General features: G+C 65.6%; 124 protein-coding genes, 2 tRNA genes and 1 pseudogene (2 of these 127 running past the window's edge). 66 read left to right on the top strand and 61 right to left on the bottom strand.

Annotated elements, in window-relative coordinates; translation table 11 throughout:
* Positions 1-843 carry the 3' portion of a methyltransferase family protein gene (locus D2V04_RS06665; protein WP_119512473.1) on the top strand. It extends 513 nt beyond the left edge of the window, so only the last 843 of its 1,356 coding nucleotides appear in the window; its start codon lies beyond the left edge, outside the window; the stop codon is at positions 841-843.
* A gap of 3 nt (positions 844-846) precedes the next feature.
* On the opposite strand, the gene D2V04_RS06660 is transcribed toward D2V04_RS06665, so the two are convergent.
* Together D2V04_RS06660 and D2V04_RS06655 are read right to left on the bottom strand one after the other, a co-directional pair.
* A complete protein-coding gene (locus D2V04_RS06660) occupies positions 847-2,217 on the bottom strand; it encodes a glutamate--cysteine ligase (protein WP_119512472.1) in 1,371 nt (456 codons plus the stop codon).
* 39 nt (positions 2,218-2,256) lie between these two features.
* The gene (locus D2V04_RS06655; protein WP_119512471.1) at positions 2,257-3,006 is read right to left on the bottom strand and encodes a 16S rRNA (uracil(1498)-N(3))-methyltransferase; all 750 of its coding nucleotides are present in this window, start codon (positions 3,004-3,006) and stop codon (positions 2,257-2,259) included.
* A gap of 103 nt (positions 3,007-3,109) precedes the next feature.
* Here D2V04_RS06655 and D2V04_RS06650 point away from each other — a divergent pair, with 103 nt between their 5' ends.
* The 5 genes from D2V04_RS06650 (at position 3,110) to D2V04_RS06630 (ending at position 9,622) form a co-directional block, all read left to right on the top strand.
* Positions 3,110-5,626, top strand: coding sequence for a penicillin-binding protein 1A (locus D2V04_RS06650; RefSeq protein ID WP_119512629.1), 2,517 nt, complete (start codon positions 3,110-3,112; stop codon positions 5,624-5,626).
* Positions 5,627-5,646: 20 nt separating this feature from the next.
* Positions 5,647-6,186 carry a peroxiredoxin gene (locus D2V04_RS06645; RefSeq protein ID WP_119512470.1) on the top strand — a complete coding sequence of 180 codons (540 nt, stop codon included), beginning with the start codon at positions 5,647-5,649 and terminating at the stop codon, positions 6,184-6,186.
* A gap of 77 nt (positions 6,187-6,263) precedes the next feature.
* Positions 6,264-7,391 carry a peptide chain release factor 2 gene (gene prfB / locus D2V04_RS06640; protein WP_119512469.1) on the top strand — a complete coding sequence of 376 codons (1,128 nt, stop codon included), beginning with the start codon at positions 6,264-6,266 and terminating at the stop codon, positions 7,389-7,391.
* Between the two features lie 57 nt (positions 7,392-7,448).
* On the top strand, positions 7,449-8,189 hold the full coding sequence (locus tag D2V04_RS06635) for a class I SAM-dependent methyltransferase (RefSeq protein ID WP_119512468.1): 741 nt from the start codon (positions 7,449-7,451) through the stop codon (positions 8,187-8,189).
* A 26-nt stretch (positions 8,190-8,215) separates the two neighbouring features.
* Positions 8,216-9,622 carry an NAD(P)H-dependent flavin oxidoreductase gene (locus D2V04_RS06630; protein WP_119512467.1) on the top strand — a complete coding sequence of 469 codons (1,407 nt, stop codon included), beginning with the start codon at positions 8,216-8,218 and terminating at the stop codon, positions 9,620-9,622.
* A gap of 53 nt (positions 9,623-9,675) precedes the next feature.
* Here D2V04_RS06630 and D2V04_RS06625 read toward each other — a convergent pair whose 3' ends face one another.
* Entirely contained in the window at positions 9,676-10,692 is a 1,017-nt protein-coding gene (locus tag D2V04_RS06625) for a 2-hydroxyacid dehydrogenase (protein WP_119512466.1), read from the bottom strand.
* A 92-nt stretch (positions 10,693-10,784) separates the two neighbouring features.
* Here D2V04_RS06625 and D2V04_RS06620 point away from each other — a divergent pair, with 92 nt between their 5' ends.
* The 9 genes from D2V04_RS06620 (at position 10,785) to D2V04_RS06580 (ending at position 20,234) form a co-directional block, all read left to right on the top strand.
* The gene (locus D2V04_RS06620) at positions 10,785-11,255 is read left to right on the top strand and encodes an SH3 domain-containing protein (protein WP_119512465.1); all 471 of its coding nucleotides are present in this window, start codon (positions 10,785-10,787) and stop codon (positions 11,253-11,255) included.
* Between the two features lie 90 nt (positions 11,256-11,345).
* Positions 11,346-12,128, top strand: a complete 783-nt coding sequence (locus D2V04_RS06615) for an enoyl-CoA hydratase-related protein (RefSeq protein WP_119512464.1) — start codon at positions 11,346-11,348, stop codon at positions 12,126-12,128.
* Positions 12,128-12,739, top strand: a complete 612-nt coding sequence (locus D2V04_RS06610) for a glutathione S-transferase family protein (RefSeq protein WP_119512463.1) — start codon at positions 12,128-12,130, stop codon at positions 12,737-12,739. Before D2V04_RS06615 ends, D2V04_RS06610 begins: the two co-directional genes overlap by 1 nt.
* A gap of 70 nt (positions 12,740-12,809) precedes the next feature.
* Positions 12,810-14,987, top strand: a complete 2,178-nt coding sequence (gene scpA / locus D2V04_RS06605; RefSeq protein ID WP_119512462.1) for a methylmalonyl-CoA mutase — start codon at positions 12,810-12,812, stop codon at positions 14,985-14,987.
* A 100-nt stretch (positions 14,988-15,087) separates the two neighbouring features.
* Positions 15,088-15,894, top strand: a complete 807-nt coding sequence (locus D2V04_RS06600; protein WP_119512461.1) for a heme-dependent oxidative N-demethylase family protein — start codon at positions 15,088-15,090, stop codon at positions 15,892-15,894.
* 35 nt (positions 15,895-15,929) lie between these two features.
* Positions 15,930-16,976: a biotin synthase BioB gene (gene bioB / locus D2V04_RS06595; protein WP_182849695.1), complete on the top strand. Its 1,047-nt coding sequence runs from the start codon at positions 15,930-15,932 to the stop codon at positions 16,974-16,976.
* Complete coding sequence (locus tag D2V04_RS06590; protein WP_324186852.1) at positions 16,973-17,830, top strand: alpha/beta hydrolase; 858 nt, start codon at positions 16,973-16,975, stop codon at positions 17,828-17,830. Before bioB ends, D2V04_RS06590 begins: the two co-directional genes overlap by 4 nt.
* Positions 17,812-19,863, top strand: coding sequence for an acetyl-CoA carboxylase biotin carboxylase subunit (locus D2V04_RS06585; protein WP_119512460.1), 2,052 nt, complete (start codon positions 17,812-17,814; stop codon positions 19,861-19,863). The genes D2V04_RS06590 and D2V04_RS06585 overlap by 19 nt, the downstream gene beginning before the upstream one ends.
* Positions 19,863-20,234, top strand: coding sequence for a tRNA-binding protein (locus D2V04_RS06580; protein WP_119512459.1), 372 nt, complete (start codon positions 19,863-19,865; stop codon positions 20,232-20,234). Before D2V04_RS06585 ends, D2V04_RS06580 begins: the two co-directional genes overlap by 1 nt.
* Here the strand turns inward: D2V04_RS06580 and D2V04_RS06575 are convergent.
* The 3 genes from D2V04_RS06575 to D2V04_RS06565 are packed head-to-tail and all read right to left on the bottom strand — an operon-like array spanning position 20,231 to position 22,699.
* A complete protein-coding gene (locus D2V04_RS06575; protein ID WP_119512458.1) occupies positions 20,231-20,998 on the bottom strand; it encodes a cyclase family protein in 768 nt (255 codons plus the stop codon). The two genes, D2V04_RS06580 and D2V04_RS06575, sit on opposite strands and share 4 nt — an antisense overlap.
* 31 nt (positions 20,999-21,029) lie before the next feature.
* Positions 21,030-22,139: a 3-dehydroquinate synthase gene (aroB, locus tag D2V04_RS06570; protein WP_119512457.1), complete on the bottom strand. Its 1,110-nt coding sequence runs from the start codon at positions 22,137-22,139 to the stop codon at positions 21,030-21,032.
* Positions 22,130-22,699: a shikimate kinase gene (locus tag D2V04_RS06565; RefSeq protein WP_119512456.1), complete on the bottom strand. Its 570-nt coding sequence runs from the start codon at positions 22,697-22,699 to the stop codon at positions 22,130-22,132. The genes aroB and D2V04_RS06565 overlap by 10 nt, the downstream gene beginning before the upstream one ends.
* A gap of 77 nt (positions 22,700-22,776) precedes the next feature.
* On the opposite strand from D2V04_RS06565, the gene D2V04_RS18295 reads away from it, so the two are divergent.
* The 5 genes from D2V04_RS18295 (at position 22,777) to D2V04_RS06545 (ending at position 28,338) form a co-directional block, all read left to right on the top strand.
* Positions 22,777-22,911: a hypothetical protein gene (locus D2V04_RS18295; RefSeq protein WP_267463450.1), complete on the top strand. Its 135-nt coding sequence runs from the start codon at positions 22,777-22,779 to the stop codon at positions 22,909-22,911.
* Positions 22,908-24,737 carry a hypothetical protein gene (locus tag D2V04_RS06560; RefSeq protein ID WP_119512455.1) on the top strand — a complete coding sequence of 610 codons (1,830 nt, stop codon included), beginning with the start codon at positions 22,908-22,910 and terminating at the stop codon, positions 24,735-24,737. Before D2V04_RS18295 ends, D2V04_RS06560 begins: the two co-directional genes overlap by 4 nt.
* 103 nt (positions 24,738-24,840) lie before the next feature.
* Positions 24,841-25,719 carry a tyrosine recombinase gene (locus D2V04_RS06555; protein ID WP_119512454.1) on the top strand — a complete coding sequence of 293 codons (879 nt, stop codon included), beginning with the start codon at positions 24,841-24,843 and terminating at the stop codon, positions 25,717-25,719.
* Between the two features lie 10 nt (positions 25,720-25,729).
* On the top strand, positions 25,730-26,677 hold the full coding sequence (locus D2V04_RS06550) for an acetyl-CoA carboxylase carboxyltransferase subunit alpha (protein WP_119512453.1): 948 nt from the start codon (positions 25,730-25,732) through the stop codon (positions 26,675-26,677).
* Positions 26,678-26,865: 188 nt separating this feature from the next.
* Positions 26,866-28,338, top strand: coding sequence for a M48 family metalloprotease (locus D2V04_RS06545; RefSeq protein WP_119512452.1), 1,473 nt, complete (start codon positions 26,866-26,868; stop codon positions 28,336-28,338).
* A gap of 65 nt (positions 28,339-28,403) precedes the next feature.
* Here the strand turns inward: D2V04_RS06545 and D2V04_RS06540 are convergent, their stop codons facing one another.
* Entirely contained in the window at positions 28,404-28,568 is a 165-nt protein-coding gene (locus D2V04_RS06540) for a Flp family type IVb pilin (protein ID WP_119512451.1), read from the bottom strand.
* 121 nt (positions 28,569-28,689) lie between these two features.
* Complete coding sequence (locus D2V04_RS06535) at positions 28,690-28,872, bottom strand: Flp family type IVb pilin (RefSeq protein WP_119512626.1); 183 nt, start codon at positions 28,870-28,872, stop codon at positions 28,690-28,692.
* Positions 28,873-28,952: 80 nt separating this feature from the next.
* Between D2V04_RS06535 and D2V04_RS06530 the strand changes: the two genes are divergently transcribed.
* From D2V04_RS06530 to D2V04_RS06520, 3 genes are all read left to right on the top strand, one after another.
* A complete protein-coding gene (locus D2V04_RS06530; protein WP_119512450.1) occupies positions 28,953-29,387 on the top strand; it encodes a (deoxy)nucleoside triphosphate pyrophosphohydrolase in 435 nt (144 codons plus the stop codon).
* 45 nt (positions 29,388-29,432) lie between these two features.
* Positions 29,433-29,509 (top strand) — tRNA-Arg (locus D2V04_RS06525).
* Positions 29,510-29,639: 130 nt separating this feature from the next.
* Positions 29,640-29,954, top strand: coding sequence for a PilZ domain-containing protein (locus D2V04_RS06520; protein ID WP_119512449.1), 315 nt, complete (start codon positions 29,640-29,642; stop codon positions 29,952-29,954).
* On the opposite strand, the gene D2V04_RS06515 is transcribed toward D2V04_RS06520, so the two are convergent.
* Entirely contained in the window at positions 29,951-30,367 is a 417-nt protein-coding gene (locus D2V04_RS06515; RefSeq protein WP_119512448.1) for a metallopeptidase family protein, read from the bottom strand. The two genes, D2V04_RS06520 and D2V04_RS06515, sit on opposite strands and share 4 nt — an antisense overlap.
* Before the next feature lie 112 nt (positions 30,368-30,479).
* Between D2V04_RS06515 and D2V04_RS06510 the strand changes: the two genes are divergently transcribed.
* From D2V04_RS06510 to folE, 3 genes are read left to right on the top strand one after another with little or no spacing between them, the layout of a single operon-like run.
* Positions 30,480-30,971, top strand: coding sequence for a hemerythrin domain-containing protein (locus D2V04_RS06510; RefSeq protein ID WP_119512447.1), 492 nt, complete (start codon positions 30,480-30,482; stop codon positions 30,969-30,971).
* 37 nt (positions 30,972-31,008) lie between these two features.
* A complete protein-coding gene (locus D2V04_RS06505) occupies positions 31,009-32,526 on the top strand; it encodes a phospholipase D-like domain-containing protein (protein ID WP_228766289.1) in 1,518 nt (505 codons plus the stop codon).
* Entirely contained in the window at positions 32,523-33,131 is a 609-nt protein-coding gene (folE, locus tag D2V04_RS06500) for a GTP cyclohydrolase I FolE (protein WP_119512446.1), read from the top strand. The genes D2V04_RS06505 and folE overlap by 4 nt, the downstream gene beginning before the upstream one ends.
* A 168-nt stretch (positions 33,132-33,299) precedes the next feature.
* Here folE and D2V04_RS06495 read toward each other — a convergent pair whose 3' ends face one another.
* Positions 33,300-33,782 (bottom strand): peroxiredoxin, encoded by a 483-nt coding sequence (locus D2V04_RS06495; protein WP_119512445.1) that lies wholly within the window; start codon positions 33,780-33,782, stop codon positions 33,300-33,302.
* Between the two features lie 188 nt (positions 33,783-33,970).
* On the opposite strand from D2V04_RS06495, the gene ahcY reads away from it, so the two are divergent.
* The 8 genes from ahcY (at position 33,971) to trxA (ending at position 46,841) form a co-directional block, all read left to right on the top strand.
* The gene (ahcY, locus tag D2V04_RS06490) at positions 33,971-35,383 is read left to right on the top strand and encodes an adenosylhomocysteinase (protein WP_119512444.1); all 1,413 of its coding nucleotides are present in this window, start codon (positions 33,971-33,973) and stop codon (positions 35,381-35,383) included.
* A gap of 105 nt (positions 35,384-35,488) precedes the next feature.
* Complete coding sequence (locus D2V04_RS06485; RefSeq protein WP_119512443.1) at positions 35,489-37,831, top strand: PAS domain-containing sensor histidine kinase; 2,343 nt, start codon at positions 35,489-35,491, stop codon at positions 37,829-37,831.
* Positions 37,831-38,271: a tRNA (adenosine(37)-N6)-threonylcarbamoyltransferase complex ATPase subunit type 1 TsaE gene (tsaE, locus tag D2V04_RS06480; protein WP_119512442.1), complete on the top strand. Its 441-nt coding sequence runs from the start codon at positions 37,831-37,833 to the stop codon at positions 38,269-38,271. Before D2V04_RS06485 ends, tsaE begins: the two co-directional genes overlap by 1 nt.
* Complete coding sequence (locus tag D2V04_RS06475) at positions 38,268-39,257, top strand: aminoglycoside phosphotransferase family protein (RefSeq protein ID WP_119512441.1); 990 nt, start codon at positions 38,268-38,270, stop codon at positions 39,255-39,257. The genes tsaE and D2V04_RS06475 overlap by 4 nt, the downstream gene beginning before the upstream one ends.
* Positions 39,254-39,970 carry a nucleotidyltransferase family protein gene (locus tag D2V04_RS06470; RefSeq protein ID WP_228766288.1) on the top strand — a complete coding sequence of 239 codons (717 nt, stop codon included), beginning with the start codon at positions 39,254-39,256 and terminating at the stop codon, positions 39,968-39,970. Before D2V04_RS06475 ends, D2V04_RS06470 begins: the two co-directional genes overlap by 4 nt.
* Entirely contained in the window at positions 39,963-42,983 is a 3,021-nt protein-coding gene (locus tag D2V04_RS06465; RefSeq protein WP_119512440.1) for a PD-(D/E)XK nuclease family protein, read from the top strand. The genes D2V04_RS06470 and D2V04_RS06465 overlap by 8 nt, the downstream gene beginning before the upstream one ends.
* Positions 42,980-46,495 carry a double-strand break repair helicase AddA gene (gene addA / locus D2V04_RS06460; RefSeq protein ID WP_119512439.1) on the top strand — a complete coding sequence of 1,172 codons (3,516 nt, stop codon included), beginning with the start codon at positions 42,980-42,982 and terminating at the stop codon, positions 46,493-46,495. Before D2V04_RS06465 ends, addA begins: the two co-directional genes overlap by 4 nt.
* Before the next feature lie 25 nt (positions 46,496-46,520).
* The gene (gene trxA / locus D2V04_RS06455) at positions 46,521-46,841 is read left to right on the top strand and encodes a thioredoxin (protein WP_119512438.1); all 321 of its coding nucleotides are present in this window, start codon (positions 46,521-46,523) and stop codon (positions 46,839-46,841) included.
* A gap of 111 nt (positions 46,842-46,952) precedes the next feature.
* On the opposite strand, the gene D2V04_RS06450 is transcribed toward trxA, so the two are convergent.
* Together D2V04_RS06450 and argJ are read right to left on the bottom strand one after the other, a co-directional pair.
* Positions 46,953-47,717, bottom strand: coding sequence for an inositol monophosphatase family protein (locus tag D2V04_RS06450; protein WP_228766310.1), 765 nt, complete (start codon positions 47,715-47,717; stop codon positions 46,953-46,955).
* Between the two features lie 29 nt (positions 47,718-47,746).
* Positions 47,747-48,973, bottom strand: coding sequence for a bifunctional glutamate N-acetyltransferase/amino-acid acetyltransferase ArgJ (gene argJ / locus D2V04_RS06445; RefSeq protein ID WP_119512436.1), 1,227 nt, complete (start codon positions 48,971-48,973; stop codon positions 47,747-47,749).
* A gap of 86 nt (positions 48,974-49,059) precedes the next feature.
* Between argJ and D2V04_RS06440 the strand changes: the two genes are divergently transcribed.
* From D2V04_RS06440 to D2V04_RS06430, 3 genes are all read left to right on the top strand, one after another.
* Positions 49,060-49,332, top strand: coding sequence for a hypothetical protein (locus D2V04_RS06440; protein ID WP_119512435.1), 273 nt, complete (start codon positions 49,060-49,062; stop codon positions 49,330-49,332).
* A gap of 93 nt (positions 49,333-49,425) precedes the next feature.
* Positions 49,426-52,173, top strand: a complete 2,748-nt coding sequence (gene secA, locus D2V04_RS06435) for a preprotein translocase subunit SecA (RefSeq protein WP_119512434.1) — start codon at positions 49,426-49,428, stop codon at positions 52,171-52,173.
* 93 nt (positions 52,174-52,266) lie between these two features.
* A tRNA-Asn gene (locus tag D2V04_RS06430) sits at positions 52,267-52,341 on the top strand.
* A gap of 86 nt (positions 52,342-52,427) precedes the next feature.
* On the opposite strand, the gene D2V04_RS06425 is transcribed toward D2V04_RS06430, so the two are convergent.
* Entirely contained in the window at positions 52,428-53,216 is a 789-nt protein-coding gene (locus tag D2V04_RS06425) for an NAD kinase (RefSeq protein WP_267463449.1), read from the bottom strand.
* A gap of 115 nt (positions 53,217-53,331) precedes the next feature.
* Between D2V04_RS06425 and D2V04_RS06420 the strand changes: the two genes are divergently transcribed.
* Positions 53,332-54,126 (top strand): EAL domain-containing protein, encoded by a 795-nt coding sequence (locus tag D2V04_RS06420; protein WP_228766287.1) that lies wholly within the window; start codon positions 53,332-53,334, stop codon positions 54,124-54,126.
* Positions 54,127-54,152: 26 nt separating this feature from the next.
* On the opposite strand, the gene mfd is transcribed toward D2V04_RS06420, so the two are convergent.
* Together mfd and D2V04_RS06410 are read right to left on the bottom strand one after the other, a co-directional pair.
* A complete protein-coding gene (gene mfd, locus D2V04_RS06415; RefSeq protein WP_119512431.1) occupies positions 54,153-57,647 on the bottom strand; it encodes a transcription-repair coupling factor in 3,495 nt (1,164 codons plus the stop codon).
* Between the two features lie 159 nt (positions 57,648-57,806).
* Positions 57,807-58,070 carry an FAD assembly factor SdhE gene (locus D2V04_RS06410; RefSeq protein ID WP_119512430.1) on the bottom strand — a complete coding sequence of 88 codons (264 nt, stop codon included), beginning with the start codon at positions 58,068-58,070 and terminating at the stop codon, positions 57,807-57,809.
* Between the two features lie 117 nt (positions 58,071-58,187).
* Here D2V04_RS06410 and recG point away from each other — a divergent pair, with 117 nt between their 5' ends.
* Positions 58,188-60,248: an ATP-dependent DNA helicase RecG gene (gene recG, locus D2V04_RS06405; protein WP_119512429.1), complete on the top strand. Its 2,061-nt coding sequence runs from the start codon at positions 58,188-58,190 to the stop codon at positions 60,246-60,248.
* Here recG and D2V04_RS06400 read toward each other — a convergent pair.
* Positions 60,245-60,718: a low molecular weight protein-tyrosine-phosphatase gene (locus D2V04_RS06400; RefSeq protein WP_228766286.1), complete on the bottom strand. Its 474-nt coding sequence runs from the start codon at positions 60,716-60,718 to the stop codon at positions 60,245-60,247. The two genes, recG and D2V04_RS06400, sit on opposite strands and share 4 nt — an antisense overlap.
* 284 nt (positions 60,719-61,002) lie before the next feature.
* Between D2V04_RS06400 and D2V04_RS06395 the strand changes: the two genes are divergently transcribed.
* The 4 genes from D2V04_RS06395 to D2V04_RS06380 all read left to right on the top strand — a co-directional run bounded on the left by D2V04_RS06395 (position 61,003) and on the right by D2V04_RS06380 (position 63,320).
* A complete protein-coding gene (locus D2V04_RS06395; protein WP_119512428.1) occupies positions 61,003-61,884 on the top strand; it encodes a phosphoadenosine phosphosulfate reductase family protein in 882 nt (293 codons plus the stop codon).
* Between the two features lie 165 nt (positions 61,885-62,049).
* The gene (locus tag D2V04_RS06390; protein WP_119512427.1) at positions 62,050-62,355 is read left to right on the top strand and encodes a hypothetical protein; all 306 of its coding nucleotides are present in this window, start codon (positions 62,050-62,052) and stop codon (positions 62,353-62,355) included.
* 61 nt (positions 62,356-62,416) lie between these two features.
* Complete coding sequence (locus D2V04_RS06385; RefSeq protein WP_119512426.1) at positions 62,417-62,728, top strand: hypothetical protein; 312 nt, start codon at positions 62,417-62,419, stop codon at positions 62,726-62,728.
* Entirely contained in the window at positions 62,721-63,320 is a 600-nt protein-coding gene (locus D2V04_RS06380; protein WP_119512425.1) for an SOS response-associated peptidase, read from the top strand. Before D2V04_RS06385 ends, D2V04_RS06380 begins: the two co-directional genes overlap by 8 nt.
* Positions 63,321-63,600: 280 nt before the next feature.
* Here the strand turns inward: D2V04_RS06380 and D2V04_RS06370 are convergent, their stop codons facing one another.
* From D2V04_RS06370 to D2V04_RS06350, 5 genes are read right to left on the bottom strand one after another with little or no spacing between them, the layout of a single operon-like run.
* Positions 63,601-64,005, bottom strand: coding sequence for a hypothetical protein (locus tag D2V04_RS06370; RefSeq protein ID WP_119512423.1), 405 nt, complete (start codon positions 64,003-64,005; stop codon positions 63,601-63,603).
* A complete protein-coding gene (locus D2V04_RS06365; RefSeq protein ID WP_119512422.1) occupies positions 64,005-64,199 on the bottom strand; it encodes a hypothetical protein in 195 nt (64 codons plus the stop codon). Before D2V04_RS06365 ends, D2V04_RS06370 begins: the two co-directional genes overlap by 1 nt.
* On the bottom strand, positions 64,196-64,618 hold the full coding sequence (locus D2V04_RS06360; protein WP_147391786.1) for a hypothetical protein: 423 nt from the start codon (positions 64,616-64,618) through the stop codon (positions 64,196-64,198). The genes D2V04_RS06365 and D2V04_RS06360 overlap by 4 nt, the downstream gene beginning before the upstream one ends.
* Positions 64,615-65,169 carry a glycoside hydrolase family 108 protein gene (locus D2V04_RS06355; protein WP_228766285.1) on the bottom strand — a complete coding sequence of 185 codons (555 nt, stop codon included), beginning with the start codon at positions 65,167-65,169 and terminating at the stop codon, positions 64,615-64,617. The genes D2V04_RS06360 and D2V04_RS06355 overlap by 4 nt, the downstream gene beginning before the upstream one ends.
* Positions 65,166-65,552: a hypothetical protein gene (locus D2V04_RS06350; RefSeq protein WP_119512420.1), complete on the bottom strand. Its 387-nt coding sequence runs from the start codon at positions 65,550-65,552 to the stop codon at positions 65,166-65,168. Before D2V04_RS06350 ends, D2V04_RS06355 begins: the two co-directional genes overlap by 4 nt.
* A gap of 272 nt (positions 65,553-65,824) precedes the next feature.
* On the opposite strand from D2V04_RS06350, the gene D2V04_RS06345 reads away from it, so the two are divergent.
* A complete protein-coding gene (locus D2V04_RS06345) occupies positions 65,825-66,862 on the top strand; it encodes an SGNH/GDSL hydrolase family protein (RefSeq protein ID WP_182849683.1) in 1,038 nt (345 codons plus the stop codon).
* Here D2V04_RS06345 and D2V04_RS06340 read toward each other — a convergent pair.
* The 8 genes from D2V04_RS06340 to D2V04_RS06310 form a co-directional block, all read right to left on the bottom strand.
* The gene (locus D2V04_RS06340; RefSeq protein WP_119512418.1) at positions 66,856-69,621 is read right to left on the bottom strand and encodes a hypothetical protein; all 2,766 of its coding nucleotides are present in this window, start codon (positions 69,619-69,621) and stop codon (positions 66,856-66,858) included. The two genes, D2V04_RS06345 and D2V04_RS06340, sit on opposite strands and share 7 nt — an antisense overlap.
* 159 nt (positions 69,622-69,780) lie before the next feature.
* Entirely contained in the window at positions 69,781-71,820 is a 2,040-nt protein-coding gene (locus D2V04_RS06335) for a phage tail protein (RefSeq protein ID WP_147391785.1), read from the bottom strand.
* Positions 71,805-72,203, bottom strand: coding sequence for a DUF6950 family protein (locus tag D2V04_RS06330; protein ID WP_119512416.1), 399 nt, complete (start codon positions 72,201-72,203; stop codon positions 71,805-71,807). The genes D2V04_RS06335 and D2V04_RS06330 overlap by 16 nt, the downstream gene beginning before the upstream one ends.
* Positions 72,203-72,760 (bottom strand): hypothetical protein, encoded by a 558-nt coding sequence (locus D2V04_RS06325; protein ID WP_119512415.1) that lies wholly within the window; start codon positions 72,758-72,760, stop codon positions 72,203-72,205. The genes D2V04_RS06330 and D2V04_RS06325 overlap by 1 nt, the downstream gene beginning before the upstream one ends.
* Positions 72,761-72,804: 44 nt before the next feature.
* On the bottom strand, positions 72,805-75,597 hold the full coding sequence (locus D2V04_RS06320) for a tape measure protein (RefSeq protein ID WP_119512414.1): 2,793 nt from the start codon (positions 75,595-75,597) through the stop codon (positions 72,805-72,807).
* On the bottom strand, positions 75,597-75,770 hold the full coding sequence (locus D2V04_RS17900; RefSeq protein ID WP_182849682.1) for a hypothetical protein: 174 nt from the start codon (positions 75,768-75,770) through the stop codon (positions 75,597-75,599). Before D2V04_RS17900 ends, D2V04_RS06320 begins: the two co-directional genes overlap by 1 nt.
* A complete protein-coding gene (locus D2V04_RS06315) occupies positions 75,751-76,206 on the bottom strand; it encodes a GTA-gp10 family protein (protein ID WP_119512413.1) in 456 nt (151 codons plus the stop codon). The genes D2V04_RS17900 and D2V04_RS06315 overlap by 20 nt, the downstream gene beginning before the upstream one ends.
* Position 76,207: 1 nt before the next feature.
* Positions 76,208-76,666, bottom strand: coding sequence for a phage tail tube protein (locus D2V04_RS06310; RefSeq protein ID WP_119512412.1), 459 nt, complete (start codon positions 76,664-76,666; stop codon positions 76,208-76,210).
* Positions 76,667-76,748: 82 nt separating this feature from the next.
* On the opposite strand from D2V04_RS06310, the gene D2V04_RS18185 reads away from it, so the two are divergent.
* Together D2V04_RS18185 and D2V04_RS18415 are read left to right on the top strand one after the other, a co-directional pair.
* Positions 76,749-77,120 (top strand): hypothetical protein, encoded by a 372-nt coding sequence (locus D2V04_RS18185; protein WP_228766284.1) that lies wholly within the window; start codon positions 76,749-76,751, stop codon positions 77,118-77,120.
* Positions 77,121-77,139: 19 nt separating this feature from the next.
* The gene (locus tag D2V04_RS18415; protein WP_119512411.1) at positions 77,140-77,406 is read left to right on the top strand and encodes a zinc ribbon domain-containing protein; all 267 of its coding nucleotides are present in this window, start codon (positions 77,140-77,142) and stop codon (positions 77,404-77,406) included.
* A 2-nt stretch (positions 77,407-77,408) separates the two neighbouring features.
* On the opposite strand, the gene gp17 is transcribed toward D2V04_RS18415, so the two are convergent.
* From gp17 to D2V04_RS06245, 11 genes are all read right to left on the bottom strand, one after another.
* Complete coding sequence (gene gp17, locus D2V04_RS06295) at positions 77,409-77,822, bottom strand: tail completion protein gp17 (RefSeq protein ID WP_119512410.1); 414 nt, start codon at positions 77,820-77,822, stop codon at positions 77,409-77,411.
* Positions 77,823-77,827: 5 nt separating this feature from the next.
* Entirely contained in the window at positions 77,828-78,154 is a 327-nt protein-coding gene (locus tag D2V04_RS06290) for a hypothetical protein (protein ID WP_119512409.1), read from the bottom strand.
* Positions 78,154-78,672, bottom strand: a complete 519-nt coding sequence (locus D2V04_RS06285; protein ID WP_119512408.1) for a hypothetical protein — start codon at positions 78,670-78,672, stop codon at positions 78,154-78,156. The genes D2V04_RS06290 and D2V04_RS06285 overlap by 1 nt, the downstream gene beginning before the upstream one ends.
* A gap of 195 nt (positions 78,673-78,867) precedes the next feature.
* Positions 78,868-79,191, bottom strand: a complete 324-nt coding sequence (locus tag D2V04_RS06280) for a hypothetical protein (protein WP_147391784.1) — start codon at positions 79,189-79,191, stop codon at positions 78,868-78,870.
* A gap of 143 nt (positions 79,192-79,334) precedes the next feature.
* Positions 79,335-79,751: a hypothetical protein gene (locus tag D2V04_RS06275; protein ID WP_119512406.1), complete on the bottom strand. Its 417-nt coding sequence runs from the start codon at positions 79,749-79,751 to the stop codon at positions 79,335-79,337.
* Positions 79,751-80,110, bottom strand: coding sequence for a hypothetical protein (locus tag D2V04_RS06270; protein ID WP_119512405.1), 360 nt, complete (start codon positions 80,108-80,110; stop codon positions 79,751-79,753). The genes D2V04_RS06275 and D2V04_RS06270 overlap by 1 nt, the downstream gene beginning before the upstream one ends.
* Positions 80,097-80,531 carry a DUF4054 domain-containing protein gene (locus D2V04_RS06265; protein ID WP_119512404.1) on the bottom strand — a complete coding sequence of 145 codons (435 nt, stop codon included), beginning with the start codon at positions 80,529-80,531 and terminating at the stop codon, positions 80,097-80,099. The genes D2V04_RS06270 and D2V04_RS06265 overlap by 14 nt, the downstream gene beginning before the upstream one ends.
* A 69-nt stretch (positions 80,532-80,600) precedes the next feature.
* Positions 80,601-80,972 carry a hypothetical protein gene (locus D2V04_RS06260; protein ID WP_119512403.1) on the bottom strand — a complete coding sequence of 124 codons (372 nt, stop codon included), beginning with the start codon at positions 80,970-80,972 and terminating at the stop codon, positions 80,601-80,603.
* A 10-nt stretch (positions 80,973-80,982) separates the two neighbouring features.
* Positions 80,983-81,951 carry a DUF2184 domain-containing protein gene (locus D2V04_RS06255; protein ID WP_119512402.1) on the bottom strand — a complete coding sequence of 323 codons (969 nt, stop codon included), beginning with the start codon at positions 81,949-81,951 and terminating at the stop codon, positions 80,983-80,985.
* Positions 81,952-81,962: 11 nt separating this feature from the next.
* Positions 81,963-82,415 carry a structural cement protein Gp24 gene (locus D2V04_RS06250; RefSeq protein ID WP_119512401.1) on the bottom strand — a complete coding sequence of 151 codons (453 nt, stop codon included), beginning with the start codon at positions 82,413-82,415 and terminating at the stop codon, positions 81,963-81,965.
* A 12-nt stretch (positions 82,416-82,427) separates the two neighbouring features.
* Positions 82,428-83,594 carry a DUF2213 domain-containing protein gene (locus D2V04_RS06245; protein ID WP_119512400.1) on the bottom strand — a complete coding sequence of 389 codons (1,167 nt, stop codon included), beginning with the start codon at positions 83,592-83,594 and terminating at the stop codon, positions 82,428-82,430.
* 90 nt (positions 83,595-83,684) lie between these two features.
* On the opposite strand from D2V04_RS06245, the gene D2V04_RS06240 reads away from it, so the two are divergent.
* On the top strand, positions 83,685-83,975 hold the full coding sequence (locus D2V04_RS06240) for a 4-fold beta flower protein (protein WP_119512399.1): 291 nt from the start codon (positions 83,685-83,687) through the stop codon (positions 83,973-83,975).
* Here the strand turns inward: D2V04_RS06240 and D2V04_RS06235 are convergent.
* The 6 genes from D2V04_RS06235 to D2V04_RS18180 form a co-directional block, all read right to left on the bottom strand.
* Positions 83,972-84,814 (bottom strand): phage minor head protein, encoded by an 843-nt coding sequence (locus D2V04_RS06235; protein WP_182849681.1) that lies wholly within the window; start codon positions 84,812-84,814, stop codon positions 83,972-83,974. The two genes, D2V04_RS06240 and D2V04_RS06235, sit on opposite strands and share 4 nt — an antisense overlap.
* 100 nt (positions 84,815-84,914) lie before the next feature.
* Positions 84,915-85,151 carry a hypothetical protein gene (locus D2V04_RS06230; protein WP_119512397.1) on the bottom strand — a complete coding sequence of 79 codons (237 nt, stop codon included), beginning with the start codon at positions 85,149-85,151 and terminating at the stop codon, positions 84,915-84,917.
* A complete protein-coding gene (locus D2V04_RS06225; RefSeq protein ID WP_119512396.1) occupies positions 85,151-85,876 on the bottom strand; it encodes a metallophosphoesterase family protein in 726 nt (241 codons plus the stop codon). Before D2V04_RS06225 ends, D2V04_RS06230 begins: the two co-directional genes overlap by 1 nt.
* Positions 85,873-86,055, bottom strand: coding sequence for a hypothetical protein (locus D2V04_RS17750; protein WP_147391783.1), 183 nt, complete (start codon positions 86,053-86,055; stop codon positions 85,873-85,875). Before D2V04_RS17750 ends, D2V04_RS06225 begins: the two co-directional genes overlap by 4 nt.
* Positions 86,052-87,932 (bottom strand): phage portal protein, encoded by a 1,881-nt coding sequence (locus D2V04_RS06220; protein ID WP_119512395.1) that lies wholly within the window; start codon positions 87,930-87,932, stop codon positions 86,052-86,054. Before D2V04_RS06220 ends, D2V04_RS17750 begins: the two co-directional genes overlap by 4 nt.
* A 47-nt stretch (positions 87,933-87,979) precedes the next feature.
* Positions 87,980-90,094, bottom strand: coding sequence for a phage terminase large subunit family protein (locus tag D2V04_RS18180; protein ID WP_228766283.1), 2,115 nt, complete (start codon positions 90,092-90,094; stop codon positions 87,980-87,982).
* 26 nt (positions 90,095-90,120) lie between these two features.
* Between D2V04_RS18180 and D2V04_RS06205 the strand changes: the two genes are divergently transcribed.
* Positions 90,121-90,714 (top strand): hypothetical protein, encoded by a 594-nt coding sequence (locus D2V04_RS06205; RefSeq protein ID WP_119512394.1) that lies wholly within the window; start codon positions 90,121-90,123, stop codon positions 90,712-90,714.
* 8 nt (positions 90,715-90,722) lie between these two features.
* On the opposite strand, the gene D2V04_RS06200 is transcribed toward D2V04_RS06205, so the two are convergent.
* From D2V04_RS06200 to D2V04_RS06135, 15 genes are all read right to left on the bottom strand, one after another.
* On the bottom strand, positions 90,723-91,139 hold the full coding sequence (locus D2V04_RS06200) for a terminase (protein WP_119512393.1): 417 nt from the start codon (positions 91,137-91,139) through the stop codon (positions 90,723-90,725).
* Positions 91,132-91,344, bottom strand: a complete 213-nt coding sequence (locus tag D2V04_RS06195; RefSeq protein ID WP_119512392.1) for a hypothetical protein — start codon at positions 91,342-91,344, stop codon at positions 91,132-91,134. The genes D2V04_RS06200 and D2V04_RS06195 overlap by 8 nt, the downstream gene beginning before the upstream one ends.
* Positions 91,341-91,898, bottom strand: a complete 558-nt coding sequence (locus tag D2V04_RS06190) for a hypothetical protein (RefSeq protein ID WP_119512391.1) — start codon at positions 91,896-91,898, stop codon at positions 91,341-91,343. Before D2V04_RS06190 ends, D2V04_RS06195 begins: the two co-directional genes overlap by 4 nt.
* Before the next feature lie 540 nt (positions 91,899-92,438).
* Positions 92,439-93,692: an AAA family ATPase gene (locus D2V04_RS06180; protein WP_182849680.1), complete on the bottom strand. Its 1,254-nt coding sequence runs from the start codon at positions 93,690-93,692 to the stop codon at positions 92,439-92,441.
* Complete coding sequence (locus D2V04_RS06175) at positions 93,689-94,582, bottom strand: hypothetical protein (RefSeq protein WP_119512388.1); 894 nt, start codon at positions 94,580-94,582, stop codon at positions 93,689-93,691. Before D2V04_RS06175 ends, D2V04_RS06180 begins: the two co-directional genes overlap by 4 nt.
* Positions 94,579-94,749 carry a hypothetical protein gene (locus tag D2V04_RS17890; protein WP_182849679.1) on the bottom strand — a complete coding sequence of 57 codons (171 nt, stop codon included), beginning with the start codon at positions 94,747-94,749 and terminating at the stop codon, positions 94,579-94,581. Before D2V04_RS17890 ends, D2V04_RS06175 begins: the two co-directional genes overlap by 4 nt.
* Positions 94,739-95,182: a hypothetical protein gene (locus D2V04_RS06170; protein WP_119512387.1), complete on the bottom strand. Its 444-nt coding sequence runs from the start codon at positions 95,180-95,182 to the stop codon at positions 94,739-94,741. The genes D2V04_RS17890 and D2V04_RS06170 overlap by 11 nt, the downstream gene beginning before the upstream one ends.
* Entirely contained in the window at positions 95,179-95,370 is a 192-nt protein-coding gene (locus tag D2V04_RS17745) for a hypothetical protein (RefSeq protein WP_147391782.1), read from the bottom strand. Before D2V04_RS17745 ends, D2V04_RS06170 begins: the two co-directional genes overlap by 4 nt.
* The gene (locus tag D2V04_RS06165) at positions 95,367-96,566 is read right to left on the bottom strand and encodes a DNA-methyltransferase (protein ID WP_119512386.1); all 1,200 of its coding nucleotides are present in this window, start codon (positions 96,564-96,566) and stop codon (positions 95,367-95,369) included. The genes D2V04_RS17745 and D2V04_RS06165 overlap by 4 nt, the downstream gene beginning before the upstream one ends.
* The gene (locus D2V04_RS06160; protein WP_119512385.1) at positions 96,563-97,111 is read right to left on the bottom strand and encodes a helix-turn-helix domain-containing protein; all 549 of its coding nucleotides are present in this window, start codon (positions 97,109-97,111) and stop codon (positions 96,563-96,565) included. The genes D2V04_RS06165 and D2V04_RS06160 overlap by 4 nt, the downstream gene beginning before the upstream one ends.
* Positions 97,108-97,524 carry a hypothetical protein gene (locus D2V04_RS06155; protein ID WP_119512384.1) on the bottom strand — a complete coding sequence of 139 codons (417 nt, stop codon included), beginning with the start codon at positions 97,522-97,524 and terminating at the stop codon, positions 97,108-97,110. The genes D2V04_RS06160 and D2V04_RS06155 overlap by 4 nt, the downstream gene beginning before the upstream one ends.
* Before the next feature lies 1 nt (position 97,525).
* Positions 97,526-97,819, bottom strand: a complete 294-nt coding sequence (locus tag D2V04_RS06150; RefSeq protein WP_147391781.1) for a hypothetical protein — start codon at positions 97,817-97,819, stop codon at positions 97,526-97,528.
* Between the two features lie 22 nt (positions 97,820-97,841).
* A complete protein-coding gene (locus tag D2V04_RS06145; RefSeq protein ID WP_147391780.1) occupies positions 97,842-98,390 on the bottom strand; it encodes a hypothetical protein in 549 nt (182 codons plus the stop codon).
* A 91-nt stretch (positions 98,391-98,481) separates the two neighbouring features.
* Positions 98,482-98,823: a hypothetical protein gene (locus D2V04_RS06140; RefSeq protein ID WP_119512381.1), complete on the bottom strand. Its 342-nt coding sequence runs from the start codon at positions 98,821-98,823 to the stop codon at positions 98,482-98,484.
* 92 nt (positions 98,824-98,915) lie between these two features.
* Positions 98,916-99,110 (bottom strand): helix-turn-helix domain-containing protein, encoded by a 195-nt coding sequence (locus D2V04_RS06135; RefSeq protein ID WP_119512380.1) that lies wholly within the window; start codon positions 99,108-99,110, stop codon positions 98,916-98,918.
* Positions 99,111-99,168: 58 nt separating this feature from the next.
* On the opposite strand from D2V04_RS06135, the gene D2V04_RS06130 reads away from it, so the two are divergent.
* The 18 genes and pseudogenes from D2V04_RS06130 to D2V04_RS06050 form a co-directional block, all read left to right on the top strand.
* Positions 99,169-99,852 carry a helix-turn-helix domain-containing protein gene (locus D2V04_RS06130; RefSeq protein ID WP_182849678.1) on the top strand — a complete coding sequence of 228 codons (684 nt, stop codon included), beginning with the start codon at positions 99,169-99,171 and terminating at the stop codon, positions 99,850-99,852.
* A 99-nt stretch (positions 99,853-99,951) separates the two neighbouring features.
* Entirely contained in the window at positions 99,952-100,215 is a 264-nt protein-coding gene (locus D2V04_RS06125) for a hypothetical protein (RefSeq protein WP_147391779.1), read from the top strand.
* Positions 100,212-100,682: a hypothetical protein gene (locus tag D2V04_RS06120; RefSeq protein ID WP_119512377.1), complete on the top strand. Its 471-nt coding sequence runs from the start codon at positions 100,212-100,214 to the stop codon at positions 100,680-100,682. The genes D2V04_RS06125 and D2V04_RS06120 overlap by 4 nt, the downstream gene beginning before the upstream one ends.
* Complete coding sequence (locus D2V04_RS06115; RefSeq protein ID WP_119512376.1) at positions 100,679-101,092, top strand: hypothetical protein; 414 nt, start codon at positions 100,679-100,681, stop codon at positions 101,090-101,092. Before D2V04_RS06120 ends, D2V04_RS06115 begins: the two co-directional genes overlap by 4 nt.
* On the top strand, positions 101,089-101,523 hold the full coding sequence (locus D2V04_RS06110) for a hypothetical protein (RefSeq protein WP_119512375.1): 435 nt from the start codon (positions 101,089-101,091) through the stop codon (positions 101,521-101,523). The genes D2V04_RS06115 and D2V04_RS06110 overlap by 4 nt, the downstream gene beginning before the upstream one ends.
* On the top strand, positions 101,524-102,381 hold the full coding sequence (locus D2V04_RS06105) for a hypothetical protein (RefSeq protein ID WP_119512374.1): 858 nt from the start codon (positions 101,524-101,526) through the stop codon (positions 102,379-102,381).
* Entirely contained in the window at positions 102,378-102,503 is a 126-nt protein-coding gene (locus D2V04_RS18290; RefSeq protein ID WP_267463448.1) for a hypothetical protein, read from the top strand. Before D2V04_RS06105 ends, D2V04_RS18290 begins: the two co-directional genes overlap by 4 nt.
* On the top strand, positions 102,500-102,898 hold the full coding sequence (locus D2V04_RS06100) for a hypothetical protein (protein ID WP_119512373.1): 399 nt from the start codon (positions 102,500-102,502) through the stop codon (positions 102,896-102,898). Before D2V04_RS18290 ends, D2V04_RS06100 begins: the two co-directional genes overlap by 4 nt.
* Before the next feature lie 14 nt (positions 102,899-102,912).
* The gene (locus D2V04_RS06095) at positions 102,913-103,773 is read left to right on the top strand and encodes a hypothetical protein (RefSeq protein ID WP_147391778.1); all 861 of its coding nucleotides are present in this window, start codon (positions 102,913-102,915) and stop codon (positions 103,771-103,773) included.
* 24 nt (positions 103,774-103,797) lie between these two features.
* On the top strand, positions 103,798-104,079 hold the full coding sequence (locus D2V04_RS06090; protein WP_119512371.1) for a hypothetical protein: 282 nt from the start codon (positions 103,798-103,800) through the stop codon (positions 104,077-104,079).
* Positions 104,080-104,106: 27 nt separating this feature from the next.
* Complete coding sequence (locus D2V04_RS06085) at positions 104,107-105,324, top strand: recombinase RecT (RefSeq protein WP_119512370.1); 1,218 nt, start codon at positions 104,107-104,109, stop codon at positions 105,322-105,324.
* Positions 105,321-105,770, top strand: a complete 450-nt coding sequence (locus tag D2V04_RS06080; RefSeq protein ID WP_119512369.1) for a hypothetical protein — start codon at positions 105,321-105,323, stop codon at positions 105,768-105,770. Before D2V04_RS06085 ends, D2V04_RS06080 begins: the two co-directional genes overlap by 4 nt.
* A complete protein-coding gene (locus D2V04_RS06075) occupies positions 105,767-105,961 on the top strand; it encodes a hypothetical protein (RefSeq protein WP_119512368.1) in 195 nt (64 codons plus the stop codon). Before D2V04_RS06080 ends, D2V04_RS06075 begins: the two co-directional genes overlap by 4 nt.
* 196 nt (positions 105,962-106,157) lie before the next feature.
* Complete coding sequence (locus tag D2V04_RS06070) at positions 106,158-107,087, top strand: hypothetical protein (RefSeq protein WP_119512367.1); 930 nt, start codon at positions 106,158-106,160, stop codon at positions 107,085-107,087.
* Positions 107,084-107,338 (top strand): hypothetical protein, encoded by a 255-nt coding sequence (locus D2V04_RS06065; protein WP_119512366.1) that lies wholly within the window; start codon positions 107,084-107,086, stop codon positions 107,336-107,338. The genes D2V04_RS06070 and D2V04_RS06065 overlap by 4 nt, the downstream gene beginning before the upstream one ends.
* Entirely contained in the window at positions 107,335-107,601 is a 267-nt protein-coding gene (locus D2V04_RS06060) for a hypothetical protein (RefSeq protein WP_119512365.1), read from the top strand. Before D2V04_RS06065 ends, D2V04_RS06060 begins: the two co-directional genes overlap by 4 nt.
* Positions 107,598-107,753: pseudogene (locus tag D2V04_RS18410) on the top strand (helix-turn-helix domain-containing protein); the annotation flags it as partial. The gene D2V04_RS06060 and the pseudogene D2V04_RS18410, both read left to right, overlap by 4 nt.
* Positions 107,754-107,767: 14 nt before the next feature.
* Positions 107,768-107,929, top strand: the start of a protein-coding gene (locus tag D2V04_RS06050; RefSeq protein WP_228766282.1) for a tyrosine-type recombinase/integrase. Its footprint extends 876 nt past the window's final position; the window shows 162 of its 1,038 coding nt (coding positions 1-162); its start codon is at positions 107,768-107,770; the stop codon falls past the right edge of the window.

Below are 107,929 nucleotides of genomic sequence, written 5' to 3'. Positions count from 1 at the left end.
TTCGGCGCCATGCTTCTCGGGCGCGAGGCCTTCGATCCGGATGAGGTGAAGAAGCACTGGCGAGCCTGGATCATCAAGGCGTTCTTCGGCGCCTTCATGATCTCGATCCTGCCTGCCGGCTTCGCCGCGGTGGTGGAAACGGATCTTGCGCAGATCGCCGCCAACCCCGTCGCGCTGGGCATGCTGCTGGTCCAGCTCCTGTTCGTGATCGACGTGCAGATCGGTACGGTCGGCTATCTCGTCACCTTCCGCCCGCTCGATGCGCATATCCGCAGCGGCAATCCGTTCCTGGCGGGATGGCTGGCGGCGCTGATTTGCTATCCGCCGTTCGTCTTTGCATTCATGGGCGCCGAAGGGGTGCTGGCCTACGAGGTCAACACACCCGGCTGGGGTTTCTGGTTCGGGGGTCATCCCGTTCTGGCTTCGGTTTGGGCCGCGTGGCTCGTGTTCCTGACAGCGATCTACGCCTGGGCAACACTCGCGTTCGGGGTGCGCTTTTCCAACCTGACCTACCGGGGCGTGCTGACGAACGGGCCCTACCGGTTCACGCGGCACCCGGCGTATCTGTCGAAGAATCTGTTCTGGTGGTGCTCGACGCTGCCGTTTCTCGTCTCCAGCGGCTCCGCGGTGGACGTGGTACGCAACACCTTCTTCCTCGGCTGCGTCAGCGCGATCTATTACTGGCGCGCGAAGACCGAGGAGGCGCATCTGCTCGGCGAGGATGCCAAGTACCGCGAATATCACGCCTGGATGGAACATCGCGGGCCGATCACCCGGCGGCTCGCGGCGCTTAAGCGGGGGCTGCGGCGACGCAGGCCTGCCGTGCAGCAGCCTGCGGAGTAGGAGCTAGAAGCTCTGCTCATAGACGCGCGAGACGTCGCCGTTCCACTCGCCATGGTAAAGGTCGAGCAGCCGCTGTGCCGGAACTTTCCCGCTGGCCACGATCTCCTCAAGCGTTTCGAGAAAGCCCGTCTCGTTGTCGCCGCCGCTGTTGAGTCGACCGCGTGCCGCGAGGCCAGAGCGGGAGATCGCGAGCACCTCGCGCGCGATGTCGTGCAGCTTGCCGCCACCCGGAAGCGGCGCATCGAGGGCGAGCTTCGGTACTGCACTGCGAAGCGCCTCGCGCTCCTCCATCGTCCAGTCCTTCACGACGTCCCACGCGGCATCGAGCGCACCTTCGTCGTAGAGCAGGCCGACCCAGAAGGCGGGCAGGGCGCAGATCCGGTTCCACGGCCCGCCATCGGCGCCGCGCATTTCGAGGAAGCTCTTGAGCCGCACTTCGGGGAACGCGGTGGAGAGATGATCCCACCAGTCGCTCTCGCGCGGTTTCTCACCGGGCAGCGCGGGCAGCTTGCCTTCGAGGAAGTCGCGGAAGCTCTGCCCGGCAGCGTCGATGTACTTTCCGTCACGGAAGACGAAGTACATAGGCACATCGAGCATGTAGTCGGCCCACCGCTCGTACCCGAAGCCGTCCTCGAACACGAAGGGCAGCATGCCCGTGCGGTGCGGATCGGTGTCCGACCAGATATGGCTGCGGTAGGAGAGGTAGCCGTTGGGCTTGCCCTCGGTGAACGGCGAATTGGCGAAGAGCGCGGTGGCGAGCGGCTGCAGCGCCAGCCCGACCCGGAACTTCTTCACCATGTCGACCTCGCTGCCATAGTCGAGGTTCACCTGGATGGTGCAGGTGCGCAGCATCATGTCGAGGCCGAGGGTGCCCACGCGCGGCATGTGCCGCATCATGATTTCGTAGCGGCCCTTGGGCATTACCGGCATCTGTTCGCGGGTCTTGTCGGGCCACATGCCCAACCCGAGGAAGCCGACCCCGCAGCATTCGCCGATCGCCTTCACTTGTTCGAGGTGACGGCCGGTTTCGTTGCAGGTCTCGTGCAGGTTCTCGAGCGGCGCGCCCGACAGTTCGAGTTGCCCCGCGGGCTCCAGGCTCACGGTGCCGTCCGTACCGCGCATCGCGATAACCTTGCCGCCTTCCTCGACCGGCTCCCACCCGAACTTGCGCAGGTTCAGCAGAAGATCGCGGATGCCGCATGATTCGTCGTAAGCGGGAGCGTGGAAATCGTCCCGCTTGTAGACCAATTTCTCGTGCTCAGTGCCGATGCGCCAGGCGTGTTTCGGCTTCTCGCCGGCGGCAATCGGCGCGACCAACTGGTCGCGGTTCTCGATGGTGGGATCGTCGGCGGCCGAGGCTTCGCGGGTGCTCATGCGGGTTGCGATAGGCAACCGGTGAATTGGAGGAAAGCGCTAATTGCGCCAGTCCCCGGCGACGGCCATCCATAGCGCCGTCGCGGCGATTGCCGCGGTTTCGGCGCGCAGAATTCGCGGGCCCAGCGAGATCGGGCGTGCCTGCGGCAATGCGCGAATCGCGGTGCGCTCCGCATCGTCGAAGCCGCCCTCCGGGCCGATCAGGAGCGCCGCCGGTCCGGAATGATTCGCCAGCGCCTCTGCCGGCGCTTCGCCGCCAAGCTCGTCGGCGAAGAACAGCGTGCGATCCGCCGGCCAGTCCCGCAGGAGCCGATCGAGCTTCGTCAGGGGCGCAAGCACGGGCAGGGCAGTACGCTCGCACTGCTCGGCAGCCTCGATCATCCGCTTCTGCAGCCGCGCATTGTTGATCTTGCGCACGACCGAGCGGCGCATCTCGACCGGAACAAACCGCCGCACGCCGAGCTCGCACGCTTTCTCCGCAACGAGGGCGAAGTTATCGCGCTGGAGGGGGGAAGCGCAGAGCCACAGGTCCGGCACCTCCTCCCGCGGCGCCAGCTTCTCCTCGACGGTTGCGAGGCAGCGTCCGCCCCCGGCAGTGGCCAGACGCGCCAGATACTCGCCCGTACGGTCGTCGAACACGCGCACGACATCGCCATCGCCGCGTCGCATCACGCCGAGCAGATAACGCGACTGGGCCTGATCGAGCTCGATCGCGGCACCGGTCTCGATCCGCTCTTCGAGATAGAGACGCGGGGTCGATTTGGGCGGCCAGGCGGGGGTGGCGGGCATCGCAATCCTCTCGCTTTGCGTGTCAACGGCGGAGGATTGTGGCGCTGCCGACCTAATCGATATGGCGCAAGACGGAATCCGCGTGCTAGGGACGCTCCAGACCATGGCCGAACAGTCTACCACCGAGTATTTCCGCTACCGGATCCGCCGCGATGCGTCCGGCGCGTTGAACTGGTTCAGGACGAGCTGGCGCGAAAAGCGCTGGTTCCGCTGGACGACGATCCTGCTGGGCGCGTTCCTGGCGCTGTGGCTCGTCGTCTGGGCATTGCTTGCACGCGATCTGCCCGACGCGGAAACGCTGCTCGAATACGAACCGCCTTTGCCGACAATGGTGCGCGGAATCGACGGGGACATCGTCTATTCCTATGCGCGCGAGCGCCGCGTCCAGTTGCAGTACGCCGACTTCCCCGTCGAACTGATCGAGGCCTATCTGGCGGCCGAAGACAAGACGTTCTTCAGCCATGGGGGGATCGATGCCGGCGGCCTGGCCGGTGCGGTGATCGACTATGTCAGCAAGCTTGGCTCGGGCGAGCGGGCTGTCGGCGGTTCCACGATCACCCAGCAGGTGGCCAAGAATATCCTGCTGTCGAACGAATATTCGGTCACCCGCAAGCTCAAGGAAATGATCCTCGCCCGGCGCATCGAAGGGGTGCTGACCAAGCAGCAGATCCTCGAGCTCTATCTCAACGAGATCCCGCTCGGGCGGCGCAGCTTCGGGGTGCAGGCCGCGTCGCGCGCCTATTTCGACAAGGACGTGGGCGATCTCGAACTGCACGAGATGGCGTTCCTCGCGATCCTGCCCAAGGCGCCGGAGCGCTACGGGCGCAAGCAGCATGCGGAACTGGCGCTTGAGCGGCGCAATTTCGTGCTCGACCAGATGGTCGAGAACGATTTCGTCACTGCGGCGCAGGCGGCCGAGGCCAAGAGCCAGCCGCTCGGCCTCAAGCCGATGCGTGCGCAGCACGAAACGGTCGATGCAGGCTATTTCTTCGAGGAAGTCCGGCGCACGCTGATCGAGAAGTTCGGCGAAACGGCGGAAGACGGGCGCAACAGCGTCTATGCCGGCGGGCTGTGGGTTCGCACCTCGCTCGATCCCGAGTTGCAGGAAGCTGCGCGCGACGCGCTGCGAAATGGCATGCTGCGCTATCACGGGAATCGCGGCTGGCCGGGTCCGGTGGCGACGATCGATCCGGACAACGGCGATCTCGTGGCGCAGCTCCGCTCGTCCAATCTCTATCTCGATTTCCGCGACTGGCGCGTCGGCGTCGTGACCGAACGCAGCGGATCGTCCGCGACCGTGGGGCTCACGGATGGAGAGACCTATCCGCTGACCGGCTTTCCCGATGCGGTCAAAGTGGGCGATGTCGTTGCGGTCGAACGAGCGGGCAACGGTTACCGATTGCGCTCGGTGCCAGAGGTTTCCGGCGGTTTCGTCGCGATGGCCCCGCAGTCGAGCCGGGTACTCGCCATGCAGGGCGGGTTCGACAGCGGTCTGAGCGACTTCAACCGCGCGACCCAGGCCCAACGCCAGCCTGGTTCGACGATCAAGCCGTTCGTCTATGCCACCGGCCTCGACAACGGCATGACGCCCGCGACGCAAGTGCCCGACCAGACGTTCTGTTTCTATCAGGGAGCGGCGCTCGGCGAAAAGTGCTTCCGCAACTTCGGCGGGGGCGGGGGCGGGGTCCACACGATGCGCTGGGGCCTCGAGCAGAGCCGCAACCTGATGACCGTGCACGTTGCGATGGACGCGGGCATGCCCAAGGTCATCGACACGTTCGAGCGGGTCGGGATCGGTAGCTACGAGCCTTACCCGGCCTTTGCGCTCGGTGCGGGCGACACCACGGTGCTCAAGATGGTCAACGCCTATGCGGCGCTGGTCAACCACGGGCAGCAGAACAACGCCACGCTGATCGACTATGTGCAGGACCGCCACGGCAAGGTGATCTGGCGCGCCGACACCCGCAATTGCGAACGATGCAATATGCCCGAGTGGGACGGCAAGCCGATGCCGCGGCTCGGGCGCAGCGGCAAGCAGGTGCTCGATCCCCGCACGGCCTACCAGGTCGTGCACATGCTGGAAGGCGTGGTGACGCGCGGCACGGCGGTGCGGCTGCGCGACCTCGACCTGCCGCTGTTCGGCAAGACCGGCACCACCAGCGGCCCAACGAACGCCTGGTTCGTGGGCGGATCGCCCGAGATCATCGCCGGCATGTACCTGGGCTTCGATCAGCCGCGGAATATGGGCGGTTGGGTCCAGGGCGGAAACACGGCCGCGCCGATGTTTAAGGAATTTGTGCAGGAAACGCGCGATCGCTGGTCCGACGAACCGTTCGTCGCGCCGGCGGGCGTGCGAATGGTGCGGATCGACCGGCGCTCCGGCAAACGGGTGCTCGATGGCTCCCCGACCGACGACCCCTTGAGCGCGATCATTTGGGAAGCGTTTAAGCCCGACACCGAACCGCCACGGCGCACGCGCGCCGATGCGATCGAGGCCAAGCGCCGCGAGTTCCTGGACCTGATCCGCCGTGGCGAGATGGCGCGCCGCAACTCGCGGTATGGTACAGGGCGTCACGGCGAGCCTTCGGACTTCGTCGAAGACCAGGGCGGCATCTACTGACGATTGGGAAGGAAAGCGCGATGAGGAAACTAGCCATGGCCGCCGCGTTCGCCGCGCTTCTGGCCGCACCCGCGTCGGCCGAGCTGCCAATTGGAGCGAAGGCGCCGCTGTTCGCCACGGACGCGGCGCTGGCCGGCAAGGCGTTCGCCTTCAACCTGCGCACCGCCTTGGCGAAAGGCCCGGTCGTGCTCTATTTCTACCCCAAGGCCTTCACCAAGGGATGCACGCTGGAGGCGCGCCAGTTTGCCGAGGCCTCGGACGAGTTCGCCGCTGCGGGCGCGACCGTGATTGGGATGTCGGCCGACGATATCGAGACGCTGAAGCGGTTCTCGACCAAGGAATGCCGCGACAAGTTCGCCGTCGGCGCCGCGACGCCGACGATCATCGAAGCGTACGACGCCGCGCTCGTCCGCGACGGCAAGGACACTGGCATGACCGAGCGCATCAGCTACGTCATCGACCAGAGCGGCCGGATCGTGTTCGTCCATTCGGACCTCGACTATCGCAATCACGTTCGCCTTACGCTGGCCGCGGTGAAGAAGCTCGAACGAGGCCGCTGACCTCCTTTCGAGCGTCCCTTTCGCTTCGCACGCCCCTCCGCTAAGCGGGCGGCCACATCCTTTTGGAGAATCAATTTATGCGTGCCGAAGGGCAGGCCCATATCGACCGTATCGATGCCGCGCTGGCGCTGGTGCGGCAGTCGCTCGACTGGGAACGCGCGCTGCGCCGGCTCGACGAGCTGAATGCGCGCGTCCAGGATCCGACGTTGTGGGACGATCCCAAGGAAGCCCAGGCGATCACGCGCGAGCAGAAGCGGCTCGAGAGTGCGATCGGAACTGTCCGGCAGATCAGTTCCGAAAAGGACGACGCGATCGAATTCGTCGAAATGGGCGAAGCCGAGGGTGACGACGATATCGTGGCGGAGGGGCTTACCAGCCTCGCGAAGCTCGCCGAACGCGCCGACGCGGACAAAGTCCAGGCGCTTCTCGGTGGCGAGGCGGACGCGAACGACACCTATCTCGAAATTCACGCCGGCGCGGGGGGGACGGAAAGCCAGGACTGGGCCGAAATGCTCCAGCGGATGTACACCCGCTGGGCCGAGCGGCGCGGCTTCAAGGTCGAGCTGGTCGACTATCACGCGGGCGAGCAGGCGGGGATCAAGGCCGCCACCCTGCTGATCAAGGGCGAGAACGCCTACGGCTACGCCAAGACCGAAAGCGGCGTGCACCGTCTCGTGCGTATCAGCCCCTACGACAGCGCCGCGCGGCGGCACACGAGCTTCAGCTCGGTCTGGGTCTATCCGGTGATCGACGACGCCATCGACATCGAGATCAACCCGGCCGACCTCAAGATCGACACCTACCGCGCAAGCGGCGCGGGTGGGCAGCACGTCAACACGACCGATTCGGCGGTACGCATCACCCACGTTCCCAGCGGGATCATCGTCGCCAGCCAGATGGACCGCAGTCAGCACAAGAACCGCGACATCGCGATGAACATGCTCAAGGCGCGCCTGTTCGAAGAGGAGATGCGCAAGCGCGAGGAAGCCGCCAGCGCGGAGCATGCCAGCAAGACCGATATCGGCTGGGGGCACCAGATCAGGAGCTACGTCCTGCAGCCTTACCAGATGGTCAAGGACCTGCGCACCGGCGTGACCTCGAGCTCGCCCGACGACGTGCTCGACGGCGCGCTCGATCCGTTCATCTCCGCCGCGCTCGCTCAGCGCGTCACCGGCGAGGCGGTCGAGGTCGAGGACGTCGAATAGGAGGCGCTCGGCAGCTTTGCCGCGCCCTTCGGTTCCGCTAGGGCTTCTCTGGACCATATGAAGAGCCTTGTTTCCCTCCTCTGCGTGATGCTGGCGCTCGGCCTTGCGGCGTGCGAGCCGGTCGATGACGGCCGGCCCGACACCGCGCGCGATTTCCCCCTTCCAGACCGGCCCGTTTCCGGCCTTGGGGCGAACGAGTTTTCGTCCGAGGACGCGCGCGACAGCGTGGGCGAAGCACGCAAGGTGATGGACTTCGCGGAAATCGAACCGGGCATGAGCGTGGCCGACATCGGGGCCGGCGAGGGCTATTACACCGTCCGCCTCGCCGACCGGGTTGGGGAGGACGGCCGTGTGCTTGCGCAGGATATCGATCGCGACGCGCTCGACCGCCTGGCGCGCCGCGTCGAGCGCGAGCGGCTCGACAACGTCTCGATCAAGCTGGGCGAGATCGACGATCCAAAGTTGCCCGGGGACAGCTTCGATCGTATCTTCATGGTGCACATGTACCACGAGATCAGCGAGCCTTACGCGTTCCTGTGGCGCATGTGGCCCACGCTGCGCGAGGGTGGCCAGGTGATCGTGGTGGACATCGACCGGCCGGCCGATCAGCACGGAATCGATCCGCTGCTGCTGGCGTGTGAATTCACCCAGGTCGGTTTCGAGCTGGTGACGTTCCGGGACGCGCCCGAGCTGGCGGGGTACTATGCACAGTTCAAGCGGGCCGCTAAGAGGCCGGAACCGGAAGATATCAAGCCCTGCCGGGGAACACCGGTCAAGGCAGACAATGCGGCGCAATAAGGCCGCGCACAAGGATTAGCAGTTCAATGGCATTCAAGGGGCTCAGCCCGATCGTATATGGTGGCCGCGAGGTCTGGCCGCTCATCGAGGGCGGTAAGGGCGTCTCCGCGACCAATCACGCGAGCTCGGGCGCCTGGGCGGCTGCGGGCGGGATCGGCACGGTCAGCGCGGTCAATGCCGACAGCTACGACGCCGAAGGCAAGATCATCCCGCAAATCTACGATCAGCTCACCCGTAAGGAACGGCACGAGCAACTCGTTCGCTACGCCATCGACGGCGCTACGGAGCAGGTAAAGCGCGCCTACGAGCTTTCGAGCGGCAAGGGCGCGATCAACATCAACGTGCTGTGGGAAATGGGTGGCGCGCAGCAGGTGCTGGAAGGCGTGCTCGAGCGCACCAGAGGCCTCGTCACCGGCGTCACCTGCGGCGCGGGCATGCCCTACAAGCTGGCCGAGATCGCCGCGCGCTTCAATGTGAGCTACCTGCCGATCATCAGCTCCGCCCGTGCCTTCCGCGCGCTGTGGAAGCGCAGCTACCACAAGGTGAGCGAGCTGATGGCCGCGGTCGTCTACGAGGACCCGTGGCTCGCCGGCGGGCACAACGGACTCTCGAACGCGGAGGACCCTGAGAAGCCCGAGGATCCCTATCCCCGGGTGAAGGCGCTGCGCGAGACGATGCGCGCCGAAGGCGTGAGCGAGGACGTGCCGATCGTCATGGCCGGCGGCGTCTGGTTCCTGCGCGAGTGGGACGACTGGATCGACAATCCCGAGCTCGGCAAGATCGCGTTCCAGTTCGGCACGCGCCCGCTGCTGACCGAGGAAAGCCCGATCCCGCAGGGCTGGAAGGATATGCTCCGCACGATCGAGCCCGGCGACGTGCTGCTGCACAAGTTCTCGCCCACGGGCTTCTATTCCTCGGCAGTCAAGAATCCGTTCCTGTGGGACCTCATCCACCGCAGCGAGCGGCAGATCCCCTATTCGAAGGTCGAGGCGGGCGAGCATACCGTGCAGCTCGACGTCGGCATCAAGGGCAAGAACTTCTGGGTCACGCCCAAGGACCGAGAGCGTGCGCGGACCTGGGTGGGCGAGGGCTTCACCGAGGCGCTCAAGACCCCCGACGACACGGTCGTCTTCGTCACGCCGGAAAGCCGAGCCGAAATCCGCAAGGACCAGGCCGATTGCATGGGCTGCCTGTCGCATTGCGGGTTCTCGTCGTGGAAGGATCACGACGACTACACCACCGGCCGCCTCGCCGATCCGCGCAGCTTCTGCATTCAGAAAACCCTGCAGGACATCGCCCACGGCGGCCCGGTCGAACAGAATCTCGCTTTCGCAGGCCACGCGGCCTACCGCTTCAAGCAGGACCCGTTCTATTCGAACAACTTCACCCCGACGGTGAAGCAATTGGTCGACCGTATTCTGACCGGGGATTGATCCCGTCCATCGCGCGTTCATTCATCATCCCAGCTTCGCTGGGATGACGTCGATTAGACCAGCGCTTCCAGCACCTGGTCCGGCGGACGGTGGCCGTCGGCCCAGAAGCGGATATTGGCGATCACTTTCTCGCCCGAAGCTTCGCGACCCTCGATCGTGGCGCTGCCGATATGCGGCTGCGCGATGACGTTCGGCAGTGCGATCAGCCGCGAGTCGACCTGCGGCTCATCGGGAAAGACATCGAGCCCCGCACCGCCCAGATGACCGCTCTCGAGCGCGTCGATCATCGCCTCGTAATCGACGAGGTCCGCGCGCGCCGTGTTGATCAGCGCCGCACCGGGTTTCATCAGCGCGATTCGCCGTGCGTCGATCAGCCTGCGGGTTCGCGCGGTTGCCGGGCAGTGCAAGGTGACGACGTCCGAATCCGCCAGAAGCTTGTCGAGATCCTCGACGTACTCGGCGCCGAACATCGATTCGACCGCAGGGGGCAGGCGGTGGCGGTTATGATAGCGGATCTGCAGGCCGAAGGCGCGCGCGCGGAACGCGACCGCCTGGCCGATACGGCCCAGTCCGACGATTCCCAACACCTTGCCGCCGAGCTTGCGCCCGAGCATCGCCAGCGGCGCCCAGCCGGTCCATTGCCCTTGGCGGATCAATGCAGTGCCTTCGCGCAGACGGCGCGGCACGCCGATGATCAGCGCCATGGTGAGGTCCGCGGTGTCCTCGGTGAAGACGCCGGGAGTGTTCGTCACCATGATCTTCCGCGCAGCCGTCGCGCCGAGATCGATGTGGTCGGTGCCGGTGCCGAAGCTCGCGATCAGGCCCAACCGCTCGCCGGCCTGGGCGATCAGCTCGGCATCTATCCGGTCGGTCACGGTGGGGACGAGGACGTCGCACTCGCGCATCGCGGCCGCGAGCTCATCCCGCGTCATCGGCAGATCGTCGCGGTTGAGACGCGTTTCGAACAGCTCCTCCATCCGCGCCTCGATCGAGGGGAGCAGGTGGCGCGTCACGATGACGCGGGGCTTGCCCGCTACGCGCCGATTCGCGATGTCTCCCGCATTGTCCATGTATGCCGCGCTAGGATGGGCAGTGCGCCGTGGTCAAGCCGTGCGCGAGACGGCTTGAAGCGAGGCCTCTCAACGATTTATGGATCGAACCCATGCGCAGCTTCATCCTCGCCGCCGTTCTCGCCCTTTTCTCAGCCGTTTCCGCGCCCGCTGCGGCACAGGAGCGGGAGGTGCCCTACTGGGCGACGATCGGGACGAGCAAGCTCAACATGCGCGTCGGGCCGAGTGTCAACTACCGGATCGCCTGGGTTTACAAGCGAGAGGGCCTGCCGGTGAAAGTGGTCCGCGTCGTGGATGGGTGGCGTCTGATCCGCGACCCCGATGGCACGGAGGGCTGGGTCGTAGCACGTCTGCTCGATGCCGACCGCGGCGCTGTCGTCGTGGGGGAGGGGCTTGCGGCGTTGCGGGAGGAACCTTCGGACAATGCAAAGCTCAGGTGGAATGCCGAGCCCGGCGTGGTCGGCAAGCTGGGCGAGTGCGAGAACGCCTGGTGCAGCTTCGACGTCGACGGCCGTGTCGGGTGGGTACGGGCCGAGCGCCTCTGGGGTGCGGGCGAACCCTAGCAGTCCTGCTACACTGTATGAATTGAGGACTTGCCTCGCTGCACGGGGGCGGCCAAGCTCGGTTGCGAAACGCAACGCTTGGGAGGGTGTATGGATTTCCAGACAATCAGGTTCGCGGTGAACGAGCGCGTCGCCACGATTACGCTGAACCGGCCCGAGCGGCTCAACGCCTGCTCGCTGGAGATGGCAGACGAGGTGCTGATGGCGCTCGACCACCTCGGCGATGCGCGGGTGCTGGTGCTCACAGGCGAGGGGCGGGCGTTCTGCTCGGGCGCGGACCTTGCCGCGCGCGGCGACCGGCCGGTGACCGGGGCGCAGGGCAGCTACATGGCGCTGACCGAGAAATACAACCCGCTGATGATGAAGCTCGCACGGCTCGATGTGCCGGTCATCTGCGCCGTGAACGGCCCGGCGGCAGGGATCGGCTGCTCGATCGCGCTGGCAGGCGATTTCGTGATCGCGGGCGCGAGCGCTTATTTCCTGCAGGCGTTCGTCAACATTGGGCTGGTGCCGGACGGCGGCGCGAGCTGGATGCTGCCGCGCCTGATCGGCAAGGCGCGCGCGACCGAGATGATGATGCTGGGCGAGAAGATCGGCGCCGAGAAGGCCCTCGAGTGGGGCATGATCTACAAGGCCGTGGCCGACGAATCGCTGGCTGGCGAAGCCGAAGCCCTCGCCGCCAGGCTCGCCAACGGGCCGACGGTTTCCTACGCCACCATGCGCAAGAATATTCTTGCTGCGCTCGAGAACAGTTACGCTCAGGCGCTGCAGGCCGAAGCCGAAGGTCAGCGCGTCGCAGCCTCGACCGAGGATGCACGCGAAGGCGGCATGGCCTTCCTCCAGAAGCGCAAACCCGCGTTCAAGGGCTGCTGATGCTGTTCTACGACAGCCCGAACCCCGCGCCCAATCCGCGGCGTGTGCGCATCTTCGTGGCGGAGAAGGGCATCGAGTTGCCGACCCGCGAAGTTTCGATTCTCGAGCGCGAGCAGAAGTCGCCCGAGTATCTCGCGATCAATCCGCGCGGACAGACGCCCGCGCTCCAACTGGATGACGGCACCGTCATCGCCGAGAGCGTAGCGATCTGCCGCTATCTCGAGGCATTGCATCCGGAGCCTAACCTGTTCGGAACGACGCCCGAGGAGATCGCGCTGATCGAGATGTGGAATCGCCGCGTGGAAATGATCGCAATGTATCCGGTCGGCGCGGTTTGGGTCCACACGCACCGTTTCACTGCAGCGCTGCCGGGCCGCAACGAAGCCTGGGGCGAGGCCAATCGCGCAGCGGTGGCGAAGGCCTTCGGCTTCTTCGACGAAACCCTGGCGGATCGCGAATTCCTTGCCGGCGAGCGCTTCACCTTTGCGGACATCCTGTTGCTGACGACGGTCGATTTCGCTGCGTTCGCCGGTTGTCCGCCACCGGAAAGCTGCACCTGTCTCGCCGCCTGGCACACCCGCGTGTCGGCCCGCCCGAGTGCCGGTGCCTGATCGTACGTTGGCGCCGGCCAAACCAGGCTCGCATTGAAATTTCCGCCGGAATGGTGGATCGGGCGTCCCCATGACCGACCAGAAAAACGACGCGACCGACCTCTCCGCTTGGCAAAGCCTCGCCGAGAAGGAAGTGAAAGGCCGCGATCTCACCTGGCATACGCCGGAGGGGATCGATGTGAAGCCGCTCTATACCGAGGCGGATGTCGAGGGCTGGGATCCGGGCCTGCCTGGTTTCGCGCCGTACACGCGGGGCGTGAAGGCGAGCATGTATGCGGGGCGGCCGTGGACGATCCGGCAATATGCGGGCTTCTCGACTGCCGAGGAATCGAACGCCTTCTATCGCCGCAACCTAGCGGCGGGGCAGAAGGGGCTGTCGGTCGCCTTCGACCTTGCGACCCACCGCGGCTACGACTCCGACCATCCGCGCGTGGTGGGGGACGTCGGCAAGGCGGGCGTGGCGATTGATACCGTCGAGGACATGAAGATCCTCTTCGACGGCATTCCGCTGGGCGAGATGAGCGTGTCGATGACGATGAACGGCGCGGTGATCCCGTGCCTTGCGTTCTACATCATCGCTGCGGAGGAGCAGGGGGTGAGCCCCGATCAGCTCACCGGGACCATCCAGAACGACATCCTCAAGGAGTTCATGGTCCGCAACACCTACATCTACCCGCCCGAGCCGAGCATGCGGATCATCTCCGACATCTTCGCCTACACGGCGGATCACATGCCGAAGTTCAACTCGATCTCGATCTCCGGCTACCACATGCAGGAAGCCGGGGCGACGCAGGTGCAGGAGCTCGCCTTCACCATCGCCGACGGCATGGAATACGTGAAGTACGGCGTCGCCAGCGGGCTCGATATCGACAAGTTCGCCGGGCGGCTCAGCTTCTTCTTCGCGATCGGCATGAACTTCTTCATGGAAGTCGCCAAGCTGCGCGCCGCGCGCACGTTGTGGCACCGTGCGATGACTCAACTCGGCGCCAAGAGCGAACGCAGCAAGATGCTGCGCACGCACTGCCAGACGAGCGGCGTCTCGCTGACCGAGCAGGACCCGTACAACAACGTCATCCGCACGACGATCGAGGCGATGGCCGCGATGCTCGGCGGCACGCAGTCCCTGCATACGAATGCGCTCGACGAGGCGATCGCGCTGCCGACCGACTTCTCCGCCCGCATCGCGCGCAACACGCAGATCGTGCTGCAGGAAGAGACCGGGATGACCAACGTGGTCGATCCACTCGGCGGCTCGTACTATGTCGAGGCGCTGACCAAGCAGCTCGTCGACGAGGCCTGGTCAATCATCGAGCGGGTCGAGAGCGAGGGCGGCATGGCCAAGGCGGTCGCCGCGGGCTGGCCCAAGGGCATGATCGAGGAAGCCGCTGCCGGACGTCAGGCGCGGGTCGACCGGGGCGAGGACGTGATCGTCGGCGTCAACCGGTTCCGCCTCAAGGACGAGGACCCGATCGAGACGCTGGACATCGACAACACCAAGGTCCGCCAGAGCCAGATCGCGCGGATCGAACGCGTGCGTGCAAATCGCGACGAGGCGAAGTGTCAGGCGGCGCTCAAGGCACTGTCCGAAGGTGCGAAGGGCAAGGGCAACCTGCTCGCGCTGGCGGTCGATGCTGCGCGGGAGCGGGCGACGCTGGGCGAGATCTCCGCCGCGATGGAGGAAGCCTTCGGCCGCTACGACACGATGCCGCGCCCGGTGAAGGGCATCTACGGCGCCGCCTACAAGGACGACGAACGCTATGCGCAGGTGGTGCGCGGGGTCGAGGCGGTTGCACGCCGGCTCGGCCGCAAGCCGAGGGTCATGGTCGCCAAGATGGGGCAGGACGGGCACGACCGCGGCGCCAATGTGATCGCCAGCGCCTTCGCCGACATGGGCTTCGAGGTGCTGAGCGGCCCCCTGTTCCAGACCCCGCGCGAGACGATGGAGATGGCGCTCGAGGCCGACGTCGATGCGATCGGCGCCTCGAGCCTCGCAGCGGGTCACAAGACGCTGATCCCCGAGCTGATCCAGCTCCTGAAGGATGCGGGGCGTGCGGACATCAAAGTCGTCGCGGGCGGCGTGATCCCCTCGAGCGACTACGAGTTCCTGCGCAAGGCCGGCGTCCAGGGCATCTACGGGCCCGGCTCCAACGTCGTCGAATGCGCCGCCGACATGCTGCGCCTGCTCGGCCACAACATGCCGCCCGCCGGGGAGGACACCGGCGACGACCGCGCCGAGGCGGCGGAGTGATCGAATCCCCGTCATCCCGGCGGAGGCTGGGATCGTTCTCCGCCCGGCCGGAGCATGCGGCACCCGACGCCAGCTTGCGCTGGGGTGACGGGATAGCCTCGTGACCCTCGGCTTCTCCGTCGACGAGCTTTTGCCTCGCGCTCGCGGAGGAGGTGTGCTCAAGATGGGGCTCGCTGCGCTGTCGGAAGACGAATGGCTCGATCCCGCCCCGGATCTCGAGGCGCGCAAGGCGGGCTTCGCGGCTTATCCCGAAGGCATCCAGCTAGCGCCTGAGAGCGAAGCGCCGGGTCGCGAACTCGCAGCGATGCTTGGCATTAACGGCGGGCTGCCGGAAGCCGCGCAGGCGCGATGGGAAGACATGTGCCTGCTCACGCGCCGCGAGGGCGAGGATGTCTATCGCCTCGTCGGCGCCGCGGTCGCCTTCCCGAGCGACTGGCGGCCGGCCGAGAAGATGGGTCTCCCGCTCGCGGCCATGCATGCGCCGATCCAGGGCTATGCAGAGCAACTCGCGAGCGGCGTGGACCGCTTCATCTCCGGGCTCGCCCCCGGGCGGATATTCGGCCGCTGCAACTGGTTCATCGCCGCGACGCCCGCCCTGCGCTGGGTCGCCGAAGCGCCCGAGCGGGCCTTCGCCCATGTCACACCCGAGAACGCCGGCGAAACGCTGTTCGTCCGCTCCGAACGCCAGACGTTGCGCCGCCTGCCGCAAACCGGCGCGATCGTGTTCACCATCGGAGTCTACGTCGCGCCGCTGAGCTCGCTGTCGGACGCGAACGTGACCCGGCTCGCCGGTGCGATGGAGCAGCTGCTGTCGGGCGAGGGCGACCGCCGCGGTGCGCCGCACTATGCCGCCGCGTTGCAAGGGTTTGCGCAAACGCGCGAGGTCGCTATCGGACAGCGAGTATGAACAAAACACACGAACCGATGCGAGCCCCCGTGCAGATGGGACAATCAAGTTCACTAGGGCTCGGGGAGATTCGCACCGACTGGACGCGCGAAGAAATCACCGAGCTGTTCGACCTGCCCTTTACCGAGCTCGTGTTCCATGCGGCCTCGGTGCACCGGGAGAACCATCCCCCTGCCCAGGTGCAGCTCTGCACGCTGCTCTCGATCAAGACCGGCGGGTGCCCGGAGGATTGCGGCTATTGCTCGCAGAGCGTCCATGCCGACAGCGGCGTCGAAGCGACCAAGCTGATGGATGTGCAGGCGGTGCTCCAATCCGCGGCGCAAGCCAAGGATCACGGCAGCCAGCGGTTCTGCATGGGCGCCGCCTGGCGCAATCCCAAAGATCGGGACATGCCCAAGATCATCGAGATCGTGAAGGGCGTGCGCGAGATGGGGCTCGAGACCTGCATGACGCTCGGCATGCTGACGCCGAGCCAGGCCGAGCAGCTCGCCGAAGCGGGGCTCGACTACTACAACCACAATATCGACAGTAGCCCGGAGTACTACGAGCGCGTCATCAGCACGCGCACGATGGACGAGCGACTGGAGACGCTGGACCACGTGCGCCAGGCCGGGATCAACGTCTGCTCGGGCGGGATCGTCGGCATGGGCGAGACGCGCGCGGACCGCGTCGGCTTCATCCACACGCTCGCCACGCTGGAGCAGCACCCGGAAAGCGTGCCGGTCAACGCGCTGGTGCCGGTCAAGGGTACCGTTCTAGGCGACATGCTGGCCGACACCCCGCTCGCCAAGATCGACGACATCGAATTCGTCCGCACCGTCGCGGTGGCGCGGATCACCATGCCGCTCAGCATGGTCCGCCTCTCCGCCGGCCGCGAGTCGATGAGCGAGACGACCCAGGCCCTGTGCTTCCTCGCCGGCGCGAATTCGATCTTCACCGGCGACAAGCTCCTGACCGCACCCAATGCGGGCGACGACAGCGATGGCGCGTTGTTCGCGAAGCTTGGGCTGACGGCGCTGCAAGGCGAGGAGCCTCTGAGAGCCTCTGGGCGTGCGCGCCGTGTGGCGGAGGCGGCGGAGTGAAAGCGCTCGTCGGCACACTGCTGATGTTGGCGGCTGCGCCTCTTGAGGCACAGCCGGTGCCGCAGCTCGCTGCCGCGACCCCGATCGTGGTCGGACAATCTCAGGCGATGGAGTATCGACCCGGCGATGTGCGTCAGGTCAACGTCTATCTGCCGGACGGCTACGCCGACAGCGGCAAGGCCTATCCGGTGCTGTACCTGATCGACGGTGGGCTTTCGCAGGACTTCCTGCACATCGCCGGCGCCAGTCAGCTCGGCTCAATGTGGGGCCGCTCGCAGCCGGCTATCGTGGTCGGGATCGAGACCAAGGACCGTCGCGCCGAGCTCATCGGCAGCCGCGGCAACACGGAGCAGCGCAAGGCCTATCCCACTGCCGGCAACTCGGCCGCATTCCGGACCTTCATCCGCGACCGGGTGAAGCCATTCGTCGCGTCGCATTACCGCACGAGTGGTGCCGATGCGGTAATCGGCGAATCGCTCGCAGGGCTGTTCATCGTCGAAACCTGGCTGCGCGAACCTTCGCTGTTCGGCAGCTATGCTGCGGTCAGCCCGAGCATCTGGTGGGACGACGGGGCGTTGGCGAAGCAAGCGCCGAAGCTCATCGGTCCTCGGCAGGTAGGGCACCGGCTCTACGTGGCCACCGAGGACGAAGGTGCGGACTATCAGGCTAACTTCGAGCGTCTTACAGCTGCGTTGAGCGGTCACATGGGCTGGTGTTACGCGCTACGCCCCGACGTCACTCACGCGACGATTTATCACGCAGTGTCGCCCGAGGCGCTGCAATTCCTGTTCCCGCCCAGCGAGGCACCTGACCCGCAATTCGGTTTCGAGGTTCAATGTTCAAGAAAATCCTGATCGCCAACCGGGGCGAGATCGCTTGTCGGGTCATCACGACCGCGCGCCGCATGGGTATCGCGACGGTCGCGGTCTATTCGGATGCCGACGCGCGTGCGCCGTTCGTGCGGATGGCGGACGAGGCGGTGCATATCGGGCCGGCGCCGGCCTCCGAGAGCTACCTGATCGCGGACAAGATCATCGCTGTGTGCAAGCAGACTGGGGCCGAGGCGGTGCATCCGGGCTACGGCTTCCTCTCCGAGCGGGCGAGCTTCGTCGAGGCGCTGGAGAAGGAGGGGATCGCGTTCGTCGGCCCGCCTCCCGGTGCGATCGCGGCGATGGGCGACAAGATCGAATCGAAGAAGCTGGCGAAGGAGGCGGGAGTCAACGTCGTCCCCGGGTTCGTCGGCGAGATCCGCGATACCGAACATGCCGTCGAGATCGCGGGCGACATCGGCTACCCGGTGATGATGAAGGCCTCGGCCGGCGGCGGCGGCAAGGGGATGCGCCTCGCCTATGACGAGAAGGACGTCCGCGAAGGCTTCGAGAGCGTCAAGCGCGAAGGCCTCAACAGCTTCGGCGACGACCGGGTATTCATCGAGAAGTTCATTCTCAACCCGCGCCATATCGAGATCCAGGTGCTCGGCGACAAGCACGGGAACATCGTCTATCTCAACGAGCGCGAATGCTCGATCCAGCGCCGCCATCAGAAAGTGGTCGAGGAAGCGCCGAGCCCGTTCGTGACGCCCAAGATGCGCAAGGCGATGGGCGAGCAGTGCGTCGCATTGGCGAGGGCGGTCGGATACCACAGCGCTGGCACCGTCGAGTTGATCGTCAGCGGCGCGGACGAGACGGGGGAGAGCTTCTACTTCCTCGAGATGAACACCCGGCTCCAGGTCGAGCATCCGGTGACCGAGGCGATTACCGGCGTCGACCTGGTCGAGCAGATGATCCGCATCGCTTACGGCGAGAAGCTTGGCTTCACGCAGGACGAGGTCAAGATCGACGGCTGGGCGATCGAGAACCGCGTCTATGCGGAAGACCCCTATCGCGGCTTCCTGCCGAGCACCGGCCGGCTCGTGCGCTATCAACCGCCGGTCGAGGGCTGGACCGACGATGGCGAGGCCAACGGCCGTCGCGGCATCGATGGCGTTCGCATCGACGACGGCGTGTTCGAAGGCGGCGAAGTCTCCATGTTCTACGACCCGATGATTGCCAAGCTGATCACCTGGGCGCCGACGCGCGAGGAAGCGGCGGACCTGCAGATCGAAGCGCTCGATGCGTTCCGGATCGAGGGGCTCGGGCACAACATCGATTTCCTTTCCGCGATCATGCAGCATCCGCGCTTCCGCTCCGGCGAGCTGACCACCGGCTTCATTGCCGAGGAATATCCGGAAGGCTTCGCCGGCGCTGCGGCATCCGAAGATTTGAAGCGTGCCCTTGCCGCGGTCGGCGGCGCCATGGCGACGGCCGATGCGGACCGCGGGCGGCGGATCGAGGGCCAGCTCGATCCTGCGCTCGCTGCTCCGGGCGACTGGTGCGTGACGATCGATGGCACCGATTATGCCGTGAGCCTGGAAGAAACCGCCATCACGGTCGACGGCGAGCCGGTCGAACTCGAGATGGAGTACACGCCCGGCGCGCGCTTCCTCGAAGTCGCACTCTACGAAACCGGATCGGACGAGGATGCCGAGCCGGCCGAGAAACTCGGGCTCCAGCTTGAATCCACGCGCACCGGCTACGCGATCACCACCCGCGGCGCCCGGCACGTGCTGCGCATCCTGCCGGCGCACGTCGCCCATCTCGCGCAGCACATGATCGAGAAGGTCCCGCCGGACCTCTCGAAGCTGCTGATCTGCCCGATGCCCGGTCTGCTCGTCGCGCTGCATGTGGAGGAAGGCGAAGAGGTCCAGCCCGGGCAACCGCTGGCGACGGTCGAGGCGATGAAGATGGAAAACATCCTGCGCGCCGAGAAGCAGGCTACCGTCGCGAAAATCAATGCCGCGCAGGGTGACAGCCTCGCCGTCGACGCGGTGATTCTGGAGCTGGAGTAATGCACCTCCATCATTCGCCCGACGCGCCCGCCGCCGAGCAAACCGATTTCGAGACGTTTCTCAAGGCCGATATCCGCGTCGGCACGATCGTCGCGGCCGAGGCATTTCCCGAGGCGCGCAAGCCGAGCTACCGGTTGCGCATCGATTTCGGTCCTGTGATCGGCGAGAAGAAGAGCTGCGCGCAGATCGCGGCGAACTACACGCTTGAGGAGCTTCCGGGGCGGCAGGTCGCGGCGGTCGTCAATTTTCCGCCGCGCCAGATCGGCCCGGCAATGTCCGAAGTGCTGACCTTGGGCTTTGCCGACGAGGCGGGCGAGGTCGTGCTATTCGCTCCCGACAAGCCGGTGCCGAACGGCTCGCGCCTGTTCTAGTCGATCAGCGCCACGGCCCTGATCCAGCCGGCGCTGGCGCGCTCGATCTTCACCGGGAAGCAGCTTAGCGTGAAGCCGTGGCTCGGCAGGCTCTCCAGGTTGGTGAGCTTCTCGATCTGGTAATAGGGCCGGATGCGGCCGGCCTTGTGGCCTTCCCAGATGATCGAGGGATCGCGGTTTTCCGCCCACCGGCGGGCGGTGTGGCTGAAGGGCGCGTCCCAGCTCCAAGCGTCGGTGCCGACCACTTCGACGCCGCGTTCGGTCAGCCATAGCGTTGCTTCCGCGCCGAGGCCGACGCCCTGGTCGGTGAAGTTCGCGGTTCCATAAACCGCGCCCGACTGCACGAGCACGATGTCGAGCGGCTTGAGCTCGTAGCCGATTCGGTTGAGTTCCACCTCGACTTCCGCCGCGCTCACCACGTGGCCGTGCGGCAGGTGGCTGAAATCGAGCTTCACGCCGGGGCGGAAAAAGCGATCGAGTGGCGCTTCGTCGATGCTTGGGGCGGGCTGGGTGCCTTCGCCGGTGGTCGAGTGGTAATGCCACGGCGCGTCCATGTGCGTGCCGTTATGCGTGGAGAGCTCGAGCATCTCGACCGCCCAGCCTTCGCCGTCTGGCAGGTCCCCCTTCTCGAGCCCGGGGAAGAACATGGCGATCTGCTGCCACGTATCCTCGTGAGTCATATAGGTGATCTTCGGCCGCATCACGTCGGGGTCGGAGATCACGTCGTTGGTGATCGGGATCGAGAGGTCGACGAAGCGCGTCATCGAGCGAGAGTGCTTTGAACCAGGCGCGCGGTCAATCCGCCCGCAGCTCGCCATTCAGAAACTCGGTGATGTCTGCCAATTCCACATCGCGCGCCACATAGGCGTCGCCGATCGCGCGCAGGAGGACGAAGGGGAGGGTGCCTGCGTCCATTTTCTTGTCGTGGAGCATATGCTCCGCGAGCCGGCGCCCATCGCAGTCGAGACCGAGGGCGGTGATCTCGCTCGGCAGGCCTGCCGCATTCACTGCGCGTGTTACACGTTCCGCATCGGCGTCACTTATCTCGCCTCGCCGCGCCGAGTAGCGCGCCGCGAGCACCATGCCGAGCGCGACGGCCTCTCCGTGCAGCAGCCGGTCGGAAAAGCCGGTCTCCGCCTCCAATGCGTGGCCGAAAGTATGGCCGAGATTGAGCAGCGCGCGCCGATCGGCGGTCTCGCGCTCGTCCTCGGCGACGATCCGCGCCTTGGCGGCGACGCTGGTGGCGACTGCGTGTTCGAGCGACCCTTCCTCGCGGGCCAGGACCTCCACGCCATGGGCCGAGAGCCAGTCGAAGAACGGCGCGTCGCCGAGGACGCCGTACTTGAGCACCTCGGCATAGCCGGCGCGCATCTCACGGTCGGGCAGAGTGGCAAGCGCCCCGAGATCGGCCAGGACCAACGAGGGCTGGTGGAATGCACCGATCAGGTTCTTGCCCGCGCCGGTGTTGATCGCGGTCTTACCGCCCACCGAGCTGTCGACTTGCGCCAGCAGCGTGGTCGGCAACTGGATGAAGCCGCATCCGCGCTTGAGGATCGCCGCCGCGAATCCGACGAGATCGCCGATCACTCCGCCGCCCAACGCGAGAACGTGATCGCCCCGCTCGACCTGCTCCGCCAGCAACCAGTCGGTGACGCGCTGCAGGTTTTCCCAGCTCTTCGCTGCTTCGCCGGGGTCGAGCACGAGCCAGTGCGGCTCCACGCCTTCGCGCGCGAAAGAGGCTTCGACAGGCTCGCGCCAGCGCCGCGCCACGTTGGCGTCGGTTACGATCGGCACCGAGCTCTTGCGCAGCAGCGGCGCGCATTGGCGCGCAGCGTCGCGCAGGAGGTCCTTGCCGATGCGAACCTCGTAGGATCGGCCGCCCAGTTCCACCGGCACTACAGCCATCGGTCGATTGCCTCCACTATGGCCATTGCGGTGTCGAGATGCGGTCCGTCCTCGCCAGCGACGCGGATCGGCGCCTCGGAATAAAACGGCATGCGCTCGCGATGGAGCCGGGTGAGTATCTCGTGAGGATCGCCGTCGCGCAGCAGCGGGCGGACGTTACGGCGACCGGTCCGCTCGACGAGAGTCGCGACTTCGCAGTCGATCCATACTGCGATCGCCTTCTCAAGAATCAGCGCACGCGTGACGTCGTTGACGAAGGCGCCCCCGCCGGTGGCGATCACCCCGTGCCGCTCCTCGATCAACCGAGCAATCACGCGCCGCTCCCCATCGCGGAAGTAGCTCTCACCGAAGCGGTCGAATATCTCCGTGATCGGCATCTGGGCGGCGTCTTCGATCGCTTCGTCCGCGTCGACGAAGCTCTTGCTCAGCAGCGTGGCGAGCTTGCGCCCGACGGTGGACTTGCCGACACCCATCAGTCCGACGAGCACGACCGGCCGGTCGATCCGCCGTGCGACGCGGGCGATTTCGGCGTCGTTCCATGTTTCGGACTGCTGGGTCATTGCCGCTTCGCCTATAGATGGGCTAGGTGCGGCGCAACTGTGCAAGGACGGGCAAAGAAGGGTCTGCTGGCTTGGCAATGACGGGTAGGCGTATCGTTTGGGCGGTGGTGATGCTGGTCGCCGCACTGCTGCTCTATGCCTGGATCGACGGAGGAGAGGAGCCGATACGCTCCATCGCCGAACCCATCGACCTGCCGGAGACGGCAGAATGAGGGCCGCGCTCCTTGCGGGAGGCGCGGCGCTCGCGCTGAGCTCCACGTTCGTGCTGGCGCAGAGCGCCCCCGAATCGCTGTTGCCGCCAGGGTTCGATGATCCGGCACCGACCCCAAGCCCGAGCCCGACGCCAACTCCGCGTCCTACCGCCACGAGCACTGCCGCTCCTGCGCCGAGCGCGACCAACACGCCTGTCGTCCAGCCGCTACCCGAACTGGACGTTGCGGATATCGAACTGCCGCCGAATCTGCCTTCGCTCGAAGAACTCGAAGCGATGGACACCGATGAGCTCGACGAACTGCTGGGGCTCAAGCCTCGCTACGACATTCCGCCGGCGGCGCGTCGCTCGCTCGCAGAAGTCGGCGTGCTGGCGCCGGAGGAAGGCGGGTTCGCGACTGCCTCTCTCGCGGCGCAGCCAGCCTCGCTGGTGCGCGCAGCGCTTGCCGGAACGCGCGGGCCGCTCGTCTCGCGTTGGGGCCATATTCTACTCCGCCGCGCACTCGCGAGCCGGCTTGCAGCGCCTGAAGGCATGGATCCGGTCGACTTCGCAGCCCTGCGCGCCGCGACGCTCAACTCCATTGGAGAGTACACTGCCGCACGCGCGATCGCGCAGGATATCGACACGAGCAACTGGAACGGCGCCCTGACAGGCGCAGCGCTCGACGCCTATGTTGCGACCGGGGACATCGTCGGCGCATGTCCGGCGGTTCAACTTCAGGGCAGCGACCGCGATGAAGCGCGCTGGCAGCTCTGGCGCTCGATCTGCTCGGCCTTTGCGGGGCAGGGCGTGCGCGCCGGGACCGAACTCAGCCGCGCGCTCTCGCGGGGAACCGCGCCGGCGATCGACGTCCTCCTAGCCCAGCGATATGCGGGTGCCGCGGGATCGGGGCGGCGGGCCGTCACCCTTGAATGGGGAGAGGTCAACGAGATCACGCCATGGCGTTTCGCCGTGGCAACCGCTGTCGGCGCGGAAATTCCCGAGAACCTGCTCGCCGATCCGGAGCCTTATTATCAGCGGGTTGCTGCTGTCGCACCGATGCTCGCACCGATGGCGCGCGCGGCCGGTGCGGACCGGGCGGGCCGGGAGGGCATTCTCTCCGCTTCCGCGATGGTGGATCTCTACAGCCAGATTTACGCGATCGAAGGCATCGAAGGTCCCGCCGCGGAGACGGCCACGAGCCTGCGGGCGGCCTATGTCGGCGAGCCCGCCGCACGGCTGGCTGCAATGCAGGAGATCTGGGGCGCGTCGGATTCGTCTGCCTATGGCCGACTGGTCCTCACTGCCTATGCCGCCGCACGCCTGCGGCCGAGCGAGGACCTGGCTGACGCCGCCCCGCAGTTGATCGCATCGATGCTCGCCGCCGGGCTGGACCGCGACGCAATGGAATGGGCGTCTGTCGTCGAGCAGGGAAGCGAGGCCTGGGCACTCCTGGCACTGGCGCAGCCCGATGCTCGGGATTCCATCGGCGGTGGGCCGCTCGATAGCTTTATCGATGCCGACGAGAGCAGCGGGCAGCGCAAGTCGCGCTTCCTGGTCGCGGCGCTGGCGGGGCTGGGGCGGATCGACGGCGATACGGCGCAATCCTATTCGGATCGTGTCGGTATCGATCTCTCGCGCCAGACGAAGTGGATGCGCACGATCGAACGCGCCGCCGATGTCGACAACCCGGCGCTCGTGGCCCTGCTCGCCGGGCTCGGCATGCAGGGCGAAGGATGGGACCGAATGACTGCGCGGCACCTGTTCCATATCGTCTCCGCGCTCAACCGCGTCGGGCTTTCGGCTGAAGCCCGCATGATCGCTGCGGAGGCCGTGGCACGCGCCTGATCCCTTCCGCTTGCGGGACGGGCCGGGCGTGCGCCAGAATGCCATTCATGCTCCGGCTCCGCATCCGTCCTTCGAACTCCTCCGACGAGCGGGCAGGCAACTAGTGTCCGCAATCGAGGATTTTCTCGCCATGCTCGCCGCCGAACGCGGCGCGGCGGCGAACACGCTCGCTGCGTATCGGCGGGATCTCGAAGGGGCGGAGGAAGCGATCGGTTCCCTGGAACGCGCGGGACGAGACGAGCTGGCCCGCCTCGGGCAGGTCTGGGCGACGCTCGCGCCATCGAGCGTGGCGCGCAAATCCTCAGCACTACGGCAGTTCTACGGTTTCCTGGTCGACGAAGGACAGCGCGGCGACGACCCGTCGACCGCACTGCCTCGGCCTGCAGCGCGGCGTCCGCTGCCGAAGATTCTCTCGCACGGCGAGGTCGAGGCGCTTTTCGTTCGTGCGGAGGAGGAGGCGCAGGGCGACCATCCGCACGCAGTGCGGCTCTTGACGCTCCTGGAACTCCTCTACGGCTCGGGTCTGCGTGCGACCGAACTTGTTTCGCTGCCGCTCTCGGCCGTCCCGCGGGACGCGCCGTTCCTGACGGTGACCGGCAAGGGCGGACAGGCCCGCATGGTGCCGGTCAGCGGCCGCGCGGGCGCGGCGCTGTCGCGGTGGCTGCAGCTGCGGCCGGAGGGGTCGAAACACCTCTTCCCCTCGCGCGGCGGCAAGCACCTGACCCGCGTGCGTCTTTTCCAGCTTTTGAAGGCGCTCGCCACCCGGGCCGGGCTGGCGGTGGAAAAGGTCAGCCCGCACGTACTACGCCATGCCTTTGCCACGCATCTGTTGGAGGGCGGTGCGGACTTGCGTGTGCTCCAGACCCTGCTCGGCCACGCGGATATCGCAACCACGCAGATCTATACTCACGTCGACAGCGCGCGGCTGGTTGCGCTGGTCAACGAACGGCATCCTCTTGCCGTTCGCCGCCGCCCGGACTAGGCGCTCTGCGATGATTTCCTATCTCGAATTCGAGAAGCCCGTCGCGCAGCTCGAGGCTCGGATCGCGGAGCTGCGCACCGCAGCCGAAGGCGACGACGTCGATATCTCGGGCGAGCTCCAGCGGCTCGAACAGAAGAGCGCGGACCTGCTCGCCAGCACGTATGGCGCGTTGACCCCGTGGCAGAAAACGCAAGTGGCCCGCCATCCGGCACGGCCGCACTTCCGCGATTTCGTCGAACATGCGTTCGAAGAGTTCATCCCGCTCGGCGGCGACCGCTGCTATGGCGAAGACGAAGCGATCCTCGGCGGATTCGCGAAGCTGGGCGATCGGCGCGTCATGCTGATCGGGCACGAGAAGGGCAACGACACAGAAAGCCGCCTGCGGCACAATTTCGGCATGGGCAAGCCCGAAGGGTACCGCAAGGCGATCCGTCTGATGGAGATGGCCGGGCGCTTCGGCCTGCCGGTGGTCACGCTCGTCGATACCTCGGGGGCCTTCCCCGGCGTCGAGGCGGAAGAACGCGGTCAGGCCGAGGCGATCGCGCGTTCGACGGAAGCGTGTCTTGCGCTGCCGGTGCCGATGGTCGCGACGATCGTGGGCGAGGGCGGTTCGGGCGGCGCGGTCGCACTGGCGAGCGCGGAGCGTGTGCTGATGCTCGAACATGCGGTGTACTCGGTGATATCTCCCGAAGGCTGCGCCTCCATCCTTTGGCGCACGGCGGAGAAAGCGCCCGATGCGGCCGAAGCGATGAAGGTGACCGCCCAGCATCTCGAGCGGCTCGGCGTTATCGACCGCATCGTGCCCGAACCTGTGGGCGGCGCGCATCGCGATCCCGTAGCGACCGCGCAAGTGCTGGCGCGCGCGATCGGCGAAGAGCTGGACGCGCTCGGTAGCCTGTCGCCCGATGAGATCAGGCGCATGCGTGAGGAACGGTTCCTCCAGATCGACGGCGCCTGATCGGAGCGGCGGCCGCTCCCATCGTCTGTCATCCGCGATAGAACCGTCTCCCTGCTTTCGCCGATGGCGGTGAAGAGAGCGACGGCTCGCGATGCCACGGGAACCAAGCCCCCGGACGCCGGGTTTCTCGCATAGAATCAACCGCAGCGGCGATCGCAGCGTCGCGCATGCTTGGAGGAGACATCGCAATGCGTCGCTTGAAACCCCTCGCGCTGGCTTCGGTCGCCGCGCTTTCCGTTACGCTCGGTTCATGCACCTCGATGGGCAATATCCCCAGCGCGTCGACGCCTATCACGCAGCCGGAAGCGAAGATGGGCGCAGAGGCGCATCCTCAGCTCCTCGCCGAGTTCGGCGGGGCGATGACGGGTCCGCAGGCGCAGTACGTGGAGCAGGTCGGTAAGAACATCGCGGTGCAGTCGGGACTGGGTAACGCCCAGTCGGATTTCACCGTCACGCTGCTTAACAGCTCGGTCAACAACGCCTTCGCCATCCCGGGTGGCTACGTCTACACTACGCGCCAGCTCGTCACGCTGATGAACAACGAAGCGGAGCTCGCGGGCGTGCTCGGGCATGAAGTCGGCCACGTCGCAGCCCGCCACTCGCAGCGCCGGCAGGCTGCGGCCCAGCAGAACACTCTGCTTGGCGCGGCCGGGGCGATTCTGTCGGGCATCCTGCTGGGCGACAGCGGTATCGGACAGCAAATCTCCCGCGGTATCCTGCAGGGATCGCAAATGCTGACGCTGCGCTTCTCGCGCGATCAGGAATTGCAGGCGGACGAGCTCGGCATCCAGTATCTCAACCGCGCAGGCTACGATCCGCGAGCGATGGCTACCGTGTTGCAGAGCCTCGCCGCGCAGAACGCGCTCGATGCTTCTCTGCAGGGTCGTGATGACGCGAGGGTACCCGAATGGGCCTCGACCCACCCCGACCCGGCGAGCCGCGTGCAGACGGCGCTGCAAAGGGCGGCCGGCGGTACCGGCGTCACCAATCGCGACACCTTCCTGACGCGGATAGACGGCCTGGTCTATGGCGACGATCCGGCGCAGGGGATCATCGAGGGGCGGCAGTTCATCCATCCGGTATTCCGGCTCTCGTTCACCGCGCCGCAGGGATTCTACATGGTCAATGGCACCCGCGCGGTGTCGATCAACGGGCAAAGCGGGCAGGCGCAGCTCAGCACCGGGCCCTACGACGGCAATCTCGGCAACTACATTCGCAGCGTATTCCGCGCGCTCGGCGGCAACCAGCAGACGCTGGCCCCGGCGAGCATGGAACAGACGACGGTGAACGGCATTCCGGCCGCTTACGGCATCGCGCGCGTCAACAGCGGCAATGGCCAAGTGGATGTGGTGGTGTTCGCCTATGAGTTCTCGAACAATCAGGCGTTCCACTTCGCCGCGATCAGCCAGGCCGGGCGGTCGGGGGTGTTCACGCCGATGTTCAACTCGATGCGCCGGATCAGTCAGGCGGAGGCGAATCAGGTCGTGCCACGGCGGATCGACGTAGTGACGGTGCGCAGCGGCGATACGATTTCATCGCTGGCGCGGCGCATGGCCTACGATAACGCACAGGAGCAACGTTTCCGGGTGCTCAACGGTCTCGGCTCTGGCGATACTCTGCAGGCCGGGCAGAAGGTGAAGATCGTCGTGAGGGGGAGCTAGACATTCGCCCGCGCACAAAAAAGGCGGCGGGATCGCTCCCGCCGCCCTTCGTGCGATTATTGGCTTCAGCCGCCCATCTTGGACGAGACAGCCGAGAACGTCTCCGTCAGCTTTCCGCCGAGAGTTCCCATTGCGCCCATGGCAGCAACCGCGATCAGAGCGGCGATCAGGCCGTATTCGATGGCGGTGGCGCCCTGCTCGTCGCGGAGCAGCTTGTTGATGAACTTCATGTCAGTCTCCTGGTTCAGTCTTCGATACCCGAACTCTTTCCTGCAACGCGGGAACGAGCAGTGAGCGGCAATAAGGGGAATGGCTTTATAAAGTGCTAAAGGTCGGCAACGGCCGATCATCCTATCCCCTCTCTCTGGTGACCTCGCTCGAAACCCGGCCCCACAGTTCGATGGTCTCCCCGGCGACGAGCTGGAGAGCGCCCATGCAGGCGATCACGATCAAAGCCACGATCAGGCCGTACTCGATGGCAGTTGCGCCGCGGGTGTCGCATGCGATGCGCTTCAGAAGATTCGTCTGCTGCATTGGACGCTTCCCCCCGGTACGGTCCCGAGCGCGAACCATGAGCCATCTCTATTAAGAAAAAGTTCTGATAAGCCCGCGGGATGGAACGGAAGTCGAAGTGGATCGCGGTCGTGGCGCTGGCGTTGAGGAAGGCTGATAGTCGCTGGCTGATGCACCGTCGCCCGCCGGAAAAGCATCATGGGGGGCTGTGGGAATTCCCCGGCGGCAAGGTCGAGCCGGACGAACTGCCCGATCGTGCGCTGGAGCGGGAAATCCGCGAGGAACTCGGCATCGCGATCCGCCGCGATCGGCTCCAGCCCGTTAGCTTTGCCCAATCGGCGCTGCACGACGGTGCGCCCGGGATCGTAATTCTCCTTTACCGGACCGACCACTGGACTGGCGAGCCTCAGGCACTCGAGGGCGGGGAGGTCGCCTGGCTCACGCGCGAAGAGATCATCCCGCTGCCCAAGCCTCCGCTGGACGTGGCGCTCTGCCGGGCGCTGTTCGGAGGCTCGTCCGAAAAAGCCGTCCAATAGGGATTGCCAAGCCCGACTCCCCCCCTTATGTGGCGCCCTCCAAGCGCGCCCGTAGCTCAGCTGGATAGAGCACCAGACTACGAATCTGGGGGTCAGAGGTTCGAATCCTTTCGGGCGCGCCATCAAACAGGGCTGTCTCTCTCGGAGGCGGCCCTGTTTGCTTATGGCCCGACAAGACCGAAGCTCTCGTCGAACCCGGGCCTTTCGCGAATCCCTATTGCTTCGTCTGCCCTCCGGCGTAATTTCCCGCACATGGGGCAGGGGGACGAGGGCCGGCGCGAGGAGCGTCACCATATCGCGGTCGAAGGGCGCTACCGCACTGGCAGCGGTGTGCCCAAGGACGTCAGCGTGCTCGACATCTCGGAACGCGGCTGCCGCTTCTTCGACAAGTTCGGCAGCCTGCTTCCCGGTGCGCAGATCACGATCCGCATCGGCCCGATCGGCCCGATCGCCGCCACGGTGAAGTGGGCCGAGCGCCAGGTTGTCGGGGTCGAGTTCGAGAACCCGATCTATGGCCCCGTGCTCGATCACATCCGCAACCAGCTTGCGCGGAATCCTGACAGCTAGGGCGCAAGCCCGTCGTCCACGCTCTCTTCCAGCCAATGCATCTCGTCGTCGGAAAAGCCGAAGTGATGCCCAGCTTCGTGAATCACCACATGCCGCACCAAATCGCTGAAATCGACACCGGTTTCGCGCCATTCCCGCACTAGCGGTTGGCGGAACAGGCTGATGACCGGCGGTAGGTCGCCGGGGTCCCAGATCGACTGCTCGCCGAGCGGACGTCCTTCGTAGAGGCCGGTAAGATTCCACTTGCTGCGGATATCGACCGAATCGAGCTGTTCGCGCGTGGCGAACTCCTCGATCCGCACGACGACCTGGCGCAGCGGCTCGCGAAATTCCTCGGGCAGGGAATCGATCACGGCCTGCGCCATGCGCTCCATGTCCTCGGCAGTCGGCGGGACCTGTCGGAATGCGTCCATACCGCGAATATGGAGTGCGTTCGGGCCTTCGTCACCCCCTGGGAGCGCGAGGAACAATGCTTCGACTCGTCCATTTTTTGGTGGAACATCAACCGAACAGGAACCTCCCGATATGGCAGCAGCCGAAGCGATCTTCGCGCGTCTCAAGCAGGATCACGACAAGCACCGCGAACTGCTCGACCGGATTCTCGACAGCCGCGACGAAGACGAGAGGCGTGAAGCCCTTTTCACCGAACTGACCAGGGAATTGAAGAGCCACGCAGCAGCGGAGGAGCAGGCGCTCTATTCGACCATGCTGCGGAAGCCCGAGACCACCGACGAAACACGCCATTCCGTGGCCGAGCATCACGAGATCGACGAGATGCTCAACGATCTGGCCGCGACGAAGATGTCGAGCGGTGACTGGATGAGCAAGTTCAAGGCCCTCGATCATCGCTACCGCCACCATATCGAGGAAGAGGAGGACGAGCACTTCCCCGACTTCGAAAAATATCTCACTGAAGAGGATGAGGCGTACATGGAATCGGTCTTCGAGCGCCGCAAGCGGGCGGAAAAGGCGGACGCCGAGGTAACGCCGGAGAAGATGGAAGACGCCAAGGAATAGCGGAAAGCAAGGGAGGGTGACTGCGGCCGAGGAAGACTTGAGCGAGCCGGATTTCGACGACCATTCGGAAGAACCGGGCGTCTGGCGCTATGCTCGCGTCGATCGCGCGAGCGTGATCGTCGATGCGGCAGCCTATTTCGCGCTGATGCAGCAGGCGATGCTAAAGGCGCGCCACCGGATATTTCTGGTCGGATGGGATTTCGACACGCGTATTCACCTCGCGCTGGGCCGCCGCTGGTTCCATCGGATCCTGCGCCGCAAGTATCCGCGCCGGCTCGGTAGCTTCCTTATGTGGCTCGCGCGCCATCGTCCGGGGATCGAGATCCGGGTTCTCAAGTGGAGCCTGGGCCTGCTCCAGTTCATGCTGCGCGGCTACATGCTGGTGGATCTGGCGCGCATGGCCGCGCACCGCGGGATCACCTTCAAGTTCGACACCCACCACCCGGTCGGTTGCTCGCACCACCAGAAGATCGCCGTGCTGGACGACAAACTGGCCGTCTGCGGCGGGATCGACATGACCCAGGACCGATGGGACACGCGCGAGCATCTGGAGCACGATCGGCGCCGGCGACGTCCACATGGCAGACGCTATGGACCCTGGCACGACGCAACGATGATGTTCGAAGGCGATGCCGCGCGCGAGCTCGGCGCTCTCGGCCGCAACCGGTGGGAGCGGGCGGGCGGCGAGCGCCTCGAGAAAGTGCCGATCCCCGACGAAAGCCTCTGGCCCGACGATTTGCCCGTTCAGTTCGAGGATGTGGAGATCGGTATCGCGCGAACGCGCGCCAAGCACGACGGATCGCCTCAGGTGAACGAGATCGAGCAACTGCTGCTCACCCAGATCGCCCGCGCCGAGAGGTTCATCTACAGCGAGAACCAGTACTTCACCTCGCGCAAGATCGCCGAGGCGATCGGTGAGCGGCTGAAGGAGGACGATCCGCCCGAGATCGTGATGGTCCAGCCGCTAACGGCCGAGGGCTGGCTCGAACAGCAGGCGATGGATCATGCACGCAACTGCCTGCTCCACAGCCTCGCCGAGCTCGACCACAAGCGCCGCTTCCAGGTCTATGTTCCGCACACCGGCGATACGCCGATCTACGTGCACGCAAAGTTGATGATCGTGGACGATCGGATTCTCCGGATCGGTTCGGCCAATTTCAACAACCGCTCGATGGGCCTCGATTCCGAATGCGACGTGTTCATCGACTGCGATCGACCGGGCAACGACCACGCTTGTGACGGGGTCGCGGCGTTGCGCCACTCGCTGCTCGGCGAGCACTGCGGACTCGAGGGGAAAGAGGTGGCGCGGCTGCTTGCTGCGGACCCTTCGATGCATGGCCTGATCGCCGCGCACGGACAGGGGGAAGAGCGCTCGCTGCGAGCCTTCGATCCACCCGAGATCGGTGCGATCGAGGAGACGGTTGCCGGGTCCGGCTTGCTTGATCCCGAGCGACCGGAAGAGCTGTTCGAGCCGTTTGCCAAAGGTGGACTTTTCCGTAAGGGGAGCTCGCTGCGCCGCGCCTTTCGCGGGGCAAAGAAGAGGATAGGGAAATGAGCAGCCTAGTCGGACCGGACGAAGACGATCCCCGCGGAAAGCCGCCGGTGCCCGAGGACGTGCAGGAGGCGATCCGCACTCTGATCCGCTGGGCGGGCGACGATCCCTTGCGCGAAGGCCTGCTCGACACGCCCCAGCGTGTCGCCAGAGCGTGGAAGGAGTATTGCCTCGGTTACGGGGAGGATCCTTCCATCCATCTCAGCCGCGTGTTCGAGGAAGTCGGCGGCTACAACGAGATCGTTCTGCTCAGGGACATCCCTTTCCAGAGCCACTGCGAGCACCATATGGCACCGATCATCGGCAAGGCCGCGATAGCGTATCTCCCGACCGACCGCGTCGTCGGCATCTCCAAGCTCGCCCGCGTTCTCCACGGCTTTGCCCGCCGCCTGCAAGTGCAGGAGCGCCTGACCGCAGAAGTCGCGGACTGCATCTGGGAGCACCTCCAACCCCAAGGGGTGGCCGTCGTGATCGAGGCCAGCCATAGCTGCATGACCGCCCGCGGCGTCCGAACGCCTGGCGTCACCATGACCACCAGTCGTATGATGGGCACCTTCCTCGACGATCCTCGCAGCCGCGAGGAGGTCCTCAAGCTGATGGGGTATTGAGGGCTGTTGGGGCGCGCAGCGCCCCTTTCGGCCAGTCACTCATCCCAGCTTTCGCTAGGGTCACGATCATTGGTGACGGCCTGATCGCTACGAAAAAGCCGGGACGTCGCAGAACGCCCCGGCCGGTACTTTCATTACGTCCGGCGTGGGCCGGACTGAGGAGACGCTTCAGCCGAGCTGGCCGAGCATGTGCTCCGCGCTCGAGACCGAGAAGTCGCCCGGCTGCTCGACATTGAGTTCCTTCACCACGCCATCCTCGACGATCATCGAGTAACGCTGGCCGCGCTTGCCGAGGCCGAAGCCGCTGCCGTCCATCGTCAGCCCCACCGCTTCGGCGAACTCACCGTTGCCGTCGGCGAGCATAGTGATGTCGCCTGAGCCCGCGTTCTGGTTCCAGGCGCCCATCACGAAGGCGTCGTTGACGGCGGTGCAGGCGATCTCGTCGACGCCCTTCGCCTTCAGGTCCTGCGCCTTCTCCACGTAGCCGGGAAGGTGCCGGGCGGAGCAGGTCGGGGTGAACGCGCCGGGGACGGAGAACAGCGCGACCTTCTTGCCCTTGAAGTAGTCGCTCGACTGAACCTTCTCGGGTCCGTTCTCGGTCGCCTTGACCAGCGTCACATCGGGAATTTTGTCGCCTACCGAAATCGTCATCGAGAAATTTCCTTTCGTCGTCCCGTCCGTTCGCGCCCGATATAGAGCCTGCGCACAGCACGGCAATATGGCATCATATAAAGATCGCTTTATATTTGCCTCGAAACAGACCGGTCGCTACATCGCGACCGATCACGAGGTCCCCCCTCGCGCGGGGCCGGACGTAGCAGAATTGCAGGAGATCATTCGTGGCCGACGCCAAGCAGGACTACATCATCAAGGACATCGCCCTCGCCGAATATGGGCGCGACGAGATCGGGATTGCCGAAACCGAGATGCCGGGCCTGATGGCGCTACGCGAGGAATATGGCGCCGCGCAGCCGCTTAAGGGCGCCCGGATCACCGGCAGCCTGCACATGACGATCCAGACCGCGGTGCTGATCGAAACCCTGGTCGCACTCGGGGCTGAGGTCCGCTGGGCGACGTGCAACATTTTCTCGACGCAGGATCATGCCGCCGCGGCGATCGCTGCACAGGGCATCCCGGTCTTCGCGGTCAAGGGCGAGAGCCTTGCCGACTACTGGGATTATGTGGGCAAGATCTTCGACTGGTCGACCCCCGACGATGCGGATCGCACCGCCAACATGATCCTCGACGACGGCGGCGACGCGACGATGTTCGCGCTGTGGGGCGCACGGATCGAGGCGGGTGAGGAAATGCCGGAACCGCAGAATGCCGAAGAGATCGAGATGCAGCGCGCGCTCAAGGCGTTCGTGAAGGCGAAGCCGGGCTATCTCACGAAGACGGTGCAGAACATCAAGGGCGTCTCCGAAGAGACCACCACGGGCGTGATGCGGCTCTACCAGATCGCCAAGAAGGGCAAGCTCCCGTTCCCGGCGATCAACGTCAACGACTCGGTCACCAAGTCGAAGTTCGACAACCTCTACGGCTGCAAGGAGTCTCTGGTCGACGCGATCCGCCGTGCGACCGACGTGATGCTGGCGGGCAAAGTCGCCTGCGTCGCGGGTTACGGGGATGTCGGCAAGGGTTCGGCTGCGTCGCTGCGCAATGGCGGCGCGCGTGTCATGGTAACCGAGATCGACCCGATCTGCGCGCTTCAGGCGGCGATGGACGGGTTCGAGGTGGTGACGATGGAGGAGGCGGTCGCGCGCTGCGACATCTTCGTCACCGCGACCGGCAACGAAGACGTGATCACTGCCGAGCACATGAAGGCGATGAAGAACATGGCGATCGTGTGCAACATCGGCCACTTCGACAGCGAGATCCAGATCTCGGCGCTCGACAACTACACGTGGAAGGAAATCAAGCCGGGCACCGACCTGGTCACCTTCCCGGATGGCAAGTCGATTCTCGTGCTCGCCAAAGGACGGCTGGTGAACCTCGGCTGCGCGACCGGCCATCCGAGCTTCGTGATGAGCAGCAGCTTCACCAACCAGACGCTGGCGCAGATCGAGCTGTTCACCAAGTCGGACGAATACCAGAACGATGTCTACGTATTGCCAAAGCACCTCGACGAAAAGGTCGCGGCGCTGCACCTGGAGAAGCTCGGCGTGGCGCTGACGCAGCTCAGCAAGAAGCAGGCCGACTATATCGGCGTGCCACAGAACGGCCCGTTCAAGCCGGATCACTACCGCTACTGAGCCAGCGCTGTCTCCGCTGCCGGACGCCGCAGATGGTGTCCGGCAGCGGGCGTTTGCGCCGGGATAGCCGTTGCATCCTTTCCGCATGCCGCATAGCTGATCGGCATGGACCTCTCCCCTACCGCGCTGGCTCTGATCGGGCTGCTGCTTGCAGCCTGGACGGCCGGTGCCGCATGGCTGATGATCGCGGCGGCGGGGAAGGCTAAAGGGGCCGAAACCAGCCGCCGGGCCGCACGGCGCATGGCCCGCATGATCGACGAGGCGCCGGCCATTCCACTGCTGGTGCGCGCCGACATGCGGATCGAGGCATCGGAGCGGCTCGCAGCCTGGCTCGGGCTTGCCAAGCTGCCTGCATACCTGAGTGAACTGGCCGGTCGGAACGGGGAAGGCCTGTCGGATGGTCAACTCGCCGAACTGACCGAGAACGTGCGCCGCGCGCAGAAAACTGCTGCGCCATTCCGCATGGCCATTACCCCCCCGGGATCGCAGCGCAGCCTGGCTCTGCGCGGCGCTCTCGCCGATCCACAAGTCTCGCCCGGCGGCGCCGCGCTCGTCTGGGTGTTCGATTTCAGCGAAAGCGAGAGCGAACTCGCCCTGCTGCGAGAGGAAGCAGCACGTGCTCGTGGCGATTTCGCGGCACTGGTCGGCCTGATCGAAGGGGCGCCGATGCCGATGTGGTTCCGCGGGCCCGACGCGCGGCTGCAGCTCGTCAATGCGGCCTATGTCGAAGCGGTCGGCGCGGCCAGTGCGGCCGATGCCGTCGAGCGCCAGCTCGAGCTGATCGAGGCGGTCGACGGGCTGACGGCCGCGCAGGTCGCCCGCCACTCCGTCGACCAGAAGACGCCGATCGAGCGGATCGTCGCCACCACGGTCGCGGGCAAGCGACGCTCGCTACGGGTTAGCGACTTGCCTCTCGGGCAGGAGGGGATCGCCGGCTATGCGATCGACATTGAGGACCAGGAGGAACTCGCCCGCGCGTTCCGGGCCTTCCGGGAGGCTCAGCGATCGATCCTCGACCAGCTTTCCGTCGGCGTCGCGCAGTTCGACGCGCGCCGCCGCCTGACTTTTGCCAACCAGCCTTTCCGCCGGATCTTCGGCGTGGCGCCGGGTTCCGTCGCGGCCGGGCTCGACTTCGAGCGCTTCCTCAGCGACGCGCGCGATGCCGGAAAGACTCCCGAGGTACGCGATTTCCCGACATGGCGCCGCGAGCACGCAGAGTGGTTCAGCGCCGGCGCGCCGCGCGAGGAAGCCTGGCCGCTCGCGGACAAGACGCACCTGCGCGTGGTCGCGAACCCGATGCCGGACGGCAGTCTGGTGCTGATCGCCGAGGACCGCACCGAGCAGCTCGCGCTTTCCGCCACCCGCGACACGCTCCTGCGCACTCGGACCGCCACGTTCGACAGTTTGTTCGAAGCACTCGCGGTCTTCGCGCCGGACGGACACTTGCAGCTATGGAATCGCGGCTTTGCCGGGAGCTGGGGCCTCGATCCGGAACTGATGGACACGCACCCTTCCGCCGACCGGCTGCTCGAAGCGATCGCGCCGAATCTCGCCAAGCCCGCTCAGACCAAGGCAGTCGGTGAGGTGATCCGGGCGGCGACACTCGATCGCAAGGAGCAAGGGGGGCGCATCCAGCTCGCCGACGGGCGCACGCTCGAGTTCGCAGGGGTTCCCTTACCCGACGGCAACGGGCTGCTGACGGTGCTCGACATCACCGATTCGCAGAAAGCCGAGGAGGCACTGCGAGAGCGGAACATGGCCTTGGAGGAGGCGGATCAGGTCAAGACCCGTTTCCTTGCCAACATGTCCTACGAGTTCCGCACGCCGCTCACGTCGATCGGCGGGTTCGCCGAATTGCTGGAGAGCGGTGCGGCGGGCGAACTTTCCGATCAGGGCAAGGACTATGTTCGCGCGATACTGGATTCGGTCGCGAGGCTGGCCGATCAGGTCGAGAACGTGCTCGATCTCTCGCAGAGCGAAGCGGGGCTGCTGCCGATCGCCAAGGAGCGGATCGCGCTAATGCCGTTCGTGACCAAAGTAGTGCGCGAGCGGGAGCAGGCGATCCTTGGCGGCGGGCTGAGCCTCGACTTGCGCGGCAGCGCGGCAGGCAAAGTCGATGCCGACCCGCGTCAGCTCGGCCGCGCGATCGGGCACCTGCTCGACAATGCGATCGCTGCGACCGGTAAGGGCGGCAAGATACTGGTCGACCTCACGCGCAAGGCCGAGGGTGCACGGATCGTAATCTCGGACAATGGCAGGGGCATGACCGCCAAGGAACTCGCGCATGCGCTCGACGGGCTGCGCACGACGCCCGACGGCAACGGCCTCGTGCGGCGCCAGGGGCTCGGCATTCCGCTTGCGCGCCAGCTCATCGAAGCACAGGGCGGGGCCCTCGAGATCGTGTCGCGCGAAGGCAAAGGTACGACCGTGACGATCGAATTGCCGTGATGGTTGAAGTGGAGCTTCCCGACCTATCCGCGGTTGAGGCGTTCGGCAGGCGCATAGCCGCTCGGTTGCGGGCGGGTGACGTGATCGCACTCTCGGGTGGACTGGGCGCGGGTAAAACCACATTGGCGCGCGCGATCGTCTCCTCACTCGGCCACGACGGGGAAGTGCCTTCGCCTACTTTTACGATCGTCGAGACTTACGACGCACTCGACCCGCCGCTCGTCCACGCGGACTTCTACCGACTCCAACACCCCGAGGAGGCAGAGGAAATCGGTCTAGACGACTACCGAGAGGGTGCTGCTTTGATTGCCGAATGGCCCGAGAACGCCGGCGGCTTCGCGCACGAGCCGGGCTGCCTCTCGATCCTGCTCGAAATTGCTGGAAGCGGACGCAAGGCGATTGTCGAACCCGGCGCGGATTGGCTAGGGCGCCTGCCATGAGCGAACTGCCCGACGGCCTGATTCAATTCCTCGAAAGCGCAGGATGGGGAGGGGCCGCGGTCGATCCGATCCCCGGCGATGCATCCTTCCGCCGCTATTTCCGCGTGCGCGACGGTGATCGCAAGGCCATGCTGATGCACGCGCCGCCTCCTGAGGAAGACCCCCGCCCGTTCCTCGACGTCGCGCACTGGCTTGCCGCGCACGGGCAGCGTGCGCCCGAGATCATTGCGGAGGACGCCGAGGCGGGCTGGATCCTGCTGGAGGATTTCGGCGTCGACCGGATGCGCGACTGGCTGGACGAGAACCCCGATGGCGAGACCAATGCCTACGCGGCGGCGATCGATGCCCTCGTCGAGCTGCACCGCGCGCCGCCGGGACCGTTCGATCCCTACGATATGGCGGTCTATCAACGCGAAGCCGCACTGCTGACCGAATGGTACTGCCCCGCGATGGAGCTGGCGGTCGACGCCGAGGGTTACTCTACCGCATGGAATGAAGCGCTCGCGCCGCTGCTGGCCCGCCAGCAGCCCGGCGTGACCGTCCTGCGCGACTATCATGCGGAGAACATCATGCTGCTCGGCCCCGCGCCGGACGGCACCGGCGCGCAGGGGCTGATCGATTTCCAGGATGCGCTCGTCGGCCATCCCGCCTACGACCTCGTGTCGCTGCTGCAGGATGCCCGCCGCGACGTTTCGGTCGAGCTCGAGCGCGCGATGCTCGACCGCTACATTGCACGTGCCGCGCCCAGTGACGAGTTCGAGGCCGACTATGCCCGGCTCGGTGCGCAGCGGAATGCGAAGATCGTGGGCATCTTCACTCGCCTGTGGAAGCGCGACGGCAAGGCGCGCTATCTCGCAATGATCCCGCGTGTATGGGAAGCGATGGAGCGCGATCTCGCGCACCCCGCGCTCGCTCCCGTCGCAAGCTGGTTCGATCTCAACATTCCGCGCAATATCCGCGATACGTTCGGCGGGGAAATCCAGTGACCACGCTTGCGTCCGACACCGCGATGGTCATGGCCGCCGGGCTGGGAAAACGCATGCGGCCGCTCACCGCGAGCCAGCCCAAGCCGATGGTGCGCGTCGCCGGCAAGCCGCTGATCGACCACACGCTCGATCGCCTCGCCGAGGCCGGCGTGGCGAAAGCGGTGGTCAACGTCCATTACCTCGCCGATTCGCTCGAGGCGCACCTGAAGGAACGCGCCAGGCCGAAAGTGACGATCTCCGACGAGCGCGACCTGCTGCTCGAAACCGGCGGCGGTATGACCAAGGCGTTGCCGCACCTGCCGGACCCGTTCTTCTGCCTCAATGCCGACAACATCTGGCTCGAAGGCCCGCGCGATGCCTTCGCCGACCTGTCGGAGCTGTGGAATCCGGACGAGATGGACGCGCTCCTGCTGGTTGTGCCCCATGCTCGGGCGAGCAATTTCCGCGGACTGGGCGACTTCCATATGGATCCGGTCGGCCGGTTGAAGCGGCGCTTGCCCGGCCGGATCGCGCCGTTCATCTACACCGGTATCCAGCTCGTGTCGCACCGCCTGCTGCGCGATGCGCCGGAGGGTCCGTTCGGCACCATGGTGCTGTGGGAGCGCGCCATGGCGGAAGGTCGACTCTACGGCACCGTATTCACCGGTCTATGGTTCGAGGTCGGGACTCCGGAGGCGATTGCGCCGACCGAAGAAGCGCTCAGGCGTGGCTGAACGCAGCGGGCCGAGCGTCTATTCGATCGCCGCGCACCGCGGTTTCGCCGATGCGCTGGTGGCCGGCCTCGTCCCGCGCTACGCCGAAGCCGATCTCGGTCTCGCCCGCCTGACGCTGCTGCTGCCGAGCACTCGCGCCGTCCGCACCGTTACCGAAGCCTTCATCCGCCACTTCGGGGCAGAGAGTCAGCCCGGAATGCTGATGCCGCGCATGGCCGTTGTCGGCGACCTCGATCTCGACGAGACGTTAGGCGCGCTGCTCGACCCGCTGGGTGCGAGCGACATTCCTCCAGCGGTCGAGCCCACGCGGCGCTGGTTGACGCTGGCGCAGCTCGTGGACCAGGCGATGGCGGCACTCGGGCGCGATCCGAAGCCGACGCCAGCGGGCCGGCTGCGGATCGCGCACGAGATCGGACAAACGATGGACCGGCTGCTGGTGGAAGGCGTCGCGCCCGACGACTTGTGGCAGGAGCCGGTGATGCAGGCGCTTGCCGAAGTCGCCTCTCACTGGAGCGAAAACACCAAGCTTTTCTACACCGTGCAGACGATATGGCTGGCGGAGCTCCAACGACTCGGCATGGTCGACGCCGCCACGCGCCGGAACATGCTGTTCGCCCGCGCGGCGAAGCGGTGGCGGGACCATCCACCGCCAAGTCCCATTGTTGCGGCAGGTGTGACCAGCGCCGCGCCCGAACTCGCCAAACTGCTGAGAGTGGTTGCCGATCTGCCCAACGGCGCGGTCGTGCTGCCCGATTTCGACCTCGCATTGGACGACGCCGTGTGGGACGAGCTGGGGCGCGCGGGCCGGGGCGACAGTCCTGAAGATACCGCGTTCGCACGCGGCGATGCGGTGACCCATCCGCAGTATCACCTCAAACTGCTGCTCAACCGCATGGGTGTCGCGCGGGGCGAGGTGCTGCCGTGGCACCGCCGGGGGCTCGGCGCGGCGGAGCCCAGGCGCAGCCACGCGATCTCCAGCCTGTTCCTGCCGCCGCAGGCGAGCACGGGCTGGGTCGAACTTCCTTCCGAGAAGCGCCGCCTCACTGGCGTGCGGATCATGGAAAGCGCCAATCCGGAAGAGGAGACGCAGGCGATCGCGCTTCTCGTACGCGAGGCGCTGGAGGTCCCCGGCAAGCGCGTGGCGGTGGTGACGCCCGACCGCGGGCTCGCGGCGCGCGTCGCGGCGCATTTGCGGCGCTGGAATATCGAGGCGGACGATTCCGCAGGGCGGCCATTGTCGCAAACGCCGGCGGGACGGCTTCTGCTCCTGCTTGCCGAGGTTGCAGCCGAGGACGCTGCGCCGGTGCCGCTGATGGCGTTGCTGGAGCACCCACTGGCGGGGCTGCCGTTCGGCCGCGCCGACTGGCTCGACCATGCGCGCGCGCTCGAACTCGCGCTACGGGGGCCGCGACCCGCGCCGGGCTTCGCGCCCTTGCGCGAGTTCGTCCTGCGTCTTGGCGAGAAATCGCGCGGGATTGCGGACTGGTGGACCGAGATAGAAACGATTCTCGCGCCGCTCCTCCTAAGTGGGGAGGACGAACCGCTGCTTGCCGATCAACTCGACGCGCTTGCAGCGACGGGGGAGGCGCTGTGCGGCGCGCAGCTCTGGGCACGCGAGGACGGGCGCGCGCTCTCTGCCTTTATCGACGACCTGCGCCTGCATGCACGGGAAGTAGGCCTTGACCTCGCCTCCACCGATCTCGCCACCGTGCTGCGTGAGGCGATGGACCGGGTCGCCGTGCGGCCTCCCTACGGCGGGCACCCGCGTGTCGCGATCTATGGCCTGCTCGAATCGCGCATGAGCCGCGCGGATCTCGTGATCTGCGGCGGCCTCAACGAGGGGAGCTGGCCGCCGCGCCCCGCGCCCGACCCGCTTCTCGCACCACCGGTGATGCGGGCGCTGGGCGTTCCCGGTGCGGACTTCCGCATCGGCCTGTCGGCGCACGATCTTGCGGGCGCTCTGGGCGCGCCTGAGGTGGTGCTGAGCCGTGCCGCGCGGGATGAGAGCGGCCCGGCAATCCCCTCGCGGTTCCTGCTGCGGGTCAAGGCGCTTCTCGGCGAGACACTGCTCGAATCGCATGAGGAGAAGGCCGCGGTCGACTTGGCGCGGGTACTCGATGCCGCTTCAGCCGAGCCGCCGCCCTATCCGCGCCCGGAGCCGCGCCCCAGTGCAGAGCAGCGCGACGTGCCGATCGCTGTCACCGCGCTCGATCGGCTGCTCGGCGATCCCTACCAGTTCTACGCAAGCGCGATCCTTGGCCTGCGCCCTCTCGACGCGCTCGACGCCGAGCCTTCCGCCGCATGGCAGGGCACCGCAGCGCACAAGATTCTCGAACGCTGGCACGCCGCTCGCGAGGACGATCCCCGGGCGCCGCTCAAACCCATTGCCGAAAGCGTGCTGGAGGAAATGAACGCCCATCCGCTGATGCGCGGCCTTTGGCGTCCCCGCCTGATGGCTGCTCTCGAATGGGTCGAGGCGCAGATCGACGCCGAGCCGGAACGCGAGGTGATCGCCGTCGAGCGCAAGGGCGAGATGATCGTCGACGGCGTCCGCATTCACGGACGCGCGGACCGGATCGACCGTCTGCCCGGTGGCGAACTCGCGATCGTGGACTACAAGACCGGCAAGCCGCCGAGCTGGGCCATGGTGCAGGAAGGTTTCGCACTCCAGCTCGGCCTGATCGGTCTGATGGCGCGCACGGATGGCATCAAGGACGTTTCCGGCGAACCCACGGCTTTCGAATACTGGTCGCTCGCGAAGAATCGTGAGGGCGATTTCGGCTATGTCGAAACGCCGCTGCGGATCGGCACCAAGAGGGTCGGAATCGCGCCCGAAAGCTTTCTGCCGCTGACCGAGAAAAAGCTGCACGAGGCGATCGGCGACTATATCAAGGGCTCCGAACCGTTCACCGCGCGCAAGAACCCGGACTATCCGGGCTACGCGGATTACGACCAGCTCATGCGGTTAGACGAATGGCAGGCGCGCCTCGACGACGGCGAGAGCGCTGCATGAGTGGCAAGGTCTATCCGCTCCATGGCAATCAACGCGCAGCGGTCGATCCGCGCGAATGCGTCTGGCTGTCCGCCTCGGCGGGGACGGGCAAGACGCAGGTGCTTTCGGCGCGCGTGCTGCGCCTGTTGCTCCAACCGGATACCGATCCGTCGCAGATCCTGTGTCTCACCTTCACCAAGGCGGGCGCGGCGGAGATGGCGGTGCGGGTCAACGATGTGCTCGCACGCTGGGTGCGGATGGACGCCGCAGCGCTGGCGGGTGAGCTCAAGGCTATCGGTGCGCCGTTCGATCCCGAGACGCAGGCGCGGGCGCGCACCCTGTTCGCCAGCGTGCTCGACACACCGGGCGGGGGGCTCAGGATCGATACGATCCACGCCTTCGCCCAGTGGCTCCTCGCCACCTTCCCGGAGGAAGCGCGGATCGTCCCCGGTTCGCGCCCGATGGAGGATCGGGAGCGCGAGTTGCTCTCGCATGACGTGCTCGCGGATATGCTGCTCGCGGCGGAGCGCGAGGGCGACACGGCGACGCTCGATGCCATCGCCAGGCTCAGCCGCGAGAAGGGGCCGGACGGGGTGCGTACCTGGCTCATGCGCTGCGCCGGTGCGAGCGAACTCTGGTTCGGCCCTGGCTCTTGGCAGCCGCCGATGCGTCCGCGTGTCAACCGCCTGCTGGGACTGGAAGCCGATGCCCGGCCTGAGGATGCGGCGAGGCTCTGCGCGGACGAGAGCTTCGACGTTGCGGCTTTGCGGGAATGCCTCGCGCAATACCGCGAGTGGAAGGGCAAGACCGGTGCGGCCGCGGTCGAAGCGATCGACGGCTGGCTCGAAGGCGATGGCTCGATGCGCGCTGCGGGGATCGAGGCGCTGGCCGAGGCACTGTTCTTCAAGAACGGCAACCCCAAGCTGCCCAAGTCCGCCGATCCCGCATTCTCCGGCGCCAGTGCGCGAGCGGGCGAGTGCATCGCCAAGGTGCGCGAATTCCTCGGCCTTCTGGCACTGGCGGAGAATATCGCCCCGCTGCTCGAGCTCGGTCGCAAGTTCGCGCTGCTGTGGGAGGAAGCCAAGGCGCGCGAGGGACTGGTCGATTTCGACGACCAGATCCGCCGCGCCGCCGACCTGCTCGGTCGCGCCGACATGGCGGCGTGGATCCGCTACAAGCTCGACCGCCGCTTCGACCATATCCTGATCGACGAGGCGCAGGACACGAACGCCGAGCAGTGGGCGATCGTCTTCGCGCTGATCGACGACTTCTTCAGCGGCGAGGGCGCGCACGACGGCAAGCTGCGCACGATCTTCACCGTCGGCGACTACAAGCAGGCGATCTTCCGCTTCCAGGGCACCAGCCCGGAGAATTTCGAGGCCGCGCGCAATCGCGTGAAGCGCGAGATGGAGGCGGCGGCGAAAGCTGCGGAAGATACCTCCAAGGCGGCTGGGATGCTGTTTTCCGAGGTTCCGATCCGCCGCTTGCAAGAATACGGCCTCGGCCATTCCTTCCGCACGGGGCAACCGGTGCTCGATTTCGTCGACCGCGCGATCGAAGCGGTCGGGTTCGCCGAATTGGGTCTGGGCCAGCCGTCCGATCCCCATATCGGCGAGGCGCGAGCGGGCCTCGTTACACTCTGGCAGCCGGTCACCGGCGAAGCGCTCGACGGGGAGGATGACGAAGGCGAGGAAGGCTGGCTCTCGCGTCACGACCGGCAGATGGCCGACCGCATCGCGCGCCAAGTCGGACGCTGGCTCGACGATGGCTTCCCACTCGTCAAAGACAAGGACAATCCACGCAACGCCGGCCCGGGCGACATCATGGTGCTGGTGCGCAAGCGCAAAGAGCTTGCCGGGCTGATCGTCGCGCGGCTTCATGCGGCGGGCGTGCCGGTGGCGGGTGTCGACCGGCTGCGGCTCGGCGCGCCCCTGGGGGTCAAGGACTTGATGGCGGCGCTCCGCTTCGCAGCCCAGCCGCTCGACGATCTCAACTTTGCCAACCTTCTCGTGTCGCCGCTCGGCGGATGGAGTCAGGAGGATCTGCTGGAGCACGGGTATCGGCGGCCGGGCATACGGCTGTGGACGCACCTGCGTGCCTCGCGCGAGCCGCTCGTGGTGGAGACCCTCGAACGGCTTGGTGCGCTGTTGGCGCGGGCCGATTTCGAACTGCCGCAGGCGCTGGTCCATTGGATCCTCGTGGGTCCATGGCAGGGACGGCGCAGGCTGGTCGCGCGGCTGGGGAGCGAGGTCAACGATCCGATCGACGAACTGCTCAATGCCGCGCACGCCTATGCCGCCGCGTATCCGGCGAGCCTGCAAGGTTTCATCCGCTGGTTCGATGCGGGCGAAGGCGAGCTCAAGCGCGAAGCGGGGGAGGGCGGCGATCTCGTCCGCGTCATGACGGCGCACGGATCGAAGGGGCTGCAAGCGCCGATCGTGATCCTGGCCGATGCGACCGGAACCCCTCCTTCAGGCGGCGCGCTGACGCTCGTCGAACCGGTGCCGCGCGGCGACACGGGCCGCAGCGTGCCGATACCGGGATTGCCGAAGAACCAGCGCCTCGGTCCCATCGCCGCCGCCCACGAGGCCGCTATGGCCGAGGAAATGCGCGAGCATTGGCGCCTGCTCTATGTCGCGATGACCCGCGCGGAGGAGGCGCTGTTCATCGGGGGCTCGCTCGGGCCCCGCGAAAAGGGGGAACCGCACGCCGACAGCTGGTACGCGCGCCTCCGCCCCTTGTTCGAAGGCGACGGACTTGCGGACGACCTGTGGGGGGCGCGCTGGGAACTCGGCACGCCGGCACCGCGGTTGCCGGTCGAGGACCCGGCCGATCGAGCGGCCGAACGCACGCTTCCCGACTGGGCCACCAAGCCGGTCGGCCCGGAGCCCCGTCCACCGCGTCCTCTCGCACCGTCATCCGCAGGCGAGGACACGGGCGCCGATCCACCGCTGCCGCCTGAAATGCTGCGCGAGGCGGCGCTGCGCGGCACATTGACCCACAAGCTGCTTGAACGGCTACCGGCGGTGCCCGTCGAGGAACGCGAGCAGGTAGGGCGCGAATGGCTCGAACGGCAGGGGCAGGGCCTTTCCGCCGATGTCCGCCGTGAGGTGCTAGCCTCCGCCCTCGCGGTGATGGCCGACCCTGCTTTCGCCCATGTTTTCGCATCTGATGCGCTGGCCGAGGTTCCGCTCGCCGCGATCGTCGAGGGGCAGGTCGTGGCTGGCACCGCCGACCGCCTGCTGGTCGAGCCGGACCGCGTAGCGGTGGTCGACTTCAAGACTGCGCGGCGCCCGCCCGAAACCCTCGAGCAGGTGCCGTCGTCAACCGTCCGCCAGATGGCGGCCTATGCCGCCGCCCTTGCGCAGATCTATCCGGGCCGGGAGATTGCCGCGGCCGTCCTCTACACGCAGGCACCGCGGCTGATCGCAATTCCTGCGGAGGTTCTGGCGGCGCAGAAAGCCGCCTTGTCCACAGCGCAGGAAAGCTTTGGCCGGCCACCCGTTGAGCCGGCAGACCGCGGCCCTAAATAAAGGGCAACACAACAGGAGATTCCCCATGGCGACCGTCAACGTCACCGATGCCAGCTTCCAGGCCGATGTGCTCGATAGCAGCAAGCCCGTGCTGGTCGATTTCTGGGCCGACTGGTGCGGCCCCTGCAAGATGATCGCGCCCGCGCTCGAGGAAATCAGCGAGGAACTGGCCGACAAGGTGACGATCGCGAAGATGGACATCATGGAAAACACCGGCGTGCCCGGTGAGATCGGCGTCCAGTCGATCCCGCTAATGGTGCTGTTCAAAGACGGCAAGCCGGTCGCGCAGAAGCTCGGCGCCGCGCCCAAGAGCCAGCTCAAGGGGTGGCTCGAAAGCGAGCTTTAAAATCATGCACGACCGGGGCCTCAGGCCGCTTGATCGTCCTCTCGTCGCAGGTTCGGCGATAGTACTATGACTGCCTGAGGTCCCGGCCTTCGCCGGGATTCGGTAATTTTGTCAGATCTCAGCCATCCGCTCTGCTAGCTCGTCCCATAGCGCGGGGCTTGCCGCGCCGAGCAGGCCCGGCTTCTCCCATTCGTCCACACGATAGGGCGAGCCATCGGGTCGCGCTGCCTTCCCGCCGGCCTCATTGAGCCACAACACCCCGGCGGCGTGGTCCCACGCAAGCGTGCGCTCGAAGATCGAGACATCGTTTACGCCCAGCGCGAGGCGCGGGTATTGCTCGGCGGCGCAATAGGGAATGTCCGTCATGCGATAGTGCGGGGCGATCCGCCGCCTCACCGCCTCGCGTCGCGCCTCGTCCATGAAGATCAGCGAGATCGCCGCAACTGGTGGCGTTTCGCCCGTGGGGCGGGCCTTGATCCGCTCTCCGTCCACGAACGCGCCGCCACGTTCATGCGCAGCGCAGAAGCGTCCGCTCAGGCAGTCGTAAATCCAGCCCGAGCGTGCCACGCCGCCTTCGGCGCGCGCGATAATGATCCCGAACGGCGGTTCTCCGCGCGCGAAATTGCGCGTACCGTCGAGCGGATCGACGATCCAGCAGTCGCGGGCGAGCGCATCTTGGACCGAAGCATCCGCGTGCGAGGCTTCCTCCCCGACGACCGGTAGCGCCGGCTCGAACTCTGCCAGCGCTTCGGCGAGCATCGCCTCGGCAGCATGATCTGCCACCGTCACCACGTCGCCCGGCGCCTTCGCAACGATCTGGTCGTCCGCAAGCGCGCGGTAGAGCGGTACGATGGCTTCCTCGCTCACCCGCCGCATCAGTGCGAGAATCTCACGGTCGAGCAGGCTCACGAACGGTAGTCCGCGTTGATTGCGATGTAGCCGTGCGTGAGATCGCAGGTCCATACGGTCGCTCGGCCGTCGCCGAGGCCGAGGTCCACCGCGATGGCGATTTCGCTGCCACGGAGATGCTCGGCGACCGGTGCTTCGTCGTAATCGGCGAGCGGCAGGCCGTCGCGGGCGGTCCAGTGGCCGCCGAATCCGATCGAGAGCCTGTCACGGTCGGCAGGCTCGCCTGCCTTGCCGACGGCCATGACAACGCGGCCCCAGTTTGCATCCTCGCCCGCGATGGCCGTCTTGACCAGCGGCGAATTGGCGATCGCGAGGCCGATCTTGCGGGCGCTCTCGTCGGATACGGCGCCGGTCACCGCTACCTCGATAAACTTGCGAGCCCCTTCGCCGTCGCGGACGACGAGATGCGCGAGCTGGCGACAGACGTCGTGCAGCGCAGCGGCGAAGGCGTCGGCACCCGCATCGTCGAACGAGGCGAGCGGCGCGTTGCCGGCCTTGCCGGTCGCGAAGGCGAGCACGGTATCGCTGGTCGAGGTATCGCTGTCGACAGTTATGCAGGAAAACGTCCGTTCGTTCGCTTCCGACAGCAGGCGCTGCAGGAATGCGGGTTCGATGGCCGCGTCGGTGAAGACGTAACCAAGCATCGTCGCCATGTCCGGCGCGATCATGCCGCTGCCCTTGATGATGGCGGACAGTGTGACTGTCGTGTCGCCGATCACTGCACGGGCGATAGCGCCCTTGGGGAAAGTATCGGTAGTTCCGATGGTTGCGGCCGCTTCCTCCCACGAGCACGCGTCCGCCTCCAGCGCCGCGGCGATACCGGCGCGCGCCTTGTCCTTCGGCAGCGGCACGCCGATCACACCGGTGGAGGAGACGAACACCTCGGTCTGCGGGCAGCCGAGGTGCTCAGCGACCTGCGCCATGATGGCCTCCACCGCCTCGCGCCCGCGATAACCGGTAAAGGCGTTGGAATTGCCCGCGTTGACCACCAGCGCGCGGGCGCGGCCGGTCCTGACCTGCTCGCGCCCGAGCTCGACCTCGCTGGAGCAGCACACGTTGCGTGTGAACACGCCCGCCACCGCCGTGCCTTCCGCAAGCTCCACGTAGGTCAGGTCGCAGCGCCCCCAATCCTTGTAACCGGCACGCGCGACGCGCGGCACGACGCCGGCTATCGACGGCATTTCGGGAAAGGGCAGCGCGAGGGGCGAGCGTTCGAGGTCCATGGCCGGCTCCTACCCGGACCGCACGCGGGGGTAAATGCGGCTTTCTTGGTGGACGATCGGACGAACGGCACCTATCTTGCGCCGAGATGCTGACCCGCCTTCTCGCCTGCCTTGCGCTCATTACCGGCCTTGCCCCTGCCGGCGCGCCGGCGAATGCGGCGTTTGCCCAAGCGCTGAGCGCGGAGGTCAGCGACCGGGCGGTGGAGGCTCAGCCGGGCAAGGCCCAGCGCTGCGAGGCTGCTGTCTGCAGAAGCAAGCTGCCCGCGAAAGCCGATTCCACGTCGGGCTGCAAGGTGCGCAAACCGGTCAGGATCTATATTCCGACCGTCCAGTTCGGGCCCGACCGCGCTTTCGAATAGGCGCGTTTCTGCATTTTCCGACGTTTTCCGCCGCCGGCGCCGAATGCGCGCGGGCGGCTTCCATCCATTTCCAGTCCGGACAGGGCCACTTTCATGTTCCAAACCATCGCCAAATCCATTTTCGGTTCGTCCAACGATCGCTACGTCAAATCGCTGGGCAAGATCGTCAATCAGATCAATGCCCTGGAAGAGCAAATCGAAGCGTTCTCCGACGAGGAGCTTCAGGCCCAGACCGACAAGTTCCGCGCCCAGCTTGCAGAGGGAAAGACGCTCGACGACATCCTGCCCGAAGCCTTCGCCACCGTGCGCGAAGCTTCGAAGCGTGTGCTCGGCATGCGTCACTTCGACGTGCAGATGGTAGGCGGTATCGTGCTCCACCGCGGCGAGATCGCCGAAATGAAGACCGGCGAGGGCAAGACGCTCGTCGCCACGCTCGCGACCTATCTCAACGCCATCGAGGGCAAGGGCGTCCATGTCGTCACCGTCAACGACTACCTCGCCCGCCGCGATGCCGAGCATATGGGGCGGCTCTACAACTGGCTCGGCCTGTCGGTCGGCGTGATCGTCCCCAACCTGGGTGAGCACGAGCGGCGCGATTCCTACGCTGCCGACATCACCTACGGCACGAACAACGAGTTCGGCTTCGATTACCTGCGCGACAACATGAAGCACGAGCGCCGCCAGATGGTGCAGCGCCCCTTCAATTACGCGATCGTCGACGAGGTCGACTCGATCCTGATCGACGAGGCGCGGACCCCGCTGATCATCTCCGGCCCGACCGAGGACAAGACCGACCTCTACGTCGCGATCGACGAGATCGTGAAGACGCTCGACGAGACCTACTACGACGCCGACGAGAAGACGAAGAACATCACCTGGACCGAGGACGGCATCGAGAAAGTCGAGCAACTGCTCGCCGAGGCGGGCCTGCTCGAGACCGACAACCTCTACGACGTCGAGAATACCCAGGTCGTCCATCACCTCGACCAGGCGCTCAAGGCGAACATGATGTTCAAGCGCGATATCGACTACATCGTGAAGGACGGAAAGGTTGTCATCATCGACGAGTTCACCGGGCGCATGATGGACGGGCGCCGCTGGTCGAACGGCCTGCACCAGGCGGTCGAGGCGAAGGAGGGCGTGAAGATCGAGCCCGAGAACCAGACGATGGCCTCGATCACCTTCCAGAACTATTTCCGCATGTATCCCAAGCTTTCCGGCATGACCGGCACGGCGGCGACCGAGGCAGCCGAATTCTGGGACATCTACAAGATGAACGTGGTCGAGATCCCGACCAACGTTCCCGTGCGGCGGCTCGATGAGGAAGACGAGTTCTACAAGAACACGCAGGACAAGTTCAAAGCGATCGCCAAGGCGATCCGTGAGAAGAACGAGATCGGCCAGCCGGTGCTCGTCGGTACCGTCTCGATCGAGAAGAGCGAACTGCTGTCCAAGTTCCTCGACGAGGAGGGCGTGAAGCACAACGTGCTCAACGCGCGCTTCCACGAGATGGAGGCGCACATCGTGGCGCAGGCCGGGCGGCTCGGCGCGGTGACGATCGCGACCAATATGGCCGGCCGCGGCACCGACATCCAGCTCGGCGGCAACATCGAGTTCCGGATCGGCGACGAACTTCGCGACATGGAAGACGGCCCCGAGAAGGACGTCGCGATCGAGAAGATCAAGGAAGAGGTCGCGGCCGAGAAAGCCAAGGTGCTCGAAGCCGGCGGCCTGTTCGTCCTCGGCACGGAGCGGCACGAATCCCGCCGTATCGACAACCAGCTCCGCGGCCGTTCGGGCCGTCAGGGCGACCCCGGCCTGTCACGCTTCTACCTCTGCCTGGAGGACGACCTGCTGCGTATCTTCGGGCCGGACACGCTGTTCGCCCGGATGATGAACTCGAACCTCGAGGACGGCGAGGCGATCGGCTCGCGCTGGCTGTCCAAGGCGATCGAGACCGCGCAGAAGAAGGTCGAGGCGCGCAACTACGATATCCGCAAGCAGGTCGTCGAATACGACGACGTGATGAACGACCAGCGCAAGGTGATCTACGAGCAGCGCGCCGAGATCATGGATAGCGAGCGAGTCGACGACGTGGTCGTGGACATGCGCCACGATACCGTTGCCGGTATCGTCGACACCGCGTGCCCGCCCGGATCCTATCCCGAGCAATGGGACGTTGAGGGTCTGAAGGAGCGTGTCGCCGAGACGTTCGGTATCAATCCTCCGATCGACGCGTGGATGCAGGAGGATACACTCGATCCCGAGATTATCGAGGAGCGCATCCGTACCGAGGTGGACGGGATCATGGAGCGCAAGATGGCGGACAACGATCCGTCGATCTGGCGCCAGGTCGAAAAGTCGATCCTGCTGGAGCGGCTCGACTTCCACTGGAAGGAACACCTCGCGACGCTCGACGCGCTGCGGCAGGTCGTGTTCCTGCGCGCCTATGCGCAGAAGCAGCCGATCAACGAGTACAAGCAGGAAGCCTTCGGCCTGTTCGAATCGATGCTCGACAAGCTGCGCGAGGATATCACCTCGATTCTGCTCAAGAGCGAACTGCGGCTCGCTCCGGCGCCGCAGCAGGAGCTGCCCGATCTGCCGGACTTCCTCACCGGCCATATCGATCCGCTGACTGGGATCGAGGATTCCGGCGACGGGGACGGTTCGGCGGCGCGGGCCGCGCTGTTCGGCGCGCTCGCCGGTAGCCCGCGGGCGGCCGCGGGCCCGGGCGGCTCTGCAAGCGAAAATCCCTACGCCGGCATGGACATCAGCCGCAACGCGCCGTGTCCCTGCGGCTCGGGCAACAAGTACAAGCACTGCCACGGCGCCGCCTCCTGAGGCGCGTTGTCGGCAATCGTTCGTCCACCATAACGACGGGGTTGCAAACTCCGAAGCTCGACCATATACGCGCGCTCTGCCTGCAGGGGCTGCTCCCCGATAGCTCAGCGGTAGAGTAGGTGACTGTTAATCACTTGGTCGTTGGTTCGAATCCAACTCGGGGAGCCATCATTCTGTAACGGCATGGAAAAAGGGCGCGGCGGGTCTTCCCATCGCGCCCTTTTTGCGTGTCCTGGGATTGCCTTGGAATGCGGTCAGGCGACGAACTGCTCGGCGACGATCCGTTCGTCGAGCGCGTGACCCGGATCGAACAGCAGGGTCAGCTCGGATTCGCGGGCGATTTCCAGCGTCACCTCTGCGATGTCACGCACCTCCTTCTGGTCGGCGACGGCCGACACGGGCCGCTTGGAGGGCTCGCGCACGCGTAACTGAATCCGGCTCCGATCGGGCAGCAGCGCTCCATTCCACCGGCGGGGACGAAACGGGCTGATCGGCGTCAGCGCCAGGAGGTTCGAATCGAGCGGCAGGATCGGCCCGTGGGCGGACAGGTTGTAAGCGGTCGAACCGGCCGGGGTCGCCACCAGCACACCGTCGCAGACGAGTTCTTCGATTCGCACCCGGTCGTCGACCGATACCTCGATCTTCGCCGTCTGGCGCGTTTCGCGCAGGAGCGAGACCTCGTTGATCGCACAGAACGTCGTCTTGACCCCATCCTGCGTCACGGCTTCCATGCGCAGCGGGGCGATCGCGATCGTGCGGGCGCGGTTCACACGGTCGAGCAGCTTTCCGCCCTTGCGGTACTTGTTCATCAGGAAACCGACGGTGCCGAGGTTCACGCCGTAGACCGGCTTCACGTCTCCGCTGTCGAGCATCTGGTGCAACGTGTGGAGCATGAAGCCGTCGCCGCCGATCACGGCCACCACCTCAGCCTCCTCGACCGGGCAGAAGGTGTGCGACTGGCGCAAGTCGTGGGCCGCTTCCTGCGCACGCTCCGTGTCGGAGGCGATCATCGCCAGCCGTGTAAATCCGTTGGAAACGCCCACTTAGAGCTCCGTCCTGCCGGCGCGCACCCTATGGGCCACCGTCTCGATTTGCAACGCGCGCCGCACGCAGGCAGACGGGCAGGGCGGACTGCGCCAACGGCTGGGAATGAACTGCATGACATCGACTCGCGAGCGCCGTTCCCCCACCGACCGCCGACGCGGCGCGAACGAGCGTTCGCAAGAACTGTTCGCTGCGATCGACGAGAACCAAGTCGAACTGCTCTTTCAGCCCCAGTTTTCCTGCGGTGACGAGAGGCTTATCGGCGCGGAGGCGTTGGCGCGCTGGAACCATCCGCGGCACGGGATGATCGGGATCGACTCCCTGTTCTCCCTGGCCGGCAACGCCGGCGACGCTGCAGCCCTCACGCACCATATCGCCGCCCGGGCGCTGGCGGCTGCGGCGCTCTGGCCCGATCCGCTGCGCCTTTCACTCAACGTGACCGCCGCCGATATCGCCGCGGAGGACTTTGCCGACACCTTTGGCGCTCTGGTGCGGGAATCGGGTTTTCCGGCGGAGCGCCTGACGCTCGAACTTACCGAACAGGCGCTGGTGCGCGACATCGACGGCAGCGCGCTCCAACTCGCGCGGCTCGCCGACAAGGGCATGCGGATCGCGCTCGACGACTTCGGCGCAGGCTTCTGCAACTTCCGCTACCTCAAGATCCTGCCGCTCGATTATCTCAAGCTCGATCGCTCGATGGTGGAGGGGATAGTTACGGATGTGCGCGATCTGGCCGTGCTGCGCGCGATCGCCGCCCTGGCGGGCGCGCTCGATATAGCCGTGATTGCCGAGGGGATCGAGGACGAAGCGCAACTGGAGAAGGTGCGCGATGAAGGCTGCGCGGCGTTCCAGGGCTTCCTGCGCGCGCGGCCGATGGCTGCGCAGGCGTTCATGGAATTCGCGAGCTAGGATAGCGAGGAAGTCGTTCGCGGGCCTTAGGCAGCGAGTTCCTTCTCGCGCTTCTTCGTCTTGCGGACGATTCCGCTCAGGCCCTTGGTCAACTGGAACAGTCCATTCAGCCGCGATTTCGGATCGCCCCAGGCGCGGTTGATGACGAGCTTCATGTCCGGCCGCAACTTGGCGGTATCCTTCAGCCGCTCGACATAGGCGAGCAGGCCGGCGGGATCGGGGAAATCGTCGTTGTGGAACGTCACCAGCGTGCCGCGCGCGCCGACGTCGATCTTGGCGATGTTGGCGATGATGGCCTGATGCTTGATCTCGATCAGGCGGATGAGATTCGCCGTCGCATCGGGCAGAGGGCCGAAGCGGTCGATCATCTCGGCCGCCATCGCTTCGATCTCGGCGCTGTCCTTCGCGTCGTTGAGGCGGCGGTAGAGCGCCATGCGCACGGCGAGGTCGGGCACATAGTCCTCCGGGATCATGATCGGCGCGTCGACCGTGATCTGCGGGCTCAGCGGATCGCCGCCGCGCTCCAGCCCGGCATCGCCGGCCTTTGCGGCGAGGATCGCGTCCTCCAGCATCGACTGGTAGAGTTCGAACCCGACCTCGCGAATGTGACCCGACTGCTCGTCGCCCAGCAGATTCCCCGCACCGCGAATATCGAGATCGTGGCTGGCGAGCTGGAACCCGGCGCCCAGGCTGTCGAGATCACCGAGCACCTTGAGCCGCTTCTCGGCGACTTCGGACAGCGCGACATCCTTCTCGTAAGTGAGGTAGGCATAGGCGCGCAGCTTCGACCGGCCGACCCGGCCGCGGAGCTGGTAGAGCTGGGCGAGGCCGAAGATGTCGGCGCGGTGGATGATGATCGTGTTGGCGCTTGGCAGGTCGAGCCCGCTTTCGACGATCGTGGTCGAGAGCAGCACGTCGTACTTGCCCTCATAGAACGCGCTCATCCGCTCCTCGATCTCACCCGCGGCCATCTGGCCGTGCGCGGCGACGAACTTCACTTCGGGCACGTGCTCGTGCAGCCAGTCCGACAGCGACTCCATGTCGGAGATGCGCGGGACGACGATGAAGCTCTGCCCACCGCGATGGTGCTCGCGCAGCAGCGCCTCGCGCATGACCATGTCGTCCCACTCCATCACGTAAGTGCGGACCGCGAGCCGGTCGACCGGCGGGGTCTGGATGGTCGAGAGTTCGCGCAGGCCGCTCATCGCCATTTGTAGCGTGCGCGGGATCGGCGTGGCGGTCAGCGTCAGCACGTGAACGTCGGCACGGAGCTGTTTGAGTTTCTCCTTATGAGTGACGCCGAAGCGCTGCTCTTCGTCCACGATCACGAGCCCTAGATTGCGGAACTTCGTGGTCTTGGAGAGGATCGCGTGCGTGCCGATCACGATATCGACCTTGCCGTCTGCAAGACCGTCGCGCGTCTCGGCCATCTCCCTGGCGGGCACGAGGCGCGAGAGGCGACCGATCCGCAATGGGAAGCCGGCGAAACGCTCCATGAAATTGGTGTAGTGCTGGCGCGCCAGCAGCGTCGTCGGCGCGACCACCGCGACCTGCTGCCCCGCCATCGCCGCGACGAAGGCGGCGCGCAGCGCGACCTCGGTCTTGCCGAAGCCGACGTCGCCGCAGACGAGCCGGTCCATTGGACGACCAGCCTCGAGATCGCCCAGAACGTCCTCGATGGCGCGGTCTTGATCGTCGGTTTCCTGCCATGGAAAACGGTCGACGAACTGGTTGAAGCTCGCCTCCTCCGCCGCGAGCACCGGTGCCTTCTTGAGCGCCCGCTGCGCCGCCACCTGCATCAGTTCGCCAGCGATCTCGCGGATACGCTCCTTGAGCCGCGCGCGACGCTTCTGCCACGCCTCGCCGCCGAGCCGGTCGAGCATGACTGCCTCCTCGCTGCTGCCGTAGCGGCTGAGGACGTCGATGTTCTCGACCGGAATGTAGAGCTTGTCGCCGCCCTTGTACTCCAGCATCACGCAGTCGTGCTGACTCTTGCCGACCGCGATCGGTTCAAGCCCAAGGTACTTGCCGATCCCGTGCTCGACGTGGACCACCAGATCGCCCCGGTTCAGCGCGGATAGCTCTGCCAGGAATGCGTCGGAATCCTTGCGCTTCTTGCGGCGGCGGACGAGGCGATCACCGAGCACGTCCTGCTCGGTGAGGAGCTCCAGTTCGTCGTTCGCGAACCCTGTCTCGAGCGGCAGGACCAGCGCCACCGGCTTGCCCTTGGCGGCGAGGCCGAGCGCTTCCTGCCAGCTATCGGCAAGCTGGGTCTTCGCCCCGGCCTCCGAGAGGATCGACGCGATGCGGGCACGGCTGCCGGGCGAATAGGCGGCGAAGAGCGCTTTCTTGCCAGCCTTGCCGACCGTGCCGAGGTGCTCCGCGGCCGCCTCGTAAACGTTGTCGCCCCGCGCTCGCTCGGGCGCGAAGTCGCGGGCGGAGGAGAAGCCGAAGTCGACCACGCGCTCGCTTTCGGGTTCGGCGAAGATCGTCGTGCGGTGGACGGGCTTCTTGTCCAGCGCCGTGCCGAATTCATCTTCCGCCAGATAGAGCGCGTCGGCGGGCAGGGGGCGATAGCTGCCTCTGGCTTGCCCGCCCGTGCTCTTGCGCTGCTCGTGATAGTCGGAAATGTCCGACAGCCGCTCTTCAGCGGCCTGGAGCGCCGCGGAATCGATCGCGACCATGTCGTCATCGCCGAGGTGATCGAACAGCGTTGTCATCCGCTCCTCGAACAGTGGCAGCCAGTGCTCCATGCCGGCGAGACGGCGGCCTTCGCTTACCGCCTCGTAGAGCGGGTCCTGCGTTGCGTTGGCGCCGAACATTTCGCGGTAGCGGGTGCGGAAGCGCTTGATGCTGTCCTCGTCGAGCAGCGCCTCGCTCGCCGGCAGCAGAAGGTGCGACTTGAGAATGCCGGTGCTCATCTGGGTCGATGGATCGAAGCTGCGCAGACTTTCCAGCTCGTCGCCGAAGAAGTCGAGCCGCAGGCCCTCGTCGAGCCCGGAAGGGAAGATGTCGACGATCGAGCCGCGCACCGCGTACTCGCCCTTGTCGACCACCGTGTCCGTCCGGCTGTAGCCCTGCCGCTGAAGCAGCGCGGCCAGGCTTTCGCGGCCGATCTCGATTCCGGGCTTGAACTCGCGCACGCTCTCGCGGACCCGGAACGGCGTCAGCACGCGCTGGAGCACGGCGTTGACGGTGGTCACGAGAAGTTGTGATCCCGCCTTGCCTGCCTGAAGTCGATGCAGCGCCGAAAGCCTACGGGCGCTGACGGTAAGGGCCGGGCTCGCGCGGTCGTAAGGCAGGCAGTCCCAGGCCGGGAACTCGATGACTTCCAGCTCGGGCGCGAAGTACTCCGCCGCCTCCGTCACGCCGTGCATCGCCGCTTCGTCCGCCGCGATGAACACCGCACGGCCCTGCGCCGCGCGCGCGAGATCGGCCATCACCAGGGGCTGCGCACCCCGAGCGATCGAGGAGAGCGTGAGCGGCCTTTCGGCCTTCAGGATACCGTGGAGGTCGGGCATGTTTTGTCCAAATCGTGTTGCCGCGCCCGCGTTCCGCGCACGAGCGAAAACCCGCCCGAGGGATTCGAGCGGGTGAGTCGTTGGTGCTTCACATAGACATTCGGGGCGATTTTCCCACCCGTCATCCCAACCCTCACGGGGGTGTCGACCTTTGGAGAGCTATGAAATCTCGACGTAGTCGAGCTTCTGCATCGCCGCCATCTGTGTGCCGGCAAACCGGTCCGGCACTACCTGCGTGCCGAGCGCCCAGGCCATCACGTCGACGTCGTCCTCTTCCAACAGCGCCTCGAACCAGGCCAGTTCCGTCTCCCCCCAATCGGCGTGATAGCGATCGAAGAAGCCGCCGATCATGTAGTCGGCCTCGCGCGTACCGCGGTGCCAGGCGCGGAAGCGGGCGCGGGAAAGGCGGGTGGGGTCGGCCATGCGGGGCGCCTATCTTCCCCGTCATGCCAGCGCAAGCTGGCATCGCTCTCCATAGAGCAGTGCCGGACATGCTATCCCGGCTTTCGCTAGGACGACGATAGCGGTTAAGAGCACCCCATGCGCCCCGATATCCTCAACCCGCTGTTCGCCGAGACCGCGACGCTCGACGGTGTCGGGCCCAAGCTGCAGAAGCCGCTCGACAAGCTCGGCCTCGTGCGGGTGAAGGACGTGACCTATCACCTGCCGGAACGCTTCGTCACGCGCCGCCCGGTCGAGAACCTCGATGCCGCGAGCGAGGGCGAGCAGATCGTGGTTGCGCTCACGCCGACCGAACATCGCGCCCCGCGGAGCGGCCGCGGCCCCTACCGCGTGCTCGCGCAGGATGCGGTCGGCAACGTCTGCGCGCTGACCTATTTCGGCCGCGCGTCCTACACCGCGAAGAAGCAGCTTCCGGTGGGCGAGAAGCGCTGGGTTGCCGGCCGCCTCGACCGCTACGGGGACATGCTCCAGATCGTCCACCCGGACCACGTGTCGGAAGAGGGCGGCGATGCGCTGGGCCAGCTCTGCGAGCCGGTTTACGCGCTGTCCGAAGGGCTGACCCAGCCGAAGGTTGCCAGCCTGGTCGAGCAGGCGCTTGCGCGGCTGCCCGAGCTCCCGCAATGGATCGAGCCGGGGCAGTTCGGGCGGCAGAAATGGCCTGCCTGGGCAGATGCCCTGAAGCTCGCTCATGCGGGAGAGCACACGTCCGCCCGCGATCGCCTTGCCTACGACGAACTGCTCGCCAACAGCCTGGCGCTGATGCTGGTGCGGGCGGACAATCGCCGCCGACGCGGGCAGCCGCTACAGGGTGACGGCGGGCTGCGGGCCAAGTTGCAACTGCCGTTCCCGCTTACCGGCGCACAGAAGCGCTCGATTAGCGAGATCGAAGGCGATCTGGCGCAGGAAGCGCCGATGCTGCGGCTGCTGCAGGGCGACGTTGGCGCGGGCAAGACGGTGGTCGCGCTCGAGGCCATGCTGATCGCCGTGGAAGCAGGCAGCCAGGCCGCCCTGCTTGCCCCGACAGAGATCCTCGCGCGCCAGCATTTCGAGACGCTGCGGGCGATGGCGCGGCCGACCGGAGTCGAGATCGCGCTGCTGACGGGGCGCGACAAGGGCAAGGCCCGCGAATCGATCCTGATGGGCCTGATGGACGGCAGTATCGATATCGTCGTCGGTACCCATGCCATCTTTCAGGAGAGCGTTTCCTATCGCGACCTCGCGCTGGTGGTGATCGACGAGCAGCACCGCTTCGGCGTCGCGCAGCGGCTTCAACTTGCGGGCAAGGGGCGCCGCACGCCGCATACGCTGGCGATGACCGCGACGCCGATCCCGCGCACGCTCACTCTGGCGCAGTACGGCGAGATGGACGTCAGCCGCCTCGACGAGATGCCCCCCGGGCGCCAGGCGATCGACACCCGCGTGGTCGCGCAGGAGCGGGTGCAGGATGTGATTGAGGCGGTCGGACGCCACATCGCGGGAGGACAGCAGGCCTATTGGGTCTGCCCGATGGTTCGCGAACACGAGAGCGAGGACATCGCCGCTGCCGAGGCGCGCTATGCGGCCCTGCGCGAACGTTTCGGCGAAACGGTCGTGCTGGTCCACGGGCAGCTCAAGCCGGAACTGAAGGATGCCGCGATGGAGCGATTCGCGCGCGGTGAGGCGAAGCTGCTGGTTGCGACAACGGTGATCGAAGTCGGCGTCGACGTGCCGGCGGCGACCCTGATGGTGATCGAACAGGCCGAGCGCTTCGGCCTCGCACAGCTCCATCAGTTGCGTGGGCGCGTTGGGCGGGGCAGCGAGAAGTCGACCTGCCTGCTCCTGCGCGGAGACGCCCTGTCGGAAACGGGGCGCGAACGCCTCGCTCTGATGCGCGAAACGCAGGACGGCTTCCGTCTCGCCGAGGAAGACCTGCGCCTGCGCGGCGGCGGCGAACTGCTCGGCACGCGCCAGTCGGGCGACACGCCGTTCCGCGTTGCCACCCTCGAGCAGATCCAGCGCCTCCTCCCACTCGCGCACGACGACGCGCGGCTGCTGATGGAGCGTGATGGCGGGCTCGAAGGCGAACGCGGAGCCGCAGCCCGCGTGCTGCTCTACCTGTTCGAACGCGACTGGGGCGTGCAACTGCTGCGCGGGGGCTAGTGCCCGCCCTGGCGCAACAGCGCGACGAGCGCTTCTGCGCCGCGGCTGACGTCTTCCCAGGTGTAGGCGAAATTGTCCTCCCCGCCATACCATGGATCAGCGACCTCGGCTCCTTCGCGGCCGGGCACGAGGTCCATCAGCATGGTCACTTTCGCCCTGCTGTTTGCCGGCCGGAGGTGTTCGATATTGCGCATGTTCGATCGGTCCATACCGACGATCCAGTCGAAGCGATCGAAATCCGCCGCTGTCAGCTGCCGTCCGCGATAGTGCGTGATGTCGATCCCGTGCCGCGCCGCCGTTGCGATGCTGCGTGGATCGGGCGGCTTGCCGACGTGGTAGTCGGCGGTCCCGGCGCTGTCGGCCGTAGAGTCAAGGCCGGCGCGCGCCGCTGCCTCGCGAAACGCCGCCTCGGCTAACGGAGAGCGGCAGATGTTGCCGAGACAGACGAAGAGGATGGCGGGGGTGGTCATCATGATCTCCTCCCGCGCTTGCACTTGGGAGTTTTCCGGCCGTGAATGTCCGCCGGACATTCACGAGTCACGGAAAACTGGTCGGGGAGAGAGGATTCGAACCTCCGGCCCCTGCCTCCCGAAGACGCTTCCCCTCGTCGCATATGGCGGTTTTCTGCCGATCTTCGGTGTGTGCCGTCTGCATATGATGGCGCATGTTCCGCCAACGTTCCGGAAATAGGTTCGCTGCGGACCTTCGACCCCTGTCTTAATGGTGAGGTTGGGCGTGCGGGGTGGGTGTCGCCATGACGAACCCCTATCGCATCGAAGGCCCGGCGCTGATCTCGTTTTCGGGCGGCCGGACGAGCGGCTACATGCTCTGGCACATTCTCGACGCGCACGACGGCAAACTGCCGGACGACGTGCATGTCTGCTTCGCCAATACCGGCAAGGAGCGCGAGGAGACGCTGCGCTTCGTGCACGAGTGCGCGACCAGGTGGGGCGTGCGGGTGCGGTGGATCGAGTTCGTCGACTACGCCAAGAAGGCTCCCGTTGCCGATCGCTTCGAGGAAGTCGGGTTCAACAGCGCGAGCCGATCGGGTGAGCCCTTCGCGGCCGTGATCAGACGTAAGGGCTACCTGCCCAACAGCGTCACTCGCTTCTGCACCACGCACATGAAGATCGAGACGCTGAAGCACTTCATGCTCTCGCTCGGTTACAAGACCTGGACCAATGTCGTGGGCCTCCGCGCGGACGAGATGCACCGTGTCGCGCGCGGCCATGCCAGGAACGCAAGCGGCAAGGATCGCTGGAAGACCGTGATGCCACTGGCGGATGCCGGCGTGACCAACCGCGATGTGCGCGCGTTCTGGGCAAGACAGGAGTTCGATCTCGGATTGCTGCCCTTCGAGGGCAACTGCGATGCCTGCTTCCTGAAGGCTCGCCCGAAGTTGTGGGAGGTCGAGCGAACCCGGCCGGGGACGCTGGATTGGTGGTCGCAGCAGGAAGCCGAGATCACTGGCAAGACCAACAAGGCGAGCGGTGCACGGTTCGTAACCGAGTATAGCTACGCCGAACTGATCCAGGACGTGCGGCGCCAGCCCGACATGTTTGCCGGCGGCTTGTTCGATGACGATCCGGACATGGACGCTGAGTGCGGCCTTTGGTGCGCGGGAGAGGCGGCGTGATCGCTGACTAGCGAATCCCCCGCCACCCTGCCAACATAGCTCGATGAGACCGTGGGGCGACGAAGAGCGACCGAGCATCCTGGACCGCATGGAGCAAGGCGTGTTCGGCGCGTTGGTTGCGGTTTCTTTCGCCGTCGTGCTCGTATCGCTTTTCCGCGCCGTTTAATGCTCACTCCGCGCCAACGCCTCGCCCGCAACGCCGCGGAAGTATCGAAGCTTGCCTACGCGCTCGATCTTGGCAGACTGTCGGACCCGTCGCGGCTCGTCCGGGCGGTCGACGAGCTATCCGAGGTTCTGGAGGAATGGGGCATGGGAAAAGACGTCCTCGCGGCACTGCGCGCGGCAGATGAAGATGACGTGCGGAAGGCGCTTGAGGGTGCCTATGTCTCGGCACCGCTGAGCGAGCCGGCCGAGCTGCTCGAGTTCTTCAATCGGATGGTCGACGTGCTGGCCGGGGAGCGTGAGGCCTAGCGCTTTGTTCCATATTCGTTCTACATCGGCGCGGGGGCGATTCGATGACGGGAACGAGACGATGCGCGATATTGGTTGGCCAAACGAATTACCCGACCCCTCCTTCACGGCCGATCGACCCGGTGAGGAGAAGGGCCGCTATCTCCGGGCGCTATATCGGGCCAGCAACGGGGCGGAACAACACCGGATCGTGCTCGCCGAGTATGCGCGGCTCTACGGCCGGGAGAAATGGGACCTCGACCTGAGCTACATCGTCAAGGACAGCCATACCGAGGGCCGCGAACTCAAGGGCCAACGCTATGACCAGGTTATGCAGACTTGGGTATGGCCGGACGGGGAGCTGGTCCGGTATAAAGGAGACGAGGGTGTGTAATCTCTACCGCGCCGCCCGTTCTGCCGACGAGATCGCCCGCCTCTTCCGGGTCGAGAGCACGATCGGCAACGCGGCAGAGGAGGTCTACCCCGGCTATCCCGGTCTTGTCGTGGCCGATGGCACGCTGAGAACGATGGTCTGGGGCTTCCCGCTGGCGCAGAAGAGCAAGCGGACCGGGCAACCTCTCAAGCCCCGGCCGGTGAACAACGCGCGCACCGACAGGCTCGACAGCTTCATGTGGCGCTACAGCTTTCAGGAGCGGCGCTGCCTGATCCCGCTCACCGCATGGGCCGAAGCCGAGGGTCCCAAGGGCGCCATGACCCGCACATGGATGAGCCTGCCCGATCAGCCGATCTTCGCCTGTGCGGGGATCTGGCGTGCCAGCGACGAGTGGGGCAACTGCTATTCGATGATCATGACCGACGCCGGCGGGGCTGCGGCGGAGGTGCACGACCGCATGCCGGTGATCCTGCGGCCCGATGACTACGAGCGGTGGCAGCACGCGGCACCGGAGGAGGCGAGGGCGTTGTGCGTGCCGTATGCTGGCGAGGTTGCGATCGAGCGGACGGCGGAGTCGTGGAGGCGGGGCTAATCGCCCGGCGGACAGGCGCGCACGTAGGCTTCGGCCTGGTCAGCATACTTGCCCGGCAGCGTGTATTCACCGAGCTTGGCCCCCAGCGCCGCGATGAGAGCACGCATGTCGGTTGGCAGGGGGCCGAGCGGTTCGGGGCGAACGGGTGGTGTGCCGGGGCAGGGCTTCTGCACCTCCTTGACCACTTCGACCGTCCGGACCTCGATGCCGGGTTCGCTGTGGGAGCAAGCAGACAGACTGACCAAAAGGGCGAAAATTATTCCGGGATTATTCCTGCGCATCACAGCCCCCTCAGTTCATCGAGCAACTCAGTCGGCACCTCGCACCGCCCGTCACTCGGCTGTTGAGCCATCTGGCGCAGGCGCGCGATCTTCGCGTCCGATTCCAGCGCTTCCCCTCGCAGCCTGTCGCGGTCGCGCTCAGCTTCGAGCTTGGCCTGCTCGAAGGCCGCGGCGCGCTCGCTCGCTTCACCCATAAGGCGCTTGAAGTCGGCCTCCAGCGTCTCGATCGACTGCCGGGTGACGGCATGCCGGGCCTCGCAGGTCGCCAGTTCGTTGCGCTTGTCCTCCAGCGCGTCGTGAGCGGCAGAGAGGCGCCACGTCTGCACACCGACGACCACGAGGGCCACGACAAGCAGCGCACCGAAGATCTTGCTGGTTAGTGCGGAGAAGGGATTGAAGGGCATCAGTGCGACCCCCTCGCCATCCACGCCAGGATTCCGATGATCAGCAGCGCACCAACGGCTGCGACGGTGACTGTTGGCACGGCGATGAGAATGCCCCACCAAGGAATGACGCCGAACGCCCAGAGCGCACCTGCAATCACGGTGACAAGCGCGGCAATACCGAGCCAGCCCTTCCAGCCCATAGCCATCATCATCGCGCTTCCTCCTCGATCCCATCTGCCACCGCCTCGGCAGCATCAGCCGTCGCTCGAGCAGCTTCCGCAGCGTCCCTACCGATGTCGCCGGAAATCCCATCCTTGTTCGCGGTGAACGACAGCTTCCCGCCTGCGAGCACGATCACGACCAGGACAAGCAGCGAGAGGGCAATCGTGCCGATCGCGAGGTGCGAGTTCAGCGCCAGCGCGTGAACTTGCTCGTGCATCAGTGACAGACAGCCATCGACCGATTCCTGCGATCGGGGCTTGCCCGATGCCCGCTCGGCACCGATTGCCCGGCCGCACCAGTCGGGGCCGGAAAGCAGGTCGATCAGCCACCACGCGAACACGATCAACGCGGCGCTTGTGACGGCAACCGCAACGAGGGCCCACGACCGGATGGCGTTGCGCATTTTCACGCGACGTTCCTGATCCTATGAGCGAACCACCCGAAGGCGAAGTCCTCGAACTTGCTATCGTTGTCTGCGAGGCGAAGGTAGTGACCGCCCTGCAGCGCGTCGAGCGCGCCGAGCATGGCCTGAGTGCCGGCAGCGCCGCGGCGTTTCTTGAAGGCTCGGAAAGCGTTCAGCGTGGCAGGACCGACATCCCCGTCCTCCGCGATGTTCGCATAGGTCTGGCCGCGCTCGTTGAAGGCGTTCAGCGCCTCCTGGAACCAGCGGCTCGCCCGATCCACGCCGGCGTTGACGCCCGTGTCGATCAGCTCCTCGGCGACCTTCTCGTCGATCTCTGCCGCGTCGTCGAAGTTCGGGGCGACGACATAGCGCGTGTAGTAGATCTGGAACGCGGTCGAGCGCGGCAGGTCGCGCATGTGCCCGCGATAGCCGTTGGCTCGCGCGACAGCCTCGGTGATGCCGTATTTCGTGGCGCCGCCCGGGTCAGAGGGGTGGTCGACGAAGCCGCCCTCGACTGCAATCACGCCGTCGATGATCGCCTTGATGCGCGGGTTCATGACTTTTTCTCCTGCCGGCGTTCCTCGAGCTTCTCGGCCGCTACGATCACAGCCGCACGTTCGCGCATCTCGCCGCGCCCCTGCATGATCGCTTTCAGGCGGTGGACTTCTGCATCGCTTTCGGCGTGCCGGCGCTTGCACTCCGCGAGTTCGTCCTCGACCACGCGCAGCCGCTCCTCGCGGTGCTTCTCGCGCTCGAGGAGGGCGGTGACCTGGCCCTGCAATTGCGTGATGAGCAGGTTCGTGCCCGCGTCGAGCCGGTCTGCCTGCTTGTCCATGCGCCCCCCAAAGAACTCGAACAGCCATTTCACGAAGAAGAAGCCGACGCCGCCGCCAGCGCCGAGGCCGAGCGTGGTCGTGCCGAGTGCGAGCAGGCTATCCATGACACCGCCTCCACACGAACAGCACCGACGCCGCGCTGCTGGCGACGGAGAGCGCCACCAGAGCGAGCAGGGCGAGGGATTGGCGCGGAAACAGCATGTGCGCGTTCTGCGGCACGATCGTCGGTCAATTATACGGACGCCATGCATTGGCGCTATTGCGCCCGTCGGGCGTAACGCTATGGGTTTTGCCCGTGCCCAGTAGACATCATTCGCGCCGCCGGCGCTCGCGCAAATCGAACAGGACGCCGCTCTTGGTGGGCGCTGGTCTCGCAGTGCTTCTGCTCGGCGGAGCTGCAACGGCCTGGGTCTATCAGGAAGGCTCCGAGGCAACCGCCGCGAAGAATCCCGTCCAATCCGATCTCGCCCCGTACACCGTTGTTGTAGCGGGAATCGACAGCCTGACGGATGGGGCCGGGGGGACGGACTGGCGCCGCTATTTCCGGCAGGAGCTGGTCGGGGAGCTTGGTGATGGCGGGCCGGGGTGGGCGTCGTTCTCTGAGCGCGGCGCCGAAGAGCATGGCGCTGACTTCAAATACGGGGGCACCTTCAGACCTTTCCATCTCAATACGCCCCATGGCAGCAGCTCGCTGGACGGCGAAGGGATCGCGGCGAGCGATGGAGGAACCTTCGCGTGGTCTGGACCGGAAGGGTGGGACAAGGCTCGGATATTCTATCGAGCACAGCCGGATGGCGGCACGCTGACATGCGGGAATGGAGGCGTTGCCGATACTTCCGGAAGTGGCATCGGGTGGATCGATGTCCGCGGAAGTATCCAGTGCAGCGCAAGCGGCAACGTGACCGCGTTTGGCGCGCTCCTATTGTCCGATGAGCCCGGTCTCGTCGTAGTCAACATGGCTCGCGGCGGTCGCAAATTGGCCGATGTTGCTGCTCAAGACAGCGAGTTGCGCACGCAATGGTTTGCCGCCCTGCTGCCCGATGTGTTCTTGCTGAATGCCGGCACGAACGACTGGCGCGACGATACGCCGGCCACTCATGAGGCGGGGCTGCGAAAAGTGATCCAGGCAGCGCATAGAGGCGCGCCCGAAATGCAAACCTACCTGGTCGAGCACAACGCGTTCGGAGGGACCCAGGACGCCGCTGGATCGGAGCGTCACCTCGCGAACGCCGCAGTCAAGAAAGGCCTTGCTCGGGAACTCGGCCTGTCAGTCATTGAAGTTCGCGATGTGCTTGGAGCGTATAGCTCTGCGCGCGCTAGCGGCCTGATTATGGATACGGTGCATCCCTCGGACCAAGGCAATCAATTGCTCGGCCGTCACTTCGCGCGGCAGGTCCGGGACGATCTTCAGTAGACGAGCGCGGTGAAACCGCCTTCGCCGCTCGTGGTAACCGTGATCCCTCCGCCACTGCCGACGATCACGCTGCAACTCGCAGAGCGGCAGACGATCTCGACCTTTTTGCCGGCCAGGTCGGAGCGCTTAGGCACGCTGTAACCGGCAACTGGCGCAGTGGCGTGCCAGATCCATTCATGTCTGCCACCGCCGAGAGGAAAGGTGAAATTGATGTCAGCGAGCGGGTCGAAGGCCGGATCCATCCAGCCATAACCCGCGACTACGGACCGCACGTCACCCGCCTCGACATCTTCGTTCCACCGGCTGACTGCGTAGGCCTTGTTGAAGGTCGACAGGAAGTGTGAAATCGTGGGGTTGTTCTCTGCTGTCCATCCTTGGATGCGAGACCGGGCCATGATGAACTTACGTAGCCAGTTGCCGCCCGAATCCTTGACGCCATAACCAGCGACGAGTGCCGCACGCTGGATGCCGTCAGCCCACCAGTTTGCACCCTCCCACACGGCTGCGTCATGGTAGTATTCCTCGGTGTTGGCGGTGATGTCATTCCAAGTTCCGAAGTCGCGGACGGTGCCGCTATGATCGAGCGCGGCACCGCAAGGCACTGTGCCTGGGATGATGAAGTGCAGCGTTTCGCTGGCGCTGGATCGCGCATTGATCGCCTGCCACTGCGTAGGCCATGAGGAATCGCAGTGATGGTCCTGAAGCGCGGTCACCTGATGCGTCACCGAGCTGGCCCACGCATCATCATTCCATCGCAGGTCGAGCTGAAGCTGCATCGGCAGTGCGGGGTTGTTGTAGTCGAACTGCTCGGAGGAGCCGACATCGGCAGCAATCGCGTCAAGTACGCCTGCCGCATTCGGAATTCGGTACGTCACGGCCTGCGCTCGTTCGGTCACGGTGTAGACCCCGTCAGCAACGAGCCTCAGGCCGCCCTGAACCCTAACCTGCTGATCGACCAACGCAGTCGCTGGATAGAGGTAGGCCAGAATGCCGGTTGAAATGGTGAAGTCCGCCGTGTTCGTCGCATCCGAGACATGCGTGGCCGTTCCCGATGTAAGCGTATCGCCGCTGATGGACCATTCCGTTTCCGTGCCGGTGTTCAGGGCGGTCAGGAACAGCCGGTTCGCGTCATAGACGCCGGTCAGCATGTAGCTTGTACCGCCCACGGACCAGATCGAGCCCACGTCGACATTCGACTTGCCGTGCGCGGTTGAGGTGACCAGGCTCGACGTGATGCCGTGCGCGCCGCCCATGAACATGCCGTTGATCTTGTACGCGGGATGGCAATCCGACTGCACGGCAAAAGTGTTCGCGCTGGCGCCGGTGCCACTGTAGTTCGCAGCGAACGCGCCCGGCGTCAGCGGCGCCGGCGTCGCGGCGTCGATCTGAACGACGGAACGGAACTGATAGGTGTTGTTGTAGTCGCGGCTCTCCGGGCTGTAGTCGACCTTCTGGACGATGTGCTTGCCGCTCTTCCACGGCTTGCGCATGTAACTGGCGTAGCCTTGCTGGCACAGAACGAACTCGCCGGTCGCGAGATCGGGTGCCGTCGAGATGGATTCCTTGGTCTTTGGAGTGCCGTATGGACTGAGAGCGGCGGCCGAAGTGCCGGAGTTCACCATCACCGCTTTTGCCAGCTCGATCTCCGCGCCAGTCGGAATGACGTTCGAGCTGGCAAACACCAGCGAGGGAATGCCCTGCGCCCATTTCAGGTTCGTCCCGAAGTGCGTGGCGGCGGCCGGGATCGAGGCTGCTGCCACAGTCAGGGTTCGCAGGTCTGCGCTTAGTGTTACTCCGGCCGTGACCGAACTAATGAAGTCGGCAGCGGCGCTGGCGCTGTAGAAATTCACTCGCGCCGCGTTCATCAGCCAATTCGGCGCCGCACCGTCGATCGACATGGTGAAGCCAGTGGCGCGCATGGCATCCGTGATCGGCATAAGGCCGGAAGTCAGGAATGCCTGCGCCGACACCGGAAGGCCGGTGGTGTTCTGATATATCTTGTTGGGCTCCATCCCATCGCCGGGCAGCGTGAAATGGTTAGTCACGTTCTTCGACGCGTCGAGCGCGATTTGTCCGGCATCACCGATTGCGGACGCGTTCTCAAGGAAGCGGATCGTCACCTCGCCGAAGCGACTGAGACTCAGGGTGGGCGACCAACTTTCGCCAGGGGCAGAGCGGCAGAGCGTGGTGGGCCAATCGAAATTCAGGTCGGCACCAAACGGGATCGCCTCACGTAGCGGCGGCTCGATCTGGAACAAATTGTCGCCGAGTGCCCGGATGACCCGATAAGCCGCCCCGTTGTAACTGAACTTCTCACCTCCCTCGAGTGCGGCCCCAGCGGTGATTTCGATGTGCAGCGTGGTGGCCCGCATCGAGGCCGCTTGCCCCGCGATCGCGACGATGTAGGGATCGGCATATCCAGCAGATTCGGGCCATAGGTTGTTGTCGGTGACGAACTGCGGAACCCGCACCGGCTTGCCGCCAGTCTGCGGCCGATTTGCGTAGGCGAGCGACAAGAGTGGCACCAGGCAATCGACGGTCCCGCGACCGAGATACCCCTCCCACGCCTCCCATGCGCGAACCTTCTCTGGAGAGGTCAGGTTGATCCCTTCGAACGTGATCTCCCACCGGCCGCCGCCATCGGTTGCAATGACGTCCTCTTCGCCGTTGAGAGCAACGCCGCCGGACACTACCGACTGAACCACCCGCGCCGTCACCCTCTTGGGGTCGAAGATGTGTGCCGGAAAGATGAAGGCCATGCGGCGGTGTGGCTCGCAACGGGCACTACTCGCTACGGACGGCCTATCCCTCCGGAGGTGGAGGAGGCGCAGGCTCCGGCACTGCCTCGCCCTCCTCAAGCGGCACGAGTTTCCCGTTCTGCCGCACTGCGCCGGCTATTCGCTTGAACTGGATCGCCATCACGCCACCGTCGCGGTAGCGGGACCGCCCGGCGCGGAGGCGATCTCGTTCGCATTGTAGGCTACGACCCACCACCAGTATGTGCCAGGCGCCAAACCGCCGTCGACTACGCTCATGACCTGACCCAAGCCGCCGACGATCTCGCCTGACACATCTGCAGCCGTGCCGAAGTCGTCGGCTGTGTTGCGGAACAGTTTCACGTAGCTCAGGTTAGCACTCGATGGATTGCGCCAAGTCACTTCGGCCTCACCGGCAGCGCCGGTCGATGTCACCTCACTCGGCGCGGCGGGCGCGAGGTTCGCAGTGGAGGTGCTGATGGTCGTGTCGGCCGACCAGCCCGAGAATCGCCCGCCCGAATTGTAGGCCACTCCCACGTCGATCATCTCGTCCGCAGGCACGGCACCTGTGAGCAATGTCGAACCGCTCGGCGTAACCTCCTGCTCGACGTAGGACGCCTCGCCGTCGATGCGCCACCGCACGAACCAAGTCGGAGCCGCGGCGCTGATGGGATCGAACGTCACCGCGATGCGCGCGAAAGTGCCGGAGCCGTCAATCTGCGCAACGGCGGTGGCGATCGTCGGCGCGGTCAGTGGCGGCAGGTAGTATTTCGCGGCCGTGGGTGCGGGTTGACCGTCCTCGGTTGCCGGGTTCCATGCGTCCACGTTCTCGTCGACCGCGACCCATTCGATTATCGCGCCGCCTGTCTCACTGTCGCGTTCGCCGCCGATCACCTCGACCGCGCCGGTGAAGAACACGGTCCCGGCCTCCTCGATCGTCAGGTTGATGTAGCGCTCGGCCAGCGCCTCACGTGCCGAGAACACCGTCCGCACTCGCCCGCGCTGGGGCGCATTGACCCGCGCCATCTGCCGCTTGTCGAGACGCCGGGCCTGCGTATGCGAGGGCACCTGGTGCTCGACGGTGGTGGAGACCACCTTCCCGCGCTCGGCAATGTCGCTGTCGTCACGCCATGGCTGGCACTCGACCTCGTTGTAGTCGTGCGCCGCCGAGACATAGCGCGTGATGATCTCGTTGAGCCGGTTCTCGTCCTCGACAAACTCCTGCAGCTCGTAGTCGACGATCTGATCCGGCCCGACGCTGACCGTCGGCTCGTAGAGCTTGCCGGAATGGACCCTGATGCAGCCGTTCTCGTCGACCGCGCTCCACCCGTCGAAGGTGCTGCGGATCATGTCGTCGACCTGCACCGGGTCGGCATCCGCCGGGAAGATGATGGCAGCGCGGTACTTGGGCTCGGTTCCGCCGGCAGCGAGCGGAATCGCTATGTCGCAGTCGTTCGCTGCGTCGATCCACATCTGCTCGACCGGCGCGATCTTCGCCGCGTAGTCGTTGCCCATGAACACGGTCTTGAACCACAGATAGTGGAGCACCGCGTTCTCGGTGTAGGTCCATGTGCTGGGATTGTAGGGATCGCTGCCAGGATCGCGCGGGTCGTGGCAGAAGTGCCCCTGCACCGCGAGGCTCATCGTCACGTTGTCGCCCTGCGGGTAGATGTCGAGGAAGTCCTCGCCCTTCACGCCGGTCTTGATGAGGTAGCCCGAGACGATGCCGTCGCCGCGGTGGTTATTCGTCCACGGCGGCACCCGGCTGACCACGGCGGCATGCGCGGTGTTCGGATTGGCGCCGAGGTTGTAGCCCGCCAGCACCTTGTTATCGTCGTAGCTGCCGTCCGAGAGCTGCTGCACGAAGCCGCCCGAGATCGTCACCTTGTCGTCGTTGAGGTAGGGTTGCAGGACGGCGTTGATCGGGCCCTCGCAGAACGCGCCCACGTCCACCGTCTCGCTGTCGCTGGTGTTCGTGTAGAGCATGAGCGACCAGAACACCCGCCGCGCGCCGAGAACGTGGATGCGCGGCGGGGTCGGGCTCTTGTGCTCGCGCTCGGAGGCATCGGGCTTGGGCGGACTGCCTCGGAGCAGTCCGGACGCGAAGTAGGTCGCCGCCGTGGTGATGGCATAAGCGGCGATCGAGGCGACCGCCTGGCTGACGCCCCACGCGACGAGCTGAGCGGCTATGGCCTGAGGCATCGTGGCCTCCACGCCTTGAGGACAGTCGGCGCGCTGACTGCGGCAATGCCACCGGTGGCGGGTACGAACGCCCAGCGCCGACCAGTCCAGATCGCGCCGCATTCGACTGCGCGGGCATCGACGCCCATCAACTCGATGACGCCCACGTCGCCCGGCTCGAGCTCGGTCAGTGCGACTTCATCGGCGCGGCCCTCGGCGGCGCGATCCCACAGTGGCACGAGGCCACCAGCCTCGTGCAGCATCGCCTCGGCTTCGGCCTCGTCGGCATAGGTGGGCAGGGCGTCGGCTAGCCCCGCCCAGATCGCAGGGAAGGCGGTGCAGTCATGCAGGCGCCATTCCCAATGCTTCGCGCGCGCCGCTGCGAGGTATTCGCCGAGATCCATCAGCGCGGCCCGAACCGGCGCGTCACGCCCTGCGAGATCATCGCGACGTGATCGCAGAACGCATCAGTAGGTGAGCGAAGGCGCTGGCTCGCATCGGTCCAGAACGTGAAGCGCGGGTTCGACCGGGACGTGTCCGCACCGCCGACCATGAGGATGATCGAGCGCACCCGGCCGTCATCGGAATGACGGCTTTCGACGCGCAGGGCGTCGGCGATGCCAAGCCACTCCCATGTGATGCCGCCGACGAGTTGCCAGTCCTGATCGAACACGACGTGCCCGATGCGCGTCTGCGCGCCCTTGACGCTGGCCTTGTCCTCGCGCGCCAGTCGCAGGGTTTCGGGCGAGACGCCGGAGAGGGTGAAGTTCACGCGATCCGCGACGCCGTTGATGAGCGCCTGTAGCCCCGGAATGCCGATGATGTGACCGGCACCGAGCCATGTCGCGCCAGCGGGGTCTACGGCGTCGGCAGGTGTTTCAAGCGGCCCGAATCCGGTCCAGAGGTAGCAGACCGGGTCGCTGTCGATGCGCAGGAGCCATGAGACGCGGTTGACGGCCATGGCGATGTCGTGGCGCGCAGGCGCGGTGGATTATACGGACGGGCTCACCTGCCGTAGCGCTGGGCACTCTGCACTCGGCCAGGCGCGTCTTTCATCGACTGCTGATAGGCCTTGCCTGCCGCCTGCGCTGCATTGGCGCGCGAGATGCGCTCCATGTCGGCGTAGAGCTCTGCGGTCACTACCGCGCCGCGTAGATCGAACTTGGGCGAACTGATGACGGTAGTGCCGTTCTGCGCTGTCAGCCGGTGGTTCGGCACGATGACGCCGTTCTGCTGGGGCACGAACAGTTCTCGGCCGCTCTCGCCGACCTCGTAAGGGATTCCTGCTCGCACCGGGCCGCCAATCGCCTTGCCGCCGCCGAAGATCGCCCCGGTGACGGACGAGAACAGGCCCCCGAGCAGGTTGCCGCCGCCAGCCTGGTCCAGCGCCTCCGCCAGCGGACGGAAGATCACCTGATCGAGAAAGATCGAGAACAGGTCCTTCACGAACTGGTCGTCCGTGCCGAGCGCGTCGGAGAGGGCGTCGCTGATACCCTGATTGACCGATTCCAGCTTGCGGGCGACGGCTTCCTCGACGCGCGTGGCGGGATCGGCCATGCTGTCGGCGTACCGGCCAAGCGGCCCTTGATGCGCTCGCTCTGTTACCCTGCGCCGTGCATCAGCCGTGTTTTCCAGCGAGGCCAGCGCGATACGCGCTCGCTCTTGCTCCGCGTCGGTTGCGGTTTCGCTGGCGAGCACGGCCTCGAGCTTCGCGCGAAGGTAAGCGTCCTCGGCCTCCAGAATACGGAGGGCGATCGAGCGGCGCTCGCCTTCCGTTCGGGCGAGATCATACTCGAGGCGCAGGGCTTCCTGACCCGCCTGATATCGCTCCGATGCGAGCTCCTGCGCCTCTTGCTCGAGTTGCGCCCTCTTGGTGAACGCGATGGCCTCGCGCTCGGCTTGGGCGAGGATTTCGACTTGCGCGGCGAGGAGGCTCTTCTGAGCCTCGCTATAGTCGGCATCGGCAGCGATAGACTCGAGGGTCCGCTTTTGTGCCAGTTCCACCCCGCGCAGTTCGAGTTCAGCCTGCTCCTCCGCGCTGGTGGCAGTCGAGCGCATGGCCGACCATGTTTGCTGAGCGTAAGCGGCCATTTCGGACGCGAAGCGCTCTTGGATTTCGGCAGCCGTGGGGCCGGTTGGTCCAGTCCGCCCCTTCTCCGGCTTAGTCGTAGCGCCCGCCGTGCCGCCTGTGCCGCCACCCGCGCCTGTTGGATCGAGGCCTGCCTTCGCCGCCGCCGTTCGCAACTCAAGCCCGCGCATCAGTTCATCAATCCGGCGATCGATCTCAGCGACTTCTGCGTCGCGCTGATTGATGCCGAGCAGGTTGTAGAGCGCCTGCCCAGCCTCGGCCGGGCCAGCAGCCGGGTTGGGGTTGCGGATGAACTCCTTCTGCCTGTTCAGCCGGGCGATTTCGGCACCGGTTTCGAGGAAGTCGAGCCTGTTCAGCGTGTTTATCAGGTTGGTCGCCACGCCGATCGCGGTGCCCATCGAGCCAGACAGACCATCAATCTTCCCTGCCGCCTGATCGGCGAATGTCCCAAGGTTACCGACCTTGACGCCGGCCTCTTGAAGCCGGGCCGCCAGCGTATCGTTGGTCTTCGCAAGCGCGTCGGTTTCACCGCGCAGACGCGCCGCCGCCGCCTCCGCGCTTTCGAATTCAGTGATGAGGTAGCCGAGGCCGATCACGACCGCAGACAGGCCGAGAGTTGCGATTGCACCGGAAAGCCCGCGCATCGCGAATGCCAGTGCCTCGGTCGTCGTCGCGGCACCGGCCAAGCGCGCCTGAAGCGCGAACGACGCAGCGCCCATAGCGCCCATGCTTTGGGCTGCACCAGCTGCCGAACCCGCAAGGGCGATGTTCGCCGCAGTGGCCCGGGCAGCGGCGGCCACATAGCCGACACCGAGAGTGGCGGCGATCGTCGCCAGCGCGGGAATGATGATGTCGAGGTTGTCCGCCAGCGTCTTGAGCGCTTCGCCCACAGCCGCCGAGGCTCCGCTCGATTTGTCGGCCTCGCCAATGTAGACCGTCAACGCGCTGGTGAGTGCGGTGAACCCGCCCGAAAGTGTGAGCGTAGCCTTCTCGGCGTCGGTCAGCGTCTGCACACCCCCGCGAAGGACGCCCTCGAAGAATTGCCTCGAGGTGATCTCGCCTTCCGCAATGGCGGCGCGCAATTTCGATACGGATCCGCCGTAGCCATCGATCCCACGCGCAGCAGCCTGCGCGAGGGGAAGGGCGCCTTCGAGGATGGAGTTGAATTCCTCGGCGCGGACAACGCCCGAGCCGAGTGCCTGACCAAGCTGCAAGAGCGCGCCGCTGGCCTGCTCCGCGCTCGTCCCCGTCACCTTGAGCGAGGCGGCGATGATCTCGTTGAGCTGGACGATCTGCGAGGTGGACGCGCCAAGGTCTTTTTGCGCCATGCTCGCACGGAGGAACACCTGTGTCAGGCCTTCGAGGTCCGCGCCGTAGCGCTGAGAGATGTCCAGCAGACTTGCTTGAACATCGGCGAGTGCCGCACCCTCCAGCCCCGCCACGCGAAGGTTGTTCTGTAGCCGCGTGTAGGCGTCCGAGATGCGCGCGACCTCACGCACCGAAAACGCCGCCGCGAAGGTGGCGGCAAGGCCCTTCAGCGCGTTACCGATCTGCCCGGAAGAAGCGCGCATCTGGCGCTCGAATTGCTGCATCCGGGTCTGCTGTGCCCCCGTCGAGCGTTCGAACTCTCGCTGAGCGCGCTTCAGGTCGGCCTCGTATTTGCCGATCCGCGCTTCAAACTCGACGATCACTTCATCTGCTGTCGGCATCAGTGCAGCACCTTAATTCCGCGCGCCTCCAGGTGGGCGCGACGCTCCAGAGTCTCTTCGATGGACGGGGGCTCGAGGGTTTCCTCGGTTTCGTGGGCGAGCTGCCAGTTGTGAAACAGCGCCTGGTATTCATAGAGGGCGAGCTTTTCCGCCTCACTCGGCGGGATGTTCATCATCGCGCAATTCGCGAGGACCTGACCGATGTCGATCAGGCTTGGCCGTTCTCCGGCTCCTCGGGCTTTTTTTTGCGTCGGTCTGCGCAGGCTCGTAGCCTTGGTACGCGGCGATGACGATCGCTGCGGCGAGCTTGCGGCTTTCAATGATCGGCCGGCGATCCGGGCCGGTCACGTATGCGCGCACAAGGTCGTCGACCATGGCGGTATTGAGCTTCACCGGTTCTTCGCGAACCTCGCCTCCGTCGCCCCCCAGAAGGCCCTGTCGGATGACGGCCTCGATTTCGGCGATACCAGCCTGATGCTCGTAGAAGCGCCACACGAGCCGTTCGAACGGCACGCCGCCCGCCGCCTTCTCGACGGCAGCGCAGCCAGTCCACGTCAGTTTGAAGTGGTACTTGCCGTCGCCAAAAGCCTCGGTGACGCCGAGTTCCATGTCAGGCAGCGTCGGTCCACGCCAGCAGGCCAGTCCCGGTGATGGTCATCGAAACCTGCGTCCACTCGCCGTTGTTGCCGGTCACTTCGAAGTTGGAGATGAACCCGGGGCCACCCCAATAGCCGTCATCGATCGCGACAGCGGGCGCGCCGGGCTCATCCAGGGCGAAACGCCAGTTCTGAGAAGTCCCCATGAGGCCGCGGATCGCGGACATCTGCGCGCGGTTGTAGAGCCCGGAGCCGGTGATCGACCAATCCTGCGCGCCAACCTCGCGGATGGTCTGCGCGACCGCCTCAGGGTCCTCGCAATCCCAATCCTCGGTCTCGAAAGCACTGGCATAGGTGATATTCAGCCCGCGCGTGTTGATGCCGCAAAGCTGGGTGAAGGCCTCGGGATCAGCGCCGTCGCCGTACAAAATGTCGGCGTAGTTCCCTTTGATTCTCCCGGTGGTAAAAGCCATCGTCGGATATCCCCGCTGGTGCTGTTGGCGGGACAATGGCGGGGGTGCGGGGCAGTCTCTACGGACGGAAAGGGGGAGAGGTATGCCGAAGTGGGCTTGGTTGTTGTTTGCTGCCGTCCCGATTGCCGGGATTGGCTATCTGGCAACTCAATTCGAAACGTCGGACGCGGCTGCTGAGAGGCTGTCGCGCGAGACGGCGGTGCTTCGTCAGCAGCACGACGCGGTGGCCGATCGGATCACACTCGCCGAGTTCAGTGCGCTGCGCACAGGTATGTCGCACGCAGAGGTGCAGGAAATCGTGGGATCAGGCGGCAAGCTTATATCAGAGTCCGAACTCGCAGGCGTCCACACTGCGATGTATCAATTCGAAGGTGAGGGCTCGCTCGGAGCAAACGCGAGCGTCATGTTCCAGAACGGCGAGCTGATCCAGAAGTCGCAGTTTGGGCTGCGGTAGTGAATGCGCGGAGGGGGCGATGGAGTTTCTGTTAATTTGGGCGGTCTGCGGAGCCGCCGCCTACGCTGTTGCAAACAGCAAGGGGCGGAGTGGCTGTGCGTGGGGCCTGATCGGGTTTTTGCTCGGACCGCTCGGGCTTCTCGTCGCCTTTGTGATGCCAGCGGACACGAGCAGGATCGAGCGAGCGGGACTCCAGGGCGGCGAGTTGCGAAAGTGTCCGCAATGCGCGGAGACCATCAAGGCTGAGGCGAGAAAGTGCCGATATTGCGGAAGCGTGGTGGGTTAGGCTCAGGCCTCAGCCAGCGCCTTCATCTCCCAGAAGATCACGCCGTGCCACACGTCCGCCTCTTCCGGGTCGGGCAGAACCTGTGTGCGCACGACATAGCAATCCTCAATGCCGTCGATCGCTTCGGCAACTGCGTCCACCGTGTCGCCTACCCATTGCTCCGGATCGTAGATGCCCGCCGCTGCATCGACGCCTGCAAAGACATGATAGGCGCCCGAGACATCACCCCCACGCCAGCACGAATACCGATCGGGCTCGCTGGTCGCGGTGCCGTAGCGCCCGAAGGGCTTGACCGGCGCGTTCGGCGTCTTCGCAGGATAGAGCCGCGCCGCTGGGATGCGCGCAGTGACGGCCGCGTCAGCTTTCAGCGCGGCCAGGATCGTCTGCCGGGCGTGGACTGTCGGGGAAATCCCCATCGTCGTTATCCGGCGCTATCAGGCTTGGGAAAACGAACACCGAGCCGAGGGCGGCGAACAGATTCCAGTTCGTCTCCGGATGCGTCGTCTCCACCCGCCGCAAGATCGCGGTCATCCACGCTGTCAGCCGGGTTACGCTCAGGCCCATCGGGCGCGGGCTTAGCGGGTTTCTTCGCCTCTGTCGCCTTCCCTGCAGCGCGGGCAGCTTCGAGCACCTCGCGCTTCACGGAATAGAGGCCTTTGCCGTCCACGCCGCGGTCATGACGGTATTCCGACATCGCCCGCGACGGCCAGCGGTGGTTGTAGACCTCGGAGAAGCGGGCCCAGACCATTACGCGGCGACGGTGCGGCCGATCACCACGATATCGTAGTCGACACCGGTGCCGGCGCCGCTATTCGCGATGGTGAGCAAATCGCCAGTGCCCGCAGTGACGGGCCAACCGGTGCGGCTGACGAACACGGAATATTCGCCGGGCTTCACCGCCACGCCGTCTCCTGCGGCAAGGAACGGGCCGTTGAAGCCGTTGGCCGCAGCAGGGGCGACCGTGACGTTGTTCGTGTTGCCCGCCGCTGCCTTAACGTAGATCAGGACGATCTCGGCGGCCGTAATGGTCGCGCCGAACGCATCGGTGAGCAGTCCGGCGAGATCGAGATCTTCGCTTGCCGAGGCGGCGAGGGTGCGTGCGTCGGCGAACAGCAGGTCCGCCTTGTCCAGCGCGTCGGCGCCAGGCGTGAGTTCCAGCGCCTCGGTGATGTCGTCGAGCCGCAGCTTCGGACTGCCGAGGTCATTCGCTCCGGTGAGCGAGGCCGCGACAGAGAGGCGGATTTGTGCGTGAACGCCAGCGGGCATGTCGGGGCTCCTTGCCTGATCGACGGCAGGTAAGCGTCAGATCGGGCGAGCCGCTACGGACGGGCGAACATGCGATCTAGCGGTTCGGGATCGCCGTCTGGGGTGGAAACGGGCGTGGGGTATTCTTCGACCAACCCCGGCCAGCGCGGGTGTGGGTGAGGCCGAGCGGTTTGCTCGACCTCGCGCTCTTTCCACTTACGCGGGATCACGGGCCAGCGCCGCCAGCGCGCGGTGCACATCGTCGAGCGAATGTTCTTTGGCGTCGATGAACACAACGTAGTGCTGAGATGCTGGTCGCCAGTTCTCCTCTTCGCCGCCGGGTAGTTTGAACGCCGGCCAGACTGCCTTGTTGTCGACCGTCATCCACGCTTCGCCGCTCGGCGTCGCCTTGGTGAATGATTGATTCTCGGGGTGGTCGCCTGTGTTGATCCCGTTGTCATAGACGCAGCGGAAGTTGATCTTCCGGCTGACGCCGTAGTCCTCCACTGAGGTGACATTCATCTTAGCAATGACATGCATAGCGATTCCTTCTCGCAAATGGTTGGTGGCGCTCGCCGGAACCGAGGATGCACGCGCCGGAATATCACGTCGGCGGATGCTCGCTGGCCTGCCCTCTGAGCCGCGCCACCATACGCGTGAGACATCGCAGCGCTACGGACGGGCTATAGCGTGCCGCCCTTGCTGATGCGCTTGGCAGCGGCCTTGGCCAAAGCCTCGCCTTCCTTGCGCACGGTCTTTGCTGCCGGCCTAGCGAATGGGCGCTCTGCCATCTTGCTCGTGCCGAACTCCAGCGGCAGGGCATGCGGTGCGTCGAACACGGAGTTGGCCCTGAACGGCCCCAGCTTCTCGACGTGGCCGGAGCGTCGCAAGTCGCCCGTGTCCTCGTTCGGAGGCTGGCCCGGCGCGCTCGGCACATGGTTCGCGCCTGAGACGGCCCCCTCGGTGATGAGGTGCGATGCCTCGGCTACGTGCATATCGGCGAGCGTGTAGACTAGGCGAGATGCCTCTTTCTCAGCACGGGGACCCATCGCCTTGAGCCGCCTCAGGTGCTTGTCCGCGCCGCGGAACTTGATTGGCATCAGACGGCTCTCGCGCGGCAAACCCAATGCGAGGCCGCAGCGTCGAGTTCGGCCGAGAGGAGCCGCCAGCGCTTTTCGCGCACGGTGATCTCGTTGTCGGAAGTGATCGCCGGGAGACCCTGCGCGAGCACGATGATGCGCGCGTCGCCCTCCGCGTAGCCGTCTGCTCGCCTCATCGCGTCTGTCGCGGCGTCCACCTGCGCTTTACATGCCGTGTCGCCGCCCGTGTAGCCGATGACTGCACCGGTGACTGGATCATAGATCGGCTCGCCAGTGCCGGCGTGGAGGGTCGCGTCCAGGTAGAAGCCCCCGAACGCCGCCCCGAAGATCGCCGTCACGCCGCCGTCAAGCAACCCCATGCGGCCACCTCCCGGCATAGCAGGGAAGGGTGCCCGTCCGCGCCACGCCCGGGCCACTGACGCACCCGCCCGCCAGCTCCACGAACCGCGCGCCGTAGCTAGTCGAGGCCCACTTGCCCGCAGACCCGCCAGAACCTTCGCCGCGCTGTAGCTCGAGCGAGCCAGACTTGATCCGCGTGAAGCCGCCCATGCCCTGTGCGGCCATCTCGCTTTCCGCGCCGGTGCCGATGCCTTGCTCGCACAAGTAGTGCGCCGTCGCGAGCATCGTAGCGAGGTCCATGCTGTCGCCGAGGCAGGATTGCAGGGGCTCGGTCACGCGCACCGCTGCCGCGCTCCAGAAGTCGTACTGCGCATCGGTGACGGCGGAGAAGGCCGGAAAGACCTCGATGAAGTCGGCTCGGGTGGGCGCGGTGTAAGCCAACGTGGCCTCCTATGAAAAAGGGCGGGCGCTCAGGCCCGCCCCTATGCGTGACGATCGGGAGGTTGACCGTCAGGACTTCTTGTCGGCCGGCTTCGTCAGTTCCTCGACCTGCTTGGTGAGGGCGGCGTTTTCCTTCTCGGCGTCGGCGAGCTTCTTCTCGGCTTCCACCTTGGCCGTGTTGCTGTCCTCGACCTGCTTGGTGAGGGCGGCGACTTGCTTCGTCAGCGCGTCGAGATCGCCCGCATTGACAGGCTCCGCAGCCGCTGCCTTTGCCGCTCTGGCACCGAAGGCGAACCAGTCAGTTCCCTTGGCCGACTTGAGCTCGGCGTCGGAAAGCTCCAGATCGTCGCGCGTCTCGCCGGCCTTCAGCATGACGGCTCCGGTGGTCGTATTGACCATGCGGGGGCCGCCCGACGTGTTGGTGATGGTGTGCTTTGCCATGTCGACCTCCTTAGATCCCGTCCAGGTAGCGGAAGGCACCCGGACGCTGCACATCGACGCCGCCGGTGCGGAAGATGCCGGGAACCTCGAAGTTCGTCGGGCCATCTTGGTAGACCGGCAGGAAGCGGTGCGGCATCGGCAGGTGCAGGCTCACCACGTCCTCGCGGTTGGCGTAGCCCACCATTCGGCGCGTGCTGCCGGCACCAGCGGTATCAAGCCCCAACACGCCGCGGATCGTGAGCTGACGCCCCGTCTGCTGCGTGTAGAAGTTGTTCCGCATGATGTACGAGAGGATGGTCTCGCTGTTCGTGTCGCTGATCGGCGTCACTCCGAGCCATGCCAGTACCTCGAACGGAAGCAGGACGGTGTCGATCATCTCGACCGTGTTGCTGCCGATGTAGGTCCCGATCACGACGCTGTTGAAGTCCCGCAGGATCTGCGCGGGGGTCTTCGTCGGATTGCCACCAGCATCGAACCAGGTGGTCACGGACCCGGTGCCGTCGGCGGGCGCCGTTCCCGCCGTTACGCCGGACTGGTTGATGAGGCCGTTAAGGCCCTTGGCGGCATCGCCAACCTGCGTAACGTTCCACATGAACTCGTTGTAGGCGCGGCGAGCCGCAGTGGCCTTCCGCGTCCCGAGGTTCATGCCGAGCAGCTGCGCCTGACCGACCTCTTCGAGATCGTAGCCGTAGCCGATCGCGGCCATGTGGACGGCGTTCTGCACCTTGTCCATGGTGACATCGGCCTTCGGCACGTCCTTCGCGCCGCCCGAATACCAGCGAGCCGCGCCGGCAGTCGAAGAGATGAAGGTGACGATGCCCGGCGTCCACTCCGGGGCCGAAGTGTCGACGAAGACCAGTTCGTTCCACGGCAGCTCCGGGAACTTCGTCTCGTAGGCCCGCGGATTGATCGTATAGGCCTGCGCGATGACGAAGTTGAAGGCCGCCGCGTCGTTGAACTGATGAGTCTGCATGTTCATTCTCGTTCCCCTCAGGACGGGATGCGGCGCAGCCGCACCTTGAAGATGGCATCGGCGCCGGTCGCGGCTGTTTCAGCCTCGGCCTGCGGGACAGCGTAGATGGCACCAGCCACCGCGGCGTCGGTCCAGCGAAGGTTCGCCGAATCCCAGTTGAGGGCGGTCCCGGCAGCGATCGCCTTGCCAGCAATGCCGAACCAGTTGCCTTCGTCGGCGACCGGGACGTTGTCGCCAACGCCGTAGGTGTCGCCGGTGCCGCTGGTGACGCGCCGGATGGCGGCGATGCCGATGTATTCGCCGGTGGTCAGCGGGTTGCAGCCTTCATCGCCGTCCCGCTCGACTGGTGCGCCAAAGGCGATGACCGCGCTGGCGGTCTTCGTCCCGGCATCCCATTCGCGCATGTCGGCGTGCATGCCGGGGAAGCCGGCAGGCTGATTGAGGTCGTAGGAGGTCTGGAGAGCAGGCATGTTCGTTTCTCCTTAAGCCGCGGCCGCGTCGCGCTTGTCGCGCCATGCATTGAGGTTGCTGACCGAGTCCTCGAAGGCCTTGGCCTCGATGCCGGCTGCGTCAGTGGCCAGCGGCTGTATGATCCCGTGCGGCACAGTCGCACCGGCCTTCACGTCCGCCGTCAGCGTCGCGAACGAGGCGGCAATCTGCGCGTCGTTCCAATCCTTCGCGGCATCGCCGATCTTGGCCGAGACAGCGGCCTTCATGATCGCCGGTTCGTCCATTTCGTCGGACACGGTGACGCCGAGCGCCTTGGCCTTGTCGCAGACCTGCGCATAGGCCTTCGCGGCGTCGCGCATCTGCTGCGGCGTGATCTTCGCGTCGGCGACCTGCTTCTCGAGCGTGGTCACCTTGGCGTCGAGCTGCTGCTTCTCGGTGGTGAGGGTGGCGACGTCGGCGAGGGCCTTGTCCTTCGCTTCCGCCGTGTCCTTGAGCTGACCCTGCAGCTTCTCGATGCAGGCTTTCGCCTCGTCCGAGACGTTCGGCACCTGCAGGCCGTCAACAATGAGGGTATGCGGCATGGTGCCGTCCTTTCGGTCGTTGGTGAGGGATGCCTTGAGCCTGTCGAGCTTGTCGGCGGTGATGGCGTCGCAGACGGGCAGGCCGTCCTTGATCGCGCAACTGGATCCGGCGCGTCCGCGGTCGACCAGGGCGACGTGATTGCCGCGGATCGAGCGCTGCACGGCGTCGTAGGCGATGCCGTCATGCGTGCCGGGAGTAAAATCGAGGTCGGTGGCATAACCGTTCGAAAGCTCGCGTTTGCCGGAATCGACGGCGGCGATGGCTTCCTTGTCGGTGAGCAGCAGGTCGAAGGCGACGTGCTCGCCGTCGCGCACCGCGCCCATGATCGTGCCGCGGGCGTGATCGCGCCAGTTGTCGGCCGTCACACCCTCGCGCGGGTGGTCGTTCGTGATCGGCTTGCCGATGAAGCTGTGGATGCTCTCGCGGTTGAACACCTCGTCGCCGGGGCGAAAGACCTTGACCACGGCCTTGTCGCGCAGGCCGTGCTTGTTCTCGGGGTCAACTTCGTAGCCGGCGTAGTCGTAGAGACCTGTGCGTGCGACGCGGGCGCGGACGGCCATGTAGCCGTCTTTCGTGCGCTTGGGGGCATCGAGCGTGAGGCGATCCGCGAGGAACATGGTGCGCGGTGTGCCTCATGCGGAGCAATTGCTTCTACGGACGGTAGCTGGCACAAACGCCCCGGGAGCAAATTAGGGGGAGAGATTCGTATGTCTCACATTTTTCGCTCGGGCGGCCAGTGGGCAGGCTACATCAACAACGGCAACCTCTTCGACGCCAAAGGCAACTACCGCGGGTATGTTGATGGCAACGAAGTGTGGGGTCACGACGGCAAATATCTGGGTGAACTGATCGACGGCGCGTACGTGATGCGCAAGACCACGGCGATGCCGAAGATGCCGCGGATTCCCAAGATCGCACCAATTCCGCCAATACCGCCGATCCCGCCTATGCCTCGCATGCCTCGCATGCCCAAGATGGGCTATGAAGACGTCTTCTAACGTTCGACCTCACCCATAATCGCCAGATAAGCCTGCCGCCGACACCCACACCAAGGCGGCTCGCTCGGCGCATCCCCCGACGCGATGGTCTCGCCGCCTTTCATGACGGTGCCGTCAGCGTTCGCCCGCTTGTTCGATCCAAGCCGGTAGATCCTGCCGTTGCGCGCCCGGTGCTGCTCGCGCGGATGACGCTTCCCACTGTGGCGCCATTTCCAGAGCTCGACGCCAGCCTCCGCCATGCGCTCGGCATCCAGCGCGCCGCTCAGCTTCGTGTTCTGATCCGCGGCAATCCTGATCGACCGGGCACGCGCCATGCCGACAGCCTCGCGCAGTTCCCGCGCCAGCTCGCGCGTCGGCGTCCGGTTCTGGTAGGCCCGGAACACGGCGTCGGAGATGCGGCCCTTCGCCTGGTCGCTGACATCGGTGACGAGCGCCACGTTGCGCGCGATCCACGCCTCCAGCGTCTCGCGCACGGGTTGCGCGGTCAGCACGGTCGAGAGGTCGACCTCCGTGCCGGCCTTCACGCCTGCGATCCACTTCGATCGGTGCCATTTCTCGATCGAGACGGCTAGGCGTTCGACCCCGGCACCGAATGCGACGATGAGGCGCGACACTTCTTCGGCGGTGCGGTCGATGGCTGCTTGCTGGTCGGCCGGTGCGTCAGAAAGGGTGATTTCCTCAGAGCGTAAATCGTGGCTCAAACCCGCAGAAATGCTGGCTTCCGAGGTGATTTCCTTCGTCGAAACGCCAATCGTAAATCGTGTCCCGTCCAGTGTCGGCACGGTGTGGCCCGCCATGATCGCGTCGATGTTCTCCTGCCACGCCCGAACGATCGGCATGTAGAGCCGCGCGAGTTCCTGCGCATGGGCCTGTGTCGGCTCGGGTGGGCGGATTGTAAGGTCGCGCCTGATGCCTTGCCGGCGAGCGAGCGCGGGGAGGTCAAAGCTCGCCATCGGCCATGCTCCGGGTCAGCTTGTGAGCGGCGATGTGCAGCGTGGCGAGGGTTTGCGGCGCGTCGGTGCGGCCCCATCCGTAGGTCTCGACTTCGCCGTCCTCGTCAACCGTGAGCAGGATCGCGGCCTGGAGCGGGTCTTCCTCGGCGCGGTCGGCGGCGCGGCGGAGGTGCGCGGGAATGTCGGCGAGGGTGTGGTCGCGGAGGAGGTGGAGGGAGGGCATTAGCGTGCCGCCGATGGGCCAAGCGCATCCATGATCCGTGCCGGCGCGGGATAGTAGTCTTCAAAGACTGCGACGGCCAAACGCCCGGTGTTCCACGCGAAGCTGTCGAGGTTCGTCCGATGGCGCTTAAGCAGCGGGTGCGACGCCGACTGGTGGTGGCCGTGGACGATATGCTTGCCGCTGCAATGCTGCTCGTCGGGATGAAACTCGGCATCGTCGTGATCGACGTCGCCGGGATAGAGCATCCACTGGAGGGTTTCGGGCTTGGCCTCGGTGAGCGGCTGATCGAACGGAACGCCAGCATGCACGAATATGCGCCAGCCATCCTCGTGATAGATCGGCAGTGCGCGCAACCACTCCATGTGCTCGACCGGGACCCGGAGCGGCAGGAGATCGTCACCGCTCCGGTAGCCGTAGGATTCCAGCGTCTGTCCGCCGCCGTTGCCTACCCACCAGCGCATGAGCTGCGGGGAAGGCGTGGACAGCGCTTCCAGCATCATGGCCTCATGGTTGCCCTGCAGCACGACCCAGTCCCAGTTAGGACGCTGCGGCCCTGCCATCAGCAGGTCGATGATGTTGCGACTCTGCGGACCCCGGTCGACAAAGTCGCCGAGGACGACGAACTTCCCGCCCGCGTCGCCAGCGTCGGCTTCGATCAAGTCGATGGCGCGACAGAGAAGGTCGAAGCGGCCGTGGAGGTCCGCAATGGCGTAGGTGCGGGTCATAACCGCGCCGCCGAATAGCCGACCCCATACTCGCGACCATCCGGAGCGGTGCCTATCAGGGCGATCGTGCGATCAGGCCGGCGCTCGATGCGCAGCGGACATTCGGGCAGCCCGCGTTCGAACTGGAAGCGACTGAGCACCCTGAGGGCTGCTCGGCGGCGCTCGCGGACGGTGCTCATCCCTCGCTCACCTTCCCGCGCCAGCCCTCGTCGACCTCGCTGAACAGCTCTGGACCGAAAACCAAAGGCCCCGTGTAAGGCTCGATCGTCGACACATTGACGCCCTCGGCCTTCCACGTCAGCGTGACGTGCGGCCGATACTCCGGCCAATCCCACGACGCCCCAGCCTCGACGATGCGCTTGTGCCGCCATTCGAGCTGGTCATCGGCGAACATCAGCGCCACCGCATCGCCTTCGCCGAGACGCTCCACGGCGCGCGGGCCACCCGGGCGGACGCGCAGGTGGCCGTTCTCGTCGCCGCTCCAGTCCGTGCCGACCGCGAACCAGTCCACCGGTGCGCGGCTGTAGGCGATGGTGACGTGCATGTCGGAAGCGGCGAGGGTGGTTTCGAGGCCCTGCGACTTCGCCCAGCGGATCACCTCGTCGGCGTTCATCAGCTTGCGTTCGATGTAGAGCGTCTTGGGCGCGGCGTCGGCGAGGAATCGGGCATCGTTCGCGGCACGGCGGGCGGGCGCGTTCGTCCCGCCACCGGCAGATTGCTCGATCACCTCCCTTCGTGCTGTGCGCTCCTCCGCTGTGAGAAGATCGTCCTCGTCGCCCTCGGGCATTGCGTTCGCCTCGCGCTCGGCTTCCTCCAGCCCCTCTTTCAGGGCCGGCCACCGTCCGCTGTCGATCATGCGCTGCTGGACGGTCTTTGCCAGTGCCGTCTCGGGCACCAGGCCGGAGAGCGAGAGGTTGTTCGCCGTCTCCGCCTCGAGCTTGTCGATCTCGGCGAACTCCTTCTCGGTCGGCGTATCGAGCGGGCTGAACTTCCAGTAGAGATCGGCCGGCAGACCCAGCCCGGGAAGCATGATCGCGTCGAGCTTGGCGAGTTGCGGCCGCAAGTCCATGTTCTGCCGCGTGGCGATCATGGAGCGGTAGTTCTTCTCGTCCGATTCCCCGGTGCTGTTCATGCCGTCGGGCGACTTGCCGAGCAGGCGGGTGGCGGGAATGTCGGCCGCGCCTGCGACGATCGAGAGGTAGGCTCGCACCATGTCGGGCATCCCGGCCCACGTGAGTTGGCGCTGATCCCACTCGTCTTCCTTGTCGAGGAAGATGCCGCGGTAATTCGACTTGCCGAGCGCGGTGGCCTCGAAGCGCTTGCGCATGGCATCGTCGCCGCCTGGCTGCAGCAGCCGATCGGTCATGCCGGCGATGCGGTAGATGTCGAGCTTCGCTTCCTCGACGAGATCGGCAAAGCCCTCGGACACGCGCTGCGCATCCTTCACGGCGCGGTCGACGCGATCGATGACGGCATCCCCCCACCAGTCATTCGCGGGTTGCCCGCCGAGCATGTCCGGAACGCGCTCGCCGCGGAAAATCAGCAAGCGAGAGGGGTGGATCCGGTCGCTGCCCCGTTGCCCGCTCAGCGTGAAATACTGCGGCTCGTCGAACGTATCGCTGGCCGGGTCATAGTCGATCTCGCCCGGCGTGAGACGGTGCTTGTAGAGTGCCTTCACGTAGACCAGCTTTTCACCCGGGCGAACGGGCTGCGAGAGGTCGGCCGCGTTCGTGCCGAGCAGCACCGCACCGCCGCCGAGACGCCCGAACACGAGCGCGGTCAGTATCGCGCTGTTCAGGCCAAGCCGCTCTTCCTCGGCTTCAATCGCCTTGATCTGATCGTCCTCGGCTTCCCACTCGCGCCATTCGCGGACCATGTCCTGCGCGGGCAGGTCGACGATCTTGGAGATGAGCCAGGAAGAGCGATAGGCCGCGAGAAGCTGGGTCGGGTCCATCTGCTGGAACCACCAGAACGTGTGGCGGCTGCGGTCGATGGACGTGCCTCGGCCGGAGAGCGCGTTGATCAGGCCATCTCGGAGGTTTGTCACGACGCCCATGGGGTCGGGTGTGCTAACTCCAGTCTATTCAGGCTACGGACGGATAATCACAGCGCATCGAGCGAGCTGGTCTTGCCGTCGAGCATCAACTCGGTCAGCGCCCACACCAGCGCGTCGGCCCGGTCAGGCGATCCCTCGCCGACGTAACCGTTCGCGGTGAAGTTGCACATCTGGTCCTCGAGGTCGGGAAAGTCGCCGACGTGGTGCACCTTGCCCTGCTCGTAGAGCGCGGCGATCGGCTCGGCGCGCACCACCTTGCCCCGGCTCGCTTTCACGTCACGGTAGGACACGGTGCGGTCGGCGCTCTGGACGATGGCGCGCACCATGTCGCCGCCGAAGTTCGCCTCGCCGACCACGCGATCAGCCCGGCGCCGGTGATACAGGTCGACCGCACGCCGGCCCCAGCCTTCAGGCGATAGCTGGCAAGTGGCGTCGTCGAGCACGTAGCCTTGACCGTCCACGCCGAGCGCGGCCACGACGATTCCGATGTCGTCTCCCCCTCCGTCGCCCTTGGTGCCGCTCGGATCGACCGCGACCACGATGCGCCGGAAGTCGGGCACGTCGGCTTCCGTAACCCTGAGGGCGTCGATGCCGGGCATTGCGCGCCCATCCTCCGCCTTGCGATCCTCCAGCGACCACAGCGCGCCGTTGACCTCGCTCGCCCACTCGCCATCGCGGAACCTGGTGCGCTTGGCCGACGACATGCCATCGAGCACTTCGAAGTATTCCTCCGGCAGATTCTCGCGGTTGTCGTCGGGATTGATCTTCATCTCGACGTAGTTGTCCGGATCGGGCAGCGACTCCTTCGTGCCGGGCTTCAGTTTCGCGCGGAAGAGCTGGTAGCTCCAGTGCAGCTTCGACGGCGGATTGCAGTCGAAGTAGGCCTTCAGCGCGAGGTGTGTTCGGCCTGTCGCTGTGGCGATCGCGGGTGCGAGCGCGCACTTCTGCGCAAGGCGCGACATGGCCGTCTCGATCGAGCCCCACGGTATCTGCGAGGACTCGTTGAAGTAGAGCGTGCAATTGTGACCTAAAAATCCGTCCGCAATGAGCGTCTTGCTTGAGGTGCTCAGCGAGACGACCTCACCTTCACCAAGGTCGTCGACGCGGGTCACCTGCGCAACATGCCGGCCCTCGGGATTGGCCCTTGTTCCTGTGCCGTGCCCGGAACGGCAGCCTCGGGCAACAAAGCCGCGCCTCCCCTCCCATACAGATCGGGCCTTCGGTAGCAGCCGTACCGGCCTCGTGGTCCCGAGTAGGCGCAATGCAGACCAGATACTGTCGGGTTGTACTTTGGCGCACCCCTCCTTTGCCAAGTGCTCCTTGTAGCCAACGCCGAGTCGATCAAACTCCGTGCGAATTTGATCGAGCACGGGTCCTGGATTTTGAGCCACTCCGACGTTGCCAGCAGACGCCCAGCCCTCGCCGTCCAGTATCCCAGCAAGCCAACCATCGGCCTTTGTTGTGCCCTCATCCCAGACGGGGCAGGCGAAACGCACGCTATCGCCGGGGCGCAAGTCATCTGCGCGGACCCACGACAGCGACCGGAAGTTTCGAGTGCGGCGGTCGTCCCGATAGCCAACGAACTTGTGACACGCAGACACGATCGTCTCGCCCTTGTTCGTCACTACTCGCAGCCTGCGAGTCCGGATGGAGCGAGCAGCCGTCACGGTCGACGGGATCAACTTCATGTGCCCATTGAGATCCTCGGGGAAGCCGATTAGCTCCCGCCCCACCTCGACTTCCGAGGCACGGACCCATGTCAGGTCCGAAGCCAACACACGGGCCGAGGGATCGAGGCAGTATTCCTGGCCGAGGATCTTCTCGACCCGATCCTTGTCGTCGAGGCCCGCGATCCAGATCTGCGACCCGTTCGGCAGCTCGACGTAGAAGTCGGTCTTGTCGAACCGCACGCGCAGGGCCGGGAAGCACAGCTTGAGGACCTTCGGCAGTGTGTCCGACCAGATCGAGGTCTTCGCGTGATTGAAGCGAAAGCGGAAGATCGCGTGCCGGCTGTTCGGGGCGTTGATCGCACGCTGGATGATGGCGCGGACGAGGAGGAACGTCTTGCCGGAGCGAGACCCGCCGCGGAGCATGATGTTGCGGGCGGGGCCGGCAAGGAGGCGGTTGGCTTCGCGTTGCTTAGGGGTGAGGGTGGCAGTCACGGACGCGGCTTGCGGCACGGCGCGGAATGAATGACAACGCGGCCATGACTGGACGCGACCACCTCATCACTTGCTTGATCATGGGAGCCGCCGCCGGCGGCCTGGGCATTTTCGTTGCCCTGATGATCCGCGTTGGATTTCCGCTGGAGCCGGTAATGGCCTTCCTCGGCGCCCTGACCGGCGCGACAGCTACTGTGGCGGGTGCGGTTTGGGTGGCCGACCGGAACCACAACATTGAGATGTCCCGGGAGGTTCAGATACTCACCGACGCTCTGGGCAAACTTCAGAAGTCGGCTGAACATGCTCAAGCTCTTGAACCGACTGACAGTAAGACAATGCCGGCAGAGTACCGCGAGGCGATCAAGCAGTTTGGTCTGAACTCTCGCGCCACTCGCATGATTATCGATCAGGCTATTCAGCGCAGCAAAGCTCTCAACTTCCATCAGATGGCGTCTCTTGGGAACCTGCACGGGATGGTTGTGGAAGTTGAGCAGTTCTACGCCGATTGCTTTGAATCGCCGGAGGATCTTCATCCCGCCGACGATCGCTCTTGGGGAGCCGAACTCCACTATTCCATCGAACTCATTAAGGTGACTATGCGCATCCTCGAGAATCCCTAAGTTCGCGCTCACAGCCCCGCGTCCTCCGGCAGAACGTTGATCTGCATCTCGCCCGAGTGCTCGACCTTGCTGCGATCGGTGAACTTCTCCGGCCGATGCGCCTTGAGCAGGATTTCCAGCATCTTGTCCGAATATTCCTTGTAGGTCGCGGTGATCACGCCCTGGAACGTCACGGGCTTGTCGGTGCCTTCGACCGCCCGGCGCCATGCTTCGCGCTCGAGCTTGTCGGCGGCTTCCTGCTCAGCCTCATCCCACGCGGCGGCGAAGGCTTCGTCCTCGTCCCGCCACTCGTAGGCTGTCGACCGCCCGATGCCGGCCGTCCGCGCCGCCTCTGATACGTTGCAGGTCTCAGCGAGCGTCGCGAGGAACGTCTCGCGCGCGCGATCTGTCCGCGATGTCCGACGCTGCTTGCGTGCCTTAGCCATGCGCCACCACCTGCCCCATCCGTAGGCTCTCGCGATACCGACGCCGCTCTGCCCGCAGCTCCTCCAGTCCACCGCACTCCGCGATCCACTGCAACATGACCTCGGTGCGCGCGCCGTAGTAGCGCTCGATCCCGCGCCATCCATCCGTGACGAACCGCTCTCGGAACCGCTCGGGCATGGGCGGATGCTTCTTCGCTTCGATCACGGTTCGATCTCCTCCCCGCCGCTAGCAGCAATCATCTCTGCCGCTTCGAGGCGGGTCGCGAACGGCAGACGGTTCCAGTGGCGGATGAACGACGAGAGCAGGTCGTCCTGGTTCGGTTCGAGGCGCGAGAGACTGCGCTGCTGACCGAGCGCTTCGTAGCGCAGGTCTCGGGCCGGCGTCCGGTCCCGTGTGGCCTTGTCGAGCAGCTTGCGGGCCTCACCGTGCGGCAGGCGCGACAGCGCGGCGTAGTGGTCGAACGACAGGTCCGTGCTGCGGTCCTCGGCGGGAAAGCTCTCGGCGACCTTGGCAATGGCTTCGAGGCGCTTGGGGTCCTCGAGGATGGCCGGCAGCGCGAGTTCCATCTGCTGCGCGAACTCGGGATCGGCCTTCGCCCGGGTGCGGCCATAGGCGTACCAGTCCGCGGCTTGCCACTTCGTCTCCCGGTCCCGCTGGATCAGGTCGCGGCCGATCGACAGCCAGCGCTCGAACGGCAGGTCGGTGGGGAGGGTGAGGGACGGCGTGTGGTCCTGCTCGATCACGGTCACGGCGTTCATCGCCCCACCCCCCGACTATGATCCCCACAGAACTCCGTCTCGGCCGTGAAGGGCCAAGCGGACCTGAGCTGCCCATCGGGCCGTTCCTTGAGCGTCGGGGCATGACGCCGGCACTGACCGACGCGTTTGTCCCCGAAGCGCAGTTCGCTCTGCTCCTCCCAGAAGTCGCAGCTCGTGCATTCGATGCTCATGTCGGTGATCCCTCCCGTCCGATGTTGGCGATGTTGGTGAACCGATGATTGGCCGAGGCCGCCAGGGTGCTGCGCCACCTCAGCAAATGTACCGGGGGCGTGCTCCACCTCCTGTCAGGGGAAACCCCTTTAGGGGTTCCCCTGCAGGTGGCGCACCGGCCCCTTTGCTGCTCCACCTTGCGCCACCTTTGCGCCACCTTGCGGCACCGGGTGGAGCAGACGGAAACCCGCAGAAAACCGTGGGTCGGGGCTTCGGCCAGTGCCTCACCTGCTTCCGACCCGGTCGACTGCGCCACCTTTGCTCCACATTTGCAATCAAGGTGGCGCAAACCGCAGAATTCCGCCATTTTCACTCCGTGTGCCATGTGCCGACCTCCACGAAAGTGCGGGTTTTGCGGTTCGCGTCGAAACCCTCGACCTCGATCAGCATCTCGTTCGCGATCCACTGTTTGAGGATGTCGTTGACGCGATGTCGGTCCTTCTTCGGATCGAGATTGCAGACGTCCGCGATGACGTTTCCGACCCACGCCTTTGCCTGCGTGTCGCGCCGGAACTGGCCGTCCGCTACGCGCGCCTGGACCTGTTTGAGGTGCCAGCCCGTTACGCCTTCGAAGCTGTCCGGCCACTGCCACGGGCAGGCCACGCCGACGCTATCGCCGTTGTCGAGGTCGACGTTGTTCATGCGGTGCCAGTCAGCTGCTTCTGGCGGGGCGAGATTGGCCTTGTCGTTCTGGGTACGGAAGTAGAAGCCGCGCTTGTCGGGCTCGATGCCGGCGCGCTCGCCTTCCTCCTTTGTCATGCGGTTGTAGACCACGACACTCCGGGCCGCTCCGATCAGGCTCACCGCGCCGCGGGAGGATTCCGCGGTAACCTCGGCTCCGTTGGTCTTGCGGACGTGATGCACCAGGTTGATCGAGCAGTTGCAGACGTCCGCAATGCGGGACCACTCCTTCGCCACCATGTCGATCGCGCGATTGTCGTTCTCGCTGACGGTATGGCTCGACACGAACGGGTCGATGACCATGACGTCGATCTGCCGCGCCTTGATCTCCTCGATCAGCGCCTCCGTCACCGGCTTGATGATGCGGGCGCCGTCGTGTGTTTCCTCGGCAATGCAGAGAGCTTGCTCGCGCCCGGTATCGGCATAGAGCCGATCGCCGAAATGCTCAGGGCCGAGATTGTAGTGCTTCGCCGCGGCCACGAAGCGCCGCTCGGTCTCCTCCGCCGGGTCCTCGAGGTTGTAGACCCACACGCGGTAAGGGCCGCCATGGATCGCTTTGCCAAGCAGTTGATGTCCCGACGTCAGCGACAAGGCCTCGACGACCTTGAGGCTGGACTTGCCGAGCCCGCCTGGCGCGATGTCGAGGCTCAGGAACTTGCGGATTAGGTGCCGCCCGTAGAGCCATTCGCGGCGAGGGATCTCGTGCTCGGCGCGCCAGACGAACGGCGTCGCCGTGATGCGCGGCCGCTCCTGCTCGCCCTCGTCGGGATAGTCCGGAACGGGCGGCAAGGTGGAGCGGCGCTGAGCGAAGGCCTCCCTCACCTTGTCGAGTCCGAACGTCACCTCGACATCGTTGGCATCGTAATTCTCTGGCACGCTCACGCAGCCCTCCGTGACGGCCTGCCGAGCGGATACGCGATGCAGGCGCCAATCTCGCTTGCGACCGCTTCCGCGCATTCGATGCCGGGGTTCTTGTAGGTCCCGGTCCGCTCCTCGAGATCGCAGCCGGTAGCTTCATCATCGTCGGCAAAGACCGTGAAATGCAGATCGGGCCGTCGCTCCGCCCACAGGCGGGCCACCTTGGGCATGTTCGCCGTGTTGAACGTGACGATGACGGGAAGGCCGGTCGCGCGGCTCAAGGTGTCGGCAGTGGCATAGCCTTCCGCGAAGATCGCTTCACTCGTCTCGGGCATGAACTCGCCCACGATAGCGAACAGGCCATTGACCCGGCCCCCTTCGAGGAACCGCTTGTCGCCGCTCGGGCTGATGCGCTGCAGGTTCCACAGTCGTCCGGCTTCATCGCACATCGGGACGAGTAGGCGGTCGCCCATCTGGCGCAGCGGAGCCGCGTTCAACCTCTTTCGCTCAGCATAAGGGTGCGCACTCGACGCGGGATCTGCGCGTTGCCAGAGATCGGCAGCATCGAGCGCGGCCTGCTGCTCACAGTCGCGCTTCTCGGCCTCGCGCTTCTCCTTCGCCGCGCGCCATTCGCGCTGGAGCGCGTCGCGTTCCTCACGGGAAAGGGCCGGGCGATCTTCACTCGACTTCCACTTGAGCGTGCCCGTGTTCATCTTGTAATTGCCGAAAGCGCCGGCCGGCCGCTCGTCGAGATAGAGTATCGCCCACCCGTTCTTGCGCCCCTTGCCGTCCCCCTCGCAGCGAAACCGGATGAGGCTCCCGCTTCCGAGGCGCTGCGCGATCGGTTCGGACGGCTTGACCCCGTTGGCTTCCATGAACGACACGAAGTCGGCGATGGCATCGTGGTAGCTCATGCATCCTCCAGCGCGAGAATGGCGATCCAGTCGGCCGCTTCCTGGTCGGTGAGATGGCCGTGACCACGCGCGATCATGATCCGGGCCTTCTGTTCGGCCGGATCGGATTCCGCTTCGATCGCGCGGATTACGAGGCCGCGCAGGATGTCGCCCAGGTCACGCGGCACGGCGCACCTCCGCGACGGGAAAGCTCTGTCCGCGCAGCCATTCGGCAGCGTCGTACGGATCGAAGAAACAGGCGCAGGGCACGCCGAGCTCGATGAGTCGGTTGCCGAACTCGATCTGCTGTGCCGAGAGGACACCCGGGCGTCCGGCCTTCGAGTAGCCCTTGAGCTCGATGTAGGCGACGAGGCGCTGCCGCCAGACGCAGGTGAGGTCGAACACGCCGGCCCGAATGCCCTCCTTGCGCGCAGTGGCGGGATTGCGCTTGCCGGCGTTCGCATTCGGGTAGACCAGCACGCGCGGGGCCGACCAGCGCATAACGGACAGGAACGTGCCCTGCCGGTCGATCTCGCTCCAGTCGCGGCGACCGTCGGGAGCCTGCACCGGAAACACAGGCACAGGGTCGAGCGTGCTTTCGAGATCGGCCCAGTCCGTCATGCCCGCACCTCGCGGCGCTTGCGTTCGGCGGCGATCATCCGGTCGATTTCTGGCACCGGCAGGCCATAGGAGCGCGACAGGCTCGCCAGGTCGAGGCCGTCGAGCGACGGCCGCATGACGAGTAGCTGGCCGAGAGCGGTGCGCTGGTGGGCCTGTGACGGGGATTTGGAGCCGAACTGACGTCTCATGCTGCGGCGACCTCCGCGAACATGCCCGCGTCACCTTCAATGCGCTTGCGCGCGATCTCGGCGTATTCCGGGTTCAACTCGATCAGGACCGCATCGCGACCGAGCCGATCGGCAACAAGTCCGGTCGTGCCGGCGCCCCCGAACGGGTCGAGCACGAGGCCGCCCTTCGGACAGCCTGCCATGATGCAGGGCGCGACCAGCGCCGGCGGAAAGGTCGCGAAGTGCGCCTCACTGAATGCCGCGGTGGCGATTTCCCAGACTTCGGGCGGAATGATCGGTGAGAGGTCGGGTTCGTAGTTGCGGAGGAGGCGGCTGTCCCGCACTTCGCCCGACGCTTCGGCAGCATCCCAGCGGTCATTGAAACCGCCATATCGACGCTCGGCAGATAGCCCTTTCGCGGATGCGGCGGTCGCAGTTTGCTTACCACCAACAGCCTTCATACTGCCGTTCGTCTTCCGCCCGGCATTCGCGCGGTCGGAACCGGCCTGGCTATCGATGTCCTGCGACCAGCGCTGCAAGCTCGCCTCGGCGGCAGGCATCCGCACGGCTTCGCTGTCGTAGTAGCTCGTTGCGCTCTTCGTCAGCAGAAACAGCTTCTCGTGCGCCGTGCTCGGCCGATACCGACCGGAGGAGTCCGGCATCGGGTTCGGTTTGCCCCAGATGATTTCCGAACGAACCCACCACCCGGCATCCTGCAGCGCGATGGCGAGCCGGTTCGGGACCATGCAGAGGTCTTTCGGCTTGAGCATCCCGACGCCGACGACGCGCGGACCGGTTTGAGCACCGAGATTGCCGAGGTTCTGGGTCTTTCCCGCGCGCGCCGTCTTCTCGTATTCGCGATCGAGGTGGCCGTAGACCGGCCCGACCGTCGAAAACGGCTTGTCGCGGAACGTCCGGTCATCGGTCCCCGCCGCCTTCGTCGCCGCAGCACTCCGTCCGTTCGGCTTCGTCGCGTAGCAATCGCCGTAGTTGAGCCACAGCGTGCCCTCGGGCTTCATCACCCGGCGCACCGCGTCGAACACGCGCACCATCACGTCCAGGTGCTCTCCTAGCGTCGGCTCCATGCCGATCTGGCCATCGACGTCGTAGTCGCGCAGGCCCCAGTAGGGCGGCGACGTGACGACGCAGTCGACGCTGTCGGCATCGAGATCTGCGAGACGATCGAGCACGTCGCCGATGAGGATGCGCACACTCATCCCGCCACCACCCGAACCGGCGAGCGCTCGAGCAACTCGGCGACCTTGGCTGCAAACTCGGCGTCGGCAGCGCGGCGCGCCCTGACCCGATCCAGCCCATAGAGCACCGTCGAGTGATCGCGCTGAAGAACCCTGCCGATCTCGGTCGAGCGCCATCCCCGCTGCGAAGCCACGTAGCAAACCACCTGCCGCGGCGTGGAATGCATGCGAAGCCGCGAGGCGGAGGCAATATCCTTCGCCGGCACGTCGAAAATGCGCGAGGCTGTGTCTATGATCTCACGAACCCGGGGGCGCACGACGATCGGCTCTGGTGCGGGGCGCGGATCGGCGGTGGCAATACCTTCTCCCAAGAGCGTGACGATCCTGCGGTTGCCGACGCGCTCGATGGCGATGCGGTTCAGGTCGCGGAGCTGCGTCAGAGCCTCGCTGATACCGTCCGCGCTGGCGCCGAGGTGCGCCGCCAGGTCGCGGTTCAGCGGGCAGGGTTGGCCGGCGCGCGCGAGTTCGCGGAGATAGCGCAGAAGCTTGGAGCGCAGAGGCTTCATGCCGTAGCCTTCCGCGCATCCCGCTTCGCCTTCGCGGCCTGCGAGGCACGGACACGCTGAGCCTGCGCGGCGAGGGCTTTGTCGGCGAGGGGCTGGAGGCGGCGAACTTCTTCCTCGGCGGCGGCGAGTTGTTCGTCGATCTGGTCGCGTTCATCGCGCGCGGCATCGCGTTGGCGGGTCAGTTGGTTGTTCTGCACTCGGAGCTGACTGAGCCGATTGCCATCGCTCGCGGCCTGGTTTTCAAGCTGGTTGATCCGGGTGCGCTGCCGCGCGTGAATGTCCTCCGCGGTACTGACCCGCCCATTGAGCACCGAAAGCCGCTTCCGCAGCGTCCGACGATCCATGTAAAGCGCGACCGCAGCGATGGTCGGCACGGCGATTGCGGCAGTGGTGCCGATGGTGATCAGGTCCATTTCAGTTCCTCCCAGCGTTGGCGGGCACCACTCGACCACGGCGCGAAAGCTTCTCGGCGCCATGCAGTGATGCGAAGGTGGAGTTGGCGGCGCGCTCGATCTGGCGTGCCTCGTTGCGAGCGGCTTGGCGCTTCCGGCGCTCGATCTCGCGCTCGCCCTGGTGGGGCAGACGATACCGGTTGCGCGCAGGGCGATACCCTGCCGGATAGCGCGTGCGGCCCATGTGGTGCGGCTCGCGAAGTGCCCCGGGTAACGACAACGACGCCGCGGCCATCCCCAAGATGTGCTTGAACATTGGTCAGTTCCTCCCTTTGAGTTCAGGCAGCACGGCGCGCGTCGTCTTCATCGACGACCGCTTGCATCTGCGGGATCAGTTCGCGGAAAAGGGCGGCGAGCACGGCGGTATCGACGTGGCAGCGCTTCCCATCGCGCAGGCGGTCGATCAGCTCGGCAACCGAGTGACCGAGGCCGGCGGCGAGTTCGAGGTCGTTGGCGGGGTTCGCGCGAGAAGGCGTGAGGCCGGCCCAACCCATTTCCTGATGCAGCGCGTCCGATACGCCGCGATGCAGGTTGGCGATGTTGAGCAGGTTGTCGATCGAGGGCAGGGAGGCTTCTGCCATCCACTTCTCGACCGTGCGGACCTGCACGTCGGCAGCATTCGCCACCTTGTCCTTGCCGTGCGCCTTCACCGCCTTGCGAACCCCGGAGGCAGCAAGCTCTTTTGCGCGAGCGTTCGACAAATGTTGATTTTTGCGAACGACGAGGTTGTCAGGCACGGCTACCTCCAGAAGCATGAGAAAGAGGGTCGGCAGCCAGCGGAACGGCGCCTTGGTAGACAGCGTCCGAGTGGGCGCAGATGCGTTCACCGCAGCCTGCGCAGCGAGTGCCTTCGGGAGAGAGGGCCGCGCGCCACGAGCCGGGGTCGGAATCGGTGTCGATGGTGAGGGTGGGGGACATTCAGGCGACCTCCCGACCGTAGGTCCGCAGCCACTCGCCAAACGAGAGGTCGCAGTCGTGATCGAGGAAGGCGCGATACCGGCGCTGCGAGGCCGTGAGTCTCGGGGCGGCGGGGCTGTTCTCGGCAACGTAGGCACGGCCGGCGTCGGTGACATGGAACAGGTCCATTTCGCCAGTCAGCGCATTGCCAGCGCGCCGGATCATCAAACCGCGCTCGACCGCCTCCATGCAAATGGGATGGTCGATCGAGCCCTCGCCGGTGACGAAGTAGTTCCGGTACTGCTCGCCTTGCCCGTACTGGTCGACGCCGAGCGAGTGCTGCAGGATGTGGAGCAGGCCCATCTACCCCCTCCCATCATTCGTGTTCGCAGCGCGCACGAGGCGCAGCGGCAGGAACGGGTAGCGAAGGCCTGCGATGATGAGGGTCGCGCGGATCATGCGGCGATCCCCCAGAAGTCGTTCGGCGTCACATGACCGTCCGTCTTCTCGTAGATGAGGGCCATGAGCTTCCGGGATGGGGTGATTTCCCCCTTCGCGGCGCGCGTGATGGTCGAGACGGCAACTCCAGTCGCTTCAGCAAGCTTGGAAGCGCTGTTGCCCTCGATCTCCAGATAGGCGGCTAGTTTCATGCTGACTATATTGCGCAATACGCAAATCAGCACAAGGCCCATTTTTGCGTATCACGCTATGGCGGGGGAAATTCCGCCGTGCGAGCCGTGCGCGATGCGCATAAAGCTCAAACAGTTTCGCGAGCGCCTCGGCCTCACACTGGAAGCGATGGCCGATCGCAGCGGCTTTTCGGTGAGCCAGCTCTCGCGCTGGGAGAGCGGTAACAACAACATCCCTAGTGAAAGGTTGCCCGAGCTGGCGCGCTCATATGAGTGCCGGATCGGCGACATATTCGAGGAAGACGATAGCCCCTTCGAAGCCCTGGGACCGACGCTCTATGTGAAAGGCGACGTGCAGGCCGGCGTGTGGAAAGAAGCGTGGCAGTTCGCCGAGGATGAGTGGGAGCGCTATACTGGGCGCGCGGACATAAAGGTCAGCCTACGTGAGCGTTTTGGGCTCCGCGTCGTCGGCGAGAGTATGAACCAGGTCTACCCGCACGGCACCATCCTAGACTGCGTTGCCTACACCGGCGACCAGACAATCCCGAACGGCAAGCGCGTGATCGTCCAGCGCATTCGCAACGGCGACGAGACCGAAACGACGGTGAAGGAATATCACCGCGACGCTGACGGCGTGGAATGGCTTGTGCCGAAGTCGGATAATCCCGCCTTCCAGAGCAGCTTCCGCGTGGATCAAGAGGAAGAAGGCGTCAGTCAGGCGCACATAATCGGAATCGTAGTAGCCGCCATCATTCCGGAATAAATTGCACAATACGCAAAAAGGGGCTTGACCTCTCTTTGCGTATCGCGCAAAACGTCTTCAACGAACCGGGCCAGTCCCGGGGCAAGTTGGAGATGAAGCATGGCGGAGAGCCTTTCCCTTAAGTGGGGCACATTGAAGGGCTGGGACCTCAACGAGGACGGTCCCGCGTTCAAGGCACTGCAGCGCTACCATGAAGAGCCCACGGCTCTCGGCGCGATGCAGCAGCAGGACACCGACAGCCAGAAACAGGCAATCTGCGACATCATCGACGCCCTCGATGCTGACACCGTCTACCTCGATTGGGACGGCAAGGACGTCAGCAAGGAAGAGGCGAAGCGGTACGTGCTGGAGTACCGCGCATGAACGCCCCCTCGAAAATCGCCGTCGCTACCACCCCCCACCGTCCGCGCGCTGCCCCCCTGTCTGCGCGCATCGCCGGCGCAACCCCCGGGCTCGCAGAGGTAGCAAGCGAGCCCGGCAAAGCTCACGAATGGCACCGCAGCCCGAAGGCGCGCGCCATCCTCGAGACGATCGAGCCCGCTGACGTCCGCCGCGACAAGGCTGACAGCCTCTGGGGCTCGCTGTTCGATAAGACCGAGCTCCGGCCTCTCAGTGAAGCGGCATGGGACGCGTACGAGCGCCTGAAAGCGCTGCGCATCGCTGCCGTCGACGCCGAGCTCGGCCATACCTTCACTGCCACGCAGAGCCCCTACAACGAGGCTCGCGCGACCCGCTGGCTCGATCTCTACGCCTCGGTTCCCGAGGTCGCGGAGGTCGTCGCCGAGGAGCTTGCCGGCCGGAAGGCTGGCGAGGGGAGGGCGGTGTCGTGAGCGCGTCGCCCTCACACATGCCGTGCTCAATCGAGCACAAGGTATCGCACCGCGAATGGGATGAGGTGCGGATCGAAGCGGGCGACTTCTTCGAGAACCTGCCGCACATGGTCGGCGATGCGATCAAGCTCGGCCTGATCGAGCACGACGAAAGCATTGATGATCTGATCGGATGCCCGACCCTCAATTTTGAGAACGGCTCGGTGGGCGTCGACGAAATGTGGGGCGTGAGGGATGGCAGGGTCTACACCTCCTCATTCAGCGGCGGACTCGTCGAATGGAGTGCTGAGGCCGCGTGCTACGAGCGGCTCGTCTACGGCAGTGTGCGCCCTCTCGGCGGCCTCGTGTCGATTGAGTTCACGCTGACCGACGAACTGCGCCCACTCTTTCCGAAAGGCGGTGCACAGTGACCGCCATCCCCATCCGCCACATCGCGAACGATGCGCGCATCAACACCCGCACCGTCACCTTCCGCGCCTGGCGCGTCCCACACGGCTCGCTGCATCCCGCGATCCCGCTCGACATCGGCGCCCCCGGCGACATCACCGAGGCGCTGGCGAGGGCGATCGACGGCACCGGGCTCCAACACAAGGACGCGCTGCTGATCCACGCCCGCGACGAAGCACGCCGAGCCGGTGTCCTGCGCAGCTACGGCATCAAGCAGCGGTCGCAGGCCGTGTGGCGCAAGTGCGAGGCCACTGGCGAGCGGAGGTCGGTTCGCCCGCTCTACGCCGACGAGCTGTTCGCGCTGCCGATCTTCGATTTCGAGCCGGAGCGGCCGTTTGATGCGCTGCGGGATGATGCGGTGGGGCTGGATCGGACGATTGTGGAGATTTTCTAGATGTCACATTTCTCAGTTCTCGTAATCACCGATCAGCAGCCGGACGATGACGCCCTCGCTGCGATCTTGCAGCCATGGCACGAGTACGAATGCACCGGCGTCGATGACGAGTATGTTGTCGATGTCGATGTGACCGACGAGTTGGTCGCGGACCATGCCAAGTATGGCGAGGGAAAGCCCTTCGACGAGTTCGTAGAGGGCTGGAGTAGCGCAGAGAAGCGCGACGACGGGCGCTGGTATCACCACACCAATCCGAACGCGAAGTGGGACTGGTGGGTCGTCGGAGGGCGCTGGAGCGGCCTTCTCCGCCTCAAGTGCGGGGAGGCGCCGATACTCGGCCGGCCGGGTGTGCTCGGCAGTCGTGCCAGCGATCATCCGCTCGCAAGCGATCAGGCCATGATGCAGGACATCGACATCGATGCGCTCCGCAACGAAGCGCGCGAGGAAGCCGTGACACTATGGGATCAGGTTCACCAAGTGACGGATGGCCTGCCCGCGATCGAAGAGTGGGCGGCGCTCCGCGAGCGCGTAGGGAACATCGAAGTCGCGCGAGCCGCTTACTGGGCACAGCCCGCGGTCGCGGCACTCAAGGCGCAATTCCCGAATAGCTGGAGCCTCGACGACGAGGTCGACGCCACCCGCCGCACGCGCGACGAATTCGGCCAACGTGCCGCCGACGCGTCGCTGAACACCTTTGCGGTCGTGAAGGACGGAAGCTGGTTCGAGCGCGGCAAGATGGGCTGGTGGGCTCTCGTTTCGGACGAGAAGGAAGAGGGCGCCTGGACGGCCGAGTTCCGCAAGCTGCTGGACGGCCTTGAGCCCACCGCGTGGCTGACGGTCGTGGACTGCCACATATGACCCACCCCCACACCCTCCGCACCGCCCTCGGCCTCACGCTCGGGCTGCTCGTCCTGCTGATGGCGAACGGGATCATCGCTGGGGTTGCGGCGGTGGCGAGCGGCGAAGTGGTGCTGAAATGACCCACCCACCCGTCACCTATGCCGATGCCGCGCAGACGATGCGCCGGGTGTTCGCCGGGACCGACGTCACCAAGCCGACTGCCGGGTTCTACCGCTTCCGCATGCGTTCGGGCGGCGTCCGCGGCGTCGTGCGCATCTGGTTCGGGCCGCCGCACGATCCTGTCACCGGTGAGGAGCTTGACCGCTCCTGGCGCTGGCAGGCCGAGTTCAATGGCGAGCCGGTGGATCTCGATCGCGTCTGGCCGGATTGCGCCGGCGAGCCCGTGACCGAGCAGGACTATCGCCGCGCCATCGCACGGCAGGAGTGGGCCAGGCAGCACGCTCCCGATTCCGCTTACGCCGACCACCGCAAGCGCCGCGATCCGCTCGATCCCGGCGAGCCGCTTCCGTTTTGAAAGGAGCCTCTGACATGGCCACGAAACCAGTATTCGATGACGTTCCGGCATGGCCGTCCACGCCCGCACCGGCCGCAGCGCATATGGGCCACAACAAGCCCCCGCTGGAAGATATCATTCCCGAGGAGTTCCGCGCCGAGCTGCTGCGCGAGCGGCCGCAGTTCCTCGAGAAGCTGAACGAGCTGGTCGATGCCGCGGATCGCGCCCGCGCTGAGGACGACGAGACGCTCGGCAAGTGTGGCGATCTGGTGAAGGCCTACCGGGCCTGCATCGCGCACATCAACAAGACGCACAAATCGGTGAAGGAACCGCACCTGCTCGCCGGCCGCCTGGTGGACGCCGAGAAGAACGCGCTGAACGAGCGGGTCGAAGCGGCGAAGCTAAAGGTCGAAAGCATCGGCGATGCGTTCGTCGCCAAGCGGGAGGCCGCACTGCGCGCCGAGCGTGAACGCGCTGCCGCCGAGGAGCGCGCTGCCGCCGAGCGTGCGGCCGAAGCCGAGCGGAAGCGGGAGGCCGCCGAAGCCGAAGCTCGCGCCGCCGCGCAGAATGCCGCGAACGAGGAAGAGCGCCGCGCTGCGGAGGAGCGTGCCGCGCAGGCCGCAGCCGAGGCGGAAGAGGCGATGTCCTCCGCTGCCCTGTCGCCCTCCGCAAGTGCTGCGCCTGAGCCCGTCCGCTCGGATGCTGGCGCGACCGTCTCCGGCAAGCAGGAATGGAAGTGCGAGGTCACCGACTACGAGGTCGCCTTCATGGGCTGCTCCGACGACGAGAAGGTCCGCGAGGCGATCGACAAGGCCATCGCCCGCCGCGTGCGCGCCGGATCCCGCAAGATCGAAGGTGTCCGCATCTGGCCGGTCGCCAAGGCCAACTACCGCTGACCCCCGGACGAAAGGACCAATCCGATGCAGTATGTCGCCTGCAAATTCCGCCCCGAGGACAAGCGCGCCTACACCTACGAGTGGGAGGGCGAACCGCTGACCAAAGGTGACATCGTCAAGGTGCCCGATAAGTCGGGCGATGGCTGGCAGCGCGTCACGGTCGACGCGATCAGCGATGAAGCGCCGCCGTTCGCCTGCAAGCCGATCCTCGGCCTCTACACCCCTGACGTCGAGCCGGATGCTGATGCGTCCGACGAAAGCGAGGACGCCACCGACCCGTTCGATGGCGTTCCGCTGCCCTTCTGACCCTCAATTCCAGCGGAGAAAATTAACATGAGCGCCCCATCCACCGCCATCGCAGAGCAGCGCGAACAGCCCCCGCTGGTCGTGCTCAAAAGCCAGCTCGAAGAGCGCGCGGAATCGTTCCGCATGGCGCTTCCGTCGCACATCAAGCCGGAGGACCTGCAGCGCACCGTCCTGATGGCGGCGCAGCAGAACCCGACCATTCTCCAAGCCGATCGCCGCAGCCTCATCCTGTCGTGCATGAAGGCCGCGCAGGACGGGCTCCTGCCCGATGGCCGCGAGGCCGCGCTGGTACCGTTCAACACGCGCGAAAAGGATGGGCAGGGCAAGTGGGTGACCGTCAAGCAGGTCCAGTACATGCCGATGGTCTACGGCCTGCGGAAGAAGATCATGCAGTCCGACGAGATCAGCGTGATGCAGGTCGGCGTGGTCTACCGCGCCGAGTACGAGAGTGGCCGGTTCCTGTTCGAGCTCGGCATGGAGCCTCCGATCCGCTACCGACCCGACCTGTCGCTATCCGTCGAGGAAACCGAAGACGATGAGATCGTCGCCGCGTTCTCGCTGGTGAAGTTCAAGGACGGCTCCTGGTCAGCAGAGGTCATGCGCCGCGCCGAAATCGACAAGATCAGGCAGCTTAGCCAGACCGGCGCTGTCGGGCAGGTTGTGAAGTTCGGCGCCAACAAGGGCAAGCCGATCGAACCGAAGGGCCCGTGGGTCGACCACTTCGCGGAAATGGCGAAGAAGACCGTCATGCGCCGGCACTCGAAGGTGCTGCCGATGAGCGGCGACATCTTCCGCGACGTCGAAGGCGAGGAGATCGATCGCGCCGCACGCTCTGCCGTCGCAGCGCTCGACTCGGTCGAACCTGATGCACCGGTCGCGCTGCCGTCGGGAGACGAGCTCGACGAGCAGGACGGCGGCGAAGTTGTCGATACCGAAACCGGCGAGATCAGTACCGACCCGAACACCGGCATGACGGAGGTCGACGAGGAAACCGCGCGCAAGCTCGACGCTGGCGACGCTGATGAGGAGGAACCGGCGCAGGAGGAAAAGGCCGACCCCGCCGCCCAGCGCCTCGCCAACATCCGCGCGCAGATCGAGGCCGCGAACAGCCTCGCCGCCGCGAACATCGCCAGCAACGAATGGGCGAAGCATCGCGTCGCCTACGATGACGAGACGATCGCCGAGGTCGATGGGATGGTCAGCGCCGCGTTCAAGCGGGTGCGTGGGGAGGGGCAGGGCAAGTGACCCTGATCGCCCGCACCGACGAATGGCTCGGCCTCAAGCTCTTCCACCCGCCGATCATCCGCTTCTGCCAGTGGACCGGCTATACGCAGCACCGCCTGCACCGCGATATGTGGTTTGCGGCAGGGCTCTACATTACATGGCGGTCGGTACAGGATGGCGATCACTGGCTCTGGACGGTGATGCTGCTGGCAGGGTGCCTAATCCTCGGCCTGCGCGCGGCGCTTCTGCCCGCGACGTGGCCAGAGAGCGGCACCCGCTGGTTCCGGGTGGCCATGTGGTGCGTTCTCGCGCTCGAGCTTCCCGCTGCGGTGCTGGCCGGCAAATGGCTTAATCTCGCGGATACCGTGTGGCTTCTCACTGCCGAATACGCCGCCACGATCACGACCATCCCGCCGCGTGAGAAGAAGGCTCGCACGTCGGCGCGCCGGGCCACGGTGTCGTCGTGAGCGGCTCCGGCCTCATCCCCTACGCCGTCGAGCCCCGCCGCTCGGCCGAGACCGAACGCGCCGACGTGCTGTCGCTGCTCGACGAGAAGATCCGCGCCTGCCGCAAGAACGACGCCACCGACAGCGCGCGCCGGTTCGAGGCGATGCGGGATGAGATTGTGGGCGGGTTGCATGAGAGGAGCGAAGGATGACCTATCCGAAACTGAAGCCATGCCCGGAATGCGGTCAGGAAATGACGCTCTTCCAATACGAAAGTGGGTGGTGGCGCGCCGAATGTGATCCGTGCCCCGAAACGGTGGGTGGTATCTACATTGGGTCCTGCGAGGGGCGGAAGCTGGATGCCATTCGCGCCCACAATTCCCGAACTGCCCCCGAGAGGAACGACCAATGACAGCACCAGTTGAAGTGACGCCGATCGACCTCACTGACGAGGACGAGGTTCTGGACCTCCTCACCGACTGCATCAGCGAAAGTTTCGACGTGGACTGGACGGCGCGAGACGGCGCTCGGCATGTCCTTGGCGGCTTGCAGCACGAAGGTATCGCGCTGGTCCGCACAACACAGTGCTCCGGGGTTACGCAGTTGGCGGAGTTCCACGAATTACTTGGCAGGTTTGGGCTTCTGCTCACCGATGATCCGGAGTTCGATCACGATGACGCCTCGTTTGGCGAAGCTCAGCACGCGCTCATCTCCGCCCTCCGCACAACACATAGCCCGAGTGAGGCAGAGGAGTGCGCTATCCCTCCGGAAGGCTGGCGCTGCACTCGTGCACCGGGTCATGAAGGACCATGCGCGGCGATACCCGCCACTGACGACAAGCTAGTGGACCTCATCCGCGATTGGATGATGAGCGGTGACCATCCCGTTTCCAAGTGGGAGCGCGACTTTGCAGCCGCTATCAGAGCCACCCTCCCCCTCCCGAGCGATAAGACGGTAGACGGTGCTCGCTGCTACGACTGCGGAAGGCCCTACGGCGACGAACACGGCTTCCCCGACCTGCTCGTGCCGCGTGAGGTCTGGAACGAAAAGCTGTCACCGGTCGGCCATGAAGGCGGACTGCTCTGCCCGTCGTGCCTGTGCAAAGCTGCGCATGACGCGGGGGTGAAGTGCTCTGCTGTGTTCACCAGCGGCCCGTTTGTTGCCTCGGATAAGACGGTAGAGCTTCTGAGGGAGGCGCGGGAGGATCTGAGGGGCCTCTGCGTGATTGCAGACCAGTTCTGCGATGATGCCGGCCTGTGCCTTGATGCGATGCCCCATATCCTCGACGCGCGAGAAACCCTCGCCAAGATCGACTCCCATCTGGGAGAGATGAAGTGAGCAGCCCGACCGCGAACCGCCGCGCCAAGGTCCTCCACCTCCCCGCCGAGGACACGCAACTCCAGCGCACCCGCGCACTGGCCGAGGCCTTCTCGCAGCTCGACGCCGCAGAGGCCGCATACCGCGAGGCGCAGACGGCGGTGACGGCTGCGTTCGGTCCATGGTCGGCCGGGCGCTCGATCAGTCGCGACGAGGCGAGGGAGCAGCTTGTTTCGACCGGGCATTTGCCGAGGCGGAGGGTTTGGGAGTGAGCAAGGCCGAAGTCACCCTCCGAACCGTCTCCGGCCTCCCGCCACGCGGGCATTGCCGCGAGGGCCATCCGGTCGTGGTGCACACGATGCTCGGCAGCCTGCGCGGCTTGAGCCGGGTGAGCCTCCCGCACGATCAGTCCGAGATGCTGGAGCGGCAGGCGCTGGAGATATTCACAATCCAAGCGAACGCGGGACTGCCGTTTGCGCAGTGTCTTGCGGGCATCCTGCTGAGCGGGATCGATTGGGGGAGGGCAGCACGATGAACGCGCACTTCACCCCGAAACCACGCCCCTATTCCGTTGCGCAGCTCGCCGAGCGGTGGGGCTGTAGCGAGGGGCTGGTTTACAAGCTGATCCGCAGCGGCGACTTGCAATGCTTCCGACCTGGTGCGCTTATTCGCATCAGCGCGGCGGAAGTGGAGAGATACGAATGTCAGGCGAGCAACGAGAATATTCCGTCCAGCGATTCGACAAAGGCTTCGCAATCGTCTGGTGGGAGGACGCCGGCGAGGGGCCGAAGCGTCGCCGTCATCGACTCGCCTCGAAAGATCGGGCCTCCGCCGAGGCAGAGGCGGCAATCCGCTGGCAAGTC

Source organism: Pelagerythrobacter aerophilus (assembly GCF_003581645.1).
GTDB classification, from domain to species: Bacteria; Pseudomonadota; Alphaproteobacteria; order Sphingomonadales; family Sphingomonadaceae; genus Pelagerythrobacter; species Pelagerythrobacter aerophilus.
The sequence above is the reverse complement of the archived record's forward strand: the minus strand, read 5'-3'. Positions and strand labels throughout refer to the sequence as shown.

What these genes read in the sequence shown, in the direction of transcription:
- D2V04_RS06660 (WP_119512472.1), bottom strand. Translation starts at nt 2,217, where the DNA reads ATGAGCACCCGCGAAGCCTCGGCCGCCGACGATCCCACCATCGAGAAC.
- D2V04_RS06655 (WP_119512471.1), bottom strand. Translation starts at nt 3,006, where the DNA reads ATGCCCGCCACCCCCGCCTGGCCGCCCAAATCGACCCCGCGTCTCTAT.
- D2V04_RS06650 (WP_119512629.1), top strand. Translation starts at nt 3,110, where the DNA reads ATGGCCGAACAGTCTACCACCGAGTATTTCCGCTACCGGATCCGCCGC.
- D2V04_RS06645 (WP_119512470.1), top strand. Translation starts at nt 5,647, where the DNA reads ATGAGGAAACTAGCCATGGCCGCCGCGTTCGCCGCGCTTCTGGCCGCA.
- prfB (WP_119512469.1), top strand. Translation starts at nt 6,264, where the DNA reads ATGCGTGCCGAAGGGCAGGCCCATATCGACCGTATCGATGCCGCGCTG.
- D2V04_RS06635 (WP_119512468.1), top strand. Translation starts at nt 7,449, where the DNA reads ATGAAGAGCCTTGTTTCCCTCCTCTGCGTGATGCTGGCGCTCGGCCTT.
- D2V04_RS06630 (WP_119512467.1), top strand. Translation starts at nt 8,216, where the DNA reads ATGGCATTCAAGGGGCTCAGCCCGATCGTATATGGTGGCCGCGAGGTC.
- D2V04_RS06625 (WP_119512466.1), bottom strand. Translation starts at nt 10,692, where the DNA reads ATGGACAATGCGGGAGACATCGCGAATCGGCGCGTAGCGGGCAAGCCC.
- D2V04_RS06620 (WP_119512465.1), top strand. Translation starts at nt 10,785, where the DNA reads ATGCGCAGCTTCATCCTCGCCGCCGTTCTCGCCCTTTTCTCAGCCGTT.
- D2V04_RS06615 (WP_119512464.1), top strand. Translation starts at nt 11,346, where the DNA reads ATGGATTTCCAGACAATCAGGTTCGCGGTGAACGAGCGCGTCGCCACG.
- D2V04_RS06610 (WP_119512463.1), top strand. Translation starts at nt 12,128, where the DNA reads ATGCTGTTCTACGACAGCCCGAACCCCGCGCCCAATCCGCGGCGTGTG.
- scpA (WP_119512462.1), top strand. Translation starts at nt 12,810, where the DNA reads ATGACCGACCAGAAAAACGACGCGACCGACCTCTCCGCTTGGCAAAGC.
- bioB (WP_182849695.1), top strand. Translation starts at nt 15,930, where the DNA reads ATGGGACAATCAAGTTCACTAGGGCTCGGGGAGATTCGCACCGACTGG.
- D2V04_RS06585 (WP_119512460.1), top strand. Translation starts at nt 17,812, where the DNA reads ATGTTCAAGAAAATCCTGATCGCCAACCGGGGCGAGATCGCTTGTCGG.
- D2V04_RS06580 (WP_119512459.1), top strand. Translation starts at nt 19,863, where the DNA reads ATGCACCTCCATCATTCGCCCGACGCGCCCGCCGCCGAGCAAACCGAT.
- D2V04_RS06575 (WP_119512458.1), bottom strand. Translation starts at nt 20,998, where the DNA reads ATGACGCGCTTCGTCGACCTCTCGATCCCGATCACCAACGACGTGATC.
- aroB (WP_119512457.1), bottom strand. Translation starts at nt 22,139, where the DNA reads ATGGCTGTAGTGCCGGTGGAACTGGGCGGCCGATCCTACGAGGTTCGC.
- D2V04_RS06565 (WP_119512456.1), bottom strand. Translation starts at nt 22,699, where the DNA reads ATGACCCAGCAGTCCGAAACATGGAACGACGCCGAAATCGCCCGCGTC.
- D2V04_RS18295 (WP_267463450.1), top strand. Translation starts at nt 22,777, where the DNA reads ATGACGGGTAGGCGTATCGTTTGGGCGGTGGTGATGCTGGTCGCCGCA.
- D2V04_RS06560 (WP_119512455.1), top strand. Translation starts at nt 22,908, where the DNA reads ATGAGGGCCGCGCTCCTTGCGGGAGGCGCGGCGCTCGCGCTGAGCTCC.
- D2V04_RS06550 (WP_119512453.1), top strand. Translation starts at nt 25,730, where the DNA reads ATGATTTCCTATCTCGAATTCGAGAAGCCCGTCGCGCAGCTCGAGGCT.
- D2V04_RS06545 (WP_119512452.1), top strand. Translation starts at nt 26,866, where the DNA reads ATGCGTCGCTTGAAACCCCTCGCGCTGGCTTCGGTCGCCGCGCTTTCC.
- D2V04_RS06540 (WP_119512451.1), bottom strand. Translation starts at nt 28,568, where the DNA reads ATGAAGTTCATCAACAAGCTGCTCCGCGACGAGCAGGGCGCCACCGCC.
- D2V04_RS06535 (WP_119512626.1), bottom strand. Translation starts at nt 28,872, where the DNA reads ATGCAGCAGACGAATCTTCTGAAGCGCATCGCATGCGACACCCGCGGC.
- D2V04_RS06530 (WP_119512450.1), top strand. Translation starts at nt 28,953, where the DNA reads ATGGAACGGAAGTCGAAGTGGATCGCGGTCGTGGCGCTGGCGTTGAGG.
- D2V04_RS06520 (WP_119512449.1), top strand. Translation starts at nt 29,640, where the DNA reads ATGGGGCAGGGGGACGAGGGCCGGCGCGAGGAGCGTCACCATATCGCG.
- D2V04_RS06515 (WP_119512448.1), bottom strand. Translation starts at nt 30,367, where the DNA reads ATGGACGCATTCCGACAGGTCCCGCCGACTGCCGAGGACATGGAGCGC.
- D2V04_RS06510 (WP_119512447.1), top strand. Translation starts at nt 30,480, where the DNA reads ATGGCAGCAGCCGAAGCGATCTTCGCGCGTCTCAAGCAGGATCACGAC.
- folE (WP_119512446.1), top strand. Translation starts at nt 32,523, where the DNA reads ATGAGCAGCCTAGTCGGACCGGACGAAGACGATCCCCGCGGAAAGCCG.
- D2V04_RS06495 (WP_119512445.1), bottom strand. Translation starts at nt 33,782, where the DNA reads ATGACGATTTCGGTAGGCGACAAAATTCCCGATGTGACGCTGGTCAAG.
- D2V04_RS06485 (WP_119512443.1), top strand. Translation starts at nt 35,489, where the DNA reads ATGGACCTCTCCCCTACCGCGCTGGCTCTGATCGGGCTGCTGCTTGCA.
- tsaE (WP_119512442.1), top strand. Translation starts at nt 37,831, where the DNA reads ATGGTTGAAGTGGAGCTTCCCGACCTATCCGCGGTTGAGGCGTTCGGC.
- D2V04_RS06475 (WP_119512441.1), top strand. Translation starts at nt 38,268, where the DNA reads ATGAGCGAACTGCCCGACGGCCTGATTCAATTCCTCGAAAGCGCAGGA.
- addA (WP_119512439.1), top strand. Translation starts at nt 42,980, where the DNA reads ATGAGTGGCAAGGTCTATCCGCTCCATGGCAATCAACGCGCAGCGGTC.
- trxA (WP_119512438.1), top strand. Translation starts at nt 46,521, where the DNA reads ATGGCGACCGTCAACGTCACCGATGCCAGCTTCCAGGCCGATGTGCTC.
- D2V04_RS06450 (WP_228766310.1), bottom strand. Translation starts at nt 47,717, where the DNA reads ATGCGGCGGGTGAGCGAGGAAGCCATCGTACCGCTCTACCGCGCGCTT.
- argJ (WP_119512436.1), bottom strand. Translation starts at nt 48,973, where the DNA reads ATGGACCTCGAACGCTCGCCCCTCGCGCTGCCCTTTCCCGAAATGCCG.
- D2V04_RS06440 (WP_119512435.1), top strand. Translation starts at nt 49,060, where the DNA reads ATGCTGACCCGCCTTCTCGCCTGCCTTGCGCTCATTACCGGCCTTGCC.
- secA (WP_119512434.1), top strand. Translation starts at nt 49,426, where the DNA reads ATGTTCCAAACCATCGCCAAATCCATTTTCGGTTCGTCCAACGATCGC.
- D2V04_RS06420 (WP_228766287.1), top strand. Translation starts at nt 53,332, where the DNA reads ATGACATCGACTCGCGAGCGCCGTTCCCCCACCGACCGCCGACGCGGC.
- mfd (WP_119512431.1), bottom strand. Translation starts at nt 57,647, where the DNA reads ATGCCCGACCTCCACGGTATCCTGAAGGCCGAAAGGCCGCTCACGCTC.
- D2V04_RS06410 (WP_119512430.1), bottom strand. Translation starts at nt 58,070, where the DNA reads ATGGCCGACCCCACCCGCCTTTCCCGCGCCCGCTTCCGCGCCTGGCAC.
- recG (WP_119512429.1), top strand. Translation starts at nt 58,188, where the DNA reads ATGCGCCCCGATATCCTCAACCCGCTGTTCGCCGAGACCGCGACGCTC.
- D2V04_RS06400 (WP_228766286.1), bottom strand. Translation starts at nt 60,718, where the DNA reads ATGACCACCCCCGCCATCCTCTTCGTCTGTCTCGGCAACATCTGCCGC.
- D2V04_RS06395 (WP_119512428.1), top strand. Translation starts at nt 61,003, where the DNA reads ATGACGAACCCCTATCGCATCGAAGGCCCGGCGCTGATCTCGTTTTCG.
- D2V04_RS06390 (WP_119512427.1), top strand. Translation starts at nt 62,050, where the DNA reads ATGCTCACTCCGCGCCAACGCCTCGCCCGCAACGCCGCGGAAGTATCG.
- D2V04_RS06385 (WP_119512426.1), top strand. Translation starts at nt 62,417, where the DNA reads ATGCGCGATATTGGTTGGCCAAACGAATTACCCGACCCCTCCTTCACG.
- D2V04_RS06370 (WP_119512423.1), bottom strand. Translation starts at nt 64,005, where the DNA reads ATGCCCTTCAATCCCTTCTCCGCACTAACCAGCAAGATCTTCGGTGCG.
- D2V04_RS06365 (WP_119512422.1), bottom strand. Translation starts at nt 64,199, where the DNA reads ATGATGATGGCTATGGGCTGGAAGGGCTGGCTCGGTATTGCCGCGCTT.
- D2V04_RS06355 (WP_228766285.1), bottom strand. Translation starts at nt 65,169, where the DNA reads ATGAACCCGCGCATCAAGGCGATCATCGACGGCGTGATTGCAGTCGAG.
- D2V04_RS06350 (WP_119512420.1), bottom strand. Translation starts at nt 65,552, where the DNA reads ATGGATAGCCTGCTCGCACTCGGCACGACCACGCTCGGCCTCGGCGCT.
- D2V04_RS06340 (WP_119512418.1), bottom strand. Translation starts at nt 69,621, where the DNA reads ATGGCCTTCATCTTTCCGGCACACATCTTCGACCCCAAGAGGGTGACG.
- D2V04_RS06335 (WP_147391785.1), bottom strand. Translation starts at nt 71,820, where the DNA reads ATGCCTCAGGCCATAGCCGCTCAGCTCGTCGCGTGGGGCGTCAGCCAG.
- D2V04_RS06330 (WP_119512416.1), bottom strand. Translation starts at nt 72,203, where the DNA reads ATGGATCTCGGCGAATACCTCGCAGCGGCGCGCGCGAAGCATTGGGAA.
- D2V04_RS06325 (WP_119512415.1), bottom strand. Translation starts at nt 72,760, where the DNA reads ATGGCCGTCAACCGCGTCTCATGGCTCCTGCGCATCGACAGCGACCCG.
- D2V04_RS06320 (WP_119512414.1), bottom strand. Translation starts at nt 75,597, where the DNA reads ATGCCGACAGCAGATGAAGTGATCGTCGAGTTTGAAGCGCGGATCGGC.
- D2V04_RS17900 (WP_182849682.1), bottom strand. Translation starts at nt 75,770, where the DNA reads ATGAACATCCCGCCGAGTGAGGCGGAAAAGCTCGCCCTCTATGAATAC.
- D2V04_RS06315 (WP_119512413.1), bottom strand. Translation starts at nt 76,206, where the DNA reads ATGGAACTCGGCGTCACCGAGGCTTTTGGCGACGGCAAGTACCACTTC.
- D2V04_RS06310 (WP_119512412.1), bottom strand. Translation starts at nt 76,666, where the DNA reads ATGGCTTTTACCACCGGGAGAATCAAAGGGAACTACGCCGACATTTTG.
- D2V04_RS18185 (WP_228766284.1), top strand. Translation starts at nt 76,749, where the DNA reads ATGCCGAAGTGGGCTTGGTTGTTGTTTGCTGCCGTCCCGATTGCCGGG.
- D2V04_RS18415 (WP_119512411.1), top strand. Translation starts at nt 77,140, where the DNA reads ATGGAGTTTCTGTTAATTTGGGCGGTCTGCGGAGCCGCCGCCTACGCT.
- gp17 (WP_119512410.1), bottom strand. Translation starts at nt 77,822, where the DNA reads ATGGGGATTTCCCCGACAGTCCACGCCCGGCAGACGATCCTGGCCGCG.
- D2V04_RS06290 (WP_119512409.1), bottom strand. Translation starts at nt 78,154, where the DNA reads ATGGTCTGGGCCCGCTTCTCCGAGGTCTACAACCACCGCTGGCCGTCG.
- D2V04_RS06285 (WP_119512408.1), bottom strand. Translation starts at nt 78,672, where the DNA reads ATGCCCGCTGGCGTTCACGCACAAATCCGCCTCTCTGTCGCGGCCTCG.
- D2V04_RS06280 (WP_147391784.1), bottom strand. Translation starts at nt 79,191, where the DNA reads ATGCATGTCATTGCTAAGATGAATGTCACCTCAGTGGAGGACTACGGC.
- D2V04_RS06275 (WP_119512406.1), bottom strand. Translation starts at nt 79,751, where the DNA reads ATGCCAATCAAGTTCCGCGGCGCGGACAAGCACCTGAGGCGGCTCAAG.
- D2V04_RS06270 (WP_119512405.1), bottom strand. Translation starts at nt 80,110, where the DNA reads ATGGGGTTGCTTGACGGCGGCGTGACGGCGATCTTCGGGGCGGCGTTC.
- D2V04_RS06260 (WP_119512403.1), bottom strand. Translation starts at nt 80,972, where the DNA reads ATGGCAAAGCACACCATCACCAACACGTCGGGCGGCCCCCGCATGGTC.
- D2V04_RS06255 (WP_119512402.1), bottom strand. Translation starts at nt 81,951, where the DNA reads ATGAACATGCAGACTCATCAGTTCAACGACGCGGCGGCCTTCAACTTC.
- D2V04_RS06250 (WP_119512401.1), bottom strand. Translation starts at nt 82,415, where the DNA reads ATGCCTGCTCTCCAGACCTCCTACGACCTCAATCAGCCTGCCGGCTTC.
- D2V04_RS06245 (WP_119512400.1), bottom strand. Translation starts at nt 83,594, where the DNA reads ATGTTCCTCGCGGATCGCCTCACGCTCGATGCCCCCAAGCGCACGAAA.
- D2V04_RS06240 (WP_119512399.1), top strand. Translation starts at nt 83,685, where the DNA reads ATGTCTCACATTTTTCGCTCGGGCGGCCAGTGGGCAGGCTACATCAAC.
- D2V04_RS06235 (WP_182849681.1), bottom strand. Translation starts at nt 84,814, where the DNA reads ATGCCGATCGTTCGGGCGTGGCAGGAGAACATCGACGCGATCATGGCG.
- D2V04_RS06230 (WP_119512397.1), bottom strand. Translation starts at nt 85,151, where the DNA reads ATGCCCTCCCTCCACCTCCTCCGCGACCACACCCTCGCCGACATTCCC.
- D2V04_RS06225 (WP_119512396.1), bottom strand. Translation starts at nt 85,876, where the DNA reads ATGACCCGCACCTACGCCATTGCGGACCTCCACGGCCGCTTCGACCTT.
- D2V04_RS17750 (WP_147391783.1), bottom strand. Translation starts at nt 86,055, where the DNA reads ATGAGCACCGTCCGCGAGCGCCGCCGAGCAGCCCTCAGGGTGCTCAGT.
- D2V04_RS06220 (WP_119512395.1), bottom strand. Translation starts at nt 87,932, where the DNA reads ATGGGCGTCGTGACAAACCTCCGAGATGGCCTGATCAACGCGCTCTCC.
- D2V04_RS06205 (WP_119512394.1), top strand. Translation starts at nt 90,121, where the DNA reads ATGAATGACAACGCGGCCATGACTGGACGCGACCACCTCATCACTTGC.
- D2V04_RS06200 (WP_119512393.1), bottom strand. Translation starts at nt 91,139, where the DNA reads ATGGCTAAGGCACGCAAGCAGCGTCGGACATCGCGGACAGATCGCGCG.
- D2V04_RS06190 (WP_119512391.1), bottom strand. Translation starts at nt 91,898, where the DNA reads ATGAACGCCGTGACCGTGATCGAGCAGGACCACACGCCGTCCCTCACC.
- D2V04_RS06175 (WP_119512388.1), bottom strand. Translation starts at nt 94,582, where the DNA reads ATGAGCTACCACGATGCCATCGCCGACTTCGTGTCGTTCATGGAAGCC.
- D2V04_RS06170 (WP_119512387.1), bottom strand. Translation starts at nt 95,182, where the DNA reads ATGACGGACTGGGCCGATCTCGAAAGCACGCTCGACCCTGTGCCTGTG.
- D2V04_RS17745 (WP_147391782.1), bottom strand. Translation starts at nt 95,370, where the DNA reads ATGAGACGTCAGTTCGGCTCCAAATCCCCGTCACAGGCCCACCAGCGC.
- D2V04_RS06165 (WP_119512386.1), bottom strand. Translation starts at nt 96,566, where the DNA reads ATGAGTGTGCGCATCCTCATCGGCGACGTGCTCGATCGTCTCGCAGAT.
- D2V04_RS06160 (WP_119512385.1), bottom strand. Translation starts at nt 97,111, where the DNA reads ATGAAGCCTCTGCGCTCCAAGCTTCTGCGCTATCTCCGCGAACTCGCG.
- D2V04_RS06155 (WP_119512384.1), bottom strand. Translation starts at nt 97,524, where the DNA reads ATGGACCTGATCACCATCGGCACCACTGCCGCAATCGCCGTGCCGACC.
- D2V04_RS06150 (WP_147391781.1), bottom strand. Translation starts at nt 97,819, where the DNA reads ATGTTCAAGCACATCTTGGGGATGGCCGCGGCGTCGTTGTCGTTACCC.
- D2V04_RS06140 (WP_119512381.1), bottom strand. Translation starts at nt 98,823, where the DNA reads ATGGGCCTGCTCCACATCCTGCAGCACTCGCTCGGCGTCGACCAGTAC.
- D2V04_RS06135 (WP_119512380.1), bottom strand. Translation starts at nt 99,110, where the DNA reads ATGAAACTAGCCGCCTATCTGGAGATCGAGGGCAACAGCGCTTCCAAG.
- D2V04_RS06130 (WP_182849678.1), top strand. Translation starts at nt 99,169, where the DNA reads ATGGCGGGGGAAATTCCGCCGTGCGAGCCGTGCGCGATGCGCATAAAG.
- D2V04_RS06125 (WP_147391779.1), top strand. Translation starts at nt 99,952, where the DNA reads ATGGCGGAGAGCCTTTCCCTTAAGTGGGGCACATTGAAGGGCTGGGAC.
- D2V04_RS06120 (WP_119512377.1), top strand. Translation starts at nt 100,212, where the DNA reads ATGAACGCCCCCTCGAAAATCGCCGTCGCTACCACCCCCCACCGTCCG.
- D2V04_RS06105 (WP_119512374.1), top strand. Translation starts at nt 101,524, where the DNA reads ATGTCACATTTCTCAGTTCTCGTAATCACCGATCAGCAGCCGGACGAT.
- D2V04_RS18290 (WP_267463448.1), top strand. Translation starts at nt 102,378, where the DNA reads ATGACCCACCCCCACACCCTCCGCACCGCCCTCGGCCTCACGCTCGGG.
- D2V04_RS06100 (WP_119512373.1), top strand. Translation starts at nt 102,500, where the DNA reads ATGACCCACCCACCCGTCACCTATGCCGATGCCGCGCAGACGATGCGC.
- D2V04_RS06095 (WP_147391778.1), top strand. Translation starts at nt 102,913, where the DNA reads ATGGCCACGAAACCAGTATTCGATGACGTTCCGGCATGGCCGTCCACG.
- D2V04_RS06090 (WP_119512371.1), top strand. Translation starts at nt 103,798, where the DNA reads ATGCAGTATGTCGCCTGCAAATTCCGCCCCGAGGACAAGCGCGCCTAC.
- D2V04_RS06085 (WP_119512370.1), top strand. Translation starts at nt 104,107, where the DNA reads ATGAGCGCCCCATCCACCGCCATCGCAGAGCAGCGCGAACAGCCCCCG.
- D2V04_RS06070 (WP_119512367.1), top strand. Translation starts at nt 106,158, where the DNA reads ATGACAGCACCAGTTGAAGTGACGCCGATCGACCTCACTGACGAGGAC.